Here is a 115343-nt window from a genome sequence, read left to right as displayed (position 1 = left end):
ATCCGAACGGAGAACTCATACTTTGGGGCGACGGCCATCGCAAGTACAAAACACCTTATGATGCCTATGAGTTAGCTTATAAGCTGGGTAAAATTGATAGCGTACCCAAATTAGAAAAGCAGTTCAGCAACTTATTGGGCAGCGCAATGGCCAAGGGAGAATATCAAAGAGAAGGGTTAGAAGCATTGATGTGGTACCATGATGACTTTGAACAAAAGGAAACCACTATTGAACTGCCCCGAACCGACGAACAGCCCCATGCTGGAATTTTTCTGCAACGAAATTTGAGTAGTACGGGTAATCCTGATGATGGGTTAATGTGCTTTGTTGGTGGTGCTTCTATGGTGCACGGTCATGCCTCTGGAATGTACATGGAACTATATGGAGAGGGTAGGGTAATGGGAGTAGATAATGGTAGAGGAAAGTATGCCCAAAATATCCATGAGAACTACTCCCGAATTTTCGCGGCCCACAATACGGTCATCGTAAACGGGGCATCACAAGGTGAGGGCGAATGGGTAAACTTAGGAATGGATACGGTTACCTTGGAATGCATGGAACCAATGCCTAAACAAAAAGCAGTATCCCCCAATTATTCCTTTACCACAACCAATTTTTATGATGGTGGAGGTACAAAAGCAGAAGCCGAGCAACAACGTACTATGGCCTTGGTTCGTACATCGCCAACAACAGGCTACTATTTGGATGTTTTTCGTTCGAAATCTAAACTACCCATTGAATACCATGATTACCTCTACCATAATTTGGGCGAGTCCCTTACTTTTTTAAATGAAGACCTTGTTTTAAATCTGGATGCCAATCGATTCATGGCAAATGCGAATGCAGAATGGAGGCGAAACAGAAAATATCGGAATCCTGGATGGCACTTTTTTAAAGATGTTGAAACTTCCGAAAGGTATTCAGAAGATGTTGAACTTCTTTTTAAAGCAGAACGGTTTAAAGACAAAAACCGATATATGAAGGTCTTTATGCCCGGTTTTGAGGGTAGAACCTATACCAAAGTGATGGCTCCCAAAACATTTGAAGCACCAGAACCTTATGATAAATTACCTACACCAACACTGGTCGTACGTCAACAAGGTGAGGCACATACCAAACCCTTTGTGGGCGTTTATGAACCCTTTGCCGAATCAGCGAACAATGGCTCAGTGCTATCAGTAGAAAAGTTGGAACAAAACGGACTATTTCAGGGGGTAAAAGTGACAAGTAAGATTGACTATAAAATCTTGGTACAGTATCATCTAATGCCTTTTGAAAACGGTACGCTTTCCCTAAGAGAACACGCTATTGAGTTTCAGGGGCATTTTGCTATCATCACTTTTGATGGAAACAATGTGTTAAAAGACATTTATATCGGAAATGGAAAGCGTCTCAAAATTAAATCTTTTTTAGTTGAGAGTAAAACCGATAGATTCAATAAGGTCTATATCGATTTTAATACTGAAACTCCCATAGTAGAAGGTGATTTTAACATAGGTAAAATAAAGCAGGAAAGGTAGTTTCTTATTGATGAAGTGTAAGGGTATTCTACACCTCTATTGGAGCGATGCAACATTTCTTCTACCATTTACATCATTTCTGATTTAAAGTCATTTCCGCAGAAACTATTTTTACATAAAAATTGGTTTTATGAGGAATTATATCGTAGTAGCACTATCCGTAGTCTTTTTCTTTTCATGCAGTTCAGATTCGGTTGAGGTAGTCACAGTACCCAATATGGAGTCTACAGAAGAACCTGTTGACAATACAAATGATGGTGGTAGTAATAGTGACAACAGCAATGATAATAGCGACAACACTTCTCAAGAAGTAGATGTTACTGTTTATGGTGATGACCTTGAAAGCGACGGAAGTGATTTTGATAATGGCGTAATGCGAGGTTTAACACCTATCCAGTTCGCTGCGGAAATGAAGACGGGTTGGAATTTAGGAAATAGCCTTGATGCTGAGGGGCCAGACGAAACATTCTGGGGAAATCCTAGAATTACTAAAGAGATGGTTGACGCAGTTGCCAATCGTGGTTTTACAACCTTAAGGTTGCCCGTAACATGGCGTTTTCACCAAGGTGATGCTCCAAACTATGCAGTTGAGATTGCTTGGCTGGATAGGGTTGAAGAAGTTGTAAATTATGCAAGGGCGAATGATATGTATGTTATTGTAAATGTGCATCATGATGATCCTTGGATTATTCCAACTCAAGCCGAAAGTGATGGAGTTAAAGACCGTCTTGCGAAATTATGGACGCAGATTGCAGTGAGGTTTAGAGATTACAGTGATTACGTGATTTTTGAAACCTTGAACGAACCTCGTCACGAAAACACCCCTGAAGAATGGTCAGGAGGAACAGTTGAAGGTAGAGACATGGTAAATGCTTACCATCAAGTAAGTCTTGATGCCATAAGGGCGACAGGTGGCAATAACGAGACTAGAAAAATTATGATCTCTACCTATGCGGCCAGTACGGTGCCAGTTGCCATGGATGCCCTTATTATTCCTAATAATGACCCAAATACAATGGTTTCATTACATTCTTACTTTCCATTCCCTTTTACTTTAGAAGGTACGGATACTACATGGGGATCAAGTCAAGATAGAGCAGATTTATTGGCAGAAATGAACCGAATCAAGACTAGGTTTTCAGACAGGGGCATGGCTGTGGTCTTAGGTGAATGGAGTTCTGCTAATCAAAATAATATTGAAGACCGTTTAGCTCATGCAGAATACTATTCGCAACTAGCAGCAGAACGGGGCTTTGCAAGTATTTGGTGGGACAATGGGGACACCAGTGCGAACAGGGACGGATTGGCCATATTTGATCGAGATAATATGACCTTTACTTTTGATAACATTGCGGATATCTTGATTCGAGCGAACGAATAAATTCTAACTTTTTTTCAACTGTTTTAACAGTTGTATAGTTCAAAAGGGAAGCCTGAGTATACTTTACTTAGGCATCCCTTTTTTTATTGAGATTGTGCAAGTCGATTAAAAGTTAGTAATGTAAGTTCTATATATTCGGTGCTTTTGTTTTCAAAATCAATCGGTAAAATAGTGTCATTTCGAGCTTGGTCACTTAGCGACCCGTTAGAATTGCAGCAGAGAAATCTTAAAACCCGTGCTTTTCAATTAGATCTCTACTTTAGTCAAAGAATTTCAACAAAGTCCAAGAAATCATTGTTGTTGGCAACAAGAATATAGTTCTTCCCCATAATGGTTATCATGGCCAAGTCTTTGACGTCACCATCAACAAACAAACCGGTTTGTGATGCACCCAAGACATCGAAAGCTACATTTTTTGACCCTTTTAAAAAAGAACCAAAACCAGCATCGGCTCTTGGAGTTTCAACCTCAGAGGCGAAAAGGTTACCAGCAAGTAACAGGTCTTTTATTCCATCGTTATCAAAATCAGAAACTAAAATTTGGTTCGTAGGCGCCATTTGTGCTTGGAGCGGCAAATCTTTTCGAACAAATTTTCCGTCAACATTTTCAAAAACGGCGGTTTTAAAAGACTTTACAGTGTAATGAATACTGTTTTCCAATTTTTTCTCGTCATAAACATCTATCAATGTTGCCTTAGAAAACGCATCATAGTTTTCAAATTTCTTTTTGATGTTTGGCATTTGTTGTGAGCTACATTCGCGCCCTCTCACCGGATATTGTTCTCCATCATTGTAATAGCTTAAAACAATATCATTGGTTCTGTTACCATCAAAATCATTTAGAAAAATATCAAAGGTGGCATCTTCGGAGGCTTTGTATTTATAGTTTTCTCCCAAATTTCCTGCGACAAGGTCAATATCCCCATCATTATCAATATCATCGGCTTTTAAACTAAACCACCAGCCAACGGTGTCTTCCAACCCTAAGTCATTGGTAACTTCTTTAAAGCCATTTCCTTTGGCATTCTTAAAGACTTTAATACCCATCCACTCACCGGTAACGGCAAGGTCTTGCCAACCATCTTTGTCAAAGTCTGCCCATTGCGCTGATGTTACTAAACCAATTCTAGTAAGTTCAGGGGCAAGTTTCGGTGTACTATTAACGAACCTGACATTTTTGCCCTTACTTATATTTTCTAATAAGTAGCTGTTTGATGGATAAGGATAATTGCCCGGTATTAACCTACCACCAACAAAGAGGTCCAAATCACCATCCTTATCAAAGTCTGCGGCATAGACCCTACTGCCACTTTCTGTTATACGTGGCAGTGCGTTTTTATTTTTCACAAAAGTTCCATCACCTTGATTGATGTACAAACGGTCTTGAAGTAGTGGTGACCCGGGTTTAAATTCATTACCTCCACTCACGATATAGATGTCGTTATAACCATCGTTATTGGCATCAAAAATTAAGGACCCGATATCTTCGTGCATCCTATCCTCCAATAATAATTTGAATTTTTGTTGCTCAAATGAACCATCTTGTTTTTGATAAAATAAGCCGCCAGGATATTTGTTGGCCGCCCCAATATAAAAATCATCCAATCCATCTCCGTTTAAATCCCCAACGGACAACCCTGGTCCAAATTGTGAGGTTTTATGGGGCAGGAGAATTTCTTTTTTAAAGTCATCATAAACATTCTCTTTGTGCTTATAAAGCGCAGGAGGAGTATCGACATTTGAAAATAATGATGGTTTGGTTTCCTTTGGTGAGAATTTTTCCGCTGCATTTAGAACGTCTACGGTTAAAAGTTGATTTACACTGACATCTACCAGTTTTTGTTTTTTCTTATTGGGCCAGATGACCAAAAGGCTGTCAATTTGCTCATCTTTTCCTAATCCAAAATGGATTCTTGGCGCTACGGAAGATTGAAAACCCCTACTTAATGTTAGTTCTTGAAATTGATGTGTATTGTTATGGTACAGCTTTATTTTGGCTCCAATACCCAATTTATTTCCATCAGGCCCGTTGAGTTCTAAAGCGAGATAATTGTTTGTTTTTGAACTGTTATTGTTGAAAATTGAGGCTTTTTGGTCAATATTGTTCACAACAAGCTCAAGATCTCCATCATTATCAAGGTCTACATAAACGGCCCCATTGGAAAATCCTTTATCATTAATGCCCCAATTCTTATTGTTTTTTGTAAAAGTAAGGTCGCCGTTATTCTTGAATATAAAATTATCAATGGGTTCTGAAGGAATACGCAGACTTTTTACAAGTAGACTGTCTTCATGTTTTTTTTCACCTTTTAAGCTTTCAAAATAATCTTTGTTGTTGATTTCCCTACGGGTTCCATTGGAAACGAAAAGGTCTTTGTGACCGTCATTGTCAAAATCGGCCAACAGCGGTGCCCAACTCCAATCTGTTGAAGATATTCCCGCCAAACGGGAGATATCCTTAAGTTTTGGAACACCATCCTCTGAGTAGCCTGTATTCAACTGTAAACTGTTTTGCATGTATTGGTATTGAAACCCGACCCGTTCGATATTGGCAAACAGTTCAGGGTTCATACTGGCCATATTGGCTTTTGACCTACGGTTAGATGCGGCATCCATGTCCATCTGAATAATATCCAGCAAGCCGTCATTGTTGAAATCGGCAATATCAGCCCCCATACCATAGAAGGAAGTATGGGCAGTGGCAGTCTTAATTTCATTTTTAAACGTACCGTCTTTTTGGTTGATGTATAGGCAATCAGGCGTGCTAAAATCATTGGAAATATAAAGGTCTGTCCACCCATCTTGATTAATATCCGATGCTGTTACGCTAAGTGAAAGACTATATTCTTTTACACCCGAAGATGCTGTTATTTTAGTAAAGCGATTACCATCATTTCTGTAGAGATTGTCGGTTTCGGTATCGGTTACCCGATCCATGCGCATTTTGTAATTAAAGCTGTTGTATTCGAAAGGGGTAATAGGGTAGTTTGCAACGTATACATCAAGGTCACCATCGTTATCAAAATCAAAGAAGGTGGCATCAACACTGTTTCCTTCATCGTTTAAGCCATAGGCTTCAGCTTGTTCAGAAAACGTGTTATCCCCATTGTTAATGAATAGTTGGTTCTGTTTGTTGCCTGATTGACCGGCTACCAAGCAGTATATGTCCAAAAGGCCGTCGCCATTTACATCGGCCATGGTTGTGCCTGTGTACCAACGGGTGTCACCTTCAATAGATGCATTATCGGTAATATCGGTAAATTTCAAATCGCCATTATTCAAATAAAGCTTATTAGCAACCATATTCCCGGTAAAGAACAAATCGATAAGGCCGTCATTGTTAACATCGCCTGCTGAGACACCACCGCCCATATAAATGTAAGGATAGGTAAAGTAGTTGAGGCTATCGGTTTCTGTAAGTTGATTTTCAAAGTGGATACCTGTCGAATCTGACGAAAGTTTTGAAAATATTGGGGTTGCCTTTTTAGGCAATTTATCTGCACCTTGTTCAGTTTTGTTTTTGCAGCCAAATACCAAAATGATTCCGAAAAGAGTTGCGAGAAAGTAAATCTTCAGTTTCTGCATTTTCAATTTTTCCTTCTTGTTCTATCGTTGAATTTACTAAAAAGTAAATGAGCAAGAATTTATATTCTCGCCCATTGATTGTGAAATAACTAAACTAACTCGAACAATTAATATCCAGGGTTTTGATCAGCCTCAGTCAATGCAGTGTTGGCGTCAATTTCATTTTGTGGTATGGGCATCACGCGATGCACATTTGGATCATAAACGCGAACGTTACGTAACGATTCATCTGGATTGTCAAAATTAGCATCCGGGAAAAAGGATAATTCTTGATCATCTAGATTCCATCGAACAAGATCATCGAATCGCTGTTGTTCTCCAGAAAGTTCTACAAATCTTTCATGGACAATGGCCTCAAATATCTGTTCTGGTGTATTTACTTGAAAGCCTCTGGCATCCATAGTGGCGGTACCGTATCGTGGCATTTCTGCACGATCTCTAATTTCATTCAATAGGTCTATTGCACCTTGGGTGTTCCCCAAGTTCAATTCTACCTCAGCACGCATTAAAATTACATCTGCATAGCGCATGATTCGAACGTTTACACCACTGTTTTCAGAAACATTTGTTTCGTCATACAATTGGGAGAATTTATACCATGCCGGCGCTCCCACACAACCGGGACACGGAAACTGGAGGGAAAAATCTGGGCCGTAGAAGGTATTTTCATTATCTACCAAAATGGCGAATTCAAGTCTAGGATCATCCTCTTCAAATTCTTGTATCATTTTATCTGAAGGTCTGGCATTCGCCCATCCAGTGTAATCTTGTGACCTAAATGTTATTTCTGAAGTACCGATACCAGTCTGAGCCCAACGTTCGCTATCAGTACCTACTCCTGAAGCAACTTGATATCCTATCTCAAACATTGATTCGTCATTATATTCGCCAGAAGCATTAAAGTTATCGGCGTAGTTTTCTAGTGGCAATAAGCTATGATTGGTTACATTGTTAAAAGCTTCTCGTGCTTCGATGTACATTTCGCGATGCAAATATACTTTGCCCAACATGGCAAAAGCTGCTTCACGTGTCACCCGACCAGCTACAGAAGTTCCTTTTGGAAAGGTCAATTGGGTAGAAAGTTGCAAATCTGCTATAATTTGTGCGTAAATCTCATCTACTGTAGCTCTAGGTGAATCCACAGTAGCTTCTTCTAATTCAACCTTTAATGGAACCCCTCCAAAGCGTTTTACCAAATGGTAATAATATAAAGCCCTAAGATAATATGCTTGCCCAAGGGCATTGTCTACATCTGATTGTGTATAATCGCTGGACGGCAAATCTGCAGTTGTACGCATTCTTTCTTCGTTGCCAATAACAAAATTACAGGCTCCAACACCATTGAAACACGATGTCCAATACTGGGCGATGTTTTCTAAAGTTGGATTAAACTCAAATCGATTGAACGGTGCATAGTTGGGATCCCCACTTGAAAGTACTTCATCAGAAATAGCATCTTGCAAGATATAACCATTACGTTGATACAGTACTTGAAATTGATTGTAGCTGGCATTCACTGCAGCCTCAACTTGGGTCAACGATTCAAAGAAAATCTCTGGATTCAGCGCATTGGTATTCTCAACAGGCACTTCCTTATCACAGCCTATTACAAAAAGTAGTGCCGCAAAAGGGATACACTTTAAAAGGTTAAAACTATTTTTTTTCATTTTTCTCACACTTTTTATTAAAACTCTAATTGAATTCCTGTAACTACGGTAATCGGTCGTGGTTGTGCACTTCGATCTATGCCCAGACCATCAACCAGGCCAGCTGCATTATAGAAAGGTGCAACTTCAGGGTCAAGACCTGAATAATTTGTAAAAGTTAATAAATTTTGCCCTTGTGCATACACTCTGAACTTTTTAAGAAAGCCATTCCCAGATTTATTAACCATGGTATTGGGGAAGGTATACCCTACAGTCACATTACGCAATCTAAGAAATGAACCATCTTCAATATATCTAGAAGATATTTCATTATTGATATTGTTACCGAATCTAAACCTTGGGATATCAGTGATATCTCCAGGGTTTTGCCATCTACGTAATACCTGTGTTCCGTAGTTCAATCCATTATCCAATCCTTCCAAATAAAATACATTACTGTTCAATATATCAACACCTTGTACCCCATTGAAAAGTACATCAAAATCCCATCCACGGTAATCCGCTCTTAAGTTAACGGCGTAGGTAAAATCTGGGTTGGGATTACCAATTACGGCTCTATCATCCAAATCAATAAGGCCGTCACCGTTAATATCACGGTAACGAACGTCACCAGGTTGCACAGGAACCGCTGTATTTCCGTTGTTGGGTAATGCTTCGTCAATTTCAGCCTGTGTTGAATAGACACCGTCAGCTACTAATCCAAAAAAGTGAAAGGGGGCTTCACCAACTGCCAATCGGTTTAGCGCAGATGCAAAAGGCGGATTCAAGCGTGCACGTTCAATAGGCTCACCCGCCAGTCCGAGGCGTTCTACCCTAGCTTCTGCCCGAGTTACATTTGCCCAAAAATTCCATTTAAATTCACCTTTGTAGTCATTATAACCCAATGTCAGCTCTAGTCCTTCGACATCAACAATTCCAACGTTTCTGATTACTGTTGCCCCAGTTTGTGAATTACCTGGTATACCGGCTGATGAAGGCAATTCCACTGGAATTAACAAATCTTCACTACGGTTTTTGAAATAATCCATGCTGAATTGAATCTGGTCGTATAAAAATCCAGAACTGAACCCATAATTTTGTTTGATTTGTGTTTCCCAACGTAAATCAGGATTGGCTGCATTATTAGGACTAATCCCAGGAACTACCACATCATTTAATACAGTAGGTAGATTTAGGCCTAAGGTGGGAAGAAACTGGTTCACTACGTTACCTGTTCTGTTGTTACCGGTCTCCCCATAACTACCCCTAAACTTAAAACTATTGATAAAATCAACGTCAAACCACTTTTCATTTGATATATCATAGCCAAAAGCACCTGAAAAGAACCATTGTGAGGCATTCTCTGGCGAAAAGCGTGAAGAAGTATCCCTTCGACCTGAGCCACTGATGGAGTACCGATTATCAAATTCATATCCTGCAAGAAAGAGAACGGAATTTAAATTTTCTGGTACCGAAAAAGATAGAGAACTGGCGTTCGGAGAAAAAATCTCAGGGATTTCTGAAGAGATTTCTTGGTTATCCGAAAGTAATCCTGATTCAAAATTGATTTGGGTTTGTTCCAACACAGCAGAGGCATTGACAGAATGTTTACCAAAGTCTTTATCAAATGCCAAGGTATTCGTAAAAATGGTTTGAGTTGTCGTTTGTCGTATTTTATCAACAAAATTAATTGGATTAGCAAAAGTGCCTAATTCAGCAAATGCCCGGCGCTCATTATCTTGTAATAAAAGGCTCGCATTCAATCCAAATTGGGAACGAAAACTAAGTCCATCAAATATTTTAGCATTTACAAAGACGCTACCGATTGCTGATGAAAACCTTGTAAGGTTATCTTGGCTATTCTGTATTCTAATTTGATTTCGAGAGTCGTTTAAATCCAATTCGGTAGTACCCCCAAAGCCATCCACAGGATTTCCAACTTCGATGTAGGGTGCCATTCCTAGTATATTTTGAAAAGGATCACGACCACCATCGCGTTCTGGTGATACCGTTCTATTATGTCCCAATGATAGGGTCTGACCTATATCGAGCCATTCTGAGATTTTGGCATCGGTATTGATATTTAGTGTGGTTCTTGAGAATCCAGTGTCAATGAAGATTCCCTGTTGATCCAATCTTGAAAATCCAACATTATATCTAGCCTTTTCACTACCGCCGTTCACATTAGCACTAATGTTATAAATAGGAGCTTGTCTAAAATAGGCATCTTGCCAATTGGTATCTACCCCGTTGCCATTAAAGTTTGGGTCTAGGTTAATTCGATCTACAGGAAAATCAGGCCCACCTTGCTGTCCGGCCAAAGCGTTGACTTCGCGCAAGAACTGAATGTATTGTTGTGTGTTTAAAACGTCGTAACGGTCGTTAAATTCTTGTACTCCACTAGAGGCATTAACGGTAAAAGAGGCGTTGCCGATTTTACCTTTTTTGGTGGTGATGAGAATTACCCCGTTGGTACCCCTTGATCCATAAACCGATAATGAGGCGGCATCCTTCAGTACATCTATTTTTTCAATACTTGCTAAATCAATACTGTTGATACTGTTAGTGAAAACCCCATCAACAACAAAAAGTGGGGTACCATCTCCAAAGGTATTCACACCGCGTATTTGAATCAGTGTCTGTGAACCGGGTGAACCACCATTGGTAATCGTAACACCGGCTGCCCTTCCCTGAAGTGCCTGCCCAATGTCCGTAGTAGGAAATTCACTTAACTCTTCACCATCTACGACAGATACAGGTGTGTTTCTTTGTTTACCATATGACACTAGTACGACTTCATCTAAACTGACCAAATCCCTTTGTAAAGTAACATTAAGCACAGTTTGATTGGTGTAGCTGATTTCTTGCCGGCTGTATCCTACGTAAGAAAATATAATTGTGGTGCCGTTGCTTACCCCTTTTAAGGAGTACCTGCCATCAAAATCAGTTACCACACCATTGGAGGTGCCCTCTACGAAGACCGAGGCTCCTGGAAGCGGCCCATCAGTATCGCTTACTGTTCCGGTTATTTCTTGAGATGTCATTTGCGCTGACAACAATAGTAGCAACACAAAACTTAATTTTTTCAGCATTTTCTAAAAGGTGTTAATTGAATCTTCGGTTAAACCCTTTCACTTTAGTGATAAGGAAAAGACGTTAAAATTTGTTAAAGCGCAAGTTACTTTTACTTGAAAATTGAGCTATAATCTATTTGATGCAATGTTTGTAGCAAATGTTGCATAACATTGAAATTGTTGGCTCTATAAAGAATGAATGTCTTTCAAGAATGCCCCTATTATCCCCTTTTTGGAAGTTCGCCGAATTGTTTTTTGTAGCAAACGGTAAAGTATGAAGCCGATAAGAATCCTACACCATGGGCAACCTCACTTACATTCAAGTTTGTGTCATTTTGCAGTAATGTTCGGGCCCTTTCCAACCGTATTCTTCTAATAAAAGTTATCGGTGATAGTCCGGTCAGGTTTTTTACTTTTCGATAAACCTGGCTTCTGCTGAGACAAAGATGTGAGGATAGCATTTCAACATTTAGGTCAGGGTTGTCGATGTTACTTTGAATAAAATCAACTACTTTTTGCATAAAATCATTATCAAAATCAACAAGATTCTTTTGCTCTTTTTCTGGTGTTGCAGCTACCGTCTGTAGTTTGGAGAGGTCATTTTTCTTAAGTTGTTGTGCAACGATTGCTTCTAGCTCTTCTTTGTCGAATGGTTTGGTCACATAAGCATCGACACCGATTTGAATGCCTTTGACCCTATCTTTTGGTAGGGCCTTGGCCGTCAGCATGATAATTGGGGTTTGCCTTAGTTTTTCGTTATTTCTGATTTTTTTGCAAAATTCAATACCGTCCATTATGGGCATGATAACATCTGTTATTATTAAATCAGGTTCATGCTCAATGCTTTTTAGCCAACCTTCTTGCCCGTCTGATGCCAAAACCAATTTATATTCATTCTTGAAGATTGAACTTATATAATCTTGAAGATCTAGATTGTCTTCGACAATCAGCAGCGTCTTTTTTCTTTCTTTGACGCTCAATATCTCGTTTACATCATATTTCTTTTTCGATTTTATCGTGTTCGGCGTTATGGCAATTGTAGTTTTTTCAGTTTTATTCAATTCTTTTTCAAAGAACTTTTCGCCATGTGGTATGATAACTTTAAATATAGATCCCTTACCTAAAATACTTTCTACTTCAATAATGCCTCTATGGAGTTCAACAAAGCTTTTTACCATTTCAAGACCGATTCCTGTACTTCCGTAATAGGTTTTGTTCTTCTCCCCAATTTGATAGAACCTGTTGAATATCTTTTTGTACTCTTTCTGATCTATACCAGGACCGCTATCTTTTACGCTTATTTCAATGACGGGTACCGATTTTTCGGTATTTATGTTCGGTAAGACTGTTTGCCCTTTAGAGCGGATTTCTACTTGGATCCGACCATTATTTGGGGTAACCTTAAAGGCATTTGAAAGCAGATTAAAGAAAATCTTATCCAATAAGCCTTTGTCGGCGTATGCCTCAAGATTAATATCATCATACTTAAGGTCAAGACGAATTGCCCTTCTTTGCGCTTCCTCGTTGAAAAAGCTTAGAATGTTCTTTGTCTGCTCGGTCAATTTAAAATGACTTAGCATTAGTTGAAGTTTATCGGATTGCAATTTTCTAAAATCCATCAACTCATTGATAAGCCTTGACAAACGATCTGCATTTTTATGAATGATTTGATGTTTCTCACGAACATTTTTTGTGAACTCGCTTTGGTTCATGTTCAGTAGCTCTTTAATCGGATTTATTATAAGGGTCAACGGCGTTCTGAACTCATGTGAGATATTGGTGAAAAACTGGAGTTTTTGCTGTTGGAGTTCTACTTTCTGTTTCCTTCTTTCCCTTTCAAGTCTGCGGGTGTTTTTTATTTCTATTCTTTTTCTGTAGGATAACATAATCGTAGTGACCAGTGCTCCAATCAGAATAAAGAAAAGTAGGTACGCCCATTTGGTTTGCCACCATGGCGGTAATACTTCAATGGTTAAAATGGTTGTGGCTGGGGTCCAAAGCCCATCATTATTTGACACTTTGAGGTAAAAGGTATAATCTCCAGGTTCTAAATTAGTATATGTTGCCATTGTGGATGTACCGACATAATTATAGGTGTCATCAAAATTTTCTAGGTAATGGGCGTACTGATTATTGCCGGGTCTCGTATAACTAATGGAACCATAATCGATGGTCAATGCCGTTTGATGGTGTTTTAATTTGACGGTGTTTTTACTGTCACTGATTTGTAGCGGACTATCCTTATCTTGACTATTTACCTTTTTGTTGAAAATTCGTAGGCCTTTTAAATAAGGTTTGGGTAGATTTGGATTTGAAGGTATGTTCTTCGGATTAATTGTGTTTAGTCCATTTTTTGTGCCCAGATATAAGATGTTTTCCCCTGCTAAAACGATTGCCCCATCGGCAAGAAAGTTTTTCAAAAGGCCATCTTGAACTGTAAAATTGGTGACTTTGTTTAACGCTCTTTCTATTTTTAGAACACCCAATTTACTGCTGAGCCAGAGTTCATTTTTGACCGGTTCATAAATTGCGTTTACATAGGTCAAATCTTGACCGTCTAGCTTAAATCGTTCAAAACCTTTTGTTTCTCGATTATAAGAGAAAAGACCTCCTCCATTGGTTCCGCACCAAACCGTTCCGTCTTGGGTTTCGTATATATCGAGTATCTGATTGGAACTCGGGTGGCCACCAAAAGTTGATGAAATCGCGTTATTGTGTGAAACGACATCAAATTCAGTTTTTTTAGCAACGTTGATATGGTAAAGCCCTGAAGAAGTGCCTACCCATAGAAAACCATTACTGTCGTGATGAATGACCTTTATATCTTTAATATTCAATTGAGAACTTTGATATTTCTCGCCAGAGGGTATCTCTATCGTTTTTTTTATCGGATCGTAATAACATACGCCCTCTAAAAAAGTACCTATCCAAACCCTACCGTGGCTATCTTCCGAAATACTTTGGGTTTTATCTGTGCGAAGCTTCCCTCCAGTAGTCTTTTTTGTGAAATTCACGAAGGTTTTGCTTCCTTTTTTTAACCAATAAATTCCGTTCCCCCAGGTTGCAATCCATAGACCATCCATACTATCAACGAATATGTCTTCAATAAAATTACCCTGCGGAAAACCAGTGTATAACGTATTCTTTTTCCCGTAAATTGCGGTGACTTGCCCTGAGGTCGTATTCAAATAATCGATGGCGTTGGTTTGGGCAATATAGAGATTACCATTACTCGTAGTGGCAAAAGCCCTAATGTCATTGGATTGAACCGTATTACTCCCAACTTGCATTCTCAAGGCCTTGAACTTATTATGGTATTGGTCGAGAAAACCCAAGCCGTCTTCATAATAACCTAACCAAAGCCTGTTTTCGTTGTCATATAATAATGACCAAACCGAATCAGACCCTATACCCTGTTTGTTTTTTGGATCATACTTTAAGTTTTTTAACAAACTGCCATCATCATTCAGAATTGCCAAACCCTCATTTTCAATAGCTATGAATGTTGTGTTTTCATTTCCTGTAATGGCCATAACCTTGTTATTGGCCACGTTGATTTTTTTTGCTGTCTTTCTCGGTTTTTTCAGGTCGATCGTAAATACGCCATTTTTGACAGTTCCTATCCAAAGGTTTTCCTTTTGGTCTATATGAAGTTTAGTGATGTTAAAGATACTTTTCGACCTAGCTACCGGTAGGTCTTTTATGGTACCTTTATTAAAGTATTGTTCGGTCTTTAATCCTTTATTGGTTGCAATGTAAAGGTTGCCCTTGGTTGAAAATTTTAAATCGAGTATCGCATTTCCTGGGATTGCATAGTTTTTTATGGAAAGATTGGATAGGTCGATTTTTTTTATGCCGTCATATGTTCCAACGAGAATAGTTCCTTCAAATTCAGCAAAGCAGAGTACGTTGATAAAAGAATTATCTGAGTTTTGGTATGTCTTATTCGAGATTCTTACAAATTCATTTTTGAGTTTGTCGTATTTACTCATACCGGCGTTGGTGCCGACCCAAAGACCGCCTTTTGCATCTACGAACAATGAATTGATGGTATTGCTACTAATGCTATTTTTGTTATTGAGCTCATGCCCAAAGTAGGTGTATGAAAGACCATTAAAACGATAGAGGCCAGCACCATCTGTGCCAATCCAAATAAAACCATTATGATCTTTGACCATGGCCGTTACCGGTCGTTGAAACAAGTTTTTTTCAGCAGTATGAAATTCAAAATCCTCTTGATCAAATTGTGATTGAACAATGTTTGTTGTAAAAAGTAAGATAACGACCGCTAGTTGTACTAAGCGCTTTGAATGCTTCATCATTAGGTACATTGCTTGTAAGTCTTGTTTACTGTAAAATTGAACTTAAGTTTTAACGAGAAAAATAAAATTTGTAGCAATTTATCCCTCATATGTTGCAAAGAGTCTTTTTGGATGTAACTAAAAGAATGTTAATAAGAGTTAAAAAACTATATTCATTTTTGATTTATTAAAGTTAATGAAATATGAAATCGTTTATTCTTGGCCTCCTATTAATTCTATTTATCTCATGTGAGAAAAATGAGTTTAAAGCCGTTTTACAGGAGGGGGCTCCTCCTTCCGAGGTTCGAGCCAACATAGTTTTTAATAATGAAGAAGCGCCCTTTTCGGTGACCATAAGTCCTACTGCTATGGGGGCCACCGCATTCGAAGTGTTGTCTGGAATTCCTGGAGAGCCTGCCGAATTAATAGGTATTCAACAATCTGTTACTTTTTTATATCCGGAAGCGGATGAAAACTTTTTTGCAATCGTACGCGCCATTGCACCCAATGATTTGGTGACGGAAGAACGTTTTGAAGTAGTACCGCCTGCAGACCCTTGTACTCAGATTTTCAGTGCCCCGGTTACTTGGGATGCTGACGGCCCCAGTGCCTTTGAATTTGGTTTCAACGGCGCCGAAGTGTCGGTGGTGCCAAATCCTGATCTATCTGGAGCCAATCCATCAGAATCTAATGTTTTGCAAATCACACAAGATGGAGGTGGAAACTTTGATGGCTTTGGCGTTCAAATGACGTCTCCTGCGCTCTTTACCGCAGCTGATAAGATTGTTCGATTGACATTCTGGTCAGATAGGGAAATTCCTTTAAGACTTACAGTACAGCAAGATCCAAACAATACAACTGAGCGTGAAGCCGAGGTTAACTTAATACATACTGGTTCAGGATGGGAAGAACTTCGTTTTGATTTCTCTACTGCAACTGCTGGCTTCACAGGTAGCCCTGATGGCGCATTGGGTATTCCAGATTTTGTTCCTTTTGTTCCGACTGGTGACTATATTAGATTCCAAATGTTCATAAGCCCTGGTGATGACGTTTCAGGTACGTTCTATTTGGATAACGTTGGTGTGTGCCCAGACGGCGGTGCAGCGCCTCCACCGGTTGGTGAAGAAGAAGAGGTGGAAGAACCAGATCCTTGTACTGCGATTTTCGAGACCCCAGTTACTTTAGATAATGGTGAAGAGTTCTTTGGTTTTAATGGTGTAACGGTGCAAACGGTTACCAATCCCGATCCTTCAGGGGCAAATCCCGAATCAAATAACGTTTTGGAAATCGTACAAGATGGCGGAGGTAACTTTGATGGCTTCGGAACCGTATTAGGAACACCAACCAACTTCGCTGCAGACGATAAGGTGGTTCGTGTATTATTTTGGTCAGAGGCGGAAGTTACTGTCAGACTGAATATGCAACAAAACCCAGTAAATAATGAGACCGCTCGTGAGGCTGAGGTTGCAGCCTCCCATGGTGGTACAGGTTGGGAAGAACTTCAGTTTGATTTTGCCAATGCAGCAGCAGGTTTTACAGGAAATGCTGATGGTGCGCTTGGTATAGCCGATGGTGAAAGTTTTGCGCCTACAGGTCAATACAACCAACCCACCTTCTTTATCGCTCCAGGTGAAGATGTTTCCGGTACGTTCTATCTTGATAATTTGGGTGTTTGCCCTGACGGTGGAACTCCGCCGCCACCTCCAGTAGATGATACGGAAGCTGATCCATGTTCGGTTATTTTTCCAGACCCTTTAACCTTTGAGAATGGTGAAGAATTCTTTGGTTTCAATGGCGTTACAACGCAGGTGGTAACAAACCCCGATTCCTCAGGTGCAAATCCTGAAGCGAATAACGTGTTAGAAATTGTTCAAGATGGAGGTGGTAATTTTGACGGATTTGGAACTGTATTGGCAAACCCCGTTGATTTTAGCGGTGACGATAAAGTGGTACGCGCTTTGGTATGGTCTAACGTTGCTACGACTTTTAGATTGAATATGCAGCAAAACCCTACCAATAACGAGACCGAACGTGAAGCGGAAGTCGCCGCAGCACACGGTGGAACCGGATGGGAAGAACTTCGTTTTGATTTTGCTAATGCTACTGCAGGTTTCGTTGCTGAAGGTGAAGCACTTGGTGTTGCAACTGGAGCACCTTTTGTGCCAACGGGGCAGTACAACCAACCAACGTTCTTTATAGCACCTGGTGAAGATGTTGCAGGAACATTCTATTTAGATAACATTGGTTCTTGTCCTGAATAATAATTATAGCGAAAATACATGAAAGTAAGGCGAGTCAGTTATTTACTCGCCTTACTTTTTAAAAGAATCAAAGAACTTTTTGTTAAAAAAATCGCTCTTAAAATTTATTTTTTATGAAAAATCGGGCGATCACTAAACCATATAATTTGTGGTTTGGTAGATATAACTAACTCAAGGTTACGGTTAAATACAAAGAGTAGATGAATTTTCTTCTGAATACTAAAAAAGCGATTATACTGATTCCTTCACTTTTTTGTGTCTGTTTATTGTTTGCGCAGACTGAAGAAGTATTCTTGGTCACTGATTTTGATGGAGGTGGAATTTTACCCAGCACTTGGGAATCTTTTGGCGATTTAGGATTGTATGGTGTCCAAAGAAATAATTCGCTCAGTGATGGTAAATATTATGAGTTGGCTTGGAATGGCACCTCTGATAAAGGTTATATCGTAAGCCAATCCGGCATCACTTTTAGATTGATTCCCAAAAAAAAATTGAAAGGTAAGACCATAGACAATGTTTTTTTAAGGCTTGATGTCAATTGTGGCGGAGCACCGGGAACGGTTGTAAATATTGTTTTGGTAGATGGTCCTAATGATTGCTGTAAAAATGAAGTGAATTGGCAATATACTTTTACAAAAGAGACATGTGAGTGGGAAACTTTAGAAATAAATCTAGCTGATTTTGGGTATGCCTATGATCCTAATAATCACGAAAAGACCATAGATTTCACAAAAGTTGGTCGAGTGAAGATAGGTATTAACCCTGAACAAGGACCAAAAAAGCAAGTGGTCCAATTTGATAATGTGCAATTGGTGGTTAAAGAAGAAGTGACTGCCCAAGGATACCAACCAAATATTGCGATACCTGAAAGCACAACCTTAAAAACAGTTGCTAAAGATTTTTTTGTTGGGGTTGCTGTCAATCCTGAGCGGGTAAGCGCTGCAGACCATAGTAGTGTTTATACCAGAGAGTTCAATAGCATTACAGCTGAAAATGCCATGAAGATGAAAAGCATTTTCAAGGGTCTTGATGAAAATAAGAAGATTATATATGATTGGACCCAAGCGGATGCCATTGTTGATTTTGCGGAAAACAATGGAATGAACCTCCATGGACACGCATTGGTTTGGCACGAAAGCATACCTGATGTATTAGAAAACTTCAAAGGAACCAATGCCCAATTTGAAGCCATAATAGAGCAATATATTACCACTGTGGTTGTCAGGTATAAGGGCAAAGTTGATTCTTGGGATGTAGTGAATGAGGCCATAGCAGATAAAACTTCTAAAATGCGGGAATCCTTGTTTTCAGAACGAATGGGGCAAAATTATGTAGCAAAGTGTTTCGAATTTGCGCGAAAAGCGGACAATAAGGTCAAATTGTTTTACAACGATTACGGCTTAGAACATGACGTTCAGAAACAAAAGGGTGCTTTTGAGCTCATCGATGGTTTAAAGAACAAAAACTTGATTGACGGCGTAGGATACCAAATGCATTTGGATTATAACTTTCCCAGCAAGGCTACGCTTCAAACTGCGACCAATCTAGCTGTAGACCGCGGTCTTTTGATTCATTTTTCTGAGTTGGATATAAAAACAAATCCTAAAGGGGATGTAAATGAACTTACCGAACAACGGAACCAAGCGCAGGCAAAAAAAGTTTACGAAGTGGTTTCAGTGTATAATAATATCCCTGAAAACTTAAAATACGCCCTAACAGTTTGGGGACTTAAGGATGATGAGTCTTGGATTACACCGCGATATGGTTTTCCAGATTGGCCCTTGTTGTTTGATGCCAATTTTAAAAGAAAGGAAGCTTTTTCAGGCTTTGTTCAAGCTTTAGAATAAATAAGGAGTAATAGGTCGTAAATAGGTTAAAAAATAATAATAAAGACAAATAGTTCAACTAATATAATACGTATGAATTCGGTTAAAATCATAGGAAGTGCTCTGGTAATCTTTTGTTTCTTAGTGGGCTGCTCAGAAACAAAAAAAGAGGCAGATAATGTAAAAATCATCAGTAAGTCTGAATTTGAACAGCAAGCAAAAGACTTGGTTGCTCAAATGACACTTGAAGAAAAAGTGTCGCAAATGAGTTATGAATCCCCTGCTATAGAACGCTTGGGCATACCGGAATATAACTGGTGGAACGAGTGCTTGCATGGTGTTGGTAGAGCAGGGCGTGCCACTGTTTTTCCTCAAGCGATAGGCTTAGCTGCTACTTTTGACAAAGAGAACATGTCTTTTATTTCAGAAATTATTTCAGATGAAGCACGTGCCAAACATCATGATTTTGCTTCAAAAGGTAAAAGGGGCATTTACCAAGGCCTTACGTATTGGACACCAAACATTAATATTTTTCGTGATCCAAGATGGGGTAGGGGTATGGAAACCTATGGGGAAGACCCCTATTTGGCAGGTGAACTAGCCGTTCGTTTTATAAAAGGATTACAAGGTGATGATCCCAATTACTTAAAACTGGTGGCCACTGCAAAACATTTTGCCGTACATAGTGGGCCAGAGGCCGACCGTCATCGATTCAATGCAGTGCCCAGTCCTCAAGATTTTTTAAATACCTATAGCCCACATTTTGAAAAAGTGGTGAAAGAAGCCGATGTGTATTCCATTATGTGCGCCTATAATAGTTACAATGGTGAACCCTGTTGTGGTAATCAAGAATTGAGCGGATTGTTACGAAACGATTGGGGCTTTGAAGGGTATATTGTTTCCGATTGTTGGGCCATTAGAGACTTTTATGATGAAAATGCGCACCACATAAGTCAAGATGCAAAAGAGGCCTCTGCATTAGCCGTAAAGGCAGGAACCGACTTAAACTGTGGTAATTCATACCCAGCCTTAGTTGAAGCCGTGAAAGATGGCTTGATTTCAGAAGCAGAGCTTGATGTTTCTTTGGAACGATTAATTGTTGCTCGTCTAAGATTGGGCTTATTTGCTCCTGAAGGAGCCGTAAAGTATGCTGATATTCCTTATGATGTAGTTGACTCTGAAAAGCACCAACTGGCAGCCCTTGAGACAGCCAGAAAATCTATGGTGTTATTAAAAAATGAAAATAAGATTTTACCACTTGATAAAGCAAAAACAAAAAAACTTACCGTTATAGGTTCCAATGCTGATGATTTAGAAGTGTTGTTGGGCAATTACAATGGGTATCCAACCACACCAATTACTCCTTTAGACGGTTTAAGAAATAAGTTGCCGAATGCAGAAGTCTCTTATGCCATAGGATGTAAGTTGGCAGAGGGTCTTCCTGTTTTTGAAGCTATGCCAGAGTCGGTATTGTTTTCAGATAGTTCACTAAAGACAAGTGGTCTTAAAGGAGAATATTTTAATAATATCACTTTTGAAGGGGAACCAAAACATACCAGAATTGATAAGACAATTGATTTTACTTGGCGCACAACACCTCCTTTTGAGGACATGGATCCAGACACGTATGCGGTACGTTGGTCCGGGGTACTTACTGTGGATAAAACAGGATCATATGCTCTTGGTGGTGAAGCTTTTTCATCTATGAAATTGTTTTTGGACGATGAATTATTGATGGAGCGTAATGATGTACACCATCCGAAGAAAATATACGAATACGTCACCTTAAAGGCGGGTAAGAAGTATGATATCCGATTTGAATGTACCCAAAATAAGACGGAACACTCTATTATGAGATTGCTTTGGGAAGCACCAAAAGACAATCTAGAAGAAGAAGCTATCGCATTGGCTAAAGATGCAGACGCTGTAGTATTATGTATGGGTATCAGCCCGTTATTAGAGGGAGAAGAAATGAAAGTTAAGGTAGACGGGTTCTCTGGTGGTGACCGGGTACATACCAAATTGCCAAAAACCCAATCTGATTTGATAAAGAAAATTGCAGCCTTAGGCAAACCAACTGTATTGGTGTTGTTGAATGGTAGTGCACTTTCCATAAATTGGGAGCATGAAAATATCCCGGCCATTATTGAGGCTTGGTACCCAGGTCAAGCAGGTGGTACTGCTATAGCCGATGTTATTTTCGGAGATTATAATCCATCGGGTAGGCTACCTGTAACTTTTTATAAAGACATCAATGATATTCCTGCTTTTAGCGAATACGATATGCGAGGGAAAACCTATCGTTATTTTAAAGGAGAACCCTTGTATGAATTTGGGTATGGTTTAAGCTATTCGACCTTTAAATACAGTAATCTGAACATTCCTGATGAGCAGAAGACTGGTGATGAGGTTACCGTAACGGTTGATGTTCAAAATACCAGTAAAGTAAAAGGTGACGAGATCGTACAGGTCTACGTTCAAAACACGAATGCCGATGAATTTAATCCGCATAAAACGCTCGCAGCCTTTGATAGGGTTTCATTGCAACCGGGAGAAAAGAAAACCGTGTCGTTTACGATTGCTAAAGACCAGTTAAGTAGTGTAACCACGCAGGGGCAAAAAGTTATTCAACCAGGAGCGTATGCCATATCAGTAGGTGGGGCACAACCTTCTACCGAAAGAATTGAAAATGGCACAGTAGCTCAGAAAAAAATAATGCTTGCAGGAGATGTAGTGAAATTATGATAGCTTTTACATCAGAACCAAAAGCGTCGATTGCTCTCAGGAGTTACTTGAACCAATAACTATGCTAAAAGAGTGTAAAAAAAAACCATCATTGGCATATTCGCAATGATGGTTTCATGGCTAATGTTTAGATATAATCTAAAGGGTTAAAAATTTACTTTTCCAAGATTCCTCATAAGGTTTGCCCCAATGGTTCATGGCATCCCTGTTGAACATGGTACCTTTTATATCATCTACTTCAAAGTTTTGTTTTATTCGCGAAGAAACATTGGCATAATGCACCATTGCCATGGATATATTGGCATCTTCAATAGGTGCGTATAACTTTGTTTTCCCACGAATGGCATCGAAAAAGTTTTGCACATGAAGTGTAGACATATCGCCACCACCACCAAGGGCAACGCCTCCTTCTTCACCGCCACTGCTCACTTCTTCAACCAATTGTCCTTTTCTATCAAAAAGTCTATAATGACCTCGGTTTACAAAAACGGTACCCTCGGTTCCGTAAATGATTACCCCACGGCCACTACCGTAGGTATTGTAAGCATTTCGGCTTTTGCCGTCCCATTCAATTTGCTTGTTCCCTTCAAAAGTAAAACGGGCCAACATGGTATCGTACATCTCCCAGCCATCATCCTTAAAATGCCTTTTGTCAGACTCTACTTCCACCAATTGCGGTAAGTCCACATTTAAAGCCCATCTAGCCACATCTAATTCGTGGGTTGCGTTATTACCCATTTCGGCGGTGGCATAGTTCCAACCGTACCAGTGCCAATTGTAGTTCCAAGTTTCTGACGTATACTCCCGATGCACCGCTGGACCTTGCCATAGATTCCAGTCCAATCCCTCAGGCACAGCGGCTTTTTGCTGATTGGGTACTTCCCCACGACCATTGCTATAGAATGCTATAGCTTTGTAGGCTTCTCCAATAGTACCTTCATGAATTTTTTGGATGATTTGCTGAGTATGTCCCGATGAACGTTGCTGATTGCCCATCTGAACAATCTTCCCATACTTTTTGGTTGCCGCTACGAGAAGTTCGTTCTCCTCCATAGTGCAACTACTGGGTTTTTCAACATATACATGCTTACCGGCCTTCATGGCCATAATGGCTCCAGGGGTATGCCAATGGTCGGGCATGGCATTGATTAAAACATCTACCTTGTCATCATCAAGCACTTTGAAAATATCCTGTTCTAAGGTGGGTTTATATTTGATATGTTCTGCAAACTTTTCTGCTGCTTTGGTCATTTGACTCTGTTTGGCATCACACAGATATGTTAACCGAACGTTGCTATCCTTATGGGCGATGGGGGCGTAATAGGCACCTAATCTTCGGCCCAAACCTGCAATGGCTACATGCAAACGGTCATTGGCCCCCATAATGTTCTTATAGCTTTGGGCACTCATACCCATTGATGAAGCACTTGCTAGACCTATGGTCCCCAAAGTTGTTTTCTTCACAAAACTTCTCCTACTATTTTGCTTACTCATAAGTCTTTATTTTAATGTTTTTAAAGGAAACTAGGTCGCCATGGTCCTGTAAAAGAATATTGCCTTTTTCCAAAAGTCCAAAATTTGGCCAGTCTTTGTACTTGCTTTTCGCTACCAATTTTAAGAACTCGTCACTACCACGTTCGTATTCCAAAACCTTAACACCATTGAGCCAGTGTTCAACCGTGTTGTCTTTTGATACGATATGTGCGGTGTTCCATTCTCCAACGGCATTCATGTGTTTATTGGGGTTGGCCTGAATCAAATCGTACAAGGAGGCTACTGTTCGACTTCCCTCATGGCTGCCCTTTTTTGCGTCAGGGTGACGCTCATCATCCAAAATCTGGTATTCCAATCCTATCGAAGATCCTTCACCCTTGTTCAATTCGGTATCCACGTAATATTTGATGCCGCTGTTTGCACCTTCGGTGATTTTAAAATCGACTTTAAGTTCAAAGTTGGCATACATTGCCTTGGTGACAATATCACCACCCGCGGCAGATTCCGCTCCACCACTTGCAAGTACACTGAGTACACCATCCTTGATTTCCCATCCTTTTTCTGGGAATTCCTCCAATTTGGCACCACGCCACCCGTTTGTGGTTTTTCCATCCCAAAGTAGTTGCCAGCCCGATTTTTTTTCTTCAAAAGTGAGTTGGTTTTTCGTGACAACTGCCGGTAGGGGTGACGTTTGGGTATATTGATTAAGATTTTCCGTTATAAACTCAATATTTCGCCATTTAATATCGACCCCAGGTTTTCCTTTTTTGCCAATACTGTGTACTTGAAGGCCTAAAAAACCTTCTTGGTTCATTTCGTCCACTAAATGTGATGCAGGTACACCATTAATCCATGTTTTTAAGGTGTCACCAATGGCTTCGATTCTAAAATGGTTCCAATCGTTGGGCTTATACGTTTTTTGTGCCGCTTCATTACCTTCTAATGGATGCAACCACTTTCGGCGCTTTTCATCATAAATACCTCCGCTCCAAGAGCGTTCAGACGGGTCTATTTCCACTTGATATCCATGAACAATACCGTCTCGGTACCAATCATAACTATTGCTACGTATCTGTACTCCAGAATTGGAAACGGAATCGGTCTTAAAATCAAGTTCCAAAATAAAATCGGAATAAATGGAATCGGTAACCAAAAACGTATTTGGGGTATTGGCAACTGTAGTTCCAATGATTTCTCCATTTTCAACACGATAGGTAGCCTCACCGCCCAGGGTATGCCATCCCGTTAAGGTCTCACCATCGAATATGGAGGTTAGATGGTCTTTGTTTTCTTCCATGCAACTTGTCAAAAAGACAAAAAGAAATAGAAAGCATATCCTTGGAAAATAGTGTTTTACGTCAGTTTTTTTCATTCGTATTTGATTTATTAAGCATAGGTCTAAAGTTATCTTTTATTGACCGTAAACTATCCTGTAGTCTCATGTCAGCATGATTGGCACTAAATTTTAATTTGTACCAAACACCACAGGATAGCATAATTAGGTCAAAACACTAGCTTGCTCGAAGACAATGACTTCATAAAAACTTTAAAAATTGAATGGTAATAAGCAAACACTAAGGGGTTTCAAATGGCTCTTTATGATGGCCTTGATTTTTTATGCCCTTCAACTTTGTGCCCAACATAAGTTTCCACAGTTGGTTGAAGAGGATTCCATAGGTTTTACCTCCATCTTCGATGGAGAAACCTTAAACGATTGGGAAGGCGACCCCACCTATTGGCGCGTAGAAGATGGCAATATTATTGGGGAGGTTACTTCGGAAACCTTACTCAAGCGAAACTCTTTTTTAATTTGGCGTGGGGGGCAACCGGCTGATTTTGAACTCAAACTAGAATATAAGGTTTCAAAAAGCGGAAATTCAGGTATTAACTACAGAAGTGTGGAAGTTGAAGACACCCCTCATGCGCTAAAGGGGTATCAATGTGACATTGATGGTGGTGGCCGTTGGAGCGGTCAAAATTATGAGGAACGAGGGCGAAAATTTTTAGCCTTGCGCGGGCAGTTTTCACAAATTAAAAATCAAACAGAACCTCAAGCCTACGGCACTATTGGTGATAAAGACGATTTGCTTGAATTTATCAATGATGAAGATTGGAACATATGCCATATCATTGTTCGAGACAATACTATGGTACATATTATTAATGGTCAGGTGATGAGTGTGGTTATCGATAACGATGAGGAGAATAGAAAAAACAAAGGTTTGATTGGGGTACAGGTACATACAGGACCACCCATGACCATTGCCTATCGAAATATAAGATTAAAAGAGTACTAAAACATGAATATGAAATTCGCATTGGCGTTTGCATTTTTGTTGCAGATAAGCATTTTAGAGGCACAAGAATCAGTCTTGTCCTTACCCCTTTTGGAAGAACAACACTTTTTTGAAGAAAAAGATGGCATGGTAGCGGTGGAGGCCGAATTCTATTTCAAACAACAAAAGTCTGACCCCCGACAATGGTACCGCTTCAACAAGCACGAATCACCAACCACCAATAAAGAAAACCATAGCCTTGGAACTGGTAATTACGGCTATATTCAACTATTGCCCGATACTAGGGTAACACATGTCGATAGATTAATAAAGGGTGAGAATTTTTCAAATGAAGCAGGTGCTTTAGGTATCGTTACCTATCGTGTTAAAATAAATACCCCGGGGCGCTATTACGTATGGTCTAGGGCACTTAGTTCAGGCAGTGAAGATAATAGCGTACATGTGGGAATCAATGGTGAATGGCCAGAGCACGGGCAGCGTATGCAATGGTGCGATGGAAAAAACCAGTGGACGTGGGCTAGCAAGCAACGTACAAAAGAGGAGCATTGTGGAGTTCCTAATGAAATTTACCTCGATATTCCCGCAGCGGGCCATCACAACATTGAATTCAGTATGCGTGAGGATGGTTTTGCGATGGATAGATTCTTATTGACCACAGATAAGGATTTTGTACCATCTGAGATAGGTCCTCCAGCAAGAATCAAATGGCCGGAGCCTTCCTATTACGAAACCATAAGCACTTCGGTAATTGAAAATAAAACATTGCCTGTTGCTGACTTTCCAATGCAAAACACAGGATTTTATAAAGACGCAGGCGGTAGGTGGTTTGCCATTAATCCCAATAAAAACAAAGAAGCTTCCACTTCAGTGGATTTCAACTTTAAAAGTGGTTTATATGACGTGGTATTTGTTGGGGTAGGCGAAAATGATGGGCAATCCGAATTTACGGTGTTGATTAACGATAAAGAATTGGGAACCTTCTCGCCCAAACTATCACAGAAACTGTTTTTTGAAGGAAACGGTTCCAACAAGGTTTGGGAGAAAGTAAACTTACAAACTGGTGATAGGATTACCGTAAAGGCTAAAATTGGTAGTAAAGACGGTAAAGAATGGGCCAGGGCACGTTGGTCAGGATTGATTTTTGCTCCTGTACGTAAAGGCAAATTGGTCAGCAATGCTCCGGGAGTATTGGTTTCGGGGAATTCCAAACCACCCACCATAAACGCACCAAAAGGGCGAATTGCCATCGTTGCCGACGGGAATTCCCCCGACCCTGATGATTTGGGTGGTACTGCAGTTTCCATTTCGCTACTGCGTGCTGCCGGTCTCGAAGATAGGTTGGTGCATTACTCCCATAGCTGTGATTTGGTACGTGTGGAACGCATATCTGAACGCGCAGAAAGAGAACGTCATGCCCTTATGCAATCTGCTTGTGATGTAACCGCTAGGCGGTGGGGCGGATTTGATGACCTCACCTTTTTTGATGCCAAGTGGCAACAAGAAAAAACAGTAGCTGATTTGGCAAATGCGATAAATGCTTCTTCTGCCGATGACCCTTTGTGGATCATTGAAGCTGGAGAACCCGATATTATCGGACTCGCTTTGGATGCTTCTAAAAAAGAAAAACACCGATATGTGAAAGTGGTGACGCATCATCCTGCCAATGATGATGCCGGTGATTTTTATTCATGGCAACAGATTTTGGATTACGGGGTGGAAGAAGTGCGTATTCCCGACCAAAACGTGAACCTAAAGGTGAATATTGAAAATTGGGATTGGGCCAAAAACCATCCGGACCCACGAGTGCAATGGGTTTGGCTGCAAGGCAAGATTGCTGAGGTGGACGATGTAGTCAGATTTCAAAAAGGAAAATGGGACTGCTCGGATGCAGGGATGGTGCTGTATTGGATTACAGGCGCAACTAATGGAGGTTTAAGATTGGGAACGGTGGCTGATGTGAAACACATTTTGCTGAGTTCCATCGAAAATAAATAACAATAGATGGCAAGATATATTTCAGATTTCGGCTTGGTTACAATGAGGAAATTCATAGGAATTCTCTGTGCCTTATTTTTTGTAGGATGTGAGCAAGACGTAAAACCAACCAAAAATGTCTTGTTCATTCTTGTGGACGATTTTGGGTATAACGACCTAAGTTTCAGGGGCAGCAAATTTTATGAAACCCCCAATATAGATGCTTTGGCAAAAGAAAGTACCATTTTTAACGAGGGCTATGCCAACTCTAGGGTTTGCAGTCCGTCCAGGGCCAGTATTATGACAGGGAAATTTACTGCTCGTCATGGAATTACGGATTGGATTGGAGCTCCCACAGGTGCAGAATGGCGAAAGAGGAATAGATTCAACCAGCTTTTGCCACCGGAATACGTAAGGCAATTGCCTTCAGAAGATATCACTTTAGCTGAGGCCCTTAAGGAACAAGGGTATACCACTTTTTTTGCTGGTAAATGGCACTTAGGCGGCGAAGGTTCCTGGCCAGATGACCATGGATTTGAGTACAATGTAGGCGGTTGGGACTCCGGTAGTCCAAAAGGGGGGTTTTTTGCCCCGTATAACAATCCAAAGCTAAAGAACGGACAGCCTGGTGAAAATTTAAGTATGCGGTTGGCAAAAGAAACCGTAGCCTTTATGAAGGACCAAAAAGAACAACCCTTTTTTGCCTTTCTTTCTTTTTATGCCGTGCATGCACCCATACAGACTACCCAAGAAAAATGGAACAAATACCGAAATAAAGCTGCAGCCAACGGGTTGGCAGCATCGGGTTATGGCATGGAGGCCGTGCTGCCCATACGCCAGGTTCAAGACAATCCCATTTATGGCGGATTGGTCGAAAGTATGGACGATGCCGTGGGTCATGTTTTGCGATCGCTAGAGGAACTGGGGCTAGATAAGAACACCATGGTGGTATTTACTTCGGATAATGGAGGCGTAGCTTCTGGGGATAATTATGCAACATCCAACCTTCCGTTACGTGGGGGTAAAGGTTATCAGTTTGAGGGAGGTATTAAAGAGCCTTACCTCATAAAAATCCCTTGGCTCGACAATCAGGTGGTTGAGACCAATGTGCCGGTAACCGCTGCCGATCTCTATCCAACTATTTTAGATGCCGTTGAGGTGGAATTGATGCCTAGCCAACATCAAGACGGAATGAGCCTTCTTCCACTGATGGGCGGATTGCCTACAAAGGAACGCAGTCTAATCTGGCATTATCCACATTACGGAAATCAAGGTGGGCAACCATCCTCCATTATTAGAAAGGGGAAATGGAAACTCATTCATTACTATGAAGATGGTCGGAACGAATTGTATGATTTGGAAAGGGATATTTCAGAAAAGAATAATATATCAGAGGAAAATCTAGAACTCACAAAGGTTTTGTATGAAGAGCTAATGGATTTCTTGAATGGGGTAGATGCTAAGTTTCCCGAAAAAGACCCACTTTACGATGCTGCAAAGGAACGGGTTTATTTAGAGCGAATGGCTACAGAAAAGCGGAAAGCTTTGGAGCAACAACGTTTGGAAATACTTGAACCCAATTTTCAGCCCAATGAAGATTGGTGGGGCAGTCAAACCACAAAAGATTAAATATGAATCAATCCTTCTTCTTTAAATATCTTTTATGCTTTTTAGTGCTTGGGATGGTTCTCATGTCGTGCAGTAAAGAAAATAATGCGTTGCCAAAAACGCTTGTTGATGATTTTAAAAATCCACCTAACGCCTTTAAACCTATGCCCTTTTGGCATATTAATGGAGAATTGACTTCTGAGGGTATTCGCCGGCAGATGAAAGATGCCAAGGAATTGGGTGGTTTTAGTGGTATAAGCGTTTTGCCTCTGGCCCCTAAAAATGATGGAAGACCCGGTACTACGCCTAAATTTCTATCGCCTGAATATTTAGCGCGTTTTCAAGATGTTCTCGAGACTGCTGAAGAATTGGATATGGAGGTGATTTTATATGACGATAATGATTTTCCCAGTGGTATGGCGGGTGGTCAATTGGGTGAGCTGTACCCCCAACATACCATGAAACGCTTGGATAAAATTGAACATACGGTCCGGGGGCCAAGGCAAATAACGCACAAACTTCCCGACGGGCAGGTACTTTCCATAGTGGCCATGAATACCGAAACTTTGGAAAGAATTGAACTTACTCCATTTACTAAAGATAATTATTTGAGTTATGACCTGCCAGCAGGAATCTGGAAAGTCATGTGCTTTGTTTTGGTAAAGGATAGTTACCACAAGGCCTACCCCGTGGTGGATTATTTGGATACCATAGCAGTAGGTAAACTCATGGAACTGACGTATGATATACACCAAAAGAACTTTGGAAACTATTTTGGGAAGACCATCAGAAAAGTATTTTTCGATGATGTGGGCTTTTGGAAGCACCCCCGTACATGGACGGGCTCATTCAATGAAAAATTTGAGGAAATCAATGGTTACGACCCCAAACCATGGTATCCCACTTTGTGGTACGATATTGGCCCACAGACCGAATCGGTACGCCATGCCTTTTTTAAAACCCGGGCAGAATTGTTGGCGGAAGGTTTTCCAAAATTGGTAGGTGAATGGGCCAAAGCAAACGGTTTAAAGGATACGGGGCATCCGCCGGGAAATTATGACCCTACCCCAATAGATATGAATGCCGATATCTTTAAATTTTACAGGCATATGGCCATGCCGTTGACGGATGCCATCATCGGGTATCAGTTTGGTCAAAATGGGCACAAATTGATTAGTTCTGCCGCGGATTATTATGACAGGCCTGTGGTTTCCACAGAGATTTATGGAGCGTACAAAGAAAAATCCTTTGATTCGCTGATGCTGTATCGTTCGGTAATGGACTTGTTTTCTCGTGGAGTGAATTTTGTGGTGCCCCATGGTTTGTGGTATAATCCAGAGCAGGTATATATTTCTCCATTGGTTTCACCCTACAGTGAAAAACTGGCGCCGGCACTACCTGAGTATTCTGAGTTTGTTGGCCGTGCCTGTATGTTGCTTCAAGGTGGCAAACGGGTATCGGAAATAGGAGTTTTTTATCCTTTTGAAGAACTGGCGGGCTGGTACCGTTTTGAAGACCCTGCTAATCCACGACAAGGCTTTTTTATATCGCCCGAAACCAATTACTTAGAAGTCAGTGGTATGTTGACCAATGACTTACGACAAGATTTTACGTTTATTCACCCCGAGTTTTTCCTAGATGAAAAATATAGTATCGAAGAAGGTTCATTGAGTCTCAACAATACCGAAAACCAACAAACCTACAAAACCCTAATTCTAACAGGCTGTAAAGTAGCTTCGGTAAAAACCTTGCAAAAACTCAAAGACTATTACGATAAAGGTGGATTTGTGATTTCAACAGGACAGTTACCCTTTAAAGCTGCTGAAATGGGCCAAGATAATGAAGTACAGGCGTTGATTAAGTCCATTTTTAATGTAGATGCCAATGTGCCAACTACCCAAGAGTCTGTGGTCAATACCAACGATAAGGGTGGTAAAGCCATGCATATTGCCAAGCCGACCCAAAAACTATTGGCAAAGGCCTTGAATATGGGTGGTACCCAAGATGTTCAATTTATGCCCAACCCCGTTTTGGCTTCTGATTTTGGCAAGTTCAATTACATCCATAAAATCAAGGATGGGCGACATATTTATTTTTTTTCTAATTCAAGTGACGAAACCATCGAAACAAAGGTCACTTTAAAAGGTAACATTGAGTTGTTTGAGGCCAATCCGCATGACGGAAGTATTCTTCCATTGCAACAGACGAATCATTCCACCAAAGCAAATCAAGTCTATACAACGGCAGAGTTAATCTTGTCGCCAGTTAGTAGCATGTTTTGGATATCAAATCAATAAAAACAATTCTATGAGAACACGGCTACTTATTTTAATCGTATTTATCGGATTTTGGGTAAATGCCCATGAAATCAAAAATTTGAAGTGCGAGAATCAAATAAATCCATCGGGCATAACAAATGCCAGACCCCATTTTAGTTGGACGTTTGTTCCAGGTGGGAACAGTACCGAACAAGGGGGCTATCGCATCATGATGGCCACTTCTATTGAAAAACTCCAGTACCCGGATATTTGGGATACTGGCCCAACCAGTACTTCAGAAACCGGCCCCTTCGAATATTGTGGTGAGCCTTTAAAATCCGGTCAGCGTATTTATTGGATGGTTACGGCCTGGGGCAATAATCGTGGTGTTACGCACAGCGAACCGGCATGGTTTGAGATGGTTGAAATCGAAAACCCTGAAACCCCGTTCAAACCTCATGTTTTTGATCAAGAACAAGGTGTTGTTAAAATAGCCCTGAATGGGGATGATAAAGGAAGGGTTTTTGAAGGAATTGGAGGGGTAAGCGCAGGCGCTTCCACTGATTTATTATATGATTATGAGGATCCCACAAGAAGTCAGATTTTAGATTTCTTATTCAAACCAAAATTTGGAGCGGGTTTTCAACATTTAAAAGTGGAAATGGGTGGAGGTGAGAATTCAACCTGCGGTTCAGAACCATCCCATGCCATCACCCGCGAAGAGCTACAGCATCCCGTTTCAAGAGGTTATGAGTTCTGGTTGATGAAAGAGGCTAAAAATCGAAATCCGGATATGATTCTGGAATACCTACCATGGAGCTTTCCCGCTTATCTAAAGCCCAACATTTTCAACAAAGAATCTGCGGAGTATTTTGTTACATTTCTAGATGTCGCGAAAAAACAATGGCAGTTGGATATAGATTGGGTGGCGGCCGCGGAAAATGAGAATTATACGAATAGGGATTGGTTGGTCAATGATGTTCGGCCATTACTGAATGCCCGTGGATATGAAAATGTAAAAATACAAGGGCCTGATGACAATAGTGGTGACTGGAAAATATTTAATGAATTTGAAAACGACAAAGCCTTTGATGATGTAGTGGAGGCCGTTGGTTATCATTATGTCACCGGTCGTGAATTCAATGAAAATATGGTAGATGGTCGAGGACGGCCAACTACTGATAAAGCCAAAAACACTGGCAAACCATTATGGGCCAGTGAAGATTGGAGCTGGACGGGCAAAGATTGGGGAGGTGCTGGAGCGTTGAATTTAGCGCGTATGTACAATAAATTCTATATCAGGGATAGAATTACGAAGACCTTAATATGGGCTCCAATTGGATCTATCTACGAAACGGTTACCTGGGATAAGGCTGGGGCAATGAAAGCCAATAGTCCCTGGAGCGGATACTATGAAGTTTGGCCAACCATCTGGGCCACTGCCCATACCACTCAATTTGCAGAACCCCATAATTGGAGGTATCTAGATGATGCCTGTGGTCTTTTTGATAGCGATACCTACAAAGGAAGTGCCGTTGCACTTAAAGAAACCAATGGAACGGATTGGAGCCTGATCTTATGCACCGAAAACAAGGAAGAAGTGGAAATCAAGATAGCGGAAAATCTCTCCAACGGTAAAATCAATATTTGGAAATCCAATAAGGAAGAACAATTCATAGGACAAGAACCTATTTATCCTAAAAATGGTACCATTAGGCTTTCTTTGGATGCACAAAGCATCTATTCCTTAACAACTACCTCTGGACAGCAAAAAGGGAGTTACGAAATTCCGGACAAAACGTCTTTTCCTTTTCCCTATAAGGAAGGTTATGAGGACCGAAAAGTTGGGGATTTGCCCAAATACCATTCGGATCAAACAGGCAGTTTTGAAATCGCCCTTAAAGAAGACGGGACACAATGCTTAAAACAAATTGTCCCTGAACAGGGTTACGATTGGATGCGCGTATACCGACGTTCCAATATAAAGCCCAATACCTTAATTGGAGATGCCACTTGGAAAAATTATACCTGTAGTGTAGATGTATTTATCGAAGGCGGTGATGTGGAAATTGGTGGAAGGGTCACGGGTAGTTATTTGAAGGGCTATCGTTTTCAAGTGACCAAAGAAGGTGATTGGAAAATGTTGTTTGATCAAGAGACACTTCAAAATGGTTCCATCGCCAATTTTGACCCAAAAATGTGGCACAAACTCCAGTTGAAATTCAATGGGAAAGCGATTGAAGCTTTTGTTGACGGACAGCGAGTAATGAAGACATCGTATCAAGAGAAAAATGGATATGTCATGCTCGCCAGTTCTTATGATGGAAACCGTTTTGATAACCTTGAGATAATACCTTAACATGCTATTAATGGCATCCATATCCAACTGTATTTTCAGATGAAGATCAACTTTCACATTCTTGTCTGTCTTTTCTCCATTTGCTTTTCATGGGTGACTCATGCACAATTGAATTCCTTGAAGTTAGAGGAAGGTTTCCAAAACCCACCAAATCAAGCCAAAGCACGTACTTGGTGGCATTGGATTAGTGGCAACGTATCTAAAGCGGGCATCACCAAAGATTTAGAGGCCATGAAAGCGGTTGGTATTCAAGAAGCACAATTGTTTAATGTGCACTTGGGATTCCCGCAGGGACCTGTGAAGTATCTTAGCGAGGCGTGGTTGGATTTGTTTCATTTTTCGGCACAAGAAGCCAAGCGTTTAGGACTGGAACTGGCCTTTCACAACGGCCCGGGCTGGTCGTCTTCCGGAGGGCCATGGGTTACCGAAGAACATGCCATGCAAACGGTGGTTTTTAGCAAACTTGAAGTTGTCGGTGGAAAAACAATAGCACAAAAATTACCACGGCCAGAAACCAAATTCGACTACTATAAAGACATAGCCGTTTTGGCCTTTCCAAAACCAAGGCAAGATCAGCAAATTGAGGGTTTGGATTATAAAATGTTATCCGAACGCATCCGGAATCATTTACTACCTGACCCTAAAGCGATTTCAAAAGATGCTATTATCCCCACGGCATCAATTATCGACATCACTTCTAAGCTTTCTGAAGACGGGAGCCTGGAATGGACTGTTCCTGAAGGCGAATGGATTATTCTACGATTGGGGCATACCCCCATTGGCACAACCAACCGCCCAGCACCGCCAGAGGCCAAAGGTTTGGAAGTGGATAAAATGAGTACCAAGGCGCTTGATGCTTATTGGGCAGCAGGGGTACAACCCATACTCGATAAGTTGGGCGATTTGGTAGGTACTACCGTAAACAATTGCCTGATTGATAGCTATGAGGTAGAAACCACCAACTGGACAGTAGGGTTTGATACCCAGTTTGAAGGTTTAAGAGGATATGATGTAACTCCATATTTACCAACGTTAGCAGGTTATTATGTGGAAAGTGGTGAAGTATCTGAGCGTTTTCTTTGGGATTTCAGAAGAACTGTAGGCGATTTAATAGCCAAAAACTACTATGCACATTTTGCAGCATTGTGTCATAAAAACAAGTTGAAATTTTCAGTAGAACCCTACTGGGGCCCATTTGATAATATGCAAGTGGGTGCTACAGGTGATATTGTCATGTGTGAGTTTTGGAGCGGTGGCTATCCGTTTTTTGATTCTCCAAAATTCGTGTCGTCCATAGCGCATTTAAATGGAAGTTCCATCGTAGGAGCGGAGTCATTTACGGGTATTGGAGGCTGGGACAAACACCCAGCAGATTTAAAAACGATTGGGGATCGAGCCTGGACAGAAGGCATCACCCGATTCATTTTTCATACCTACGTACATCAGCCTTGGGATGTTGCTCCGGGCTTGGCCTTAAGTTATCACGGATTCGATTTTAACCGATTTAACACCTGGTGGCCGCAAAGCAAAGCCTATATGGAGTATATCGCACGTTCGCAGTACCTCTTACAACAGGGTAAAAATGTAGCCGATGTGTTGGTTTTTACCGGAGAATCATCACCAAACACCGGGTTTATTAAACCTATAATTCGGGCCATGGGTTTTGATTACGATTTAATCGGTGCCAACAAATTGAAAGATGTAACTGTAAAGGACGGAACAATGTATTCCTCCGTTGGAAATGCCTATCAACTTTTGGTCTTACCAGAATCCGATTTTATTCAACCTGAGACCTTGGAAAAAGTAAAAGAATTGGTCGATGGTGGGGCAAAAGTGATTGGATATCAACCCAGGCAATCCCCTAGTTTAAGCAATTATCCTGCCTGTGATGAAGCGGTTAAAGCGTTTGTGGATGAGATATGGGGAAAGGGTCTAGTTCAAGATACGAGTATTGAAGAAGCATTAAGCAATACAACACCAGATTTTAAAATTGAAAGTAATGATGCTTCGGATATCAGTTTTATCCATAGAAAAACAGATGGGGCTGATATCTATTTTGTAGCCAATGCTAGCAAAGAAGCCAGAGAGATAACAGCCCGCTTTCGAGTAACGGGCAAGCAACCCGAATTCTGGAATGCCGAAACGGGTACAATCACAGACGCTGTAGTTTTTAAAGAAAATGACGACGGCACAACTAGTGTATCCTTAACATTGGATGCAGAAGCGTCGGTATTTGTTATTTTCAAAAAGCCAATAAAACAAAGGCATTTGACAGAAGTTGTTGAGAGGCTAGAACAACCCGAAGCTGTACCACTTCCAGATTTAAAAATTGTGAAGGCAGAATACGGTACGTTTCTGCAAGAAGGACTGGTAGATATTACCGAAAAAGTAGCCGATGCCGTTAAGGATGGAGTTCTCGATTTTAAAATGACCCGTGCGTTTTGCGATTGTGACCCTGCCATGGGATATAAAAAAGCGTTTAGAATGGCCTATAGCTTAGGTGGTGTTGAAAAGGAATTGTATGCCGAAGAACGCGAGCATATAAAAATAGGTGCTGGAAATAAGGAGCTAAAAGTTTTAAAGGCGGTTTTCGGAAAATTTAAAGCGGAAACCAAAGGGGTGCCACAGGCCTATAAAACTTTAGATGTTACCGATAAAATTATCGACCGAGTAGCAAAAGGAAATTATAAAATACCAGTGGCCGATGCCTTAATTGAAAACAAAGGTTTAGAAAGTCCAAATACGGTTTTAAAAATAACGTACATCACGGAAGGTGAAGATTGCTCGTTGACCATTCCAAAAGGACAGTTTTTAGACTTATCAAGAGCTATCCCTAAACCAGGACTAGTGTATAGAAATGATGCCATGCATTGGGTAACACCTTATGCTGGAGATATCGAATACACCAGCGTATCGGGAGCGGTAGAACGTAAACGAGTTACATCAATACCGGGTCCTTTAGATTTGTCAGGTGGTTGGGAGGTTACCTTCCCAGGTAAAAATGAAACATCAAAAACCGTAAAATTCGATTCGCTTACCTCATGGTCCAATCATCCTCATAAAGACCTAAAATATTTCTCGGGAACAGCCACCTATAAAAAAACCTTTGAACTAACCGCTGACTTGCTTCAGAAGGACAAGCAGTTAGAACTGGATTTAGGAAGTGTGGCTGTGATAGCCGAAGTTTTGGTAAATGGCAAAACAGTAAGAACCCTATGGAAAGCTCAATTTAGAACCGATATTACCGATTACGTCAAAACAGGTTCAAATACTCTTGAGGTAAAAGTGACTAACCTCTGGCCAAACCGTTTAATAGGTGACGAACGCTTTGATTTGGACTATGAACTCCAAGGAAAGCGACCGAAACAGGTGCCTGATTGGTTATTAAATAATACAGAACGACCCTCTGAACGTACCACTTTTGCATCATGGAAGCATTGGGATGTAGATAGTCCGTTACTGCCATCGGGACTATTGGGCCCAGTAACCCTAAGAACGTACCAAAAAATAAGATTGAAATGATAAAGACCAAATATCTTGTGGGAGCCCTTGCCTTAATGATCATCGCTTTTTCCTGTAAAGGTCAGGGTAAAAAAATTGCTTCGGTTGTGAAGCAAAATGAAATGGTCGATTTTTTTGCCGATAATGGCTACGGTAACGCTGTTGCCGTGGTGCAACATCCGGCGGGTATTTACCATGATGGCATCACCTACGTTTGTTATCAAGGCCCTAAGGAAGACCCTTATGTAGCATCCTATAATCATGAAACCAAAGAGTGGAAAGGCCCATTTAAAGCAGGAGTAAGTGAAATGGGGAAAGACCCTACCCGTAAGAAAAAAATAGACAATCATGGTAAACCTTCAATACTTATTGATGACGAGGGCTATATCCACATTGCTTTTGGAGGTCATGGTGGTATGAGGAAACACGGCGAGAATCTTTTGGGAAACCATCATTATGGTAAAAATCTACATGCGGTATCTAAAAAGCCATTGGATATATCCAACTGGGAAACCTTGGATAACATTTCGCCCTTTGGCACCTATAATCAATGGATTAAAATGGACAATGGGAATATCTATTTGTTTTACCGTCACGGGGCGCATCGCAGTAATTGGGTATATCAACTATCAACCGACCACGGGCGCACCTTTTCTGAACCCGTTTCATTTCTAAAGCATAAAAGAAGAACGGATATTGAAGCAGAAGATTCCTGGTATCCATGGGTGACCCGGGGACTTGGCGATGACCTCATCGTCGCATTCGATTATCATATTTGTAGGGATAGAAATAACACACAAGACGAGCGTGGGCATATTCCGGAAAGGCATAATGTGTATTATATGGTGTTTAACACCAAAACAGGGGAATGGAAAAATGTAAGGAATGAACGGCTACCCATACCATTGACGAAAGAGGTGGCAGACGAAAAAACTTTGGTGGCCAATACCGGTAAAGATTGGACCTTTCAAGGTACAGCTAAGGTTGACGCCAATGGAAATCCGCATATTGGCATGACGATGGGGCCGGATGTTGGCAAAAATACCAGTGGCCCTAAACGAATGGGATATTTCAAATGGAATGGCAAGGAATGGATTCAAGCTCAAGATTCAGGTTTACCCGTTGGTAATGGGGATATGGAACTGACCCCTTCTAATGAAATACAATTTTATCTCGCCGAACAAATTGCTGGGGGAACAGGGGAAGTCGCCCTATGGGATGGCGGTGTGAACGGTGAAACCTTTCAAAAAACCAAAATTCTATTAACAAAGCCCAACGCCAATTTTGCCATTTCGGCCTTAATTGAAAACCCGCACCCCGACGCAAGACTGATAGTGGCTGAAAGAAAACCGGGTACCGATTATAGAAAAATGTATTTGTTGGGGGATAATGGCCCTATACCAAGAGTTAAGAAAGAGGCAAACGTACTGGAAAAATCAATAAAATAATGCCGTTATTTTATGTTAACTGTATTTACCACTATTAATATAATTTAGAATTAAATGAAATTTATAATAAGCCTAAACATCCTGTTCATTACCATTTGCACATGGGCCAATCAACCTTTATTGCAGAACAATTACTTAAGAAACGGACAAAGCTTGAATGGAAGGTGGCACTACATTGTGGATGTGTATGAAAGTGGGTACTTTAATTATAGAATGGAACCTCACGATGGCACCGAAAATCCTGGTTCCAGTGCTTTCTTTTTAAATAAAAAACCAAAAAATAAAACCGATAGGATCGAGTACGATTTTGATGCAGCGCCTACCATGAACGTTCCCGGTGATTGGAATTCACAAAAAGAAAAGCTGTTTTATTACGAAGGAACGGTTTGGTACAAAAAGTCCTTTAATGTAGAAAACTATGATGCCTCCAAACGGTATTATGTGCATTTTGGTGCAGTAAACTATAGGGCAGACGTCTATTTGAATGGCAAGAAACTAGGTGCGCATGTGGGTGGTTTTACACCTTTCAATTTTGAAATGACGCACCTTTTACAGGAAAAAGACAACTTTTTAATCGTTAAGGTCGATAACAAACGTGCGACAGATGAAGTGCCAACCTTGAGCACCGATTGGTGGAATTACGGGGGCATCACCAGGGATGTCACCATTTATGGACTGGAAGCCACGTTTATTGAGGATTATAAGATTCAACTGACCAAAAATAAGAACGATGAAGTTTCTGGATACATTCAATTAAATGGTGTGGATAAAGGAGCTCAAAATGTAAACATCACGATTCCAGAACTGAAAATAAATAAATCCTTTTTAACAGATAAAAACGGATTCGTTAGCGTGAGATTTCCTGTAAAACGTGTTACCTATTGGAGTGATACCAATCCAAAATTATACGAGGTAACTATTGCTATTGCAAAAGATAAAGTAACCGATAAAATCGGCTTTAGAACCATAGAAACAAAAGGCAAGGAGATTTTATTAAATGGTAAAAAGATTTTCCTGAAAGGTATTTCCATCCATGAAGAAAACGTGATGCGAGGTGGTAGGGCATGGTCCATGGAAGATGCCAAGGTATTGTTGGGTTGGGCCAAAGAATTGGGTTGTAATTATGTGCGTTTGGCGCACTATCCCCATAACGAAAACATGATTCGTTTAGCGGACCAAATGGGCATTTTGGTCTGGGAGGAAATTCCCGTCTATTGGACCATTCAATGGACGAATGCCGAAACCTACCAAAAGGCCGAAACACAGTTGACTGAGCTGATACAACGCGATAAAAATCGGGCCAGTTCCATTATTTGGTCCATGGCCAACGAAACGCCTACTTCTAAGGAGCGATTGACCTTTTTGACCAAATTGGCAACTAAGGCTAGAGCATTGGATGACACTCGCTTGATCAGTGCGGCTTTGGAGGACCATGGCAAGAAGGAGGACCAAAATATCATGATTGTTGAAGATGAATTTGCGGAGGTTGTGGATGTGTTGAGTTTTAATCAATATTACGGCTGGTACGGCGGGGAAATAGACAATATCAAAAACATCCGTTGGGAAATAGATATCGATAAACCCGTCATCATTTCAGAGTTTGGGGCGGGTGCCCTTCAGGGCTATCATGCCGATAATATGACGCGTTGGAGTGAGGAATTTCAGGAATTATTATATGAAGAGACCTTACCGACCTTGGCCAAGATTCCTGGAATAAGCGGCATTACACCCTGGACCTTGGTCGATTTCAGGTCGCCCAGAAGAACCTTGCTTCCCTACCAAGATGGATGGAACAGAAAAGGTTTGATATCAGAAACGGGAAACAAAAAAAAAGCCTTTTACACCTTAAAGGAATTTTATAAAAACATCGAATAACCCAGAGGAGAAACATGAAAAAGAAACTTGTAATACTAGCCGTTTTTGGTTTTTTGATAAGCTCTTGTAAAACCAAACCTTCACGGGGGTTGGGGATTTCCGAAGAACCTTCAAAGCCCAATATATTATTTATTTCAGTGGATGACTTGAACAACATGATTGGGCCAATCGACAACTTTTCAAATATAAAAACACCCAATTTTGATAGGCTGGCCAAAATGGGCGTAACCTTTACCAATGCTCATGTACAGGCGCCACTTTGTGGTCCTTCTAGAGCATCGATTATGACGGGTCTACGGCCATCAAATACTGGTATTTACGGAATGATTGACGATAATGAGATTCGAAGACTAGGAAATCCTGCTACTAAGGACATCACCTTTTTGCCAGAATATTTTGGAAATAATGGATACCATACCATGGGTATAGGGAAGTTATTCCATAACCATGCGCCCGATAGTATGTTTCACGAATCTGGTGGTAGGGTGCCAGGCTTTGGTCCGGTACCTGAAAAGCGATTTGTTTGGGATGGATTTGGAAAAGGTATCAAAGGTGTTCATGGCAGAACAAGTACAGATTGGGGTGCTTTTCCAGAGAATGATACTTTGATGCCAGACCATGATTCTGCCAATTGGGCCATTGAGCGCTTACAAAGAGATTATGATAAACCCTTCTTTTTAGGACTAGGGTTTTTACGGGTTCATGTGCCTTTATATGTACCTCAAAAGTGGTTTGATTTATATCCATTGGAAGCCATTGAAACACCGCCCTACCGAGCAGACGATTTAAATGATATTCCTGATGTGGGCTTGCAGATAAACGATTTGCCCATGATGCCAACTACCCAATGGGCCAAGGAAACTGGTAATTGGAAAAAAATTGTTCAGGCATATTTAGCTTGTATAAGTTATGTAGATAATGAATTAGGTCGTGTTTTAGATGCCTTGGAAAGTAGTAATTATGCTGATAATACAATTATAGTATTATGGTCTGACCATGGATACCGTTTAGGAGAAAAAGAAACCTTTGCAAAACATGGTTTGTGGGAGACGGCTACTAAAGCACCTCTAATTTTTGCAGCCCCAAATTTGCCTAAAGGGAAGAAGATAGACCTTCCTGTAGAAATGTTATCTATTTACCCAACACTTTTAGAGTTAAGTGGGCTTACCGCATATGATAGAAATGAAGGTAAAAGCTTAGTTCCAATGATGAATAAAGATGCAGACGTTGAGGAATCTTATGCCTTAACAACCTATGGTATGAACAATCATGCGGTACGAACCCATCAATTTAGATATATTCAGTATGAGGATGGTACAGAAGAGTTGTACGACCATAGCAAAGACCCCAATGAATGGGAAAATGTTGCAGGTAACGATGAATATAATGACAAAATCAAAGAATTGAAGAAGCTGCTACCTGATCACAATGCCCAATGGGATGAAAAATCCATGTATAAATTCCAGCCTTATTTTGTAGAGCAAAAAGCGAGAACAAGTTTAAATAAATAAACCAATTTAGAATTGGGTTTAATGAAAGCAATCCTCATCTGTATCGCGGTAATGGTTGTTGTGATGAGCTGTAAAAACAACCAAGCGTTGGTCTCGGAAAAAGCTAGTAATCGTGGAGAATGGAATTTGACATTTTATGATGACTGTACCAAAGATTGGTCAAAACTTTGGTTTTTGGACGGTCTTAAAGCCAGCGTGGAAAACTCCGATAGCGGAATGCATTTTAAAGCGGGACCCGAGGCTGAAAATGATGCGCACCATGCCGTTTTATGGACCAAAGAATCCTATTCCGGGGATTTAAAAATAAAGTTCGATTACACCAGGACGGATACGGCCAATAAATACGTGAATATCCTATATATACAAGCTACCGGTGATGGGGAAGGTGATTATGTAGAAGATATTTATCAATGGAAAAACAAGCGAGAAGTACCGGCGATGCGTAAATATTTTGAGAATTTGGATGTATTTCATATCAGTTTTGCGGCTTTTGGAAACACCGGGGATGGTTTTCATTACGTAAGGGCAAGAAGATATCCCAAGATGGAAGATCAATCCTTCAAGAACACCCAAATTGCTCCGTCTTATGATATGCAGGGTTTTTTTGAAACTGGCAAGACCTATCACATTACGGCCATCAAAACTACTGAAAAACTTAGTTTTAAAATGGAGCATGATGGAAAGGAACAATATTTTGAATGGGATATTTCTGATATAGCGCCCATTAATATCGGCAGAATAGGACTTCGGCATATGTATACCCGTTCTGCGCGATACAGTAATTTCAAGATTTACACGAAGTAATTACTGCAAAGATTTACTAAAAATTTTATTAACCACGTGGTTTATCTTGTAATCAAGATTTTAGTACCATCGCTTCAAATTCACTAAAATAAGCCTTTGACTTTTGTATTAGTTCGATATTTACCTGGAGACATTCCCGTTTTTTTTTTAAAAATCCGGTTAAAATAAAAATCACTTTCAAAGCCCAACTCAAAGGCTATTTCCTTTTGGGTTTTGTTGGTGGCTAAGAGAAGTTCTTTTGCCTTTTCAATCTTTAAACTTAAAAAATATTGTAGAGGGGATACTCCGGTCTGTTTCTTGAAATCCAATCGAAACTTAGAATAGCTTACCCCTAACTGCTTGGCAATTTCTTTAAGCTCAATATTGGAATCAATACGATTGTACATAATGGACTTTACTCGGTTAATCATAGTGTTCATGTCCGCTATGTTTGATCCCCCTGTCTTTAGATTATATAATTCGGCCATGAGCTGTAAACAGAGGGCGGAGGCTGTTCGTTGAAAACCAAAGTCTTCCCTTTCAAATAGCAAAAAGAGCCTATCAAATAGGGTTAAAATTTGAGCTTGGTTAGCGTTGGAAATTATAGGATCTTCCGGGCTAAAAAATCCATTGGTAATGAACTGCTTAGCTATAGTTCCGGAAAATCCTATCCATCGTTCTGTCCAGCCTTTATTTTTCTTTGGCTTATAACGGTGCCAAACTCCAGGAAAGAGCAAGAATACATCTCCATCCATAAGCCTAATTTTTCCTGTAGGTCTACTTTCAAATTCTCCTTCGCCTTGGGTAATCAACACCAAATGGAATTCGTCTAAAACCCGGCCGTTTTCCCAAGCAAACATATAAGAATCGGGGTGGTCTGTACTTGGGTAATTGGAGTATGCTGGGATTTCGGTCCGTCCCAAATTGTTGATGTAGAATCCCCATGCCTTGTCCCGATCAAAGACCATCAAATATTTTTTATAGCTATTTTTCATATCATTTTGTGCAATAAAAATATCAAATTGTCAATTGGTATTGGTTTTATATTTCTAGAAATTGTAGGAAATATGGAAATAAAGGGCGGATTTATTGTAAAAAATTTAAATCATCCCTCATAATGTGATTAGTTTGTCAATTAAGAAATCGAACACAACCTTAAAATAAAGAAACAGAATATGCTATCAGTATTCGATAAAGTAAATAACTTTCAATCCTAGACGACATGAAAACTTTGAAATTCTCTTATCTCATACTATTGATGATTCTGGGCAGTTGCACCTCTGAGTCTGGGGTTGCCGTTGCAGATTTAAGATGTGAGTACCGTGAGAATCCTTTGGGGGTTGATAATACCACACCTCGATTTAGCTGGAAACTATTAAAGGACAATTTTGCCAGGGGTGAAAAACAAACGGCTTATCAAATTTTACTGTCAACGGATTTTGAGGATGAAAAGGCCTTGGTTTGGGATTCTGGAAAAGTGATGGAAGACCAATCGGTAAATGTACGGTATAGAGGAGAGGAACTGGCATCGAGTAAAAAGTATTTCTGGAAGGTTAAGATTTGGGATGCAAAAGGTCAGACTTCGGATTGGAGCGAGGTTGCCCATTTTTCGATGGGACTCCTACAAGCTGCAGACTGGAAAGGCGAATGGATACACAAGAAAGACCAAAAGAAAATAGACCATAACTGGTACCGAAAAACCTTTGAACTTTCAGAAGAGGCGGAATCAGCCTTTGTCTATGTAGGCTCTTTTGGCTACCATGAACTTTATGTAAATGGTGAGAAGATTACTGAAAATGTGATGAATCCTGTTTCCTCCTACATGAAAAAACGGATTCCGTATTTGACCTATGATATAGCAGATGTACTTCAAGAAGGAAAAAACGTCATTGCAGTTTGGCATGCCGCCGGCTGGTCAAGGTGGGATAGGATTACGGAATACAGAAATCCGCCTTTTGTGTTCAAGGCCCAAGCTGAAATAAAGACCCCAAACGATGCCTTGGTGCTAGGAACGGATGAAACTTGGAAATGCAAAAAGAGCCATAGTGAATATTATGGCGATTGGGATATTTTGGATTTTGGTGGCGAAACCATCGACGATAGAAAAAAGGAAGACGACTGGAATACGCTTGCCTACGATGATAGTGACTGGATGAATGCCAGTATTTACAATCATGAAGCATTGAATGCCTCTTTGGATGAAATCAATGAAGATGTTGAGGTTTTGGAAGATATATTAATTGGTAAGGGCAAATTTAAAAATAGGCGATTTACCCCCATAACTGCTGAACTGAGTTCTCAAATGGTAGAGCCCCAAGTACGATTCAAAGAAGTTAAACCTATTGGTGTGGCCAAAAATGAAGACGGCACTTACCGAATTGATATGGGGGAAAATTATACCGGTTTTTTTGAGATGGAATTGTACAATGGGGTTGAGGGCGATTCCATCTTGTTTGAAATCAGCGACCGAGAAGAGGTCACTTCCAACTGGAAACAAAAGAGCAAATACATTTATGGAGCGTCAGGTGAAGGCAAATTTGAAAATCGATTCAATGTAGCTGGCGGTCGTTGGGTGACCGTTTACGGCCTTGGATACGAACCGAAACTAAAAGACATTAAAGGCTATGTGGTCACCAACGACCGCAAACAAATCAGTTCGTTTGAATCGTCTAACTCGCAACTGAATCAAATTTATCAAGTTAATTTGGACACCTATATTGCCAATACCATGGATGGCATTTTGGTAGACTGCCCCCATCGAGAGCGTCGGGGTTGGGGCGAGGTGACCGTCGCTGCGATGTACGGTGATGCGTTGCCCAATTTTGAGAGTGGCGCCTATATGGACCAATACCTACAATACACAAGGGATGCCCAACTACCTGATGGACAAATACGGGCCATCATCAATGAAAACGACCGACCCTTTTTAATGTGGAAGGCCAATAATCCCTTGACCGTTTGGGAAACCTATAAAATGTTGGGCGATAAAAAAGTGCTTGAGGATAACTATGAGTCCATGCAAAAATGGATGAAGTGGATGTACGAGAATTCTGATTACAAAAATGGAGGTCCGCTCATTGCTGGAGAACGCGGGGCAAGGGCATTCCCCGGATTGGGAGATTGGTGTACGCCACGGGGTAATTTTTGGACGAGCAGCAACTCTCCCAATGCCTTGCACTTTAACAATAGTATTTATGCCTATATGTTGGATAATGCCGTGAAAATCGCATCTGCCTTAGGCAAGGAAGAAGATGTGGCTATTTATTCCAATAGACTTGAAGTGCAGCGCAAAGCCACGCATCAAATGTCGTATGACCCTGAAACAGGAAAATATGTAAATGGCCAACAGGTGAATCAGGCCTTTGCCTTATTGGCCGGAGTGACCCCAGAATCTGAAAAGAAAAAAGTCTACGATAATTTGGTGGACAATATCCTGTATAAATACCCTTATTATGATACCGGAAGCTCTGGGCAGGCCTTGTACACGCGCTATTTTTTGGAATCCGGTGAACGTATGGACCTTATTTACGAGTTGCTTAAAGATAAGCACCACCCCAGTTACGGCTACTTTTTAGAGCAGGGCAAAACGGTTTGGCCGGAGCGTTGGTCGGCGGTAGGGGTCAGTCAAATCCATACCTGTTACACGGGTATTGGGGGTTATTTTATCAAAGGTTTTGGTGGCATCAGACCGCAACCAGAACATCCGGGGATGCAACAGATGATGATAAAACCCGCTGTGGTCAGCGATTTGGAATTTGCAAATACGGCCTACGAATCTATGTATGGAAGCGTGGTGGTGAATTGGAAAAAAATTGGTGAGGGTGCTTCTTTTCATATAGAAGTTCCTATGAATACGGCAGCTAAAATTTACTTGCCCGGGAATTCCAAAGCAGCTATCAAAGAAAATGGAATTCTGGCAGAAAACGCTGAAGGCTTACAATTCGCAGGAATGGAAGCCAACGATGCTGTGGGTAACTATGTGATTTTTGATGCGGTTTCAGGGCGCTATGATTTTGAAGTGGAGGAGTTGCCAAAAACATCGTTTCCCCCACCGTTGGGTACTACCGAAAATTTAGCACAATTGGGGAGAATAAGCGCATCATCCATGTATATCGAAACAGAAAAATTGCCTGGTTTTGAGGCCTTTAAGGCCAATGATTCCAACGATGAAACCCGCTGGCTAGCCGCGGAAGCAGATAATCAGTATTTGGAAGTCGCTTGGATTACACCCCAAACCTTTAGCACGATTGAAGTGGATGAGGTGGGCAACGCCATCAAGGACTATAAAATCCAGATTTGGAACCAAGGTACTTGGCAGGATGTAGCAATTACCAGCATCAGAGGAGCAACGAAAAAGCACAATTTCGAAAAGGCAACGACGACTAAGTGTCGGGTTTTAATTGAAGATGCCTCTGCGCCACCATCCATTTCAGAAATCAGGATATTTTAATCGGCATTCCATGAATAATAGAAGAAAATTCATTAAAAATGTGTCAGCTCTCGGAATTGCTGGCGCAACCTATCCGTTACTGAGTTCTTGTTTGGATAAAAGCAAAACAACACCACTGGATGAAAAAATAACCAAAATTGAGTTGTACCGATACGACATTAATATCCCAAGATATTTCTCCTTCGGCACCTGGTATAATCGCCAGCATTTGTTCATGAAATTAACTGCAGGAGACTTTTACGGTTGGTCCGAAATTCCCGCCTCCAGAAATGAACCAGAATTGCAACCCGTCAGTTGGGTAAACTATGTAAAGCAATTTAAGGGACTGACCGTTTCATCGGCCCAAAAATTATTGGAATCACAACAAGTGCCCAATAGTAAAACATCCTTAAAGGAAATGGAATTGATGGATGTGGCCCTCTTGGATGTTGCAGGACGTTTGCAAGAAAAACCTGTGGTCGAACTGCTTGATTTACCCTATCGTGATGCCGTACCTGGCCTTTATTGTATTCTGTATAAGGATGAGGAGGAAGTGCGCAAAGAAGCAGAAAAAAGTCTGGAACAAAACCTAGGCCATCATCTCAAATTCAAGATGTACGGTGAGCAGGAGCTGGACCTAAAATTATTGAAGACCATTCGAGGGGTGTTGGGGGATGAATCGGTGGTCATCTCCGATGTCAATAGTGGTTATAAAAACTGGAATTCTTTGGAAGAATTGGCCGATATCATCAACGTTTTTAAGGAAAACGGTTTAAATGCCATCGAAGACCCTGCTGAAATGAGCAATGAGCAATGGGCAACATTGCAAGGGATGGTAGGTGAACTCTCTTTAATTCCTGATAAACCCATGCGCCCTTCTTGGAAGGGTATGGAGACGATTCGGCCCGATATGGGGCGAATTTTCAATATGCACCCGTCTACCATGGGCAGTTTTAAACAAACGGCTTTACTGGCCAATAGAATTCGTGAAGTTGGAGGCAAAATTATGGTGGGGGACGATAGTTTGGTAGGTCCGGCCTGTTCGGCTTGGCAGCAATTGGCCATTGGTGTTGGCGCCGATTGGGTAGAGGCCATTGAGAAAAAAGAAGACTCCGCCTTGTATATGGATTGTATTATAAAATCACCCACTAAAAAACTATCCAATGGCTATTATGCCTTGGAGGAAGCCCCTGGTTTTGGGTTGGTTTTGGATGAGGAACGATTACAAAATGAATGTGGGCTTTACATTGAGGTCTAACCAAAAAAGTAATTATGAATACAACTAAAGTTGGATTATTCGGAATAGGGTTGGATACCTATTGGCCCCAATTTGAGGGTTTATTAGAACGTTTGCAAGGCTACCAGAAGCAAATTGCGGAAAGAATTCAGGGTTTTGGCGCGGAGGTGGTCAATGTAGGCTTGGTGGATTCTCCTGAAACGGCACGGGAAGTAGCAACTTCGCTCAAAAAAGAGGATATCGACATGCTATTTTTATATGTTTCCACCTATGCCTTGTCCTCAACGGTGTTACCCGCAGTACAAAAGCTAAAATGCCCAATAATTATCTTGAATATTCAACCTGTGGCGGCTATTGATTACGAAAGTTTCAATGCCCTTGGGGATAGGGGAAAAATGACGGGTGAATGGCTGGCCCATTGCCAAGCCTGCTCGGTTCCTGAATTGGCCAATGTTTTCAATCGCTCAGGAATTGATTACCAATTTGTAACCGGATACTTAGACGAGCCTGGCGTCTGGGAGGAACTACAAGATTGGATAGATGCTGCACATGTAGCCAAGGTGATGCGCAACAATCGACTGGGAGTTTTGGGACATTATTATGGCGGCATGTTAGATGTGTATTCCGATTTGACCAAGCAATCCACAGCCTTCGGAACCCACATAGAGATTCTTGAAATGTGCGAGGTCAAAAAATACCGTGATGCCGTTACCGATGAGGAAATCGAAGAAAAAATCGCTGAATTTAAAAATACCTTTGAAGTCGTTGCTGCCTGCGAACAGGAAGAACTGGTGCGAGCGGCAAAGACCTCGATAGCCTTGGATACGCTTGTGGCGCAACATAAATTGGGTTCCATGGCCTATTATTATGAAGGGGAAAGCGGCAACGATTATGAAGATATTGTCACCTCGGTCATTGCAGGAAATACGCTGTTAACGGGCAAAAATGTACCCGTTGCTGGTGAGTACGAAGTCAAAAACGCCCAAGCCATGAAAATTATGGATGCCTTTGGTGTCGGCGGTTCGTTCTCAGAGTTTTATGCGATGGATTTTAATGATGATATCGTAATGCTCGGTCACGATGGTCCTGCCCATTTTGCCATCGCTGAGGGCAAAGTGCAATTGGTGCCCTTACCCGTTTATCATGGTAAACCCGGAAAGGGGTTATCCATTCAGATGACGGTCAAACATGGTCTGGTAACCCTGTTATCGGTTGTTGAGGGCAAGGATGATATTTTTCTTTTGGTAGCCGAAGGGGAATCCGTTCCTGGACCTGTATTGCATATTGGTAATACCAACAGTCGATATCGTTTTTCCATTGGTGCAAGAGAATTTATGAACGAGTGGTCCAGACAGGGGCCTTCGCATCATTGCGCAATAGGCATCGGGCATATCGCGGATAAAATTGACAAGCTGGGCAACTTGTTGAATTTGAGGGTGGTTCGTATTTGTTAAGATAGAACCAGCGAAGCAGGGTTGGGCAAGATAATCAGCACGCCAGAGATGACGTTGTGCTTGCTTTTTTAGCCACGCCATTTCATCTAATTGCCACACAATAGATTAATAGTCAGAATATTAATCTACTTCTGAAAAATCTACCAGCGAATACCGTTGCCTAATTTACTTCCCAATGGTATAGTGCCTATCTCCAAAATATTAGTATAGTACAGGATAGTCTTAAGAAAACATTAAGATAATTTTAGCAAAAACCTCACAATATGAATAAAATTACTTTTAAATCATTGTTATTTAGTTGTTTGGCATTCTTTTCGATTGCTTTAGCAGCACAAGATGCGCCACCCTCTGATGGTGTTTTTAGATTGCAAAATGTAGCAACTGGTGAATTCTTAACTACAGCACCTGGCAGTACCCAACCGGTTACCATGTCCGCTACTGGGGAAGCTCAAAATACCTATTGGTCTTTTGTGGAAAGTGCTAGCGGAAGTGGAATATATAATATAGATAGTGAAAGTACCTCTGGTGGTACTGGAATACTTCGTGCAACAGGGGCTAACTTTTCAGCAGGGGCCTATGCCATTGTAAGTACGTTAAAGGCTCCGCCGGCAGCCGATACAGATAAGGTGTGGACAATCGCTTACAACGCCACAGAGGACACTTATAGATTTGGGTCAAATACAACAGGAAGATTTTTGTATCAAAATGAAGATGGAACGGTAACCCATTCTCAAGCCGATGCAACCGATAATCGAAGCAATTGGAAACTGATTCCGCTGCTGCAAATTCCGCTGGAAACAACACTTACATTTCAAAATGTGGAAACCGGGGAATTCTTAACCACCGCAGCAGGAAGTAATCAACCTGTTACCATGTCGGCTTCTGGAGAAGCTGAAAACACACATTGGGCACTTGTAGAAAGTGGAGACTTTTTTAACATAGATAGTGAAAGTGCCTCTGGTGGCACGGGAATACTACGTGCACCAGGTGCTGGTAGTTCTGCAGGCCCTTATGTGGTTTTAAGTACCTTAAAGGCTCCACCGGCGGCCGATACCGACAAAACGTGGTCCATTGAATATAATGTTTCAACCGATACCTACAGATTCGGTTCTAGAACCTCCGGTAGATTTTTATATCAGAATGCAGATGGAACTGTTACCCATTCCGTTGTTGAAGCTACCGACAACCGAAGTAATTGGAGACTTATTCCCGTTGGAGGAAGCTCTGCAGAAGTAGCTCCAGATGAAGATACCAATCCAGATTTGTCGTGTTCAGGTGAATTCGACAACAACAATACGCGAAATTTTGACATTCCAAACGCCGTTAATGTAGGAACAGTTGATGATAGAAGCTGCTATGCTGACTATTCTGAAGTTGATTTATATGGCAAAACCTGGGGTGTATATAATATTACGGACGGCTCTAACCACATTGATGCACCCAATACCTTACAACCTAGAATAGAACGTTCGTTATCCAGGTCACAAGAAACCGGAGTAGGGAGTTTTGCAAAATTCACGGGAATTGTAAGAATTCTTGAAGTAGGCGATGCAGGTTCTTTCAACCAAGACGGAAGCTACCTAATACAAGCCAAAGGAAAACACTCAGGCGGCGGTGGTTCTGCAGACCCAGCTATCTGTTTGTATTTGGCAAAGCCCGTTTATGGCACTGGTGACGATGCAGATAAGCAAGTGGCCTTTGATATTTATGCGGAACGTATTCTGGAACGAGGCGGATCTGGTAGTGGTCGAGAAGTAGTATTTTTAAAACGTGTAGCGAAGAATGCGGAAATTGATTTTAAGTTGGAAATTGGTTTCAGGGAAGATCCAAACGATGCTTCGAAGAAGATACATTATTGTGATGCCGTTATCGATGGCGAAGCCTTTAATTTTAATATTCCTGACCCCGAAAGAGGGCTCCAATCCGGTATCAGATATGGTGCCTATCGTGTAAGAGGGGGTAGGGCTCAAATAAGATGGGCAGAGACCACCTATGAAAAAGCGGAAGTTGTCGACAATTCAGGCCCAACATTTGGCGATGACGTTGTTGTATTACGAAATGTAGAAACGGGAGAATTCTTGACCGCTGCGGCAGTAAGCGCGCAACCCGTTACCATGTCAGTTTCAGGAGGAGCAGAAAATACGCAATGGACGTTTGTCAAAAGTGGGTCCTATTATAATATCGATAGTGAAAGTGCAACCGGTGGAACCGGAATTCTGCGCGCACCAGGTGCCGGAGGCCCAGGTGGTCCGTATGTGGTTTTAAGTACCACAAAAGAACCGCCAGCAGGCGATACCGATAAGACGTGGATTATAAATTATGACGAAACTACGGATACGTATCGCTTTGAATCCAGAACCTCTGGCCGATTTCTGTATCAAAATGAAGATGGAACGGTAACCCATAGTAAAGTTCCTGATACGGATAACAGAAGCGTATGGCAGGCCATTCCAGTAGGGGAATCTTTGCAATCGGAGGTAGTTGCTACAAATGTGAGCTGCGCTGGCGCAGATGACGGTACGGCCAGTGTGTCGGTTACTGGGGGAATAGCCCCTTATACCTATGAATGGAGTTCCGGTGAAACAACGGAAACGATTAGCAACCTTGCGGCAGGTATTTATTCCGTAACGGTTACCGATGCTTTGAACGCAACCACCGTAGCAAGTATCGAAATTACAGCACCCGATGAAATAGTTGTTATGGTCACTGATAAGATGACCCTGTACAAAGGATATGAAGAAAACCAATGTGCAACCATCGGAGTAACAGCGGTCTCAGGAGGAGAAGGGCCTTATACGTATGAATGGAGTACCAGCGAAACAACCGAAATGATAGAAGCATGTCCTGATAGCACACAGACCTACACTGTAACGGTAACTGACGCTAAGGGTTGTGAGACCAGCGCAGAAATTACGGTTGAGGTGATTGATGTGAGCTGTGGCAACAATTCTAGACGTCCAAGAGTACAGGTATGTTTTAGGGGCGTAAGTTTATGCGTTCCCAAAATTGTGGCAGAAAGGCTTTTGGCAAGAGGAGCCAGTTTGGGCAGCTGCGATGATGTACCACCAGTGGAGCTGGATATTACCGTCTCCCCCAATCCTTTTACAAACCATACCAACATCCATTTTTCAGTACCTACGACAAAAAATTATAGAGTAATTATGTACAATAATAACGGTCGTATAGTTTACCGTACACTAATTCCTAAAAACACTACTGAAAAAAGGCTTACAGTGAATTACCTTAGAAAGGGTATTTATTTCATAAATATTTTTGATAGAGGCACCAAGATAGAGAGCATCAAGGTGATCAAGAACTAATATAAGAGAAGTAAAGCTTAAAAAAAACAAGGGCCGGCGATATGCCGGCCTTTGTTTTTATTGTACCATAGGCGTAGGGCATATCTTGAATAAAATTGAAAAACTGTTAAAGCTTCCTGTAGTTCAGGTTTGTTAAGATAGAACCAGCCAAGCAGGACGTAGCAGGATAGTCTGAGCAATTCCAAATTGTATTTTCAGGGATTAAGAAATAAAGATTTAAGGTTTCCAATCGCTCAAGCATTCTCTTAAAATGAAAAAAATCCTCGTATACCTATTAACATGTTGTCTCTTAACCGCTTCATGTCAAGATAAGAACCAGAAAAAAGAAGTAAGTCAGCCGAACAAACCCAAGAATATCCTATTTATAGCGGTCGATGATTTACGACCTGAACTGAATTTTTACGGGGCAGACCAGATATCATCTCCAAACTTGGATAAACTCGCCGCAGAGAGCATGGTCTTTAATAGGGCCTATTGCAATGTTCCCGTATGTGGTGCATCAAGGGCAAGTCTACTTACGGGTACCAGACCCACACGTTACCGATTTTTAGACGCCCCAACCCAGAAAGATGTAGATTACCCTGAGGCAGTCTCCTTGCCACTGTTATTGAAACAGAATGGCTATACGACCATATCCAACGGAAAAATCTACCACAATGGTAAAGATGATAGAGCCGCGTGGGATTCCAGATGGTTTCCCAAAGGCAATGTTAGGGACTATCAATTGCCCAATAATGCAAAAGAAGCTTTGGAAACCAATTATGGACCGGCTTTTGAAGCTATTGAAACAGCCGACAGCACCTATTTTGACGGTAAAATTGCCCAAAAAGGCATTGAAGATTTAAGACAATTGAAGGATGTGGACCAACCATTTTTTCTTGCCCTGGGTTTTATGAAACCCCATTTGCCTTTTAATGCCCCCAAGAAATATTGGGATTTATACGATAGAAGCAGAATTGAATTGCCCGATAATTATGTTCAGCCCGAAAACACGCCAAAAGAGGCATTCCATAGATTCGGTGAACTAAGAAAATACAGCAATGCACCCAATGAAGGTGAGGTTTCGGAAGATTTGGCCAAAGAACTTATCCATGGATACTACGCCTGTGTAAGTTATGTGGATGCCCAGATTGGCTTGGTGCTCGATGAATTGAGGCGTTTGAAACTTCAAGATGATACCATTGTCATACTATGGGGTGATCATGGATGGAATTTGGGAGACCACAAATTGTGGTGTAAGCACGTAACTTTTGAAAGCTCCCTTAGAACCCCTTTGATGATAAAGGTACCGGGTACAACCAGTGGGCAAACCACTGATGCCATAACGGAATATATCGACATTTATCCAAGTTTAGCGGAATTGGTTGGATTGGAAGTTCCCAAGACCGTACAAGGACAAAGTTTTGTGCCGCTTTTAAATGGGGAACCACAAGAAAAAGATTGGGCAGTAGCTAAATTTAAGGATGCCGTGACCTTAATTAAAGGGGATTTGTTTTATACCGAATGGACAAAAGATGATGGAGTTGCCTATGCCCGTATGTTGTTCGACCATAAAACGGACCCTTTGGAATTGAGTAATCTGGCAGAACTTCCGGAATATCAAGAAACGGTAAGCCAACTGGCGGAAGAATTAAGGGAGAAATGGGGGGAGGATTTTCTACAAAAAAATTAAAATTCCAACTACAACAAAAACACAAACACATGAATAACAATTTTTACAATTGCATCTCATGGAGAGCCTACCAATTTTTACTGATTTCTTTATGTTTTTTATTTAGTGGCCCTATTGTTACTTCACAAGAGCGTATGGCATCTTCAGACGAGAGGGAAGCTGAACTCCAGTTATCGAAAAACGGGAAAGAATTATTGTTAGAAGGCTATATTCCGAAAGGGATTACCGAATTCGAAATTCGAATTGAATCCGATAGAAACCATCCTGTCTCCAGCGCCCGTGAAATTTATCGGGATGACCCAAATCCTGAGTGGGCGGCCAAAAATTTTCAAAAGTCCCCTCTGGACACCAGATACCCGGTGGTGGATGTTGCATTGGAACTGGGTATGGATGGGGTCTGTGTTTTTGAGGAGGAGCCAACAGGCGATTATATCTTCGGAGGGCCTTATTTCAGGGATAGTTCACCTTTGAAAAAGGAAATCATTTTACCGTCACATAAATTGGAGCACTGGGAGAACTCCCTTATGCTCGACCATACCACTCCAAAAATTGAGAAGGTTTATTTGCGAAAAACCTTTCCGGTTATTCTCAGGGAATTTACACATAGCTTCCGCCTTTTATCAGAAGACTGGTCGGGTAGGGTGAGCCTTGTGGTCTACAATGATGATAAGGCTACGGAAATCGCTTCCGCTCAAATAGAAAAAACCCCAATAGTATCCAAAAAAGCTATGGAGTTGGAAAAAATGAAGGGCGGACCCGTATCCCGGGAACGACTCATTGCGGCATTGGATTTGGTGATAGCGGATGGACTTCGTAGACAAAACAATAATCCTGCCAGTCCCACCTACGGCAGCCTTTTTGCCTTTTACGATGTTGAGGCAAAACTGCACCGGACCAGTTATTGGAATTGGGCTAGCACCCAATATGTAAAAATGGTGCTTGACGCCATACACGTGCCGGAAATCCAAAAATTATACAACAAGGAGGAGTTGATAGCGTCCGCTGACAAGATTGGGCGTAATATTCTTAAGTATCAAGTAAAGGAAGAAGGACACCCAAGTGAGGGGTCTTTTTTGGTCATCTGGATGCGTAGGTTTCATTCCTACGCAAAATGGATAGGTACTTCAGATTCTGGTGTTATGGTTCGTTGGGCGTTAATGCCATTGTACGAAGCTACGGGAGACAGTACCTATTTAGAAGCTTCTAAATATTGGGCCGTCAAAAAAGCAGAAATGCTTGATGATTTTGATGTGCTCCCACACTTTTACCGCTATGATGAAGATTTGTTTAACGCAAAAATACTCGATGAGACCGGATGGGACCCCGAAGGGCATGCCGCCCTTTATGAGGTGACCAGGGAAAATCAATTTCGTGAGAGTGGTAAAAAATTTATGGATAAACACATGAAGGTTTTTCAACGGGAGGATGGCCTTTGGCATCGGGCATATGATTGGACCACCAAAGAAAATGTGGAAACCATGAGAATGACCCGCGGCTCAGGATGGGCCATGGAAGGTTTGTTGGCCATGAACAGAATGTATCCGGATACCATTTACCTACAATATGCCGAAAAAATGGCAAAACATCTTCAAGAAAACCAGAATGAGGATGGCTCTTGGTCCTTTATCTTTGATAAAGACCCACAAGAAGTAAGCGTTACGGAAAAGGGCACCCCCCTCTGGAGTTTATTGTTTTACCAACTTTATGAGGCAACGGGAAAGTCGGAATATTTACAGACCGCCCGTAAGGCACTTTCATGGTGTTTGGAGAATCAATACACAGGCCCAGATGTAGAAGCCATAGGAGGTTTGGTTGGCAGTACCTCACATTCCATGGTGGGCATCAGGGAGTACTTTCCTTCAAGTTGTGCCTATACCACGGGATTCTTTGGTATGGCGATTTTGGAGGAACTAAAAGTATTAGGTTCCCAGTAATGGCGGCCATTCCAATTAAATGAAAAGACATTTCTCAAATATAATGACCAATAGATTTCAAGCTTACCGTTCAGTGCTTTGTATCGTTTTGTCAGCAATCCTTTTTTCCTGTGTGGAAAAAGTACACGAAATAGAACAGGGTGTTGAAAAGAGGCCCAATATCATTTACATCTTGGCGGACGATTTGGGTTATGGTGATCTGAGCATCCTGGGCCAGAAGAAGTTTGAAACTCCCAATATTGATAAACTCGCCCAAGATGGTATGCTTTTCACGCAACACTATTCCGGTTCCACGGTCTGTGCGCCCTCACGTTCTGCATTAATGACAGGTCTACATACGGGCCATACCTTTGTCAGGGGTAACAAAGAAATTAGGCCAGAAGGGCAATATCCATTGGATTCTTCGGTCGTTACCGTTGCAGAACTCTTAAAATCCGCAGGCTATGTTACCGGAGCCTTTGGTAAATGGGGTCTGGGCTATCCTGGTTCTGAAGGAGACCCCAATCGGCAAGGTTTTGATATGTTCTATGGCTATAATTGTCAGCGAATGGGCCATAACTATTATCCCTATCATTTATGGGAGAACCAAACCAAGGTGGCTATTACGGCCAATCAAGGTAAAAAAGAAGGAGCTTATGCCCCGGACGTGATACATCAAAAAGCAGTGGAGTTTTTGGAACGAAATAAGGACACGACTTTTTTTATGTATTATCCTTCCATCATTCCCCATGCGGAACTTTTGGTACCCGACAGTCTTCTCCAAAAATTCCAGGGGAAATATTTACCCGAAAAGGAATATGTTGGTCTAGATGATGGTCCACAGTATCGAAAAGGCCCTTACGGTTCACAAAAAGAGTCACATGCCGCTTTTGCTGCAATGGTTTATCTACTTGATAAACAGGTAGGTGAAATTCGAAAGAAAGTGGAGGATTTGGGTATTGCTGACAATACGCTGATTATTTTCACCTCGGATAATGGTCCGCATCAAGAGGGTGGTGCAGACCCAGACTATTTCAATAGCAACGGTGAATTTAAGGGGTACAAACGTGATTTATACGAAGGCGGAATTCGGGTACCCATGATTGCGTATTGGCCAAACTCCATTAAAGCCAATTCCATTTCAAACCATATATCTGCATTTTGGGATTTTCTGCCTACCGTTGGGGAGATTGCAGAAGTTGCGATTCCAGAAAAGATTGATGGTATTTCATTTTTACCGGAACTATTGGTCAAAGAACAGCGCAAACATGATTTTCTGTATTGGGAATTTCATGAGCGAGGCGGAAAACAAGCTGTTCGAATGGGAGACTGGAAAGGGATTCGTTTGAATATGGCAAATAACCCCGATGCCCCAATCAATTTGTATGATTTAAGGACAGACCCTAGCGAGGAAAATAATATAGCAGATGAAAATCCAGAGATGGTAACTCAGATGGAACAAATCATGAAGGACGAACGAACAACATCCGAGGTTTTTCGTTTTGAATTTGAAAAATTGCCTGAACAATGAAAAGAGTCTTCAGTCTTATACCATTGATATTGCTCATCCTAAACTCTTGCAGTACTGTCCCGAAAGAATCAACCAAACCCAATATCATTATCATCAATGTAGATGATATGGGTTGGAAAGATGTCGGTTTTATGGGAAGTCAATACTATGAAACCCCTAATATTGATTACTTGGCCAGCCAAGGCATGGTCTTTACCAATGGCTATGCTTCAGCTTCCAATTGTGCCCCAAGTAGGGCCTGTTTAATGACAGGCCAATGGACGCCACGCCATGGGGTTTATACCGTGAATTCTTCCGAACGCGGAAAAGACAAAGACCGAAGACTGATTCCAACAAAAAACACCCATACCTTAAGTCGAGAACACAGGATACTGCCCACCATTTTACAGGAAAATGGATATATCACTTGCCAAGCCGGGAAATGGCATTTAAGTGATAATCCGCTTGAATATGGTTTTGATGTTAATATAGGCGGTGGCCATAACGGTTTACCCAAGAGCTACCTTCCGCCCTATGGGAATGTGAAAATTGAAGATGGTAAGGCAGCATATCTTACCGATTTAATCATGGAAAAGGCTTTAGGCTTTTTGGACACGGTACAGAAACCATTTTTTCTTAATTATTCCCCCTATGCGGTACATGTGCCCATTATGCCCGTGGATAGTCTTTTGCCCATCTATCAGAACAAGACGTCTTGGGAAGGACAGGGCAATGCGGAATATGCCACCATGGTTGATAATCTGGACAGAAATATTGGCTTGCTCATTCAAAAGCTAAGAGAGAAGCATGTTTTTGAAAATACGATGCTGGTTTTTACCTCGGATAATGGGGGTCTGTACGGCGTGACCAAGCAGAAACCGTTGCGGGCAGGAAAAGGCAGTTATTATGAAGGAGGTATTAGGGAACCTTTTTTCTTTGTGTTGAAAGAAAAGATAAAACCGAATGGTAAAAGTGATATTCCTATATCCAATCTGGATATTTTTCCAACCATCTTGGAATATGCAGGTATTCAAAATACTTCCATAACATTTGACGGTGCTAATTTATCTGATGTTTTAGAGAAGAAAATCAAAACTTTGGAACGCCCTCTATTTTGGCATTTCCCCATATACCTACAAGCCTATAATGTTAATGATAATGAAACAAGGGATTCCTTGTTTAGAACGCGCCCGGGTTCCGTAGTTCGACAGGGTGATTGGAAATTGCATTACTACTTTGAAGATAATGGTATGGAATTGTACAATCTTGCTGAGGATATTGGGGAACGCAACAATCTAGCGGAAACCCATCCCGAAAAAAGAGAAGAACTTTTACGGTTATTGAAAAATTGGTGGGAAGAAACCAACGCCCCCATACCCACTGAGTTAAATCCAGAATATTTTGAAAAAAATTGATGTAGTACGATGCAAGCAATTTTAGGGGTTTTATTTCATTCGTTGGGCGGTATTGCTGCCGGTAGTTTTTACATGCCTTATAACAAAGTGAAAGGCTGGGCTTGGGAAAGTTATTGGATGGTAGGCGGTCTTATGTCGTGGCTCATTGTGCCGCCCATAGCAGCAGGGTTGACCGTACCCAATTTTATGGAAATTATTGGTAATGCTTCCAGTAGCATCCTATTCTTTACATTTTTGATGGGTCTGCTTTGGGGTGTTGGTGGACTATCGTACGGCTTGGGCATACGATACTTGGGCATGTCCTTAGGTAATTCTGTTGTGCTCGGCTTTTGCGCCGCTTTTGGGGCCTTGGTTCCGCCGATTTATTACAATCTAGTTCCGACTGACGGGAAGGTGACTTTTACCGAAATGTTGGCATCGGTTGGTGGACAGGTCGTACTCTTGGGAGTGGTCGTTTGCATTCTAGGCATTGCGGTTTGCGGCAAGGCTGGAATGCTAAAAGAAAAGCAACTTTCCGAAGCAGAAAAAAAGAAAAGCGTAGCAGAGTTCAACCTTGTAAAGGGCTTATTTGTGGCCATACTCTCTGGAATTTTAAGTGCCTTTTTCAATTTTGGGATTGAATCGGGTAAACCCTTAGCAGAAGCTGCCGTAGCATCGGGCCATGATGCCCTATTTGCCAATAACGTCACTTTTGTGCTCATCCTTTGGGGTGGACTCACTACCAACCTGTTTTGGACGACTCTCTTGAGTGTCAAAAATAGGTCCTACAACGATTTTAAAAATAAGAATACCCCTTTAACCAAAAATATCCTCTTTGCTTCCTTGGCAGGATTTATCTGGTTCTTACAATTTTTCTTTTATGGGATGGGCGAAAGCAAATTGGGCAATGGTGCTAGTTCTTGGATTTTACACATGTCCACCATCATTTTGACCGCCAATCTCTGGGGTATTTATCGAAAGGAATGGAAGGGGGTGGCCAGAAAAACCAAGGTGACCATCATTGCAGGAATCGTCGTGATACTATTATCCGTGGTTTTGGTGGGGATAGGAAATTCCATTTAAGGAAAGCCTGTATCTAAAAATCTAGATAGTATACCAATTCAATTCCAATATTGGTAAATTTTAATCTTAATTTAAACAATACATATGAAGAAATTAGTCATTATAACCCTAGTGTTTTCCTTCCTATCCATGGGAAAGAAAACTGAAAAAGCGCTTCCCATACTGGGAATAGCCCATGTGGCATTTCAGGTCTCAAGCTTAGAGCAATCGCGCGCCTTCTATACGGCTTTTTATGGATTCGAATTTGCATTTGCTTCGTATGAAGATAGAGAGACTTGGTACTTAAAAATCAACGATGACCAGTTCGTGAAGCTGGTTTCAAAACCCGAGGGTACGGATGATAACCGCTTGGTAGAGGTCGCTTTTCAGGTTTCTGACATTGAAACTACTGTAGCGATGCTCAAAGAACGAGGACTGAATCCAGCACCTGTGGAAAAAAAACCGGACGGCACCTTGGCGAGTATGCTCATAGATCCGAACGGACATAAGTTACTTTTTGTGGAATATACTTCCAATTCCAAGCAGACCCTAGCTAAGGGTAAGCATTTAGGGGCGAGACGGGTTTCCAATCGCTTGCTTCATGTGGGCATCACCATTGCTGACGAAAAGGCGTCCAACGAGTTGTATCGAGATGCTTTGGGCTTTCAGGAGATATGGCGAGGATCACGTGAGGATGGTGGTCCGGATGCTTGGGTAAATATGCAGATGCCGGGTGAAAGAGGCGACTACGTTGAGTATATTCTTATAAACGATATGAAACCAAATCGAAACCAAATGGGAAACATGCACCATATGTGCCTATTGACTGATGATATTCAAAAGTCGCATCGCGATATGTTGTTCAATGCCTTGCCCGATCTTGAACGCCATGAACCCATGATTGGCCGCAGCAACCGATGGCTGTTCAATGTACACGATTTAGATGGCACACGTAGTGAATTAATGGAATCAAAGGAGGCAGTAACTAAATGACTAAAATGATGAATGAGATGGTACCATCACGTTTCTCACTATTGGCAATCCTGTTTTTAATGGTTCTTCCGCAAGCGGATTTTGCACAAGACAAGTCGGCCTCGGCTGACAAGGAAAGTCCTCGTTTCTTTGGGGCAAGACGTGGAGCCTTACCCAAGGTGAAGCAAGCCATTTCCCAAGGTGAATCCTCCCTTATGCCGGCCTACGAAGCCCTGGTAAAAACCGCTGATGAAGCTTTAACAACAAAACCTCCAACGGTAACCGATAAAAAACGGCATCCTGTCACTGGCAATCTGAATGACTACTATACCCAGGCGCCCTACCTTTGGCCGGACCCATCGAAGTCGGACGGGCTACCTTACTTGCCAAAGGACGGTGTAATCAATCCGGAATCCAGAGATTCGGATTTTGCAGACTATTCACGGGGACAACAGATTGGTCACTTGGTAGAATCGCTCGCCCTAGCGTATTACCTTACAGGTAAGGAATCCTACGCTGCCCATGCAGCGCGATGCCTTCGGGTTTGGTTTATCGACCCCGAAACGCGGATGAACCCGCACCTTCAATATGCCCAAGCTGTGCCCGGTAGAAACGAAGGGCGGTACATTGGAATGATAGAAGCGGGTGGCGTTGTGCAAGCGGTGGATGCTGCGGGTCTATTGGATGGGTCAATTCATTGGAAAGAAGAGGACCGAAAAGCACTGGAGATTTGGATAACGGACTTTCTGGATTGGTTTATGAATAGCGAGTACGGTCGTGAAGAGGTACAAATGAGGCAGAACCACGGCACCATGTTCGATGTGCGGGTGGTTCGCATGGCACTAGCTCTGGGCCAGCAAGACCTAGCTCGTGAAAAGCTGGAGTCAGTGAAAGAAAACCGCATCGCGCTTCAAATAGAACCAGATGGGGCCCAACCCATGGAGCTTCGCCGTACCAAATCGTTCAATTACTCCGAAATGAATTTGACGGGCCTCACCGAGCTTGCGATTCTTGGCGAGTGGGTAGGAGTGGATTTGTGGAGCTACCAGACGGAAGATGGCCGCAGCATCAGAAAAGCTTTGGAGTTCCTCAGACCTTATGTCGAGGTAGTACCAGAAGGGCTACCCCCAAGGGTCTGGCATTACAAGCAAGTGGTTCCCTATCAACCAGAGATTATTGCCCCCGCATTTCGCATGGGGAGTATTGGATATGAAGATGAAGAATATGAAGCTATTGTCTCGCAGTTTGCTGGTTTTAGGGAATCAAGCTTTCAGCTAACGCATCCAAAAAACTCGTTTTGAGCAATACGAATAGCTCAATGGAGTTGAAATTGACAAGAATACATTTTGGAAACTCTCAGGAATGAGATTGACGAATTACGCTTTGTATTGTAAGTTGCAGGGCTGGAATATAAAACTATGAACAACACAATTAAGACCGGAATAGCTGCCTTTGGAATGTCTGGCAGCTTGTTTCATGCTCCTTTTCTTAGGTGTCATCCTCAATTTGAATTTTCTGCGGTTGTAGAGCGATCTAAAAAAAAGGTGCATTTGCATTATAAAAATGCAAAGAGTTACAATTCCTTTGATGCGCTTTTATTGGATGAATCTATTGAGCTTGTTGTTGTAAATACTCCTAATGAAACACATTTTGAATTCGCTTTAAAAGCAATTAAGGCCAATAAGAATGTGCTGATTGATAAACCTTTTACCACGACGGCCGCTGAGGCAAAACAATTATTTAAAGAGGCAAAAAAGAAGGGTGTATTCTTGCTGCCCTATCAAAACCGAAGGTATGATTCTGATTTTCTCTCGGTGAAAGAAGTTGTCGAATCCGGCAAGCTTGGAAATTTGGTTGAGGTGCATTTTAGATACGATAGGTACAGAAACGCTGTTGTTGAAAATAGCTGGAAAGAAGACCCTAAACCTGGAAATGGTGTGATCTATAATTTGGGTGCGCACGCAATAGATGGAATAATTTCATTGTTTGGAATACCCTTAAAATGGTCTAAACACTCCTCATCTGTTCGTCCCAACTCTCAAGTAAATGATTATGAACATGTGCATTTATTGTATCCTAATAACTTGCAAGTGTTTGTAACCATCAGTTTATTGGTTGCGGACCCTCAACCGGCATTTGTGCTTAATGGCACTATGGGAACCTTTAAAAAGCACAGAACTGATGTTCAGGAAAATCAATTAAATGAGGGAATGAAGCCTGACAATGAATTGTTTGGTGTTGAATTACCGGAAAGTGAAGGAATACTAACAACTATAGATTCCAATGGATTAAAAAAGCAAGAGAAAATCGCCGCACAGAAGGCAAATTATATGAATGTCTTTGAAGATGTGTATCAAACCTTGAGAATGGGTAAGGGGTATCCGATAACCGAAGAAGAAATAATAGCACAATTAAAAATATTGGAATAGTAAAATTTCTTACGAGTACCATGGATACGGAGTATCAAGCTTTCAATTAAAGTATCCGAATCGCTCTTTTGAGGATTAACTAAATAAGAATCATGAAAAAAATCACTTTAATCTTACTTTTTTTATGTTGTGTTTCCGCTCTATGGGCACAAAACGAAATGCAATCTCTGCAAGAAAAGACTTCGGCAGACTCCATTTCGAATCCCGCTCTTAATAAGACTTTAGAGGAAATAAACGATCGTTTTGAGCATGTCTATGTCGAACTTGTTGAGTGGCCAGATTCCCTGCAGAAGAAATTGGGGAAACTGAAGAAGGTTGCCTTTTTGGCTTCTCCTGTGAAGAAGCCTGCCGGAAAATTGCCCTTACTTATTTCCTTGCATGGGGGCGGAGGTAAAGAAATGAGCCTACAACAACAGCTTGCCAGGTCAGCGAAAGTGAAAGGTTTGGGGCTGGTAGAATTGGCACAAAAAGAGTTGATTTTGCTAGAGCCGAACACGGAGGGCGATTGGGATGTGAATTCGCTGAATGCAATGCTCGATTACGTTTTGAAGAACTATAAAGAGATTGATGCCAACCGTGTTTATGTAATGGGGCATAGTATGGGTGGTCGGGGTACCTGGGCTTGGATAAATAAATCATCAAATCGTTTTGCGGCTGCAGCGCCCTGTGGTTTCTCAGCTGGTGATACGGGTGATGCCGAGCGTTTGGTAAACCTGCCAATATGGGGCATGGCAGGCGGGGATGACGGAGATAGGGCTACGGGTATTAAAATGATGGTGGAACGCTTAAGAGCAGCAGGGAACAAGAATGTAAAGCATACCGAATTCCCGGGCGCGAATCATGCCCAAGGAAACGCGGCCGTTTTTAGCTCGGTGGAACTAATCGATTGGATGCTCCAATTTTCTAGGGAGATGGATTAAAAGAACCAAAGGCTTACCCACCATGTGAACAAATACTCCTAATGTAAACAAAGCTAAGTACAATATATTGATATTAAGTATTTTAAATCGTTCATACTGTAAATAATTAAGACAGATTGAATAGCAAACCAACTAATAAAGATTCGTATGCAAAATCGAAGAAAATTCATAAAACAAACAGCCCTCGCTGCAGCAGCTGTTCCCTTTTCAAAGGTCCTTGCGGCATCTAGAAAGGTGGACAAGGCAAAACCATACCCCATTAATTTCTTTACCAAACCACTCGATAAATATGACTGGGAATTTACGATGGATACGCTAAAAATGGCAGGGCTTGATGGATTAGACCCCACCGTTAGGCCAAAAGGTTGTGTGCTACCGGAGCAGGTAGAAGACGATTTGCCCAAATTCATTGAAATGGCAAAACAAAAAGGATTAACCCCTGAGATGATGGTAAGCAACATTACGAAGGCTAATGATCCATTGGCTGAAAAGGTTTTGTCCACCGCTGCTCAAAATGGAATTAAACATTATCGTTTGGGGTACTATAAATATGATATGGGGCTGGGGGTGCGATCTTCCATTGAAAAGATAAAAGACGAAATGGTAGCACTTGGAGAAATGAATAAACGTATAGGAATCCAAGGAGGCTATCAAAATCATGCAGGGACTTGGTTCGGAGCTTCTATGTGGGATTTGGCGGAAGTACTAGACCATACTCCCAAAGTGTGGATGAGCAATCAGTTTGATATTCGACATGCGGTTTGCGAAGGAAACAAATCGTGGATAACAGCTCTACACCTATTGGCAGAAAACATAGGTTCGCTCGCGATAAAGGATTTTACTTGGGATGTTACTGGAGGCCAATCAAAAGTCAAAAAACTTCCGCTCGGGGAGGGTATCGTCGATTTTGATTTATATTTTAAAACCCTAAAAAAATTGGGCATTGTTGCACCGATTACACTTCATGTGGAACACGAATTATTAAGTACGGCGGAAGAAGGATTATCGCTATTGCAACAACAGAAAATTTTGGTTGCAAAGCTTAAAGCTGATGTGGATTTCATCCGCAGGAAACTTGCAGAACATCAATTAAACTAACCGTATAGAAAATAGTTCTTTACGAGCTTTTATAAAGCATGGGCTATTGGCGTCTAGTGCAGCTGCAGTTGGTCATCCAAAAAATCTAAACGCGGGCATTAAATGGGCAGGCTATGAAGAAAATTACGATAAAGACCGAAGTTTCCAGTTTTGAGAATTTAGCCCTTGTTGAATTCCCGTTTAAAATCGGCCAACATTTCTTTAAGAATCACTTTAGGGTCACCATCCGATAGGCTTTCAAAAGAAACATACCCTTGGAATCTTTGTTTTTTGATCAGGGCCGCCATCTTGGCCATATCCGTCGGTGTTTTCTCCTGATTAGGATATACATGCTCTTTAATAAACCAATAATTGGCATAAGGTGCCAATTTTTCCGCTTCGGCATAGGGGTCGGCTGTAGTGCGCAGGCACGCAGTGTCCAGAATAAGTCCAAACCATTCTGAATCCACCCGTTTTACGATATCGATAACTTCATCGGCCGTAAACAAAAATTCATTATGGTTTTGTAAAGCGGCAATGACCCCAACTTCTGCCCCATACTGGGCGCATAACTTATATTCTTCTACCAGCCACGCTTTTACCTGGTCTTTGGTGTAGCCTTCGGGAATATTCCTGCCCGTGAACATTCGTAAGATGGAGGAACCTATTTGAGAAGAAATCGCCAACCAATCTTTGATCATTTGTCGGTCTTTTTCCCTTGCTGTCACATCTGCGGTGACGAAATTATTCCGTACTCCGGTCCATGAGATGTTCAAACCCAATTCCAACGCACGTTTTTTTAACGCAAAAATCTCAGCCGTATCGGGTAGGTTTGGATAGGTTGAAAAATAGTAGGAAGTTAAATCCACGGCATTGAGTCCAATATCCGCGGCAAACTCCATCATATCGAACAGATCCATTTTCCCGCTTTTAAATTCATCATTAAAAGAGTAGGCATTAACGCTGTATTGCACTCGCTGCTCCGTGGAAACAGGTGTTGCCCTTTTACTGGCTGAAGCCCCAAATAAGGTGGGAGCCGCAGCAAGTGCGGGCACCATTGTTAATTTACGAAGGGCGTCTCTTCTGCTATTTTTCATGGTCTTGTTTTTTAATTGTTCAAAAGGTGAATTACCCTATTCCAAATCTCTTCACTGACCTGCATTCCGTTTTTTTCGTTTTCAATTTTATTGGCTAGGGATTTTTCACCGGGATAGTACGTTTTTCCACCCGGTTGGGTAGGTGTAATATCTTTGGTGTATGAAATGATTTCTTCCAACAGTTGTTCCTCTAGCTCTCCATCTTGAAAAGTTGCTGCATCCATACACAGAAAAATCTGTGAGACCCCATATTCGTGTTCTTCCATGCCTAATTTATAGGTAGACCTTCCTGCGGAAAGCAGCGTGGCGAGCATATCCAACACCATGGACAGGGCAGAGCCTTTCCAATAGCCAATGGGGAGTCCGCTTTTGGTCGTTAAAATATCCTCCGGATTTTTGGTAAGATTTCCGTCTGCATCAAACCCACCATCATAGGGCAGTTGTTCTCCACGTAATTGGTACTCGTTTATTTTACCAAAAGAGAATTGTGTCATGGCCGTATCCAAAACGATAGGGCCTTTTTTTCTAGGAATGGCAATAACTAAGGGGTTGTTACCTAATCGTGCCTCTTTACCACCCCAAGCGGGCATATTGGGCTCCGTATTGGTGAATAGGATACCAATACAATTTTGTTCTGCGGCCATCCAACCGTAATAGCCAGCCCGCATCCAATGATTGGTATTACGCAATGCCACTAGACCCATGCCGTTTTCTTTGGCCATTGCTATGGCATGATTGGTGCATTTCACCGCGTTGATTACGCCAGAACCTAAATTACCGTCCCAGCGTTCCAGGCTACCAAACCCTTCTACCTTTTCAGCCTCAGCATCTTTTTTAACCAAACCACGTTGCAACTGTTCAATAAAAAAAGGCACCCGATTAATGCCGTGGGAGTTTACCCCGTAAAGCGTATTTTCGGTATGTACCTCTGCCAACAGTTTTGCTTTTTCCTTAGAAAATCCGTGTTTTTTAAAGAGTGAAAAAAGTACGGAATGCATTTCTTCGGAACGGATGGTTCTGGTCATTTTTTTCTTTTTTATCTTTGGCTCAGCTTAAACTGGGTAACATTTTTAGCGTAAAGAAGCCATTCAGAGATTATGGAATTTAATCATTTTCCGCTTTTTCATAGGTAGTATTCGCCCATCTTATTTGCGCCCGACCACCTTTGACCCGGTAAGCCCCATATCTAATTCCGGACTGGATACCGCGTTCAGGTTCTGGAATGTTCCAATTAAAGGCTACCCCACCAATAGTAGCGTTGGCATAGTGTATTTTTTTGGTGGCATCGTTCGGGTCTTCGGCAAAACCAACTTCCAATTCAATTTCGGTAGGTACATTTTTCTCTATGTTGGTCAAGAAGACAATTTCCCTACCGTCTGCACCAGAACCACCCCTGAAGTTGATTTGTTCCCTAAAAATATCAAACGATTGTTGTACTTGATTGCCATGGCCATCATCACCATAAACCGGTTTTGCCAAGTAGAGACAAATGGCAGGGTCGTTAGGGCCACCACCTCCGGTATGTTTGCCTTTTGCCTGCATAATGTAGGTGCCATCCGAGCCTACATTATCGGTTTTGCCAACTTCCAGTATTCTTACGGTACCGGTAAACTTTGCAAAACTACCTACACCTGTGGTCTGGGACCTTGACAAAGAACGTTCAATTCTGGGCTGTAATGTATTTGGGGCATCCATATGGTTAGACCCGGTGGTAATATTATAAATGCCCCATATTGTATTGTCAATTGTAATTTCATTGTAGTTGGCATAGCAGCTTCTATCGTCAAGGGCTCCTACATTGACTGGATTGGCTATATCGGTTGCCCTTTCTTGATTGGTTCCAGCCTCGGTACATTGGGTTATCGGGCCCGTGTCCTCATCAATAATTGAAGATTCTCCTTGGGTTTCTTCAGTATCCCTATTTTCGTCAACAGCATCTTCTTCCATTATTTCTTCTTGGGTGATTTCGGGCATTTCATCTGCTGATGAACAGGAGCTGAACAAACCAAAACCACCAAAGAGCAGGGAAATCACCAAGTAAATTCTTAGATAATTTAAACGGACCATAGCGATTCAATTTTTTTCGAAACTATTTAATACCTCGGTAAAGACTATCCTGTAGTGGGGTGACAAAGGCTAAAAAATTCTTATTTTAAAAGGTTTTTGTATTAGATATTAGTCCTGTCTGAACCCAACACCACAGGATTGAAGTTGACCATCTGTAGGCTATGTTTGTTTTTAAGTTGTTTTATAATCAAGGAGAACATGCGTCACTTTTTACTTTTCTGTATCATTCTATTTTTTGCAATAGGCAGTACTTCTGCCCAACGGATAGAGACTAGTTTTAATGATAATTGGAGTTTCATTTTAGAGGATAATCCTGATTTTTCCAAAGTAAACTTAAATCCGGAGGGCTGGACCAATTTGGATATTCCACATGACTGGTCATTTGAGAAAGGCGTTCGTAAAGGAGGTGACCAGGGCCAAGGTGGAGGTTATCATGATGGGGGCGTAGGTTGGTACAGAAAGGACTTTATAATCAATGAGGATAAGCTAAATAAAATCCATTACTTGGAATTTGATGGGGTTTACATGAACAGTGAAGTGTGGGTAAACGGGTACTATTTGGGTAAACGGCCTTATGGTTATATCAGTTTTAGATATGATATTACCAATCATTTAAAAGAAGGTGAAAATACAGTTGCGGTAAGGGTGGACAATAGTTTGGAGCCTTCGGCCCGATGGTATCATCCCTGTGGTATTTACGCTCCCGTTCGCTTGATAGAAGTGAATCCGACGCATATAAGTCCTAATGGAATTTTTGTTACCACTCCTAAAATTGATGTGGACTCAGGAACCGTCTTGGTAGACCTATCCTTAACAAACGTGACTGAAGAAATCAAGGTAGAGCATACAATACAATCAGCTAATGGAAACCAAGTGGTCAGCGGTACTAAAGTAGTTTCCATAGGTCAAAAATCCGTTCAAATGGAAATTACGGTTGCTGACCCAAAATTATGGAGCCCGGAAATACCTACACTTTATACCTTAACGAGTAAAATAAGCCGAAACGGAACCTTGCTTGATGAAAAAACCACCAAATTCGGATTTAGAACTGTGGAATGGAAAACTGAGAGTGGCTTTTGGCTTAATGGTAAAAACATAAAATTAAAAGGAGTTTGCGAACACTGGGAGGGCGGCCCAGTTGGTGGCGCATGGACCAAGCCCATGTTGCGTTGGAAATTACAGCTATTGAAGGATATGGGTATCAATGCCATTCGCCCATCCCACAATCCTACACCACCAATGTTTTATGATATCTGTGATGAAATTGGCCTGTTGGTCATGAACGAGATTTTTGATGGATGGCATAAAAAAGCACCCGAAGATTATGGAAAACAGGCTTTCGATGAGTGGTGGCGAACCGATATCGAAGAATGGATTACCCGGGACCGTAACCATCCCAGTATTTTTGTATGGAGTTTGGGTAACGAAACCCACAGCATGGTGGCACCGGAACTTGTAAAATTCGGTAAATCACTGGATTCAACAAGACTGTTCACCTCCGGGGCAGGTAATCCGGAAGACATGGATATACAAGGTGTAAACGGAGGTTCTGAAACCAAGTCGTTTATTGAAAGTAAGACCTTAGATAAGCCTTTTATATCTACAGAAGCACCGCATACATGGCAAACACGTGGGTATTATAGAACGCAAACTTGGTGGAGAGATAATGAGTTGCCAGGTACCTATGAACTTCCCAACCTCACCGAAAAAGAGATTTTCTTTTATGAAGGGCTAAATCCAAAAGATTGGAAGAACAGAAAGCAGCGTTTCAATTCCTCCTATGATAATGCTACGGTACGCGTTTCTGCAAGAAAATATTGGGAGGTTATGCGAGATACCCCATGGCACAGCGGTCATTTTAGGTGGACAGGCTTTGATTACTACGGCGAAGCTGGACTGGTGCATGGTGGTCTGCCCTTCAACCTTTTTATGGGCGGTGCCTTGGATGTTGCAGGTTTTAAAAAAGACCTATATCACTTTTACCGAAGCCAATGGACCAAGGAACCCATGATACACATGTTACCACATTGGACACACCCAAGAATGAAAAAAGCAACCAAAATTCCGGTTTGGGTATATTCAAACGCAGATGAGGTAGAACTTTTCCTTAATGGAGAATCCCTGGGTAAAGATTCACCTGGAACCGTTTGGAACGAAATGCAATGTGAGTGGTTGGTCCCCTATGAAGAAGGCACTATAGAAGCTGTTGGTTATGCTGATGGAAAGGAAGTGAATAGAACCTCTTTTTCTACAGCAGGCCAAGCCAGTACATTGCGCAATACGCTACAAAAATTAAATGCGGAAGCTGGTTTTAGGGCAAGCTATATTGTGACATCTGAGGCGTTTGATATAGATGATAATCCCTCTCCTTATGCAGAGAACAAAGTATATTATGTTATTAACGGCGATGTTACCAAGGTTTCCATGGAAAATGGTAATCCAATCGACCCTACCAGTAGGACCAAGGCTAATCATCGAGCTTTGTTTTTTGGAAAGACAAGGCTCTTTTTAGAAGAAAAACAGGCGGCAACAAATGCTTCTGTGTTCATTGCCTCCATTTTAGGTGATAAAGCCCTTTACCAATCCAATGAAATAACCATAAGTGTACAGGACCTAAGGTTATTTGGTAATCAACAGCCTAAAGAAATTCAAATTTTTTATACCCTTGACGGAAAAAATCCTGAGTTCAGTGGAATTCCTTACTCCAAACCTTTCAGGATTGAGGATAATACTACCGTTAAAGCCGTCGTTAAACAGAACGATAAGGTTGTTTTACACATGGAAGAAAGTTTTGGAAAAAGCGAGGGCTTGTTTTGGGGAGATGAGCATTCTGCTGATATGTGGATTGGTAGAGGTGTTAATATTGCTGCTGAAGATGGTATTTTAACAGGAACCGCTATTTCTAGCACGGATGCCCATAGATTTAAAGGTTCAGGTTTTGTAGATTTTAAAAAAGGTGAAGGCTCAATAACTTGGTACCAAGAAAATGATGGAGAAAATGGAGATTACAGCATTCGTTTTAGATATATGCATAATAATGAGAAAAAGTTATATCCTATGAATTTGTTTGTTAATGACGAATTTGTAAGGAAAATTGAATTTAAACCTACTGGTGGCTGGGATAAAGAATGGAAGTTTACACCTACAATAATTACTTTAAAATCAGGAGCCAATACTATTAAATTAGAGACAACAGGAGAGAGTGGTCCTTACATAGATGAATTATTTATTGATTAATTAAAGAACTTAACTATACAGCAATATCATCCTCAAGAATGTGCTCCTCCTCATTATTTTTAGACTTCATCCAAATGGCCAAACCAAAAGTGAGTACACCAAGTCTACCAATAAACATAAGCGCTATGATGGTAACTTTACCGATGTTTGTTAAGTCTCCAGTTACTCCAGTACTTAATCCAACAGTTCCTAGAGCAGAGGCTACTTCAAAAATAATATCTTCTAAAGCAAAAGATTCGGAAAATGTCAATATAAAGGTTCCTAGAAAGACTAAAATAGTATAAAATATAAAAGAAGATGTAGCTATGTAAAGTCGTTCAAATGGAATTACTCTGCCCAAAAAAGTAATTTTTGCACTGCCTCTTAATCTACTTTTAATGATTGCTAATACGGCAGTTAACGTGGTTATCTTCATACCTCCTGCGGTACCGGAAGGAGACGCGCCGATATACATTAAAAAAACCGTGACTACTAACATAGAGAGATTAAATGTGCCAAAATCCACGGTATTAAAACCCACAGTAGTCATTGCGGTCATAGCTTGAAAAAAAGCTGCGTAACCTTTAGAGGAACCTTCTAGAATTTGAATACTAGGTTCACAAAAGTAAAAGAACACATATCCTAAACCTAAAAGAACTATGAAACCGTAGATAATAATTTTGGTAGTAAAACTTAACTTATGTTCTTTCTTTCTTAATAACAAAGTAAAATCTGTAACTACGATAAAGCCTAAAGACCCGGCAATGGCTAAAAACGCAATAATAAAATTTACAAGACCATTATCCACATAAGCTGTAAATCCACTATTAAATAAACTAAAACCAGCAGTACAAAATGCACTTATGCTATGAAAAATAGCATTCCACAAAGCTGTCCCTGTTTCCATACCTTCGATTTTAAAAGCGATAAAGAAAAGAATTGCACCTACTAATTCCATAATAGCGGTGAATAGTATTACGGATTTTAAAAAATCATTGATTTTTATAGTAATAGGTAAAGTAAATTCTGTTTTTAATAATCTCTGGTGCCAATGGGTAATTTTTCTTGTCGTGGATAAAAGCATAAATGTGGTAAATGTTAAATAGCCAATACCACCAAGTTGAAATAGAATCATAACCACAAATTGCCCAAATAGGTTATAAGTATCAAAAACACTTACCGTAACCAAACCTGTAGTTGAAACTGCTGATGTAGCGATAAACAAGTGGTCTATAAATGGAGCGCTTTCTTTTTGTAACCACGGTAATGAAAGTAATAACGTTCCAGCAACCACATAGGTAAGAAAGCCATAAAATAGATTTTGTTGCGGTGTCTTGCTTAATTTAAATCTTCTATATCTGTTATATATACTTTTTAAAAAATCCATAGGTCTAAAACGTTCATCTATACAAAAGTAGATAGTTTAAGTAATGAAACTAGACTCAAAATAGTTATTCTAAAAAAAATATAGAATGATATACTGTAAAATTCAGATAATCAATTTTTTAATGCTAAAACTAAAGCACCTTGCCAAACAGTACAGGATACAATTTAATACACCTTAAATTACATTAGTTCACTTTCAGTTGTTTTATGAAAAACCCTGTTTTTGGTATAAGGTGTTTATTTTTTTTTCTTTTAATCTCTTGTGTTGGAGACAACATGTCTAATCAAGACTTAGAATTAGCATTTAAAAACCCACCAAAAGAAGCACAACCCAGAACGTGGATGCATGCAATGAGTGGCAATATGTCCAAAGCTGGTATCACTAAAGATTTAGAAGCTATGGCCGAAGTGGGTATCGGTGGCTTTTTACTTTTTAATGTTACCCAGGGTATTCCCAACGGACCTATTATTTACAACTCCGATGAACATCACGAAATGATAGCCCATGCTGCAAAGGAAGCAGAACGATTGGGGTTAAGCTTTGGTGTTCATAATTGTGATGGTTGGTCCTCCAGTGGTGGGCCGTGGGTAACGCCAGAAGAATCGATGAAAATGGTGGTTTGGAGTGAATCACTGGTTTCAGGGGGTGAAGTGACGATACAATTACCGGTTCCAACAAAAAGGGAAAATTTTTACAAGGATATTGCAGTGCTGGCTTACCCAAGTTTAGAAGGTGAATTGGATGATGCCAAAAACCGCCCTACTGTAAAAGCTTCAGATAAAACGACAGATATTCAATTGATTACCGATGGCAAGGTAGATGCCGAATCCAAACTAAACAAACTAAAGAATACCAATCCTTGGTTGCAGTTCAATTATAACCAAGACAAAACCATACGCTCCGTAAAAGCAGTTTTCAATGACAGACGAGCAACGGCGATACTGCAGACCAGTGAAGATGGCATTACCTTCAAGAACGAACGCGAACTGTTCAAAGTCCGTACCGGTAAAGGCGAATGGGCCATCAACGACCATTTCGAGGACATTACCTCAAAGATTTTTCGCTTGCAGTTCAATCAAACTACCACGCTTAAGGAGGTAGAATTGACAAGTACCTATTACCTCAATAATCCGCTGGGGAGAACCTCCATCGCTAGAACGGAAGACCATGCTTTAGCACCTATTGGTAATCCTACCCAAAATATGATTATTGCCAAGGAAGGCATAAAAGATTTGAGTGAATTTATGAATGCTGATGGAGTTTTAAAAACAGAACTTCCAGAAGGTGACTGGACTATTCTTCGTTTTGGATATACTTCCACAGGGGCATTCAACAATCCGGCCTCGGATGAAGGTCGTGGACTGGAAGTGGATAAGTTGAGTCGACCCGCTTTTAAAAAACACTATGATGCTTTTGTGGGCCAAGTCGTTCAAAACACAAAAGAAATAGCCCCAAATGCATTACAGTATGCCGAAATTGACAGCTATGAGATGGGCGGGCAGAACTGGACGGAAGGAATCGACAGTATTTTTCAACGCGAAAAAGGGTATGACCTTATTAAAATGTTACCCTTGGTGACAGGACGTTTTGTACAAAGTGCAGCAGCTTCGGAAGCCGTGCTTTATGACTATAGGGACGTCATTACCAATTTAATGACCAAAAACTACTTTCAATATTTCACCGAACTCTGCAATGCCGATGGTATTCAGAGTTATATTGAACCTTATGGTTTTGGACCTTTAAATGATTTGGATGTGGGCGGAGTCACCGATATTCCGATGGGGGAATGTTGGATGAGTAGACCTATTACCCAAACAGCTTCAGCAGTTTCATCAGCACATATTTATGGCAAGCCCGTCATATCGGCGGAATCGTTCACCTCTACGCCGCAAATCAATTGGAAAGGGCATCCTGCCATGGCAAAAACATCAGGAGACTTGGCGTGGACATACGGTATCAATGAGTTTATGTTTCACCGTTTTGCGCATCAAGCCAATATTCATGCAGAACCGGGCATGACCATGAACCGTTGGGGATTTCATTTTGACCGAACCCAAACTTGGTGGAAAAATGCAGGGTCTGCTTGGTTTGATTATATTGCCAGAGGCTCTCATTTGCTACGCCAAGGGGTTCCTATTGCAGACCTGTTGGTTTATATTGGTGAGGGTACTCCAAACTCTTCTTATTATCGGAACGATTTTAAACCTGCTATTCCTAAGCAGTTAAATTTTGATAATGTCAATACTGATGTGTTATTGAACCGTTTACGGATTGAAGGGAATAAACTAAAACTTCCAGAGGGCACAAATTACAGGATATTAGTTCTAAAAAACACCGAAACACTCTCCCTAAAAACCGCAAAGCGACTCTTAGAAATTGCAAAAGCGGGTATAACCATTGTGGGTCAAAAACCAATGCAATTATCCGGTTACCATCCATCGAAGGAAGCATTGGTCGAATTTAAAAATGTGCTAGGGGAGCTCTTACCCTTAATAGGCGAAACCAACGATTGGAAAAAAGTGATGGAACGTGCCCAACTGACACCTGATATGGATATTTTAGATGGGGATGCAGTGGACTATGCACATCGAAAAACGGTCAATGAGGATATCTACTTCTTTTTTAATGCGGATAGCATCGCCAAAACGTTTCAAACTTCTTTTCGGGTGGATCATAAAATTCCTGAATTATGGAACCCGATGACGGGTGAGATTACCAAACTGGCCCAATTCAAAAGCTACAACGAAAGTACGATTACCAACATTTCCTTAGAAGTTGGCGAATCGGTTTTTGTGGTATTTCGAGAAGCATCAAAAAATACAGTGGCAATCGAAAGTCCTACCGATAATCTCTCCTTTTCTTTGTCAGAAGAAAATGGTCCAGTAGCTACCACTGCAACTGCCGGAAGGTACAAAGTTGCTTTATCCACGGGGAAGGCATGGAATTTTTCGGTAACCGATATTCCTAAGGCTCTGGATATTTCAGACCAATGGAAAGTAACCTTTCTAAAAAAACATGGTTATGATGGTACTGTTGACTTTGACTCCTTAATAGATTGGAGCAAACATCCATTGGATTCCATTTACTATTATAGTGGTACGGCCAGCTATCAAAAGCAATTTGAACTCTCTAAAGAACAAGTAGCCGATAACATCAATATTTCTTTGGATTTGGGTGCCGTTTATATCGTTGCTGAGGTTCTAATCAATGGTGAAAAAGTAGCCGTATCATGGATGCCTCCTTTTACATTGAACATTACTGAATTTGTCAAAGAAGAGGTGAATACCATTGAACTTCTGGTGACAAATCAGTGGAGCAATCGATTGATTGGTGACGAACGTTATCCTGCCAATGATGGTGGGTATCAATTGGGACCACATCGTGCAACAGATTTGACCATGCCTGAATGGTACACCAATAATGAACCACGGCCCAAAGGAGAACGAACCACATTTACCACCGCACCTTTTTACAAAAAAGATGACCCCTTAATGCCTTCGGGAGTATTGGGTCCGGTGACTATAAACTTTTCAAAAACCATCTCATACAACCAATGATTGATACAACGAAAAATAGACCTGTTTTCGTCCTTAAAACGCTTCTGACCTTTTTGGTTATGATGGTGTTGGCTAGCTGTGAAAGCAAAGAAGAAACCAATGCTCTTTCTTTTGTGAAGGTTACTACCGACCACAAGAGGAATCCAATGGCAATTGAAAACAAAAAACCACAATTCTCATGGGTGGTCAATGCCGATGGGTTTAATCGTTCGCAAACGGCTTATCATATTTTAGTGGCCACTGCCGAGGAACTACTGAACGAAACAGATGCTGATAGCTGGAATTCAAAAAAAGTGCAGAGTGCATCTTCCACTTTTGTGGATTACGAAGGTTCAACCTTACAACCCACGCAAACCTATTATTGGAAAGTCAAGATTTGGGATGAGAACGATACACCTTCCGATTGGTCAGAAGTACAACAGTTTACCATGGGTTTAATGGACGAGAGCCAATGGGGCAATGCCAAATGGATAACATTGAATAAAGATACCAGAACATCTCAGTATCGATTCCGAGATTACAAAACCGGTAAAATGGATAAACCAACTCCAGTAGAAGGTTTTGCGGCCAGTTATTTTAGAAAGGAAGTGGACCTACCGAAAGATGTAGAAAATGCAGAAGCCTATATCTGCGGTTTGGGATATTATGAACTATACCTTAATGGAGAGAAAGTAGGAGACCACGTGTTGGACCCCGCACCCTCGAATTACGACAAACAAGCGTACTACGTAAAATATGATATTACTGACGAGGTCAAGTCAGGTGAAAATGCATTTGGCATTATCATGGGGAACGGTTTTTACGGGCAAAACATTTCTTGGAAAAACGACCCAGAATCTGAACGCGATTTGGCCTATGGCCCGCCAACAGTAAAGCTTATGATTAAGGTTACCTATGCCGATGGTTCCAAAGAAAATATTGTTACCGATGCAAGTTGGAAAGAATCCACCGGCCCCATTGTATTCAACAATATTTATGGGGGTGACACCTATGATGCCCGATACGAAATCAATGAATGGAACACGGTAGGTTATGACGATGCCTCATGGGGACGACCCAAAGAGGTCACTCCAGTAGTGGGCAAATTGAGCGCACAGCAAATTTCACCAATTAAAAAATTACAAGAATTTGAGCCTCAAAAAGTATTTAAGGGAGCTGATGGCGAATGGATAGTTGATTTTGGCCAAAATATTGCCGGATGGGTAAAACTGAACGTTTCTGAAAAAGAGGGTCAATTGATAGAAGTAACAACCACCGAAGCTTTGCTTACCGATGGCAGCGATATTTTTCAAGGTTCAACAGGAGGTGGTGCTAATGGCATGCCTCAAATATATAAGTATGTCTGTAAGGGCAATGACAAGGAATCATGGGAACCCAAATTTAGTTACCATGGCTTTCGATATGCCAAAGTCAAAGGAGTTTCTAAGCAACCCGATGCAGAAATGATTAAAGCTGTTTTAGTAGCAACGGATGTTGAAGAAACAGGAAGTTTTAATTCTTCTGAAGAACTGTTCAACAAAATGCATAGCATCAGCAAATGGACCATTCAAGATAATCTGCATGGTATACCCGAGGATTGTCCGCATCGCGAAAAATGCGGTTGGTTGGGGGATGCCCACGCCTTTGCCGAGTACGCGCTTTACAATTACGACATGTATGATTTCTATAAAAAATACATGGAGGATATTCGAACGCAGATGCGCCCCACAGCAGGAACAAATGATCCTGATATTATGTTTCAGGTACCTACCATGATTGCACCGGGCAAGCGCACATCCACATACGCCAAAATAGATTGGGGTGTGGCCACCATGTATTTGCCATGGTACAATTATGTTTACTACGGAGATGATGCTATCATCATGGAATACTACAATGAAATGAAGAACCTCACCGATTTTTATTTGAACTTCAAGGGTGAAAATGGCATCATGCAAGATGGTATGGGCGATTGGTGTCCCCCCTTATGGGATAGAAGATTAAATCCAAGTGCAATGGAAACCGACCCCATCATATCGGCCAATGCCTATTTCTACGATGTTTTGGGAATTATGGAAAAGTTTGCTGAAATGAATGGGGATAGTGAATATGCAGCTCAAATGCAACTTGAAAAAGAGGCCTTAAAAAAAGCCTTTAATGCTGAATATTTGAAACCCATTACAGGAACCGAACATAAATGGTACCTCAGTCAGACCGCAACAGTACAAGCATTGCAATTTGGGATGGTTCCAGAGGATGAATTAGAAAAGGTTGTGAATGGTTTGGCACATGATATCGTTGTTGTCAAAGGTGGGCATCATTCAACCGGTATTCACGGGAATCGCTATATCTACACAGTTCTGGCTGCTAACGGAAAAGCTGATTTGGCGCATGAAATATTGACTACGCCTGATTTTCCCAGTCAGACCTACGTCATGAATTCAGGCTTTACTACTTGGCCAGAGCGTCAGTTTGTTTGGGAAGAAATGGAAGGTCCAACCAACTCTTTGAATCATCCGATGCATTCTGGTTTTGCTGCCTATTTCTATGAATCTTTAGGCGGTATTAAGTCCTCAAAAAACAATCCAGGCTATAAAGAGTTTACGGTAACCCCTCAATTTCCTACTCAAATTGAACATATAGATGTTTCCGTTCCTACGCCTTATGGCACTATTAAAAATAAGTGGGTAAATGAGAATGGCAACGTAACCATGGAATTGGAAGTGCCTTTTAATACAATGGCTCTATTTCCTTTTAAAGACATTAATAAAAACAGTATTCAGATTAACAATACCTCTTGGAAAGATTATCAAGATGAATCATTGGATATGGTGAAATTGGGCTCTGGTAAGTATACCATAACATTTAAATTATGAAGAAATATCAGTGGGGTAAACTAGTATTGTTAAGCATGGCCATTTGCTGTTTCGAGGCCTGTAGCTCAGATAATACGGCAGAAGAACCTATGCAAGAAATGATGGAGGAAGAAAGTGCTGAAGAAGCGGCAGAAGAGTCCGATGATGACGAATCCTTACCAGACGGAATAATTTATTTAGAACGTGAAGGTATCGTTAGTGTGGAATTTGAAACCGTGGAAGGTGAACTGGAATGGCAACGTGGTTCAACCTTGGAAGGATTTGATGGGGAAGGCTATTTGGTGTGGAACAATCCTGATAGTTTTCAAATGCCGGGTAATGGGATGTTGACTTATAAACTTAATATAAGTACTCCAGGCACCTATCGCTTTATTTGGAGGTCAAGAATTACTGAAGGAGAAACACAGTCCGAGGCCAATGATTCTTGGTTGCGATTCAATGACGCGGCTGATTTTTTCGGAGAGCGTGATGGACGTATCGTGTATCCCAGAGGAACGGGAAAAACCCCAAATCCTGAAGGAAGCAGTGCCGATGGCTGGTTTAAGGTGTATATGAATCGAGTAGGGGAATGGTTTTGGCGTTCCAATACAAGCGACAATGACCCTCACGATATTTTTGTCACTTTTGATGAACCGGGTGTTTACACCATGGAAGTTTCTGGCCGTTCGAAATTTCACGGTTTGGACCGATTTGTGCTGTATGTTGAAGGTAAAACCTTTGAAGAGGCCGAAAGCGCGGAGCGCAGTGAAATTGTAAGACCCTAAAAATTTGAATAAAGACTGAATTTAAGGCACAGCGTTAAAATAAATCAAACATATATGAAACCATTGAAATACCAAGTTTTAATTATTCTTTCCCTTGTAACTTTTGGCTTAACTGCACAAAAGGGCAAAATGCCCTACAAAGACGCTTCCCTTTCTATAGAAGAACGGGTAAATGATTTGCTGCCCAGAATGTCTTTGGAGGAAAAAGTGGCACAAATGCGGATTTTCCACGCCAATATAGGGGTGGAATCTGATGAAAAAGGTCGATTGAAATTGTCCGATAGAGTCGTTGATAAGTTGAAGTTGGGTATTGCGGGCATTAAAAATCCTGGGGAGCATATTTCTCCATTAGCCGCGGCAAAACTCAATAATGAATTGCAGAAGTACATTATGGAGAGTAATCGTTGGGGTATACCAGCACTCTTTGTCACGGAATCCTACAACGGAGTGGATGCCGCAGGTTGTACCAAATTTGGTCGCCCCATAAATTCAGCAGCTACATTTAATCCTGAACTGGTGAACCGCATTTGGGATGTGGTGGGCAGGGAAGCGCGTTTACGCGGTATGCATATGTGCCACTCACCAGAGGCGGATTTGGTTCGTGACCCACGCTTTGGTCGTATGTCGGAAGCGTTTGGTGAAGACACCTATTTGACGACCCAGATGGTGCTCAATGCTATTAAAGGTGTTCAGGGTGATTACGAAGGTTTGGTTAACGGAACCCACATTGGTGCCGTAGCCAAACATTTTGCTGGCTACGGACAAGTATTGGGTGGTTCCAACTTTGCAGCCATCGAGATTTCGCCGAGAACCTTGATTGATGAAATTTACCCACCTTTCGAGGCTGCCGTAAAAGAAGCAAAAGCGTTAGGCATTATGGCATCTCATGGCGATATAAATGGGATAGCAAGTCATGGCAATCCAGAACTGTTAACGGGCGTATTAAGAGACCAATGGGGTTTTGATGGCTATGTGGTTTCCGACTCAAACGACATTGCACGACTGTATTATTTTATGAAGGTTGCTGAAAGTCCTGAAGCCGCTGCTCTCATGGGATTGGTAGCTGGTATTGATATCGATTTATATGCCGAAGATTCGTATGCCTATCTGCCGGAAATGGTCAAAAAAGACCCCTCGATTGAAAAGATGATAGACCGCTCCGTGAGACGAGTGCTTCGAACCAAAATGAGATTGGGCCTTTTTGATAATCCTTATGTGGATATTAAAAAAACGGAAAAAGAGGTGAGGTCAGCCTCTTCCTTGGCCTTGGCAGAAGAAGCGGATTTGGAATCCATTATCTTATTGAAAAATGAAGCCAACACCCTTCCATTAACGAAAAAAACACAAAAAATAGCATTGTTGGGACCGTTATTAGATGAAGGAACCCAGAAAGCTTTTGAAGCTGTAACGGGCAAACAGGTTACCTATGTAGCGAATAAAGGTTTTGAACTCACGGACGGAAACAAAGGCGTTCCAGTTGTGTTGCCTACAGATGAAAAGGCCTTAGAGCAATTGACAAATCTGGCAAAAGACGCCGATGTTTCCATATTGTTTTTGGGTGGTGATGAATTTACCGCCAAGGAAGCCTATTTCAATAATGCCTTGGGCGACCGTGCAACTATAGAACCTGTTGGACCACAAGACGAATTGGTCCAGCGTATTAAGGCATTGGGCAAACCAGTAATCATCGTTTTAAAACACCGTAGAACCTTGGCTATAAATATAATGGCTGAGAAAGCTGATGCTATTTTAGATGCATGGGATTTAAGCGAAATGGGCGATACCGCGATAGCTAAAGTACTCTTTGGAGAAGTTTCTCCATCAGGGAAACTACCTGTCACCGTGCCACGTTCTATTGGGCAATTTCCGTTTCATTACAGCATGAAGGAAATCAATTATAAAAAAGGCTATCTTTTCTTGGAAGACGGCCCGTTGTACCCCTTCGGATATGGTTTGAGCTATGGCGATTTTACCTATGATAACCTACAGCTTTCAGCTGCAACGATTACGCCAACATCGGAAATTACGGTAAACGTGAAAGTTACTAACTCTGGAAATATGAAGGCCAAAGAAGTGGTACAATTGTATCTAAAAGATGAAATAGGCTCTGTTACCCGACCAGATAAAGAATTGAAGGGATTTGAGAAAATAGAACTCAATCCCGGTGAGATCAAAACTGTAACCTTCACCATAACTCCAAAAATGTTGGAGTTTACGGGTTTAACAATGGAAAAAATTCTTGAACCGGGAGATTATACGGTACAAGTTGGCACGTCTTCAAAAGAAGGATTGACCGCAAGATTTAGATTAGAAAAATAGATGAACAAACAAGTAAAACGATACAAATGAGACGAACACCAAATACAATGTACAAAAGTGTCTTCCTATTTTTGCTATGCTTAGGCGTACAGGCACAAATGACCTTAGATAAAGAAAAAATTGAACACGCAATGGTGCGTGCCATGGAGTGGCAAGAGGCCCATCCTATTTTTGCCCTAGCACCAACCGATTGGACCAACGGTGCCTATTACGTTGGTGTATCAAAGGCTCATGAATCTACTAGGAACCCTATATTTTTGGCTGCGCTTAAAACTCAGGGGTATCGAAATGAATGGAAACCGCTTTACAGAACCTATCATGCGGATGATGTGGCGATTTCCTATTCCTATCTCTATGCTAATTCTACGAGACAGAATCTAGTAGATTTGGGACCAACAAAAGAATTTTTAGATATTCATTTGTACGAACCTAACAAGTGGAAAGACGGCTCGGATAAAATGGAATTCAAAAAAATACTATGGTGGTGGTGTGATGCGCTTTTTATGGCGCCACCGGTACTTACTCTTTATGCCAAACAAACGGGAGAAGAAAAATATTTGGATGCGATGCACAAATATTACATGGAAACTTATAACCTATTGTTTGATAAAGAGGAACACCTCTTTGCCAGAGATACCCGTTATCAATGGGGCGTCAATGATAAAGATTTAAAAGAACCCAATGGTAAAAAAATATTCTGGGCACGTGGAAACGGATGGGTTTTGGGCGGTCTAGTATTGGTATTGACCGATTTGCCCAAAGACTACGAACATCGTGATTTCTACATCAACCTTTACAAAGAAATGGCCGCTAAAATTAAAGACCTACAACATGAAGACGGTCTTTGGAGAACAAGTTTGCTTTCCCCTGAATCATGGGACCATGGTGAAGTCAGTGCTAGCGGCTTCTATACCTTTGCTTTGGCTTGGGGGGTAAACAATGGTATACTTGACAAAGCTACTTATGGTCCAGTAGTTAAAAAAGCCTGGAACGCCTTAGTAGCCTGCCAGCATGAAAATGGCATGGTAGGCTGGGTGCAAGATATTGGGGCAGACCCGCAACCAGCAACGGCGGACAGTTGGCAAAATTATGGTACAGGCGCCTTTTTATTGGCTGGTAGTGAGCTGTTAAAAATGGATTAGTGCAAAGAAGAACAGTCGTTTACTTTCTTTTATTCGTTCTAGGGTTAGGCTTTTTTATGGAAGGTAATGCCCAATTGACCAATTTGGACTATGAAAAGTTGGTTGAGGTCAAGAAAGCCATTCAAAATGAAGATGCCAATTACCTGCCCGCCTACCTAAAATTGATAAATGAAGCGGACAAGGCCTTAGATGAAGGCCCATTTTCGGTAATGCAAAAAAAGCAGGTAGCGGCCAGTGGGGATAAGCACGATTACCTTAGTTTAGCGCCCTACTGGTGGCCTGACCCCGAGAAAAAAAATGGCCTACCATGGATACGAAAGGATGGTTTGGTCAATCCGATGACCCGCGGTAATAATGTGGACGACCCAGCAAAAGACCGCTTTATTGCTAATGCGCAGGTATTGTCTTTGGCCTATTTTTTTTCAAGCGAAAAGAAATATGCAAAAAAGGTACAACAACTTTTAAAGGTTTGGTTTTTGGATGAAGCAACCCGTATGAATCCAAATCTTGAGCACGCCCAAGGTATACCCGGTAAAAACACGGGAAGGGGATTTGGAATCATAGAGTTTTCTGGCATTTCACACATTATCACGGCCATTGAAATCCTGGAATTGAAAAATACTTTACCCCAACAAATGGGTGCTGGGCTTAAGAAATGGCTTAACGACTATTTACTTTGGTTACAAACCAGCGATTTTGGTGTTTTTGAAAAAACCCGAAATAACAATCATGGCTCGTTGTACGATGTGCAGGTTGTTTCACTTTTAATGTTTTTTGGGAAAACAGAAGAGGCCAAGGCGGTACTCAATTCCGTTTTTAAAGAACGTATAAGCGTACAAATAGAGGCGGATGGTAGCCAACCCCATGAAATCAAGCGAACTAAAGGACTTACCTATAGTATTTTGAACCTTTCCGCGTTAACCCGATTGGCTTTTTATGGAAAGAAATTAGGGGTCAAGCTTTGGGAACGTACCTCGGAGGAGGGTGACCTAAAAAAGGCATATGATTTTTTATATGCCTATTTGGATGATAAAAATATATGGCCTTATGAACAATTGGGTAGTATGGAAAAAGCAATAGAAAGATTACGTAGAATGTTTGTAAATTCAGGAAGTATGATGGGTATTTCAGACTACTGTGATGTGTTGGCTCAGCTTAAAAATGTGGAGGACATCCAACAACTTATATATCCTTGTATGGCAGAATGATAACTAGATGAAACGAAGCGGAAACTTATGAAAGAAGTCAAAGAAGAAACGGTACAAACAAATAAAAGTATTTCCAGACGGAACTTTATAAGAAATACGGCCATGGCCACTGGATTAATTACTATAGTTCCAAGGCATGTTTTGGGTCGTGGTTTCACCTCTCCTAATGACAAAATCAATTTGGGTTATATAGGTCTAGGGAAGCAGGGCGGTATTCTGGCTAATAAGTTTATTTCGAATACAGTTGCTCAAATCGTGGCCGGTGCTGAAGTATGGTCATCCAAAAGGGAAGGGTTCAAAGAACTAGTAGGGCAGTATTATGCAGAAAAAAAAGGTCTTTCCCGATATGATACCGTTACTACATATTTGAATTACCAAGAGCTCTTGGAAAGAAAGGATATTGATGGTGTAGTAATTGCTACCCCAGACCATTGGCACGCCAAACAATCCATTGACGCTATGAAATCGGGAAAGGATGTGTTCTGTGAAAAGCCTATGACCAATACCATAAAAGATGGTAGAGACATGGTCAATGCCTTAAAAAAATATGACCGCGTCTTGCAGGTAGGCAGTATGCAACGCTCGTGGGAAAGGTTTATCAAAGCCAATGAGATTGTGAAGTCCGGTAAGTTGGGCGACATCAAAAAAGTATTGGTCAATGTGGGCGACCCCTATCGAAGTTATGATTTGCCCTTTCAAGAAACTCCCGAAGGTGTAGACTGGAATCTTTGGTGTGGACCAGTGCCTTTAATTCATTACCATGATACTATTGCGCCAGAAGTGGTGAAAACGTATCCGGCATGGCGTGATTTTAAAGAAATTGGCGGTGGCCGATTGGCCGATTGGGGTACCCATATGTTTGATATTGCACAGTGGTGCCTAGGTATGGACCGCACTGGCCCCGTATCGTTTATCCCGCCAAAAGACCCAAAAGCCACAAGGGGCCTACGAATGTTTTACGAAAACGGAATTGAACTGGTGCACGAGGATTTCGGTAGAGGTTGGGCTGTTCGATTTATCGGTAGCGAAGGAAGTTTGGATGTGAGCAGAAGTTTTCTGGAAACGACACCAAGCAGCATTTTAATGTCCAATGGTGACCATACCAAAGAACTGTTAAAAGACCAAGGTAATCACTATCAAAATTGGCTGGATTCCATCAAAACCAGACAGCAGCCCATTTGCGATGTTGAAATTGGACATCGGTCAGCAAGTCTATGTCATGTAGCGAATATCGCTTATGAATTGAACCGGCCTTTACAATGGAATCCCGTTACGGAAAAATTTAAAGATGATAGGGAAGCCAACAAAATGCGGAAGCGCAAAAAACGAAACTACGCGTAATCACAACGAAAACATCATACTATGAAAAGAATCGCCTTTAAAATGAAATTGAATCCTGGTCAAAAAAAGGCGTATACAGCGCGTCATAATCAACTTTGGCCAGAATTGAAAAAACTTTTAAAAGAATCAGGTGTAAGCGAATATTCCATCTTTTTTGATGAGGAAACTGATACTCTTTTTGCATTTCAAAAGGTATTTGGTAATGGAGGATCTCAAGATTTAGCCGATAATCCAATCGTTCAAAAATGGTGGGCCTTTATGGCGGATATTATGGAAACTAATCCCGATAATTCCCCTATTTCAACCACACTGGAAGAGGTGTTTTACATGGAATAGGTCTTTCACTAAAGTATAAAATTTTAGGTCTACGGTGGTTTACAGTACGGTACAGGATATCAAAATGCAGGAGTCTTGTTATTATTGGTATCATTAGAGTAAAACCTAACACTAATTTCATGGAAAGACGCAGCTTTACCCAACTTTCACTTATGGCCAGTATGGGGCTATTAGTTCCTATGCATGCCTGCAAGGATAACAAAAATAATACCTCCGAAATCCTAGCGGAAGAACTTCCTTTTAAAACCTTATCTGCCGAATTGTTGACCGAATGGTGTGATGCCATGCTCGCAACCCAAATCGATAATCCAGACAATCCCGCATTGCACGGGGCTTTGTTCTGTGATGCCTGCGATAGAATTCATGGAAGATGTATGGATGCGGTGTATCCGTTTTTGTACATGGCAGATACCACAGAAGAACAAAAATATTTAGATGCTGCTCTTAAAGTCATGAAATGGTCAGAAAATGTATCTAAAGAAGATGGTAGTTGGACGGTAGTTCCTAATCCTAAATCATGGCCAGGCATAACCGTTTTTGGTGCAATTGCCCTCGCTGAGGCTTTGCATCACCATGGTCATGTTTTACCTCCTGAAATAAAACAACAATGGACAGAGCGGTTGAAAAAGGCAGCTGATTTTGTACATAAAAACTTCAATATCGATTACAGCCATACCAACTATCCCATAAGTGCGGTTTACGGGCTTCATCTCTGGGGAACAATGTTTGATAATCAGGAATATTTGGCACATGCCGAACAACTGGCCAGCGAATTCCAAGGAAGGCTAACCCAACCCAATCATATCATTTTTGGAGAAAACAAACCGGCCACTGAACCCAGTGAAAAAGGACTGCTTCCTGTTGATTTAGGATACAATGTTGAAGAAACCCTGAATGGCATTGCACTTTATGCCTTAGCGATAAAAGATGAAGAACTTTTGGCCTTAGTCCAAAAATCGATGGAGGGTCATTTAGAGTTCATGCTTCCCGATGGCGCATGGGACAATAGTTGGGGTACGCGCCAGAATAAATGGAGTTACTGGGGCAGTCGTACTACTGATGGGTGCCAACCTGCATTTGCCATGATGGCCGATAGAAACCCGACCTTTGGTACAGCTGCCTACCGCAGCACCGAACTTCTACAACAATGTACCGTAGATGGTCTGTTGTCTGGTGGGCTACATTACAAAAGTCATGGTGTTACCCCTTGTTTGCATCACACGTTTGCCCACGCCAAATCATTAGCGTTTGTTTTGGACAATGCTAAAATACTTCCAGAAGTCAATACCAAAACACTTTTACCTAGAAGTAAAAACTATGGTATAAAACACTTTTCTGACCTTGACGTTTGGTTGGTTTCTACGGGGCCATGGCGGGCAACGGTTTCGTCGAATGATGTGGTCTTTAAAAAACCACTATCCCAGGCTGCCACTGGTGGTTCGCTTGCCGTGCTTTGGCACGAAAAAGTAGGGCCATTGTTTACAGCCAGTATGGCGGAATATCTTTTGGTGGAACCGTATAATCAGCAACCCCAGCCTGACGATGAAGATATCGCCCTAACTCCAAGAATGGAAGTAAAAAAAGGCGGGAGCTGGTTTACCAATTTGTATGACCGAAAGGCCGATGTTTTAACAAGTCAGGCCTCAGGAAAATCTGTGATAAGTGTAAAAACACAGCTCACTGATAAAGACCAAAAACAACTTGCCAACGCCCAATTTTATCTCACGTATAGTTTTGATGATGAGGTCACAAAAATCACGGCTATGACCAAAAATTGGGACCAGAGTTCTGGCGCCGCTTCTTTGGTGTTACCCTTAATATCCCCTAATTACGAAAAAGTCGTACAAGTATCCAAGCAAGAAATTGAGGTGTATAAAAAAGAGGGTAAGGTAGTGGTTTCAGTCAATACTCCGATTACCATTAGGAAGACCAAAAAGAGTAGGGTGTTCAATATGGTTCCGGGTATGCAGGCCATACCGTTGCAAATTGATTTTGAAGAAGGGATTAATTCCATTGATTGTAGTATTAAAGTGGTATAGGTATTACTGCAGCTATAGAATATAAGGATAATGGTTTAAGAGAAATTTTATGGGACTTCGTAGGTGAACATCTGCAAGCTCGAAGGATTATTCATTTGAATTTCTTGAGAAAGCTTGGTCAAAGTCCCCGTTTTTGAATTGCGTTTAAATACAACTATATTATCACTGAACTGATTGGCCACCAATACATATTTGCCAGACGGGTCTACACAAAAATTTCTAGGGTGTTTGCCATGTGTAGGTTGATGACCTACTAAATTGAGTTTGCCTGTTTCTTGGTTAATGGAAAAGATGCTAATACTATCTTCTTCTGGTGCGCGGTTAGAGGCGTATAAAAATTTACCATCAGGTGAAATGTGAATATCGGCCGCTCTATACAAATCTTGTTCAATTGCGTAGGAGGAATAATCTTTAATAAAACTTAAATGGCCTTTTGTGTACATGTACGCTGTAACCTTACCGCTTAATTCTGCCAATCCATAGCCAAATTTTCCATTAGGATGGAAGGTGAAATGCCGTGGGCCACTACCTGGTTTTGCCTTTATATTTTCAGAGTTTTTGAGTGATATGTTATCTTCAGTGTCGGTTACTTTAAACGTCCTGATTTTATCGCCACCTAAATCGTGTCCGAATAAAAATTCACCATCGGGTGTAAAATTGGTGGAATGTAAATGTGCCTTATCCTGTCTAGCTTTTATGATACTGCTGTCCTTGAATTGGAGAAGTTGGTGGTATGGGTTTAGGCTTCCGTTTGCATTTATGGCAAAAACCGAGATTCCCGCATCCGTGTAATTGGAGTTTACCAATTGTTTCCCAGAGGGATGCAACGATAAATGAACAGGATTTCTTCCCCCCGCATCTTGGGAACCCAAAAAAGATAGGCTTCCATTGATAGCATTCACCGCAAAAGCGGCAACCTTGCCATGTGTGGGCAACTGACTTTCCATCACGGAATATAAAAAGCGCCCATCGTCAGAAATTTTTAGAAATGAAGGATTAATGGTGTTTGATTGTTCATAAAGCAATTCTAATTCTCCTGAAGCTTGGTCAAATTCATATACCCGAATGCCGTTTGAGGGCTTACCTTCGGTAAAACTTCCAATAAAAACTAGGGTTCTGTAGCTTTTTGTTTCGCAAGAACTTAACAGAATAACTAAACCTACAATTAATCTTAAAAAATACATTAGCGCTAAACTATGGTATAATAATATATGTACCCTTAAAATTTTGATTGAGTACCATGACGGTTAATTCTGTTTTAGTGCTATCGGGAATTATCTCTATGGATGCACGCCCATTAGCCATACCTATTATTTCACTACCCGTGGGGGTACCTTGGTTTTTGAGCGTTGCTCCGCCTTCAAGGCATTGAAAATATACCTTGTCTTCATAATCCAAGCAGCGTAACCCATCTTTGTCTATAGCAGTTGCCGTAACTAAATAATTACCATTTTTCATGAGCTTGTAAGAAAGCTCAAGGCCTTTGGCTGTGTCATTTCTTTGAAAACGATAGTTCACTAGTAAGGTGTCTTGAACAATACCCTCTTTAGTGATACCCACTGCGATTAACTCATTTTTTCCTTCCTTAAAGTCGATGTCCCAAGTGAGTCCTGATGCTGGAAATTTTGAAATATCCTTTTTCTTTTTACCCAAATTAATACCGTTATGGGTTAGTTCTACTTCATCACAATTACTAAATACGCTAAGGTTTCGCTTTTTTCCTGCGGGGCCTTGGCGTTCAGTCCATGTTTTGGATTCGATATACACAAAAGGATCTTTGGCCCAATGACTTTTAAATACGTAATAGGCATCTTTGGGATTGCCGTTACGATCCACCAAGCCTTTTTGATTCATGTATGGAATATCGTTTTCGGGTCGTAATGGGGTTCCGAAGTCTTTAAAAGCCCATTGTGCATTGCCTACAAAAGTGGAATCTTGTTCGGTAATGCGTAAATGCCAATCAAAGAGATCCACGATATAGTTTTCGCTCCAATCCCCAATTTGTGCTATATTCGCCACTTTGGTCTGTACTATAGCCTCTTCCCAACCGTCTGAATTAATTACGCCTTCACCTGTAATAGGGTTTTCAGTGTGCCTGCCTACGTGGCTAGAACCGCCATATTCAGTGTGTAAAAAATGGTCGTATTGCGGTTTGTAAGTATCAATCGCCTTCTGATAACTTTTATAACTCCCTGAGTACCAGCCTGACCATATGGACGGTGAAAATACGTCCACGATTTCTGCGCCCTCATAGTATTTACGGATAGCTGTTTTTCGTGTAGGGTCCATTTCATGGGCAATGTCGTTGAGTTCGGTCAAAAATGCATTCATTCTATCGATATCATCACCATTTTCAAAATCGGGCAGCCAGTACATTTCATTTCCCAGAGACCAAATAATGATACTAGGGTGGTTGTAGTTTTGGTCTATGATTTCACGCAGCATGTTTTTGGTGTTCGTTTGCCATATTTCTTCGCCCAAACCTCCGCGGCACCAGGGTAATTCGTCCCAAACAAGAATACCCAACTCATCACAAGCCTTGTAGATTTCAGGGTCTTGTGGATAGTGCGCCAAACGCACAAAATTGGCCCCCATTTCCTTAATCTGTTCCATATCTTTTCGGTGCTGTGCATTGCTCATGGCAGCGCCAACTCCGGCATGTTCTTCATGGCGGTGGGTTCCTCGTAAGAGCACCCTTTTTCCATTGAGGTAAAAAGGACCGTTCTTTTTAAACTCGAACCACCGTAGGCCCACTTTTTCACTTGTCTCATCGAGCAACTGGTCATTTTTAAATAGCGATACGACCACTTCGTAAAGGTTGGGGTCGTCAATATCCCAAAGCATGGGATCTTCAATATTCGTCAATGCCATTTTACTAGTCTCTCCTTTTACCGTTTGTTCCGCCGATACCACGACGTCTCCTTTAGGATTCTTAAGTACTGCTTTGATATTTAAAGGAGCTGTAGTATTATAATCAGCGATGGGAATTTCAAGATGTACATCGGCAGTTTTGTGGGATACCGTCGGAGTAGTTACCTTAACTGTGCCGAGAGCCAGTTTTGGTTTGGTTACAAGCCAGACATCTCTAGTGATTCCCCCATATATAAAGAAATCACTTTTTTGAGAAGGAATCACATCACGATTGTACCCATTGTCCACCCGAACTAAAATGGTATTATTTCCTTTGTTCAAATAGGACGTTATATCAATTTCAAAACCGATATATCCGCCAATATGGCCACCAGCCTTTTTCCCATTTACATAGACTTCAGTTGTTATATTGGCTCCTTCAAAGTAAAGGTTGTAGCGCGTATTTGCATCAATCCCATCAAATGACAATACTTTTTTATACCAACTACCACTTCTACGGTATCCAGCTTCATTATCCGTGGGGTCTTCACTGTTCCAAGTATGGGGCAAATCTATGCTTACCCAAGAATCTAAATTTTGTATGAGCTCAATACCTTCTGCGTTATCTTCAAGATAGTACCACTCTTCATTAATGTTGGTTTTGCTTCGAAGCGCGGTGGTACTTTCCTTGTTTTGACATCCAACAATAGAAAAAAGTAGACTTAGAAATATAATTGATGCTCTCATTTGAGGTAATTATTAAAAAAGATGAAAATATTGTCAGATTGGTTTTAATCCATCCTGTACTACCAAGGGTAGTAGAAGAACAGACCTTAAATTATTTATATTTTTTGCTGTCTTAACAAAGCCTCTAGAAAATAATAGTCACCATAAACTATAGGTTCATCCATTTCGTCGTTCTTAGGCCAATTACCTGTGCTATGCTTTAATATAAAAGGTGCATTTATACTTTTTTCTAAAATATATTCTTTTGATTTTAGGGTGTTTAAAACCTTATTGGCATAGGATTTATACATTGGAGAGTCAGTATAGGTATGTAGTTCGTAACAGGCGGATGCTATTATGGTCGCAGCAGAAACATCACGTACTGCATTAGGAATCTCTGGGTCATTAAAGTCCCAATAGGGTATACCATCATCTCTTAGAGAAGGATTGTTCAGGTAGAAGTCAAAAGTAGCAATGGCTTGCTGCAAAAATTTTGGATTTTTTGTATATCTGTAGGTCATGGTATAGCCATAAATTGCCCAAGCCTGACCGCGAGCCCATGCTGAATTAGCATCAAAACCTTGATGGGTAACCTTGTCTTTGGCTTTGCCCGTAATTGTATCATAAACCACTACATGGTAACTGCTATGGTCATCTCTAAAATGATTTTTAAGGGTAGTGGTGGCATGCGATACTGCAATGTCATGGTAGGTACTATCCCCTGAAATTTTAGTAGCTTCAAAGAGCAATTCCAAATTCATCATGTTATCAATAATGACGGGAAACTCCCAGATATCCTTATTAAAATCCCAAGAACGGAGACTGCCAACATTTTTATTAAATCGAGTGCTAAGGGTTTTGGCACTTTCTACGATGATGTCATCATATGATTGGTTGGGTTGTACATTGTTACCTTGACCAAAACTGCAATAGACTTTAAAACCCATGTCATGGGTCTGGTCATTATATTTTTCTTTTTCAATTAATGCAGTCCATTTTATTGCTTGTTCTTTGAACCGTTCGTCACCTGTAAGTTGGTATAACAACCAAAGGTTGCCGGGGTAAAAACCACTGGTCCAATCTTTGGAGGGAACTTTGTTGATTTCTTTTTTCTCTAGGGAATAGCTTCTGGGGAAGCTGAGGGAGTCAACAGGATGCTTTAAAAGGTGTTTGAATCTAACGGATAATAAGGAATCAATAGTTGCCTCTTGGGTTTCCTTAAATTCTTTTGTCTCTTTCTTGCAGGCTAAAAATAGCGAGGCAAAGGTTAGGACAAAAACTAAATACTTAATTTTTGAAGTCATACATTGAAGGGTAAAAAAGAGTGGCCTTTTTCAAGGCCACATCTTCTGAGGGAATATTAATAACCTTTATTGTTCGGTGCTAAGTTTGGATTACGATCTAACTCATCAAAAGGAAGGGGGAACAAATAATCTCTTGATGGGTCAAAATTGGGTTGTGGTTCTAAGCCATTTGGACCAAAAACCTCTGATCCCAGTTGTCTTCTCTTAATATCATACCATCGCTTGAACTCAAAAGCAAGTTCCCATTTACGTTCCTCAAGTACTAAATCTCTAAATTCTTCTTGGGAAAGTCCACTAACTACATCCGCAGGAAAATCAGAACCATTACCCGCTCTTGCTCTTGCTCTTACGCGATTTATATACCCAACAGCCTCACCTGAACCGGGGCTTATTTCGTTTAATGCTTCTGCCGCAATCAAAAGCACTTCAGCATACCGCATAAGTGCATAATTAAGACTAGAGGCTCTACCATTGCCTGTTCCTGTAGGTCCGATTGCGCGAGTATATTTTGCGATATAAGCACTCTGAATGTTTCTTGAATCAAACTCGGGGAATCTATCGAAGCGTAATTCTTCACCTCCAAAGATACCAGTGGTATCTAGACTTACCGCTTTTCTGTAATCCCGTCCGTCCCATGAGTTGTATACATTAATCGTGGGTACGGCAACAGACCAGCCACCACCAATATTACCGCGTTCGTTTGCTCTAATTCCAGTAAGTGCAGGGGTATAGTCTCTTCCATCATTACCTTCACTAAAGCCATTAAAATCTAGACTTAACAAAAATTCATTTAAACCGGCCTGTTTACTATGGTCAAATAAATCTTGAAAATCACTCGCTAAGCCAAGATTAAATTCAGCTTCACCATCGATAATAAATTTTGCTTCATTATAAGAATTTTGAAATTCTCCTAAAGTTAAGTATACCGAAGCTAAGAATGCTGCAGCTGTAGCTTTACTGGGTAACGCTCTAACAGATTGTGTGTTTGGTAACATTTCTTTGGCCATTTCTAAATCTGCAATAATATTGGCATAAACTTGGTCTGCAGATGTCTTAGAGATGGTTTTAGCATCATCTATATTTTCTACAGGTGCATCTAAATAAGGTATGTCACCAAATAAGCGCACTAAATGATAGTAAGTATATGCTCTAAAAAAATAGGCTTGACCCACTACTGGATTTAATTGCTCAGCTGGTGAATCTAACCTAGCTGCCGCTGCAATAGCCTCATTGGTACCTGCAATAACTTGATAAGCTCTAGGCCATAAAGCGGTTACCATTCCGTTATCTGAGGCCATTGAAAACCGGTCAACATCTTGCCTACGACCAGGAGTTCCTTGATCGCCTATAGAAACCATATCACTCCGTAACATAATAGGTAATGATAATTTTCTTCCCCAATAGGCTTCGGTAGCCATATTACCTATGGCACCATTTACTAGAGTTTGAACGTCTTCGGGGGAATTAATCAAGCCGTCAGGAGAAAGTTGTCCTACGGGTACTTCTTCTAAATCTGAACACCCAATAAATATGAGAGAAAGTAATAGTCCGATATATTGTAACCTTTTCATATTATTCTTTTTAAAATTTTAAATTCAATGATACTGTGTAGGCCCTTATGTTAGGGTAACTACCGTAATCGAAACCTCTATTAACATTACTATTTAGATTTCCTTGACTTTGGTAGCTTGCTTCTGGATCAGTACCAGGAAAGTCTGTAAATGTTAATAAGTTCTGGCCACTTACCCCTAATCTAACTGATTGCATACCAAACTTTGATACGATATCTTGTGGGATATTGTAGCCTAGTGCAAGGTTCTTAAGACGAATATAGCTGCCGTCGTAAACAAATCTGTCAGTTATTCTTTTTTCCCGTACTGCTGCAGATGGTATATTAGTATTAGTATTTGACGGTGTCCAGGCATTTAGCACCTCTGGGGTGGCGTTTGATTCTCCTGAAGCTAATTCAAGAAAAGTATAGCTGAAAATATCACCACCCACCGATGCCTGGAAAAAGATATTTAAATCAAAATCTTTATACCTTAAATTATTATTAAAGCCTGCAATCCAGTCTGGATTAGGATCACCAATTATTTTTCTGTCTGCTCCTGTAATTACACCATCTCCATCAATATCTGTAAATAATTCATCACCAGCTCCTGTTTCTGCAAAGCCTGCAGTCCCGGTTTCTGGTGTACCTTGGTTAACTCCTCGATACTCATAACCCCAAAATACACCTACAGCTTCACCTTCTCTTAAAAGATGTGTTTCGTCTTGTAAAAAAGACCCTGGAGAAGAATCTAGAAATATATCTTGGCCATCTACTAATTTTATTACCTCATTGCGGTTTCTTGACCAGTTAAAATCCGTACTCCAGCTGAAGTTTTCGTTAGTGATGTTTTTTGTATTTAAAGTAATTTCTAACCCTCTATTATTAATTTCACCAATGTTTCTAAGAGATGTTAAGTTTGCAAAACCTATATATTCTGGTGCAGAAGAATCTCCAAGAATTAAATCTTTGGTGTCTATGGTGTAATAGTCGAAGGTCATGGCTATTTTATTGTCTAATAACCCTAAATCAAATCCAATATTAGTTTGGTATGAGGTTTCCCATTTTAAATCTGGATTAGCCAATTGTTCAGGTACCACCGCATTAACAGTCTGGTCGCCAACGTTTGAATAAATTCTGCTAAAGCTCGCCAATGATTGGTAAGGAGAAATAGCTGGATTGCCGGTTAGACCATAACTAGCTCTAAGTTTTAAATTAGAAATGGTAGTATTGTTTCTTAGAAATTCTTCATTTGAAATTCTCCATCCGATTGCACCTGAAGGAAAAAAGGCATATTTATTATTTCTAGAAAAGTTAGACGATCCATCTCTTCTTGCAGTGAATGTTATTAAATATCTATCATCATATTCATAATTAAGTCGCCCAAATTGTGATACTATTTCACGTTCAACAAGACTAGAAAAAGGAGTTTGTATATCTGATCCTGCTCCTAAATTAAAATAAGAAAGGCTATTACTAATAAAGTTTTGAGCTGCTGCTCCAAAAGATTCGGTTCTGGTTTTTTGATAGGAATACCCCAACAAAGCTGTTAGATTTCCTTTTCCAATTTCTTTAGTGTAGGTAAGATAATTTTCTGATAGAATATCTTTTCTTTTAATTGCTTGTATACTACCAATACCCCCTTGATTACTTGCTTGACCTATAAGTGTTGAGGGTTGAAAACGTCCACGTGTGCTGTTTGTGGTCCCATAACCAAAAGTTGTTTTAAAAGATAAGCCATCTATAATTTGATAATCGGCATAAAAATTAGCTCTGTAATCATCTGTTTTAGTTTCGTCTATTGATTCAGTTGCAATAGCAAAAGGGTTGTCAAACTGATCCCCAACAGGATTGGTAGTATTTACCCCGTTTGCATCTTGAACGGGTGTATCAGGTGCAAAACGATAAGCCGTTGAGATAACATCACCTCCACCGCTACCACCACTGGTAGCCTGACTCTGAACGCCGTCTCTATTGCCTACATTTGCAAATGCATTGAATCCTAATTTTAATTTGTCTGTTGCTTGAACATCAATATTACTTAAGAATGAAAAGCGTTCAAAACCTGAATTAATAACTACACCTTCTTGATTAAAATAATTACCAGACACGTAATAATTAATCTTTTCTGAACCTCCAGAGAAAGAAAGTTGATGATTAGAAACACTGCCGGTTCTATATATTAAATCTTGCCAATCAATATTTGCTGTACCTTGCTCATATGTTGGATTTATAGCTTGTCTGTAAGTGGCAAATTCAGAGGCATTTAATAATTCTAAGCGTTCAGATACATTTTGAGATGAGTAAGAAGAGTTTAATTCTATAACCATTCTACCCTTGCTTCCTTTTTTAGTGGTAACTAAAATAACACCATTGGCACCTCTTGAACCGTAAATGGCTGTAGCTGAGGCATCTTTTAGTATTTCTATAGACTCAATGTCCGATGGTTGGGGTAATGTGCCACCTACAAAACCATCTACTACAACTAAAGCCTCACTACTTGCACCAATTGAAGTGTTACCTCTAATACTAATAGAAATTGGCGCTCCTGGTTCACCACCATTGTTTGATTGTACGGCAACACCCGCAGCTCTACCTTGTAAAGATTGCTCTGCAGTAAGTACTGGAAATGCAGCAAGTTCTTCAGCTTTAACGGATGACACAGAACCTGTAATGTCTGATTTTTTGGATGTACCGTAGCCAACAACCACTACTTCATCTAAGGCACTTACATCTTCTTTAAGTGTAACATTTAAGGTGCTATTTCCATTTAGCGGTTGTTCTTGAGCAACAAATCCAATGTAACTGAATATTAAAATGGCATCTTTATTAGATACGGCAATGGTATAATTACCGTCAAAATCGGTAGATGTGCCATTAGTTGTTCCTTTTTCGATTACATTAACTCCTGGAATACCTAGACCATCATCACTGGATACAACTGTACCAGATATTTTTTGCTGTTGACCAAATGCTGATAAGGTTAAAAAAAGGAAAACCCCAAAGAGTGAATTCTTTAGTTTTTTAAAAATTTCACTTTCATACATAAGTTTAGTTTATTTAGTTAGTAACTTAAATCAGTTTTAAACTTGCCTGTCTTGTAGGTATCTCATAAGACTATACCTAGGCTATTAAAACCTTTTCAAAACTATCACAATAGAGGTTTTCAAAAGTTCAGAAATAGGGGTTAAATAATACAAAAACCTAAAAATTAGAGGGGTATGATTGCGATTTTAATTTAAATCAAAGAAGTTTTCAGAAAATTTCTGAATGTAAGCTGTTGGACTTAGATTGTATTTTTTTTGAAAACATTTACTAAAATACTTGGGGTTATTAAAACCAACTAGATAGCTTATTTCCGAAATATTTAAGTTCCCCTGTTCCAATAGTTCAGCGGACCTTTTCAATCTTAGTTCTTGTATAAATTCGTTTGGAGTGCAATTTGTCCAAGCTTTAATTTTTGTAAACAACAAAGTTCTGCTTACACCCAATTCTGTGGCAAATGTGATTATATCAAAATTAGCATTAGAGATATTACTTTCTACAATTTCTAATGCTTTTTTCAAAAGATTTTCATCCATTGACGATGCCACAATTTCGTTAGCAAGTAAGTTTTGTTTTTCAGAAAATTTGGTGCGCATTCGTTTAGACGAATCAATTAGGTTTCTAGTTCGCAGTTTAAATTCTGTTATGTTAAATGGTTTACTTATGTAATCATCGGCCCCATTTTCAAGACCTTCAAACTTATATAGTAGAGCTGTTCTAGAAGTTAAAAGGACAACAGGTATGTGACTGGTTTTTAAATTTGATTTTAATTTAGCACATAATTCTGTGCCAACCATTTCCGGCATAATAACATCAGATATTACGAGGTTTAGGTCATGTTTTAGAGCTTTAGATAATGCTTCTTTACCATCACCAGCTTCTAAAATATTGTACTTGTCTTTAAGAAAATCTTTTATAAAATTCCTCAAAGGCACATTATCTTCAACCAAAAGAATTGTGTCTTTTTGTTTTTCTTGTAATAAATCTTCAGTACTAATTAAAGCATCAAAATCACTCTGAATAAGTTGAGATTTATACAAACCTAAATCATCACTGAATTTGTATTCATGGTTGATTTCATTTAGCTCAATGTGGTCTTTGCCTAATTTTAACCGGACCTTGAATATTGCACCACTATTTTGAGCATTGCTTACACTAATATCTCCTTTATGAAGGTCTACTATACTTTTTGCTATAGATAACCCTATACCTGTCCCAGAACCTTTTGCATTTGCAGGTTTTTGATATTCTGGTATTTCGAAAAATCTGTCAAAGATTTTTTCTTTAAACTCTTCAGGTACTCCTGGTCCAGAGTCCGATACGCAAATTAGAATACAATCTGCTTCTTTATGTACTTGAATATGTATGTTACCTCCTGCAGGAGTGTATTTAAAAGCATTTGATATTAAGTTATAAAAAACCTGTTCTAATTTAGGCCTGTCGTAATAGACTAAAATTTCTTCTGCCTCGGAATAAAATTTATAGGTAAAACCGTTGCATCTAGCATACTCTGAAAATGATAAATAAATCTCTTTTAAAAACTTTACAATATTACCTTCAGCTGCTTCTAAAGTATATTTTTTGTGTTCAAGCTTTCTAAAGTCCATTAATCTATTAATCAATTGTAAAAGTCTATTCGCATTACTTTCTATCACCAATAATTTTTTATAGACTACCCTACTGCCTTTATAATCGGTCAACAATTGCTGTAAAGGACCAGTGATAAGAGTTAAGGGAGTTCTAAATTCATGAGAAATATTTGTGAAGAACTGCAATTTTGCGTCATTAAGAACTCTATTTTTTTCATTTTCTAAATGTTCTAATTCCAGCCGATGTTTAAGTTTAGTTCTAGAACGAATAATGTTTGTTAACCAAAATAGTATAGCTAGAGTAGTTAATATATAGATAGCTTTAGCCCAATTGGTTAACCATGGTGAAGGACTAACATTTATTTTTAAAGATGTTGATTTTTTATTCCATACGCCGTCATTATTTGCGCCTTTTACTTCGAATACATAATCTCCTGGTCTTTGTATTATAAAATTGGCACTTGTAGCTTTCGTATGAATCCAATTTTCTTCTAAACCAAGCATACGATACTTATAACTATTACTATTGGAATTGATATAATTTGGGATAGAAAAATCAATAGAAAAGTTTGTATTATCATGGTTAAGATTAATGGTTTTGGTAAACGAAATATTTTGCTTTAAAACACCATTATTTTCATTAACTTTTACCGTTTGGTTTTTGAGTTTAAAATCGGTTAAAATTACTTGTGGGCTATAGGAATTTGTAGTTAGCTTGTTTTCGTAGAAGATTGATACACCGTTTGGCCCTCCAAATAAAAACTTTGATTTCCCTTGCTTTAAAGCAGCTCCACTGCTGAATTCATTACCGACTAAACCATCTTTTTCAGAATAATTTTGGAATGTTCTGTTGTTTATGTCATATTTAATTAATCCTTCATTACTGCTCAACCACATAGTATTATAATTACCTTGAAGCATAGCGTATATTGAAGTGATATCACTTGAGGTGTTTATAGTAACTTTTTTAAATGTGTTTCCATTAAATCTAAACAGCCCCTTTGCTCTTGTGCCGACCCAGATAACACCTTTTGTATCTTGGAAAAGGGTTAAAATATCCTCTCCAGAGCTTGTATTTATATCGTAAAAAAAGCGCTTTATTCGAACTTTATTGTTTGTAGAATCAGCAATTGTCAATAGATTTAAACCGCTTTGGGTTCCAACCCAAACGTTTGAGTTTTTACCTACCATTAAACAACGAACTCTGTTACTAGATAGACTCTGTTCAGAATTGGTTTTGTTTCTGTAATTGAGGATTGATTTGTCTTTAAGATTATATCGCCAAATCCCTTTGCCAAAAGTACCTATCCAAATTTCATTATTTACACCTTTAGTTATTGAATATATTCCAGTGTTCTCTAAAAGTGAATTAAGTTCTGTAGAAACTAAATTTGGTTCTTGCTTGTTCTTTTTTAGATTGAATGTTTCAATACCCTTGTCAAACGTTCCAATCCAGAGTATATCCTGATCAATTAAAAGTGACTTTATATTGTTACTTTCTAAAAATTCAGTATTTGCGGTATTTAAATATTTAGTTTGGTTGTCATTTGTATTTAAAATGGTAATTCCACCGCCTTCGGTTCCAAAATATAAGTTGTTATAGCTGTCTTCTACAATTGAACTAACTACTTTATGAGAAAGTCTTGTTTTACTATCTGATTCTGTAAGATTGATAAAATTAGTGTTAGATTCATCCCAAATGTCAATTCCTCCATAGTATGATCCAATCCAAATTGAACCTTTACAATCTTTAAAAACAGACTTAATATAGTTATGACTTAAGCCATTATTATCATTTGGGTCATACTCAAGTCGTTTCACGTGTTTTTCTGGACTGATAATAGCAATACCTTTAGAGGTGCCTACCCATAATTCTCCATTATTGCCTGAAATGATAGCTCTTACATCTTCGGATTGTTCTAATAGTTTATTTGGAATAAATGATTCGGATATCAAATCAAACTGCAACAATCCTAAGTTTTTTGTACCAATACAAATGGTGTTGTCATCGCAAAGAGACATATTTTGAACGTATGGATAATGTTTACTATCTAATGGCGAAATTGACTTGAAATCATAAGAATGATTATCCTTTTTACTTGCTTTAAATAAGCCCTTAGAGGTTCCTATCCATATTGTACCATTTTTTGCTTGCTTTATGCTCAAAATAAAATTAGATGAAAGTTGATTATCTTTTACAAATTCATTGAGCTGATAATTGATAAAATGATTTGTTTTTTTATTGTAAATACTTAATCCATTTGCTGTGCCAATCCAGAGTTTGCCATCTGCTGTTTCTTCTATTGCCCAAACAGAATTGTCACATAAAGAATTTTTATCCGTGTAGTAATAGTATCTTGTAAATGAATCTTCAATGGGGTCATATTTGTTCAGGCCGTTGTATGTGCCAATCCAGATATATCCTTGAGAGTCCTCTTTTATTGTTAAAATATCACTATTACTTATAGTAGTGCTGTCAGATGGGTTATTTCTAAATATTCTAAAACCACTGCCATAATATAAGTTTAAGCCATCACGTGTTCCTAACCACATTCTATCCAAATTATCTTGCTCCATTGCTATCACAGAGCTTTGAGAGAGTCCATCAGAAGTGCCAAGATGACTAAATGTATAGGGATTATAGCTTTCCTGAGGATAATTTAAGGTTATCGTTAGAAGACAAATTAAGAGATGAAAAGTTTTCATTTTTATTAGATATATCGCTAGGTGCATTTTCAAAACTGAGCTTTCAACTAATTTTATTTAAGATTAAACAATGGCATTGCAAACAAGATACAACAGGATGGGCAAACTTTATTCACTACCTAATTTTAAGCTATCTAAATGAACAGAATTAGGAGTATTGTGTACGTATTTACACCCCCTAAAAAGAAATGTGTCAAACAAATAAATTAATATTACCAAAACAAATATTTAGAATTATAAATGACAACCAAAACCATTATTTTAACTGGTGCCGGTGGTGTTTTGTGTAGCACTTTGGCAAAGGCATTAGCAAAAGAAGGTCATAAAATTGCCGTTTTAGACCTTAATAAAGAAGCTGCTGATAAGGTAGCCGCAGAAATTACTACAAGTGGCGGTGTTGCTATTGGTGTAGAAGCTAATGTGCTTCAGAAAGATTCTCTTGAAAAAGCGCGAGAAACGGTTCGCTCTGAATTTGGTCTATGTGATATTTTGATTAATGGAGCGGGGGGGAACCATCCGTTAGGGACAACCTCTAATCCATTTTTTGAAATGGATGATTTAAAAAACACTACGGAAGGATTCAAAACTTTTTTTGATTTAGATGCTGATGGCATACAGTTCACCTTTAATTTGAATTTTATTGGGACACTTTTACCGACACAGGTGTTTGCTGCTGATATGGTAGGTAAAGAAGGGTGTAGTATATTGAATATTTCTTCGATGAATGCCTTTACACCGTTGACTAAAATTCCCGCGTATAGTGGCGCCAAAGCCGCAATATCAAATTTCACGCAATGGTTGGCAGTACATTTTTCTAAAGTTGGCATTCGCGTTAATGCATTGGCTCCTGGCTTTTTCTTGACCGACCAAAACAGGGCTTTGCTTACAAATAGTGATGGTTCCTTAACAGCGAGAGGCAATACCATTATAAGTCAAACCCCTATGGGCAAGTTTGGAGAACCTGAAGATTTAATAGGCACCACACTTTGGCTTTGTGGCGAAGGTGCCTCGTTTGTAACGGGGGTCGTGGTTCCTGTAGATGGCGGGTTTAGCGCATTTAGTGGGGTATAACGAAAGCATAGATTGAAAATGAATATAGGATTAGAAAATACATGGCGCTGGTACGGGCCTAACGACCCAGTCTCATTAGCAGATATAAAACAAGCCGGGGCAACGGGAATTGTAAGTGCCCTTCATCACATACCCAATGGCGAAGTTTGGCCGATTGAGGAAATTCAAAAACGAAAAAACGAAATAGAAAACGCTGGGCTCTCTTGGTCGGTGGTAGAAAGTGTCCCTATTCACGAGACTATCAAAACCCAGACTGATGGCTACATGAATTATGTTGAAAACTATAAACAAACGCTGTACAACTTGGGCGAATGTGGCATAGATATAGTTTGCTACAATTTTATGCCCGTTTTGGATTGGACGCGTACCAATCTCGAGTATGAGGTAGAGGATGGTTCAACAGCTCTACGTTTTGAAGCAGATGCATTTGCCGCCTTTGAGCTTTTTCTGTTAAAAAGACCAGGGGCTGTAAAAAGCTACACTAGCGAAGAAAAAGAAAGGGCAGCGGTCTATTTTGAGGGACTTACTGATGAGCAAAAAAACCAATTGAGTAATAACATTATTGCGGGATTACCAGGAGCTGAGGAAGGGTATACGCTGGAGGCGTTCAATGAAGTTCTCGCTACATATAACAATATTGGCCCAAATGAATTAAAGAAACATCTTTTTGAGTTTTTGGGGCATATCATTCCTGCAGCTGAAGAGGCTGGAGTACTCATGTGTATCCATCCTGATGATCCACCTTACCCCATTTTAGGGCTTCCGAGAGTGGTCAGTACCGAACAAGATATTGTTGAACTATATGAAGCGGTTGATAGCTCCAATAACGGGCTCACATTTTGTACGGGTTCTTTTGGCGTACGTGCCGATAATGATTTAGCGGGAATGGTAGAACGTTTAGGTCACCGCATACATTTTATCCATTTACGAAGCACTAAACGCGATGAGCACGGTAATTTTCATGAGGCAAATCATTTGGAGGGAGACGTGGATATGTATGCAGTAATGAAAGCCTTGGTTGCGGAACAAGAAAAAAGAAAAGCAGCTGGTCGTGAAGATACTAGAATGCCTATGCGTCCAGATCATGGGCATAAAATGCTTGACGACCTTAAAAAGAAAACCAATCCAGGATATTCGGGTATTGGTCGCTTACGCGGACTGGCTGAATTGCGTGGCCTAGAACTTGGAATACGAAAATCAATATATAACTAACATAAACAAATTATAATGTCAGTATCCTACGAAACACGATATGCTTCAAGTCCTGAAGCAGTTAAAAAATATGACACCACTGAACTGCGAGATGAATTTCTAATTGATAACCTGATGCAAAAGGGGAAAATCAATCTGACCTACACGCATTATGACCGATATATCGCAGGTTCTGCGGTGCCTGATAAGCCTTTGAAGCTGGAAACCATAGACGCTTTGAAAGCGGAGTATTTTTTAGAACGCCGTGAAATGGGTATTATCAACGTTGGCGATTCAGGAAGTGTTGAGGTTGATGGTGAATCGTATACCTTGGCTCATAAAGACGCCTTGTACATTGGTCAGGGTGCAAAAGAAGTGGTATTTAAAAGTGATGATCCGGATAAACCTGCAAAATTTTACTTGAATTCCGCTCCGGCACATACTTCCTATCCTACAAAAAAAGTAAGTTTAGCTGAGGCCAATAAATTAGAACTGGGTTCACTTGAAACCGCAAACCATCGTACGGTAAGTCAAATGATTATTGGTGGTGTGGTTACCACCTGCCAACTTCAAATGGGGATGACCGAGTTAAAAACCGGTAGCGTATGGAACACCATGCCAGCGCACGTACATGACAGGCGTATGGAAGTATATTTTTATTTGGATGTACCTGAAGGGCAATCTGTGTGTCATTTTATGGGGCAACCCCAAGAGACACGACATATTTGGATGCAAAACCATGAGGCAGTGATTTCGCCACCTTGGTCCATTCATTGTGGTTCAGGGACTTCAAATTACACTTTTATCTGGGGTATGGCCGGCGAGAATTTAGATTATGGCGATATGGATGTAGCCAAAATAACCGATTTAAGATAAGCCATGAGCATAGAACTATTCAATCTTAAAGGTAAAATCGCCTTGGTAACGGGCAGTACTCACGGTCTAGGAATGGCAATGGCCAAAGCAATGGGTAAAGCCGGAGCTACACTTGTGGTCAACGGAAATTCTTCCCAAGAAAAAATAGACAAGGCGCTTGAAGTATATAAAGGGGAAGGTATTCATGCGGTAGGATATAAATTCAATGTTGCTGATGAGGCCCAAGTGATAGAGGCCATTGCTAAGATAGAAAGCGAAGTCGGTCCCATTGACATTTTGGTTAACAACGCCGGAATCATTAAGCGAACTCCTTTGGAAGAAATGGAAGTGGCCGATTTTAGGCAAGTCATTGATATTGATTTGGTGAGTCCGTTTATCATGTCAAAACATGTGGTAAAGGGGATGATTGCTCGGAAAGAAGGTAAAATCATCAACATCTGTTCAATGATGAGCGAATTAGGTCGAAACACCGTTGGAGCCTACGCTGCTGCCAAAGGTGGACTCAAAATGCTTACCCAGAATATGGCTACGGAATGGGCCAAACACAATATACAAATCAATGGTATTGGTCCAGGGTATTTTGCCACTTCACAGACCGCTCCCATTCGGGTAGACGGGCATCCGTTTAATGAATTTATTGTAAACCGTACACCAGCCGCCAAATGGGGAGACCCTGATGAACTTGGTGGCGCCGCTATTTTCTTGGCTTCAAAAGCTAGTGATTTTGTAAACGGTCATGTGCTTTACGTTGATGGGGGAATTTTGGCTACGATAGGTAAACCTTCAAATGAGAACTAAACGATATCTATGAAACCCTTTTCTTCAATATTAGTGGTGCTGTTAGCCGTTTTTGCTATTTCCTGTCAAGAAAGAACAGCTACACAAATGATAGTGGTTGAGAATACCATGAATGTCGAACGTGCTTTTGAAACTGTTTCAGTTGACCTTTCAGTCATCAAAAACGATACTGCTTCTGCTGCTATTATTTTAAAGGAATCGGAAACAGGTGAAGTCATGACTACCCAAGAAGTAGATACCGATGGAGATGGTCTTGCGGATGCCTTACTTTTTCAACCTGAAATGGGGGCGAATGAAACCAAAACCTATGAAGTTCATTTTGGTACCGATGAAGAAGAAACCGAAGGCGACCCTGCTTGTTATTCAAGGTTTGTACCCGAACGTACCGATGATTATGCCTGGGAAAACAATCGTGTAGCGTTTAGAACCTATGGGCCTGTTGCCCAGCAGATGAAAGAAGACGGAATTAAAGGGGGCACCTTATCCAGTGGTATGGATGCTTGGTTGAAAAGAGTGGATTATCCCATCATCAATAAATGGTATAAAAAAGAATTGGAGACCGATGGCAGCTATCATAAAGATGATGGCGAAGGTTTGGACAATTTTCATGTGGGTATAAGTCGCGGAGTAGGTGGTATCGCCAAAAAAGTGGATACGTCATATTACATCTCCAAGAATTTTACCGATTGGAAAACCTTAAGTACAGGACCTATTCGGACCAGTTTTATATTGACTTATGCTGATTGGGATGCGGCAGGAAATATAATATCCGAAGAGAAAAAGATTTCATTGGACTATGGTCAGAATCTGTCCCGTTTTGAAGTTACGTTGAAAGGCACGGATACCATTTCCGCTGGTTTAACTCTTCATGAAAAAGATGGAGAAATTGGGGTAAATCAAGATAGTGGTTGGGTAAGCTACTGGGAACCCCATGAAGATTCAGAACTGGGCACAGGTATTGTTATTCCTGGCGATATGATGGCTGGCCATGACCATTATGTAACCAATACAAAAGATGAGAGCAACCTATTTGCCCACATAAAAACCAATGACCAAAAAGTAGTGTACTACGCCGGTTTTGGTTGGAAGAAAAGCGGGCAATTTACTACCAAAGCCCAATGGGAAGCTTATTTGGAAGAATTCGCTCAAAAATTACAAAATCCACTACAGGTAACTGTAAAATAAAGCGTTATGAGATTCAAGTACATTTCCATCATCCTAATTTTAATCTTCTGTTGCAACTCATGTTCAGAGTCCGAGAATTTTAAAACCTTACGCTTAGGTCACGGTTTGGATGTCAGCCACTCTGTGCACAAGGCGATGGTTAAAATGGGTGAAGATTTAGAACAGCTTTCCGGAGGAAAGCTAAAACTCGAGATATACCCTAGCCAACAATTAGGTACCGAAAGACAGTGCCTAGAGTTATTACAAATAGGCAGTTTGGATATGACAAAAGTGTCAGTTGGTGTTTTGGAAAATTTTGCTCCTAAAATGAAGGTACTGGGCTTACCTTTCTTGTTTCGTAACCGTGAACATGCTTTTACGGTGCTAGATGGGCCTATTGGCCAACAATTATTGAATGACGGCGAACAATATTGGTTAAAAGGCTTAGGCTATTACGATGCGGGTAGCCGTAGTTTTTACACTAAAGAAAAACCAGTCAATTCGCCAGAAGATTTGGAAGGTCAAAAAATACGGGTTATGGAAAGCGTAACGGCGATGGATATGGTTCGCGGACTAGGAGGTTCGCCAACACCCATATCTTGGGGAGAACTCTATACAGCATTGCAACAAGGGGTAGTTGATGGGGCTGAGAATAATCCGCCCAGTTTTTATCTTTCAAGGCATTACGAAGTGTGTAAATATTATTCCCTAAATGAGCATACAATGCTGCCAGATGTGTTACTAGCAGGTACCCAAACATGGAAAAAACTCACCCAAGAAGAAAAAGGGTGGTTAAAAGAAGCCGTTAAAAAATCTGTGGTATACCAACGTAAACTTTGGCTAGAAGCGGAAAACGAGGCTTTGGAGGCGGTAAAAAAAGCAGGGGTGGAAATCATTAGACCAGATAAAACCCTTTTTGCCGATAAAATTAAAGACAGCTTTGATAAGTTCAAAGATGACAAGGTCATGTACAATCTCATTAAAGACATTCAGGCAACTGAATAATACCTAAAAAACCAAACCATGCAACTACGAAAAACTATAGACAAAATATTGGCTAATTTTTTGGTGATCATCATGGCCGTTATGGTCATCAACGTATTGTGGCAAGTGGCCAGCCGCTTTATCATTGGTACACCAAGTTCTTTTACGGATGAACTCGCTCGGTACTTAATGATATGGATTGGTATTTTAGGTGCTGCCTATGTTTCTGGCAGAAATATGCATGTGGCTATTGACGTTCTTCCTAAAAAGTTCAATCCTCCAACCCAACAACGGTTGATGTTGGTGGTTCGTTTGTTGATTATTCTATTTTGCTTGCTTGCGATGGTTATCGGGGGTTCCCGTTTGGTGTATATCACTTATGTTTTAGGCCAAAATTCCCCCGCGCTACAAGTGCCCTTGGCAGTGGTCTATGCGGTAATACCCATCAGCGGGGTGTTGATTATATACTACAAGCTATCTGATATCCTAAAAAAACAATAGACCATGGAATATATACCTATACTTGTACTAGTACTTAGTTTTGTGTGTTTATTAGCTATTGGTACTCCTGTAGCTTGGAGTATAGCTAAATCGTCTTTTTTAACCCTTTTAGTTAGTATTCCTTTCCTTCCAGCAGCAACTACAGTTTCACAACGTATCGGAACTGGACTTGATAGTTTTGCACTTTTGGCCATTCCTTTGTTTATTTTATCGGGAGAATTAATGAATAAAGGAGGTATAGCAAACCGTTTAATTTCTTTTGCTAAAACTTTAGTGGGAGCATTGCCAGGTGGGCTTGCGCTTATAAACATTATATCAGCCATGCTTATGGGGGCTATTGCAGGTTCTGCTATGGCGGCAGCATCTGCTATGGGTAGTATATTAGGACCTGAAATGGAAAAGGAAGGTTATTCTAAAGAATTTGGAGCTGCTGTAAACATTACCGCTGCAACGACGGGTTTGGTTATACCACCAAGTAACGTGCTAATTGTTTATTCTTTAGCAAGTGGCGGCGCCTCTATAGCAGCTTTATTTCTTGCAGGTTATATTCCAGGTTTGCTCACTGGACTTTTTTTGATGATTGTGGCTTCTATCTGGGCAAAAAAGAAAGGATATAAAGTGGGGAAACGCAGTAGCTTAAAAGAGGTGTTCAAGACTTTTATTGATGCCCTGCCTAGTTTGTTTATGTTGGTCGTGGTCATCGGAGGTATTGTGACGGGAATCTTTACAGCCACAGAGGCATCGGCTATAGCCGTATTATACAGTTTTTTACTAGGATTGTTTTATAAAGAAATAAGCCTACCTAAAATGCCGCAAATTTTATTGGATTCCTCAACAACCACGGCCATTGTGATGTTGTTGATTGGAGCGTCGATGAGCATGTCATGGGCATTGAGCTATGAGAACATTCCGCAAGATATTAGTACGGCACTATTAGCCTTAAGTGATAATCCTATAGTCATTTTGTTGATTATCAATTTACTATTGCTTTTTGTCGGGATTTTTATGGATATGACTCCCGCTGTACTCATTTTTACACCCATATTTCTACCTGTGGTAACGGCCTTAGGTTTAGACCCAGTGCACTTCGGAATTATTATGGTATTGAACCTTTGTATTGGGCTTTGTACGCCACCCGTAGGCTCGGTACTCTTTGTTGGCGTAGGTATAGCAAAGACATCTATAGAAAAGGTGGTAAAACCATTGCTTCCACTGTTTATCGCAATGATTATTGCTTTGTTTTTAGTGACCTATTTCCCAGAGTTGAGTTTGTGGTTGCCAAGGCAGTTTGGGCTATAACAAATAGCTTGATTAGCGCCCGCTGAGTTTTTCCATAGCTTGCATAACAGTGAGTCCGTCTTCTGCTGGGCAAGGATTTTTGGCTTTACCTAAGAAATAAGCAACAACAGCTTCAATCATTGGCTGTTGAATATGTTTGGGGTTTTGAAATTTAAAAACGGTTTCACCAGCTTGATTGTTGAGGATGACTTTATCCCCATAAAAAGAAAAACGAATGCTGCCTTTCGTTCCATAAATGACGCACTCCTCTTTTTTACAGTTATCAGGAGCAGTGAAGTTCCAAACACCCCTAAACTGCACTCCATTGTTAAATCTTATAATACCGTTTACGGTATCCTCAACCTTATTGTTTTGCCCAGTCGCATAACCGTCAATTTTGTCAAATGCTCCAAAATAATAGTACATGAGGTCAATTTGATGCGGAGCTAAATCATAAAAATAACCCCCTCCTGAAACAGCGGGATTCAACCGCCAGTTTTCTTCAGAATTAGCAACGATATCAGAATTTCTAGGTTGTAGAATTTGGATGTCTGCAAAAAGTACCGACCCAATAGTGTTCTCGATAAGTAATTTTTTGACTTCTTTAAAGGCGGGTAGCTTTCTACGGTAGTGGGCAACGGATAACTTGTTATTACTATTTTTTACCATAGCAACTATTTTCTCTGCTTCTTCCGAGGTAAGTGCCATTGGTTTTTCCAAGTAAACATCTTTACCTGCTTCAAGTGCAGCCTTAGCATAGGCTAAATGGGTTGATGGGGGAGTGGCTATATAAATCGCATTAATTTCATCATTCTTTAAGAGGTCTTCCGCCGAATTCGTCCACATTAGTACTCCATGGCGTTTTGCAAAATCTTTGGCCTTTTCGCCATTTCGGCGCATGACGCCAATAAGTTCTGAGCCTTTCACATTTTGAAAGGCAGGACCACTTTTAACTTCGGCAACATCGCCACAACCAATAATGCCCCATTTTACGGTTTCCATAAGTTGAATTTTTTACAGTCCGAAGTATGCTTTTGCGTTGTAATAACAGATATCACTTACAATTTTACCAAGCCATTTTTCATCAGCTGGTAGTTCTCCATTTTCAACATCTTGGCCTATTAGGTTACAAAGGATACGTCTAAAGTATTCATGCCTTGGAAAAGATAAGAAACTTCTTGAATCTGTAAGCATACCAACAAAACTACTCAACAAACCCATATTGGACAGGGTGTTGATTTGTTTTTCCATTCCGTCTTTTTGGTCTAGAAACCACCAAGCAGAACCATATTGCACTTTTCCTTTTACAGTACCATCATTAAAGTTTCCAGCCATTGTAGCAAATACTTCATTTTGGGCTGGGTGGAGGTTATACAAAATCGTCTTCGCTAATTGGTCGGTACCATCTAAATCATTTAAAAATCCGCTTAACGCACGTGCCTGCGAAAAATCGCCAATGGAATCAAACCCGGTATCTGGACCAAGTTGATTCAGAAGTCTTTTATTATTATTTCGAATCGGACCCAAATGGAATTGTTGCGCCCACCCCTTTTTATGGTACATTCTGCAGAGCAGGAGTAAAGTGGTCGATTTGAATACATGTATTTCTTTTGTGGACAGTGTTTTTTTTGAAATTATTTTCTTAAAAATACTGTCACAATTTACATCAGCTGTTTCAAAATAATATAGTTGCTCCAAGCCGTGGTCTGCAAGCCTACATCCGGTCGTATGAAAATAATCTACGCGTTGTTCCAATGCAGCAATAAGGTCATCATAGGTATTGATTTCTGAATTGGTGACCGAAGCCATTAACCTCAAAAATTCTAGATAGGCACCGCCATTTTCCACGGCATAGGCCTTGTCGGGTCTAAAAGTCGGATAAGTACTTGGATTAATATTGTTATCAGCAATATGTTTATGGTGCTCCAAGGAATCGGTTGGGTCGTCAGTTGTGCAGAGGTATTCTACTTTCTTTTGCTGTAACAAACCTTGTGTATGATACTCCGATGTTTTCAGTTTTTCTGAAGTAGCTTCATAAACGGCTTCGGCGTTATCAGGTGTGAGCAATTCATCAATATCAAAATAACGTTTTAGCTCTAAGTGCGTCCAATGATACAAGGGATTTCTAACTGTATATGGTACAGTTTCGGCCCATTTTAAGAATTTCTCTTTGTCAGAAGCATTACCGGTAATGTATTTTTCATTTATACCGAAAGCGCGCATGGCCCGCCATTTATAGTGGTCGCCCTTCAACCAAGCCTGACTAATATTTTCAAAAACACGGTTTTGGGCGATTTCGTTCGGGGGCAAGTGATTGTGGTAGTCTATAATTGGTAAATTTGCTGCAAAGCCGTGGTAGAGTTTTTTAGCAAAATCACTCTGTAATAAAAAATCTTCTGTGATAAAGCTCATATGTCTTACGAACGTATTTTTTTTATAAGGTCAAGGGTATTGCGCACCTTCGCTGTTAAGCCGTCATAATCCTTAGTGGCCAAGACCTCTTTACTGATTAATTTTGAACCCATACCCACACAGGTCACGCCAGCATCAAACCAGCCGCTAAGGTTAGCCTCCTCAGTACTTACACCGCCAGTGGGCATAATGCTCGTCCATGGTTGTGGCCCTTTAATGGCTTTAACAAACCCAGGGCCGTAGGTGGAACCAGGGAATAATTTGATGATTTCACAACCCAATTCTTCGGCCTTGTTGATTTCGGTGAGTGAACCGCAGCCTGGTGACCATAATACTTTTCTTCGGTTACAAACGATAGCGATATCTTCTCTAAGCGATGGGGTAACTATAAAGTTAGCTCCCATTTGCATAAACAGACTAGCTGCCGCTGCATCTGTGATGGAACCAACACCCATAATCATGCCCGGTAGCTCTTTAATTGCATATTTGTTGAGCTCTAAAAATACCTCATAAGCAAAATCACCTCGTGCAGTGAATTCCATCAAACGCGCACCCCCATCATAACAGGCTTTTAGTACTTTTTTTCCCAATTCATTATCGGGATGATAAAACAAAGGAACCATTCCGGTTTCCTTCATTACTGTTGCAACTTCAATTCTTGAATATTGTGCCATAAGCCCATCCTAAATCCTTCCCAAAGGGAAGGACTTTTGTTTTTTACTGTTAAAATTATATCTTTTATATTATTCCATTGAAGGATAAGGAGAAATCTATCGGGCAACCCGTCCAGAGGCATCACCACTCATTAATTTTTCTACTTCATCTACCGTAGCCAAATTAGCATCACCTTTAATAGTATGCTTTAAGCAAGATGCTGCAACGGCAAAATTCAAGGCGTTTTGGTCATCTTCTGGGTATTTTAACAATCCGTAGATTAAGCCACCCATAAAAGAATCGCCACCACCTACACGGTCGACAATATGTGTAATTTGATACTCTGGAGATTTATACATAGTTTCTCCATCATACAATACACCAGCCCAAGTATTATGGCTTGCTGAAAGTGAACCTCTTAAAGTTGTAATCACTTTTTTTGCACGAGGAAAACGTTTCATCATTTGTTGGCATACTGATAA

General features: G+C 40.6%; 68 protein-coding genes (1 of these 68 running past the window's edge). 47 read left to right on the top strand and 21 right to left on the bottom strand.

Features of this window, described 5'->3' with window-relative positions:
* Positions 1–1520: the 3' portion of a heparinase II/III family protein gene (locus FBT53_RS08645; protein WP_136950779.1), read on the top strand. The gene continues 1030 nt to the left of window position 1, outside the view; 1520 of the gene's 2550 nt are visible here — the last part of the coding sequence; its start codon lies beyond the left edge, outside the window; it ends in the stop codon at positions 1518–1520.
* Positions 1521–1650: 130 nt separating this feature from the next.
* Complete coding sequence (locus FBT53_RS08640) at positions 1651–2901, top strand: glycoside hydrolase family 5 protein (protein ID WP_136950778.1); 1251 nt, start codon at positions 1651–1653, stop codon at positions 2899–2901.
* A gap of 263 nt (positions 2902–3164) precedes the next feature.
* Here FBT53_RS08640 and FBT53_RS08635 read toward each other — a convergent pair whose 3' ends face one another.
* The 4 genes from FBT53_RS08635 to FBT53_RS08620 all read right to left on the bottom strand — a co-directional run bounded on the left by FBT53_RS08635 (position 3165) and on the right by FBT53_RS08620 (position 15527).
* Positions 3165–6485: an FG-GAP-like repeat-containing protein gene (locus tag FBT53_RS08635; RefSeq protein ID WP_136950777.1), complete on the bottom strand. Its 3321-nt coding sequence runs from the start codon at positions 6483–6485 to the stop codon at positions 3165–3167.
* Between the two features lie 107 nt (positions 6486–6592).
* A complete protein-coding gene (locus tag FBT53_RS08630; protein WP_136950776.1) occupies positions 6593–8152 on the bottom strand; it encodes a RagB/SusD family nutrient uptake outer membrane protein in 1560 nt (519 codons plus the stop codon).
* Positions 8153–8169: 17 nt separating this feature from the next.
* Positions 8170–11223, bottom strand: coding sequence for a TonB-dependent receptor (locus tag FBT53_RS08625; RefSeq protein WP_136950775.1), 3054 nt, complete (start codon positions 11221–11223; stop codon positions 8170–8172).
* Positions 11224–11426: 203 nt separating this feature from the next.
* The gene (locus tag FBT53_RS08620) at positions 11427–15527 is read right to left on the bottom strand and encodes a hybrid sensor histidine kinase/response regulator transcription factor (RefSeq protein WP_169630342.1); all 4101 of its coding nucleotides are present in this window, start codon (positions 15525–15527) and stop codon (positions 11427–11429) included.
* Positions 15528–15874: 347 nt separating this feature from the next.
* Here FBT53_RS08620 and FBT53_RS08615 point away from each other — a divergent pair, with 347 nt between their 5' ends.
* The 3 genes from FBT53_RS08615 (at position 15875) to FBT53_RS08605 (ending at position 22338) form a co-directional block, all read left to right on the top strand.
* Positions 15875–17767 carry a hypothetical protein gene (locus FBT53_RS08615; RefSeq protein WP_136950773.1) on the top strand — a complete coding sequence of 631 codons (1893 nt, stop codon included), beginning with the start codon at positions 15875–15877 and terminating at the stop codon, positions 17765–17767.
* Positions 17768–17967: 200 nt separating this feature from the next.
* Positions 17968–19614, top strand: coding sequence for an endo-1,4-beta-xylanase (locus FBT53_RS08610; RefSeq protein WP_136950772.1), 1647 nt, complete (start codon positions 17968–17970; stop codon positions 19612–19614).
* A gap of 72 nt (positions 19615–19686) precedes the next feature.
* A complete protein-coding gene (locus FBT53_RS08605; protein ID WP_136950771.1) occupies positions 19687–22338 on the top strand; it encodes a glycoside hydrolase family 3 C-terminal domain-containing protein in 2652 nt (883 codons plus the stop codon).
* A gap of 138 nt (positions 22339–22476) precedes the next feature.
* On the opposite strand, the gene FBT53_RS08600 is transcribed toward FBT53_RS08605, so the two are convergent.
* Positions 22477–23832 carry a Gfo/Idh/MocA family protein gene (locus FBT53_RS08600; protein ID WP_136950770.1) on the bottom strand — a complete coding sequence of 452 codons (1356 nt, stop codon included), beginning with the start codon at positions 23830–23832 and terminating at the stop codon, positions 22477–22479.
* Positions 23825–25129 carry a DUF1080 domain-containing protein gene (locus FBT53_RS08595; RefSeq protein ID WP_240729794.1) on the bottom strand — a complete coding sequence of 435 codons (1305 nt, stop codon included), beginning with the start codon at positions 25127–25129 and terminating at the stop codon, positions 23825–23827. Before FBT53_RS08595 ends, FBT53_RS08600 begins: the two co-directional genes overlap by 8 nt.
* 301 nt (positions 25130–25430) lie before the next feature.
* On the opposite strand from FBT53_RS08595, the gene FBT53_RS08590 reads away from it, so the two are divergent.
* The 10 genes from FBT53_RS08590 to FBT53_RS08540 all read left to right on the top strand — a co-directional run bounded on the left by FBT53_RS08590 (position 25431) and on the right by FBT53_RS08540 (position 43467).
* The gene (locus FBT53_RS08590; RefSeq protein WP_136950768.1) at positions 25431–26129 is read left to right on the top strand and encodes a DUF1080 domain-containing protein; all 699 of its coding nucleotides are present in this window, start codon (positions 25431–25433) and stop codon (positions 26127–26129) included.
* Between the two features lie 3 nt (positions 26130–26132).
* Complete coding sequence (locus FBT53_RS16220; protein WP_205729036.1) at positions 26133–28124, top strand: hypothetical protein; 1992 nt, start codon at positions 26133–26135, stop codon at positions 28122–28124.
* A gap of 6 nt (positions 28125–28130) precedes the next feature.
* Positions 28131–29732: a sulfatase gene (locus FBT53_RS08575; RefSeq protein WP_240729793.1), complete on the top strand. Its 1602-nt coding sequence runs from the start codon at positions 28131–28133 to the stop codon at positions 29730–29732.
* Positions 29733–29734: 2 nt separating this feature from the next.
* On the top strand, positions 29735–32008 hold the full coding sequence (locus FBT53_RS08570) for a glycosyl hydrolase (RefSeq protein ID WP_136950767.1): 2274 nt from the start codon (positions 29735–29737) through the stop codon (positions 32006–32008).
* A gap of 10 nt (positions 32009–32018) precedes the next feature.
* The gene (locus FBT53_RS08565; RefSeq protein WP_136950766.1) at positions 32019–34328 is read left to right on the top strand and encodes a hypothetical protein; all 2310 of its coding nucleotides are present in this window, start codon (positions 32019–32021) and stop codon (positions 34326–34328) included.
* Between the two features lie 117 nt (positions 34329–34445).
* Positions 34446–37850: a glycosyl hydrolase gene (locus FBT53_RS08560; protein ID WP_205729035.1), complete on the top strand. Its 3405-nt coding sequence runs from the start codon at positions 34446–34448 to the stop codon at positions 37848–37850.
* An 86-nt stretch (positions 37851–37936) separates the two neighbouring features.
* Positions 37937–39277: a BNR-4 repeat-containing protein gene (locus FBT53_RS08555; protein WP_240729792.1), complete on the top strand. Its 1341-nt coding sequence runs from the start codon at positions 37937–37939 to the stop codon at positions 39275–39277.
* Positions 39278–39331: 54 nt separating this feature from the next.
* Positions 39332–41152, top strand: a complete 1821-nt coding sequence (locus FBT53_RS08550) for a glycoside hydrolase family 2 protein (protein ID WP_136950763.1) — start codon at positions 39332–39334, stop codon at positions 41150–41152.
* Positions 41153–41166: 14 nt separating this feature from the next.
* Complete coding sequence (locus tag FBT53_RS08545) at positions 41167–42663, top strand: sulfatase (RefSeq protein WP_136950762.1); 1497 nt, start codon at positions 41167–41169, stop codon at positions 42661–42663.
* A 21-nt stretch (positions 42664–42684) separates the two neighbouring features.
* Positions 42685–43467 (top strand): DUF1961 family protein, encoded by a 783-nt coding sequence (locus FBT53_RS08540; RefSeq protein WP_136950761.1) that lies wholly within the window; start codon positions 42685–42687, stop codon positions 43465–43467.
* An 83-nt stretch (positions 43468–43550) separates the two neighbouring features.
* Here the strand turns inward: FBT53_RS08540 and FBT53_RS08535 are convergent, their stop codons facing one another.
* Positions 43551–44441, bottom strand: a complete 891-nt coding sequence (locus tag FBT53_RS08535) for an AraC family transcriptional regulator (protein WP_136950760.1) — start codon at positions 44439–44441, stop codon at positions 43551–43553.
* Positions 44442–44668: 227 nt separating this feature from the next.
* Between FBT53_RS08535 and FBT53_RS08530 the strand changes: the two genes are divergently transcribed.
* The 14 genes from FBT53_RS08530 (at position 44669) to FBT53_RS08465 (ending at position 66856) form a co-directional block, all read left to right on the top strand.
* Positions 44669–47896, top strand: a complete 3228-nt coding sequence (locus tag FBT53_RS08530; RefSeq protein ID WP_136950759.1) for a family 78 glycoside hydrolase catalytic domain — start codon at positions 44669–44671, stop codon at positions 47894–47896.
* A 10-nt stretch (positions 47897–47906) separates the two neighbouring features.
* The gene (locus FBT53_RS08525; protein WP_169630341.1) at positions 47907–49133 is read left to right on the top strand and encodes a mandelate racemase/muconate lactonizing enzyme family protein; all 1227 of its coding nucleotides are present in this window, start codon (positions 47907–47909) and stop codon (positions 49131–49133) included.
* 14 nt (positions 49134–49147) lie between these two features.
* Positions 49148–50566: an L-fucose/L-arabinose isomerase family protein gene (locus tag FBT53_RS08520; protein WP_136950757.1), complete on the top strand. Its 1419-nt coding sequence runs from the start codon at positions 49148–49150 to the stop codon at positions 50564–50566.
* A 263-nt stretch (positions 50567–50829) separates the two neighbouring features.
* A complete protein-coding gene (locus FBT53_RS08515; protein ID WP_136950756.1) occupies positions 50830–53886 on the top strand; it encodes a T9SS type A sorting domain-containing protein in 3057 nt (1018 codons plus the stop codon).
* A gap of 250 nt (positions 53887–54136) precedes the next feature.
* Positions 54137–55558 carry a sulfatase gene (locus FBT53_RS08510; protein WP_136950755.1) on the top strand — a complete coding sequence of 474 codons (1422 nt, stop codon included), beginning with the start codon at positions 54137–54139 and terminating at the stop codon, positions 55556–55558.
* A 362-nt stretch (positions 55559–55920) separates the two neighbouring features.
* The gene (locus tag FBT53_RS08505; RefSeq protein WP_169630340.1) at positions 55921–57492 is read left to right on the top strand and encodes a glycoside hydrolase family 88 protein; all 1572 of its coding nucleotides are present in this window, start codon (positions 55921–55923) and stop codon (positions 57490–57492) included.
* Between the two features lie 19 nt (positions 57493–57511).
* Positions 57512–59002, top strand: coding sequence for an arylsulfatase (locus FBT53_RS08500; RefSeq protein WP_370323741.1), 1491 nt, complete (start codon positions 57512–57514; stop codon positions 59000–59002).
* Positions 58999–60396 carry a sulfatase gene (locus FBT53_RS08495; protein WP_136950752.1) on the top strand — a complete coding sequence of 466 codons (1398 nt, stop codon included), beginning with the start codon at positions 58999–59001 and terminating at the stop codon, positions 60394–60396. The genes FBT53_RS08500 and FBT53_RS08495 overlap by 4 nt, the downstream gene beginning before the upstream one ends.
* Positions 60397–60405: 9 nt before the next feature.
* Complete coding sequence (rhaT, locus tag FBT53_RS08490) at positions 60406–61458, top strand: L-rhamnose/proton symporter RhaT (protein WP_136950751.1); 1053 nt, start codon at positions 60406–60408, stop codon at positions 61456–61458.
* Positions 61459–61542: 84 nt separating this feature from the next.
* Positions 61543–62430 (top strand): VOC family protein, encoded by an 888-nt coding sequence (locus tag FBT53_RS08485; protein ID WP_136950750.1) that lies wholly within the window; start codon positions 61543–61545, stop codon positions 62428–62430.
* Positions 62431–62435: 5 nt separating this feature from the next.
* Positions 62436–63710 (top strand): alginate lyase family protein, encoded by a 1275-nt coding sequence (locus FBT53_RS08480; RefSeq protein WP_169630339.1) that lies wholly within the window; start codon positions 62436–62438, stop codon positions 63708–63710.
* A 117-nt stretch (positions 63711–63827) separates the two neighbouring features.
* The gene (locus tag FBT53_RS08475) at positions 63828–64838 is read left to right on the top strand and encodes a Gfo/Idh/MocA family oxidoreductase (RefSeq protein WP_136950748.1); all 1011 of its coding nucleotides are present in this window, start codon (positions 63828–63830) and stop codon (positions 64836–64838) included.
* Between the two features lie 92 nt (positions 64839–64930).
* Complete coding sequence (locus tag FBT53_RS08470) at positions 64931–65758, top strand: prolyl oligopeptidase family serine peptidase (protein WP_136950747.1); 828 nt, start codon at positions 64931–64933, stop codon at positions 65756–65758.
* Positions 65759–65905: 147 nt separating this feature from the next.
* The gene (locus FBT53_RS08465) at positions 65906–66856 is read left to right on the top strand and encodes a sugar phosphate isomerase/epimerase (protein WP_136950746.1); all 951 of its coding nucleotides are present in this window, start codon (positions 65906–65908) and stop codon (positions 66854–66856) included.
* 158 nt (positions 66857–67014) lie between these two features.
* Here FBT53_RS08465 and FBT53_RS08460 read toward each other — a convergent pair whose 3' ends face one another.
* The 3 genes from FBT53_RS08460 to FBT53_RS08450 all read right to left on the bottom strand — a co-directional run bounded on the left by FBT53_RS08460 (position 67015) and on the right by FBT53_RS08450 (position 69999).
* Positions 67015–67932 carry a sugar phosphate isomerase/epimerase gene (locus tag FBT53_RS08460; protein ID WP_136950745.1) on the bottom strand — a complete coding sequence of 306 codons (918 nt, stop codon included), beginning with the start codon at positions 67930–67932 and terminating at the stop codon, positions 67015–67017.
* Positions 67933–67943: 11 nt separating this feature from the next.
* Entirely contained in the window at positions 67944–68957 is a 1014-nt protein-coding gene (yiaK, locus tag FBT53_RS08455; protein ID WP_205729034.1) for a 3-dehydro-L-gulonate 2-dehydrogenase, read from the bottom strand.
* A 79-nt stretch (positions 68958–69036) separates the two neighbouring features.
* The gene (locus FBT53_RS08450; protein ID WP_136950744.1) at positions 69037–69999 is read right to left on the bottom strand and encodes a hypothetical protein; all 963 of its coding nucleotides are present in this window, start codon (positions 69997–69999) and stop codon (positions 69037–69039) included.
* A gap of 198 nt (positions 70000–70197) precedes the next feature.
* On the opposite strand from FBT53_RS08450, the gene FBT53_RS08445 reads away from it, so the two are divergent.
* Positions 70198–73236, top strand: a complete 3039-nt coding sequence (locus tag FBT53_RS08445; RefSeq protein WP_240729790.1) for a glycoside hydrolase family 2 TIM barrel-domain containing protein — start codon at positions 70198–70200, stop codon at positions 73234–73236.
* Positions 73237–73249: 13 nt separating this feature from the next.
* Here the strand turns inward: FBT53_RS08445 and FBT53_RS08440 are convergent, their stop codons facing one another.
* A complete protein-coding gene (locus FBT53_RS08440; RefSeq protein WP_136950743.1) occupies positions 73250–74602 on the bottom strand; it encodes a TrkH family potassium uptake protein in 1353 nt (450 codons plus the stop codon).
* Positions 74603–74877: 275 nt separating this feature from the next.
* Between FBT53_RS08440 and FBT53_RS08435 the strand changes: the two genes are divergently transcribed.
* The 9 genes from FBT53_RS08435 to FBT53_RS08395 all read left to right on the top strand — a co-directional run bounded on the left by FBT53_RS08435 (position 74878) and on the right by FBT53_RS08395 (position 90163).
* Positions 74878–78159: a glycosyl hydrolase gene (locus FBT53_RS08435; RefSeq protein ID WP_169630338.1), complete on the top strand. Its 3282-nt coding sequence runs from the start codon at positions 74878–74880 to the stop codon at positions 78157–78159.
* Positions 78156–81014, top strand: coding sequence for an alpha-L-rhamnosidase (locus FBT53_RS08430; protein ID WP_240729789.1), 2859 nt, complete (start codon positions 78156–78158; stop codon positions 81012–81014). The genes FBT53_RS08435 and FBT53_RS08430 overlap by 4 nt, the downstream gene beginning before the upstream one ends.
* Positions 81011–81778, top strand: a complete 768-nt coding sequence (locus FBT53_RS08425; RefSeq protein WP_136950741.1) for a hypothetical protein — start codon at positions 81011–81013, stop codon at positions 81776–81778. Before FBT53_RS08430 ends, FBT53_RS08425 begins: the two co-directional genes overlap by 4 nt.
* Before the next feature lie 54 nt (positions 81779–81832).
* Positions 81833–84097 (top strand): glycoside hydrolase family 3 N-terminal domain-containing protein, encoded by a 2265-nt coding sequence (locus tag FBT53_RS08420; protein WP_136950740.1) that lies wholly within the window; start codon positions 81833–81835, stop codon positions 84095–84097.
* Positions 84098–84123: 26 nt separating this feature from the next.
* Positions 84124–85239, top strand: coding sequence for a glycoside hydrolase family 105 protein (locus tag FBT53_RS08415; RefSeq protein ID WP_205729033.1), 1116 nt, complete (start codon positions 84124–84126; stop codon positions 85237–85239).
* The gene (locus tag FBT53_RS08410; protein WP_136950739.1) at positions 85239–86447 is read left to right on the top strand and encodes an alginate lyase family protein; all 1209 of its coding nucleotides are present in this window, start codon (positions 85239–85241) and stop codon (positions 86445–86447) included. Before FBT53_RS08415 ends, FBT53_RS08410 begins: the two co-directional genes overlap by 1 nt.
* 27 nt (positions 86448–86474) lie before the next feature.
* Positions 86475–87788, top strand: a complete 1314-nt coding sequence (locus FBT53_RS08405) for a Gfo/Idh/MocA family protein (RefSeq protein WP_136950738.1) — start codon at positions 86475–86477, stop codon at positions 87786–87788.
* A 21-nt stretch (positions 87789–87809) separates the two neighbouring features.
* Positions 87810–88124 carry an L-rhamnose mutarotase gene (rhaM, locus tag FBT53_RS08400; protein ID WP_136950737.1) on the top strand — a complete coding sequence of 105 codons (315 nt, stop codon included), beginning with the start codon at positions 87810–87812 and terminating at the stop codon, positions 88122–88124.
* Between the two features lie 119 nt (positions 88125–88243).
* Positions 88244–90163: a hypothetical protein gene (locus FBT53_RS08395; protein WP_136950736.1), complete on the top strand. Its 1920-nt coding sequence runs from the start codon at positions 88244–88246 to the stop codon at positions 90161–90163.
* Between the two features lie 47 nt (positions 90164–90210).
* Here FBT53_RS08395 and FBT53_RS08390 read toward each other — a convergent pair whose 3' ends face one another.
* From FBT53_RS08390 to FBT53_RS08365, 6 genes are all read right to left on the bottom strand, one after another.
* Positions 90211–91347: a lactonase family protein gene (locus FBT53_RS08390; RefSeq protein ID WP_136950735.1), complete on the bottom strand. Its 1137-nt coding sequence runs from the start codon at positions 91345–91347 to the stop codon at positions 90211–90213.
* A gap of 10 nt (positions 91348–91357) precedes the next feature.
* Positions 91358–93760, bottom strand: coding sequence for a glycoside hydrolase family 2 TIM barrel-domain containing protein (locus FBT53_RS08385; protein ID WP_136950734.1), 2403 nt, complete (start codon positions 93758–93760; stop codon positions 91358–91360).
* Positions 93761–93855: 95 nt separating this feature from the next.
* The gene (locus tag FBT53_RS08380; RefSeq protein ID WP_136950733.1) at positions 93856–95043 is read right to left on the bottom strand and encodes a glycoside hydrolase family 88 protein; all 1188 of its coding nucleotides are present in this window, start codon (positions 95041–95043) and stop codon (positions 93856–93858) included.
* A 56-nt stretch (positions 95044–95099) separates the two neighbouring features.
* A complete protein-coding gene (locus FBT53_RS08375; RefSeq protein WP_136950732.1) occupies positions 95100–96614 on the bottom strand; it encodes a RagB/SusD family nutrient uptake outer membrane protein in 1515 nt (504 codons plus the stop codon).
* Between the two features lie 10 nt (positions 96615–96624).
* Entirely contained in the window at positions 96625–99639 is a 3015-nt protein-coding gene (locus FBT53_RS08370) for a TonB-dependent receptor (RefSeq protein ID WP_136950731.1), read from the bottom strand.
* 186 nt (positions 99640–99825) lie between these two features.
* Positions 99826–103932, bottom strand: a complete 4107-nt coding sequence (locus tag FBT53_RS08365; RefSeq protein ID WP_169630337.1) for a hybrid sensor histidine kinase/response regulator transcription factor — start codon at positions 103930–103932, stop codon at positions 99826–99828.
* Positions 103933–104172: 240 nt separating this feature from the next.
* On the opposite strand from FBT53_RS08365, the gene FBT53_RS08360 reads away from it, so the two are divergent.
* From FBT53_RS08360 to FBT53_RS08325, 8 genes are read left to right on the top strand one after another with little or no spacing between them, the layout of a single operon-like run.
* Positions 104173–105003, top strand: a complete 831-nt coding sequence (locus FBT53_RS08360; protein ID WP_136950729.1) for an SDR family oxidoreductase — start codon at positions 104173–104175, stop codon at positions 105001–105003.
* Between the two features lie 18 nt (positions 105004–105021).
* Positions 105022–106215: a mannonate dehydratase gene (gene uxuA / locus FBT53_RS08355; protein WP_205729032.1), complete on the top strand. Its 1194-nt coding sequence runs from the start codon at positions 105022–105024 to the stop codon at positions 106213–106215.
* Between the two features lie 15 nt (positions 106216–106230).
* On the top strand, positions 106231–107070 hold the full coding sequence (gene kduI / locus FBT53_RS08350) for a 5-dehydro-4-deoxy-D-glucuronate isomerase (RefSeq protein ID WP_136950728.1): 840 nt from the start codon (positions 106231–106233) through the stop codon (positions 107068–107070).
* 3 nt (positions 107071–107073) lie between these two features.
* The gene (locus FBT53_RS08345) at positions 107074–107868 is read left to right on the top strand and encodes a gluconate 5-dehydrogenase (RefSeq protein ID WP_136950727.1); all 795 of its coding nucleotides are present in this window, start codon (positions 107074–107076) and stop codon (positions 107866–107868) included.
* A 9-nt stretch (positions 107869–107877) separates the two neighbouring features.
* Entirely contained in the window at positions 107878–109053 is a 1176-nt protein-coding gene (locus FBT53_RS08340) for a DUF4861 domain-containing protein (protein WP_136950726.1), read from the top strand.
* Positions 109054–109059: 6 nt separating this feature from the next.
* The gene (locus tag FBT53_RS08335; protein WP_136950725.1) at positions 109060–110037 is read left to right on the top strand and encodes a TRAP transporter substrate-binding protein; all 978 of its coding nucleotides are present in this window, start codon (positions 109060–109062) and stop codon (positions 110035–110037) included.
* Between the two features lie 18 nt (positions 110038–110055).
* Entirely contained in the window at positions 110056–110517 is a 462-nt protein-coding gene (locus tag FBT53_RS08330) for a TRAP transporter small permease (protein ID WP_136950724.1), read from the top strand.
* Between the two features lie 3 nt (positions 110518–110520).
* Entirely contained in the window at positions 110521–111816 is a 1296-nt protein-coding gene (locus FBT53_RS08325; protein ID WP_136950723.1) for a TRAP transporter large permease, read from the top strand.
* Positions 111817–111828: 12 nt separating this feature from the next.
* Here FBT53_RS08325 and FBT53_RS08320 read toward each other — a convergent pair whose 3' ends face one another.
* From FBT53_RS08320 to FBT53_RS08305, 4 genes are all read right to left on the bottom strand, one after another.
* Complete coding sequence (locus FBT53_RS08320) at positions 111829–112797, bottom strand: Gfo/Idh/MocA family protein (RefSeq protein ID WP_136950722.1); 969 nt, start codon at positions 112795–112797, stop codon at positions 111829–111831.
* A gap of 12 nt (positions 112798–112809) precedes the next feature.
* Positions 112810–114207, bottom strand: a complete 1398-nt coding sequence (uxaC, locus tag FBT53_RS08315) for a glucuronate isomerase (RefSeq protein ID WP_136950721.1) — start codon at positions 114205–114207, stop codon at positions 112810–112812.
* Between the two features lie 5 nt (positions 114208–114212).
* Positions 114213–114881, bottom strand: a complete 669-nt coding sequence (locus FBT53_RS08310) for a bifunctional 4-hydroxy-2-oxoglutarate aldolase/2-dehydro-3-deoxy-phosphogluconate aldolase (protein ID WP_136950720.1) — start codon at positions 114879–114881, stop codon at positions 114213–114215.
* A 96-nt stretch (positions 114882–114977) separates the two neighbouring features.
* On the bottom strand, positions 114978–115343 hold a 366-nt coding region (locus tag FBT53_RS08305; protein WP_240729788.1), incomplete at its 5' end, for a carbohydrate kinase family protein.

Source organism: Flavobacterium sp. ASW18X, from assembly GCF_005144745.1.
GTDB lineage: Bacteria > Bacteroidota > Bacteroidia > Flavobacteriales > Flavobacteriaceae > Croceivirga.
The sequence above is the reverse complement of the archived record's forward strand: the minus strand, read 5'-3'. Positions and strand labels throughout refer to the sequence as shown.

Excerpts from the sequence above, each read along its gene's own strand:
- FBT53_RS08640 (WP_136950778.1), top strand. The coding sequence starts at position 1,651 with ATGAGGAATTATATCGTAGTAGCACTATCCGTAGTCTTTTTCTTTTCA.
- FBT53_RS08635 (WP_136950777.1), bottom strand. The coding sequence starts at position 6,485 with ATGCAGAAACTGAAGATTTACTTTCTCGCAACTCTTTTCGGAATCATT.
- FBT53_RS08630 (WP_136950776.1), bottom strand. The coding sequence starts at position 8,152 with ATGAAAAAAAATAGTTTTAACCTTTTAAAGTGTATCCCTTTTGCGGCA.
- FBT53_RS08625 (WP_136950775.1), bottom strand. The coding sequence starts at position 11,223 with ATGCTGAAAAAATTAAGTTTTGTGTTGCTACTATTGTTGTCAGCGCAA.
- FBT53_RS08620 (WP_169630342.1), bottom strand. The coding sequence starts at position 15,527 with ATGATGAAGCATTCAAAGCGCTTAGTACAACTAGCGGTCGTTATCTTA.
- FBT53_RS08615 (WP_136950773.1), top strand. The coding sequence starts at position 15,875 with ATGGGGGCCACCGCATTCGAAGTGTTGTCTGGAATTCCTGGAGAGCCT.
- FBT53_RS08610 (WP_136950772.1), top strand. The coding sequence starts at position 17,968 with ATGAATTTTCTTCTGAATACTAAAAAAGCGATTATACTGATTCCTTCA.
- FBT53_RS08605 (WP_136950771.1), top strand. The coding sequence starts at position 19,687 with ATGAATTCGGTTAAAATCATAGGAAGTGCTCTGGTAATCTTTTGTTTC.
- FBT53_RS08600 (WP_136950770.1), bottom strand. The coding sequence starts at position 23,832 with ATGAGTAAGCAAAATAGTAGGAGAAGTTTTGTGAAGAAAACAACTTTG.
- FBT53_RS08595 (WP_240729794.1), bottom strand. The coding sequence starts at position 25,129 with ATGGAAGAAAACAAAGACCATCTAACCTCCATATTCGATGGTGAGACC.
- FBT53_RS08590 (WP_136950768.1), top strand. The coding sequence starts at position 25,431 with ATGATGGCCTTGATTTTTTATGCCCTTCAACTTTGTGCCCAACATAAG.
- FBT53_RS16220 (WP_205729036.1), top strand. The coding sequence starts at position 26,133 with ATGAATATGAAATTCGCATTGGCGTTTGCATTTTTGTTGCAGATAAGC.
- FBT53_RS08575 (WP_240729793.1), top strand. The coding sequence starts at position 28,131 with ATGGCAAGATATATTTCAGATTTCGGCTTGGTTACAATGAGGAAATTC.
- FBT53_RS08570 (WP_136950767.1), top strand. The coding sequence starts at position 29,735 with ATGAATCAATCCTTCTTCTTTAAATATCTTTTATGCTTTTTAGTGCTT.
- FBT53_RS08565 (WP_136950766.1), top strand. The coding sequence starts at position 32,019 with ATGAGAACACGGCTACTTATTTTAATCGTATTTATCGGATTTTGGGTA.
- FBT53_RS08550 (WP_136950763.1), top strand. The coding sequence starts at position 39,332 with ATGAAATTTATAATAAGCCTAAACATCCTGTTCATTACCATTTGCACA.
- FBT53_RS08545 (WP_136950762.1), top strand. The coding sequence starts at position 41,167 with ATGAAAAAGAAACTTGTAATACTAGCCGTTTTTGGTTTTTTGATAAGC.
- FBT53_RS08540 (WP_136950761.1), top strand. The coding sequence starts at position 42,685 with ATGAAAGCAATCCTCATCTGTATCGCGGTAATGGTTGTTGTGATGAGC.
- FBT53_RS08535 (WP_136950760.1), bottom strand. The coding sequence starts at position 44,441 with ATGAAAAATAGCTATAAAAAATATTTGATGGTCTTTGATCGGGACAAG.
- FBT53_RS08530 (WP_136950759.1), top strand. The coding sequence starts at position 44,669 with ATGAAAACTTTGAAATTCTCTTATCTCATACTATTGATGATTCTGGGC.
- FBT53_RS08525 (WP_169630341.1), top strand. The coding sequence starts at position 47,907 with ATGAATAATAGAAGAAAATTCATTAAAAATGTGTCAGCTCTCGGAATT.
- FBT53_RS08520 (WP_136950757.1), top strand. The coding sequence starts at position 49,148 with ATGAATACAACTAAAGTTGGATTATTCGGAATAGGGTTGGATACCTAT.
- FBT53_RS08515 (WP_136950756.1), top strand. The coding sequence starts at position 50,830 with ATGAATAAAATTACTTTTAAATCATTGTTATTTAGTTGTTTGGCATTC.
- FBT53_RS08510 (WP_136950755.1), top strand. The coding sequence starts at position 54,137 with ATGAAAAAAATCCTCGTATACCTATTAACATGTTGTCTCTTAACCGCT.
- FBT53_RS08500 (WP_370323741.1), top strand. The coding sequence starts at position 57,512 with ATGAAAAGACATTTCTCAAATATAATGACCAATAGATTTCAAGCTTAC.
- FBT53_RS08495 (WP_136950752.1), top strand. The coding sequence starts at position 58,999 with ATGAAAAGAGTCTTCAGTCTTATACCATTGATATTGCTCATCCTAAAC.
- rhaT (WP_136950751.1), top strand. The coding sequence starts at position 60,406 with ATGCAAGCAATTTTAGGGGTTTTATTTCATTCGTTGGGCGGTATTGCT.
- FBT53_RS08485 (WP_136950750.1), top strand. The coding sequence starts at position 61,543 with ATGAAGAAATTAGTCATTATAACCCTAGTGTTTTCCTTCCTATCCATG.
- FBT53_RS08480 (WP_169630339.1), top strand. The coding sequence starts at position 62,436 with ATGATGAATGAGATGGTACCATCACGTTTCTCACTATTGGCAATCCTG.
- FBT53_RS08475 (WP_136950748.1), top strand. The coding sequence starts at position 63,828 with ATGAACAACACAATTAAGACCGGAATAGCTGCCTTTGGAATGTCTGGC.
- FBT53_RS08470 (WP_136950747.1), top strand. The coding sequence starts at position 64,931 with ATGAAAAAAATCACTTTAATCTTACTTTTTTTATGTTGTGTTTCCGCT.
- FBT53_RS08465 (WP_136950746.1), top strand. The coding sequence starts at position 65,906 with ATGCAAAATCGAAGAAAATTCATAAAACAAACAGCCCTCGCTGCAGCA.
- FBT53_RS08460 (WP_136950745.1), bottom strand. The coding sequence starts at position 67,932 with ATGAAAAATAGCAGAAGAGACGCCCTTCGTAAATTAACAATGGTGCCC.
- yiaK (WP_205729034.1), bottom strand. The coding sequence starts at position 68,957 with ATGACCAGAACCATCCGTTCCGAAGAAATGCATTCCGTACTTTTTTCA.
- FBT53_RS08450 (WP_136950744.1), bottom strand. The coding sequence starts at position 69,999 with ATGGTCCGTTTAAATTATCTAAGAATTTACTTGGTGATTTCCCTGCTC.
- FBT53_RS08445 (WP_240729790.1), top strand. The coding sequence starts at position 70,198 with ATGCGTCACTTTTTACTTTTCTGTATCATTCTATTTTTTGCAATAGGC.
- FBT53_RS08440 (WP_136950743.1), bottom strand. The coding sequence starts at position 74,602 with ATGGATTTTTTAAAAAGTATATATAACAGATATAGAAGATTTAAATTA.
- FBT53_RS08435 (WP_169630338.1), top strand. The coding sequence starts at position 74,878 with ATGTCTAATCAAGACTTAGAATTAGCATTTAAAAACCCACCAAAAGAA.
- FBT53_RS08430 (WP_240729789.1), top strand. The coding sequence starts at position 78,156 with ATGATTGATACAACGAAAAATAGACCTGTTTTCGTCCTTAAAACGCTT.
- FBT53_RS08425 (WP_136950741.1), top strand. The coding sequence starts at position 81,011 with ATGAAGAAATATCAGTGGGGTAAACTAGTATTGTTAAGCATGGCCATT.
- FBT53_RS08420 (WP_136950740.1), top strand. The coding sequence starts at position 81,833 with ATGAAACCATTGAAATACCAAGTTTTAATTATTCTTTCCCTTGTAACT.
- FBT53_RS08415 (WP_205729033.1), top strand. The coding sequence starts at position 84,124 with ATGAGACGAACACCAAATACAATGTACAAAAGTGTCTTCCTATTTTTG.
- FBT53_RS08405 (WP_136950738.1), top strand. The coding sequence starts at position 86,475 with ATGAAAGAAGTCAAAGAAGAAACGGTACAAACAAATAAAAGTATTTCC.
- rhaM (WP_136950737.1), top strand. The coding sequence starts at position 87,810 with ATGAAAAGAATCGCCTTTAAAATGAAATTGAATCCTGGTCAAAAAAAG.
- FBT53_RS08395 (WP_136950736.1), top strand. The coding sequence starts at position 88,244 with ATGGAAAGACGCAGCTTTACCCAACTTTCACTTATGGCCAGTATGGGG.
- FBT53_RS08390 (WP_136950735.1), bottom strand. The coding sequence starts at position 91,347 with ATGTATTTTTTAAGATTAATTGTAGGTTTAGTTATTCTGTTAAGTTCT.
- FBT53_RS08385 (WP_136950734.1), bottom strand. The coding sequence starts at position 93,760 with ATGAGAGCATCAATTATATTTCTAAGTCTACTTTTTTCTATTGTTGGA.
- FBT53_RS08380 (WP_136950733.1), bottom strand. The coding sequence starts at position 95,043 with ATGACTTCAAAAATTAAGTATTTAGTTTTTGTCCTAACCTTTGCCTCG.
- FBT53_RS08375 (WP_136950732.1), bottom strand. The coding sequence starts at position 96,614 with ATGAAAAGGTTACAATATATCGGACTATTACTTTCTCTCATATTTATT.
- FBT53_RS08370 (WP_136950731.1), bottom strand. The coding sequence starts at position 99,639 with ATGTATGAAAGTGAAATTTTTAAAAAACTAAAGAATTCACTCTTTGGG.
- FBT53_RS08365 (WP_169630337.1), bottom strand. The coding sequence starts at position 103,932 with ATGAAAACTTTTCATCTCTTAATTTGTCTTCTAACGATAACCTTAAAT.
- FBT53_RS08360 (WP_136950729.1), top strand. The coding sequence starts at position 104,173 with ATGACAACCAAAACCATTATTTTAACTGGTGCCGGTGGTGTTTTGTGT.
- uxuA (WP_205729032.1), top strand. The coding sequence starts at position 105,022 with ATGAATATAGGATTAGAAAATACATGGCGCTGGTACGGGCCTAACGAC.
- kduI (WP_136950728.1), top strand. The coding sequence starts at position 106,231 with ATGTCAGTATCCTACGAAACACGATATGCTTCAAGTCCTGAAGCAGTT.
- FBT53_RS08345 (WP_136950727.1), top strand. The coding sequence starts at position 107,074 with ATGAGCATAGAACTATTCAATCTTAAAGGTAAAATCGCCTTGGTAACG.
- FBT53_RS08340 (WP_136950726.1), top strand. The coding sequence starts at position 107,878 with ATGAAACCCTTTTCTTCAATATTAGTGGTGCTGTTAGCCGTTTTTGCT.
- FBT53_RS08335 (WP_136950725.1), top strand. The coding sequence starts at position 109,060 with ATGAGATTCAAGTACATTTCCATCATCCTAATTTTAATCTTCTGTTGC.
- FBT53_RS08330 (WP_136950724.1), top strand. The coding sequence starts at position 110,056 with ATGCAACTACGAAAAACTATAGACAAAATATTGGCTAATTTTTTGGTG.
- FBT53_RS08325 (WP_136950723.1), top strand. The coding sequence starts at position 110,521 with ATGGAATATATACCTATACTTGTACTAGTACTTAGTTTTGTGTGTTTA.
- FBT53_RS08320 (WP_136950722.1), bottom strand. The coding sequence starts at position 112,797 with ATGGAAACCGTAAAATGGGGCATTATTGGTTGTGGCGATGTTGCCGAA.
- uxaC (WP_136950721.1), bottom strand. The coding sequence starts at position 114,207 with ATGAGCTTTATCACAGAAGATTTTTTATTACAGAGTGATTTTGCTAAA.
- FBT53_RS08310 (WP_136950720.1), bottom strand. The coding sequence starts at position 114,881 with ATGGCACAATATTCAAGAATTGAAGTTGCAACAGTAATGAAGGAAACC.